The following is a 115,343-nucleotide window of genomic DNA, read 5'->3' on the forward strand; positions in this document are numbered from 1 at the left end:
ATTTTAATGATTGTTCTTCAATTAGGTTTCAATACCAACGATTTGAAATTGATCTCAGCTATTATTTTGGCATTATGCCTTGCTCTACCAACAATTCGTGAACAGTTCCTAAAGACTATGAGAAATGGGGTTAAAACAAAATGAAACCATTACTAGAAATAAAAGATGCCGTCAAAACTATTTATAACGACGACGAAAATTTAAACATTCTTAACCACATCAATTTAACAATCAACCCTAAAGATTTCTTAGTCGTTTTGGGAACAAATGGTGCTGGTAAATCAACCTTACTTGATGCCATCACTGGTACCAACGAATTAAGCTCTGGAAAAATTTTATTGAATGGTAAGGATATTACCGACGAAAACTTAGCTAAACGCAGTCGTAATATTAGCCGTGTTTATCAAGATCCTAAATCTGGTACAGCTCCCAGAATGACTGTAGCCGAAAACTTGTTATTGGCTAAACGTCGGGGTTTACCTAGAAGGTTGCATTTACGTCATCTTAAGGAGAATATGGATGAATTCCAAAAATTAATTTCCAACTTACCTACTTTGGATAATCGTCTCAATACTTTCACTGAAAAGCTATCTGGTGGTCAAAGACAGACTTTGAGTTTCTTGATGGCAATTATCCAAAAGCCTGAATTACTGCTCTTAGATGAACACACAGCTGCCTTGGATCCTCAAACTAGCAAAGATTTGATGGAACTAACTAATAAAGTCATTCTGGAAAAAGAATTAACTTGCATGATGATTACCCATGACTTATCTGACGCTATGAAATATGGAAATCGTTTAATTGTTTTGAAAAAGGGTGAAATAATCCTCGATTTAAATCAAGCTGAAAAAGATAAGATCAAAGAGAAAGATTTACTTCAATATTTCTAAAGAAAAAGGACAATCCATTACGGATTGTCCTTTTTAAGTACTATTTAACTAGATAATTTCGCTAACTTTGATCCATTGGTTAGTAGCAACACGGTACATTTTTACACCGTTTTGAGTCTTCATCAAATCAGTTGCCCATGGTGTGTTAGGTCCTAATTTAAGATTTACAATAGCTTTACCGTTATCATCATAGATTTGAGCATAGCCAGCATTCTTAGTTGTTACGGCTCTAACATCAGATTTTTGAGCTGTTGTATCGGCTGATGAACTGTTGTTATCTTTATCATTTGTTGTAGTTGAACCTTCAACAAGGATATCTGATAACTTCAACCATTCAGTTGTAGAAACTTGATAATAAGTTATTCCGTTGAGAATCATCTTATTATTTGTTTGCCACCTTGAGTCCTTAGTCAATGAACGGCTCAATACCTTACCGTCTTTGTCATATAAGTGAGCTAAAGGAACAGTAACTTTTACGATTCCCTTAATAGGAATGATTCCATCGGCAGCACTCTTTGTAACAGTAACAAATTGGGTATTACCTTCGTTTTGTAAAGTTAAGTCCTTGCTTGATGTTGTGTAGCCTTCTGGCAATTGAGCATCAGTTAGTGAAACTTTAATTCCGGCCTTGTCACCAAAAATTTCAGTTCTACCAACTTCAGTTTCATCAGCTGTCTTGAAGATAACTGTATTAGAAACTTTCTTCGTTACGGGTACGTTATATTCTTTTCCTTCAACTAAATTAATAGTTTGTTCTGCATCGTTATTCCATGTGCAGCCTGCAGGTAGGTTAGTCAATTTATAATCATTGCCGTTTCCACCGTTAACTGTTTCTGAGTTAACTAATTTACCGTTTTGATCAACGTAATTAACTTTAACTGAGATCATCTTAGTAACTGTGACTGACTTGCTGTCTCCATCGTTACCAAAAGTAGCCTTACTGCTGTCAGAACTTGTGAAACCATCTGGAGCAACAGTGATCTTTTGACCCTTTGTTCCTTGATATGCTTTTGCTGGACTAACGGTATTACCGTCAGCGTCAAGAAATGTCACGTAATTTGTAACTGTTTGATCTGCCTGTGTTGTTGCTTGAGTAGCAGCGTTAACTGTTACAGGAGTAACAATTGTTCCTAGCACCATGCCAGAAACTAAAATTCCACTAAGTAATAATGATGTACTCTTCTTCAAAATAATCCCTCCATATTGTCCAATACTAAACACTTTAAATCTTAGATTAGTCAAACATATGTTTCAAGCTATATTACGCAATTTTATCAAAACGTTTACAGTATTGTTTCTTCCTATTAGATTAAGTAAATATAAATACATCAAAGAATAGCCATTAATTTAAAGATCTACTTAATATTCTTCTTGTTGGTCACTTTTAACTCTTTAATGCATATCAAATGTCAAAAAAGATTATATTCATATATGAATTTTAACCAAAAAATTATCCTATGTTCGAATAATCGCCTTTAAAAGTAGTATTATGGCTATATATTAATAAATTTATTTTTGAGGGTGAATTAAATATGTTTAAAAAGGGAAATAACATATTTAGTCTATTAGTCATAATCTTATCTATTTTTATGACTAGTACATCTAATATTGTTAACGCCGACAGTACGTCTCTCGGGACTTCAACTCCACAGACTACTGCTACTACAAGTAAAGATTCAGGTACTACAGGCACTGAAAATACTAATGGCACTATAGATGCTGAAGGTATTACAAATGCTGCACCTACAAGTACTGAAGGTACTACAGATACTAAAAGCACAGATTCAAGTACTTCTAAAATCGATGATTCAACCAAACAGTCCAGCACAACTGATTGGGGCAATCAACTGATTACTGAAGTTCAATTACAAGATTCTACTGGTCAACCATTGACTGAATTTCACCAAAACGATAACATGCGAGCTTACTGGGAATTTTCTACTGCAAAAAACGGTAAAAACAATGTTATTAACAAGGGTGACACAATGGAGGTTTCTGTTCCTAAGGAAATTGCTCTAAGTAATAATGATTCAGCAAATGTTTACCAAAAGGGAACTTCCACTATTTTAGGAACAGCTGCTCTATCCAAGGACAGTCGTACTATTACTGTCACTTTCAACGATACCGCTGCCAGTTTATCTAAGAATAGTGAGGTCACCGGTTCATTCTGGGTAAATGTCAACTGGGATGTCAACAACACGACTGTGGGCAAAGATATCAATCTAGATTGGACTAATCAAGGATCTGCACAAAATAATCCTGGTTCAACTGGCACAGCTAATATCAAACCATCCGTTCCTGACGCTACTGAAGAATTATATAAGTACGGTGGTTTCATAGATAAGACAATCCAGTGGACCGTCAGAATAAACTATGCTGGCGATACAATTGATAATGCTGTCTATAAAGATTTTATCGGACCAAATCAAACTCTTCTAGAAGATGCTGATCATCCAGTTAAAATCTATTCAGCCACGGCAAATCACGATACTGGTGAAATAACCGCAGATTCAAACAATTTAATGGCTGGAAAACAAATAACTAAAACAAGTGATGGTTTTACAGTCGATCTTGGAACTATCACGCATACCGTCATGATTGTTTACTACACAAGTGTCGATAACTACGATAACCTTTCAAATTACTATGGTAATACTGGTGATTTGTATTCAAACAAAACTGAAATTCAAAATGTTCCTGTAAATATTTCTACCAATAAACTCGGTAGTGACGCTGGAGCCGGTTCTGCAATTACTTCAATTACGGGCCACAAGATTTGGAGTGTTCCGGATGGGACAAAAATTCCTAGCCAAGTCACAATTAATCTTTTAGACAATAATGATACAGTTGTTAGACACCAGAATGTTTCCAAAGATAATGACTGGTTCTATGAATTCAATAACTTGCCTAAGTACGATAGCAACGGAACGGAAATTAAATACACGGTTTCCGAAGATACTGTGAAAGGCTTTACTGGTCTTCCAACTGGTAACCACGATATTACTAATATTTTGACGCCAGATACTTCAAAAATTAAAATCACAAAGATCTGGCATGATGGTAATGATAAATACAACATGCGTCCAGAGAGCATTGCCGTCGGAATCTTTGCAGGTAGCAATAATGAACAAAAGGAGCTTGCTGACAAACAAAGTAATACAGCTGTTTTAAAGGCCAACGACGGGGCTGACAACTGGTCTCATACTTGGACTGGCTTCACCAATCCTGATGATATCTGGTATGTTTCTGAACTAGAACCAAGTCAATCTAGTACAGATACTCCTTACATTATTGGCGATACACAAAATGTCTTTGGTAATGAGTATAATAAAACTATAACCAATACCTTAGCCACTAACTTCACTGTTAAAAAAGTTTGGGACGATAATAACAATGCCAAAAAGGCTCGTCCTGATAGTATTAAAGTTCAACTTTACGCTAATGATAAAGTTTCTGGTGATCCAGTTACATTAAGTGCCGACAAAGATTGGACATATAAATTCTCTAGACTTCCTAAATTCGATGACAACGATAATGAAATTAAGTATACTGCTAAGGAAACCAATGTTCCTGAAGGCTACTCAACTTCTAAACCTTCAATTGAAAATAACAATACGATCGATCAAACTGAAACTATCACCAATACTTATAAATCAACCACACCAGAAACAACTCAAGTAAATGTCAATAAGGTATGGAAAGATAATAAGTCAACTCACAACCCTATCACTGTTCACTTACTAGCGGACGATAAAGATACTGGTAAGACCGTTAAATTGAGTGATGATAATAATTGGAGTGGCAGTTTTACTAATTTAGACAAACAAGCTAATGGTAAAGATATTACTTATAAAGTTAAAGAAGATACACCGACTGGATATACTTCAAAAATTTCTAATCCAGACGGTACAAATAATTTCACAATCACTAACACACCGACTCAGACAACTCCAACTACACGTTCATTTACAGTTAAAAAAGTTTGGGCCGACGGTAAAGCTAACCATAACGCTGTTGAAGTTTATCTAACTAAAAACGGTACTAAAACTGGTGAACCCATACCACTTAATGAAAAAAATGGCTGGAGTTACACTTGGAACGATTTAGCAATCAACGATGGTGATAAAGCTATTGAATATTCAGCCATTGAAGATCCTGTTCCCGATGGTTATGTCGCTAATACTGATACAACTAACGACGGTGTTCAAATTACAAATACTGCTAAACCAACTACTGATGAAAAAACTAGTTTGACCGTTACAAAGAGCTGGAACGATGAAGATAATAAGGATAAACTTCAACCTTCTAGTGTCACCGTTAAACTTCTAGCTAACGATAAAGATACCGGTAAATCTATTACCTTAGATAAGGGTAATAATTGGACTGATACATTTAAGAATCTAGACAAGAAAGTTAACGACAAAGATGTAATTTATACTGTCCAAGAAAATAAAGTTGCTGACTATGATGCATCTTACGACTATTCCAAAACTTCGAACCTTGTGAAAATAACTAATAAGCACACACCTAAATCAGTAACTCCTTCTGATAACAAACGTACCTTCACTGTTGTTAAGAAATGGGCTGATAACAACAATTCTGGTAATACTCGTCCAAGTGAAATCAAAGTTCAATTAACTGCTAACGGTAAAAATGTTGGCGATCCCGTCACTTTAAATGCCAAAGGCGGTTGGACCAAAACTTGGTCAAATCTTGATAAACAAGAAAACGGCAAAGATATTAAATATTCAGTTAATGAAGTTAACGTCAAGGGTTATACAACTAATGTTACCGATACTAATGATGGTTCTACAATCACTAATACCTTAATTCCTGTAACGCCAGTTGATAGTAAAACTGAATTGACCGTTACAAAATCTTGGAACGATGAAGACAACAAAGATGGAATTCGTCCTGATAGCGTCAAAGTTAGTCTTCTAGCTGATAACAAAGATACCGGCAAAACTATTATTTTAAGTAAAGATAATAAGTGGAGCAATACATTTAAGAATCTAGACAAAAAGATTAACGATAAAGATATACATTATACCGTCAAAGAAAATGATGTTTTTGGATATAAAGTATCCCCTGATCCCATTTACACTGATACAACACACGTAACAATCATTAACAAGCACACGCCTAAGTCAGTAACCCCTTCTGATAACAAACGTACCTTCACCGTTATTAAGAAATGGGCTGACGACAACAATGCCGATAGTACTCGTCCAAGTGAAATCAAGGTTCAATTAACTGCTAATGGTAAAAATGTTGGCGATCCTGTCACTTTAAATGCCAAAGGCGGTTGGACCAAGACTTGGTCAAATCTTGATAAACAACAAAACGGCAAAGATATTAAATATTCAGTCAAAGAAATCAAAGTACCTGGCTACACAACAAAGACTGTTACAAAAGATAATCTTGCTACAATCACTAATACTTTGAATCATGTAACGCCACCAGTTGATAATAAGACTAAGTTGACCGTTACAAAGACTTGGAACGATAAAAATAATCAAGATAAGATTCGTCCTAATCAGGTTAAAATTCAATTACTAGCTGATGGTAAAAACACTGGTGATCCTATTGTCTTGAATGCAGATAATGACTGGTCATATACTTGGGATAACCTTGATAAAAACGTCAAATATTCCGTTAAGGAAACTCCAGTTACGGGTTACACTACCGAAGTTAAACAGATCGATGCTAACAATATTTCCATTACCAACACGCATTCTACTAACACGCCGGTAAATCCTGGTAAGCCAGAGAATCCTGACAAACCAACGACACCGACAAAACCTGAGCAACCTACAGAACCAACTATTCCTAGTCAACCAAGCAATCCTGATACTTCTACTGATACTAATTTGATTCCTTCGGAATCTGATAATAACGAATCTTCTTCAACAGATGCGACACCATTACTTCCAGATAATCCTCTTACACCGGCTAAAGCTAGTGATCCCAATACTTCAAGTAATGATGCAACCAAAGGTTTATTACCACAAACTGGCAATCAAACGACTTGGATACTTAGTTTACTTGGTATAATTGTTTTAATAGTCTTAGGATTATATGGTTTAGTTAAAAAATCATTCTAAACAAAAGGCCTGAAACTCAAAATTTCAGACCTTTTTTATATTGAAATGTTTTTAGTATAACAAATACTATTTTTTGAAGTCAGACTCTTCATTATATTTTTCAAGCAAAGAATTAATCCTGTCCTCAACAACTACATTGTGATTAATTTTAGCAAAAGCCAAAGACTCACTCAATAATCCTTCAATCTCTTTATCTGACTTCTTTTCATCAATAGCTATTTCTGCTGAAAGAAATTTTAATCTAGGTAAATAATAGGTAATATGTTGCTCTGAACAAAGTTTTATTCCCCGTGAAACTAATTCATTACTCTTATCGTAATCTTTAATCTTTATATAAAACTCTGCTGTATAAAAGACAATAGTTAGTACCCGTAAATAAATATTGATACCATTCTTTTGATATGTTTCATCTTTATGTATATTGATATAATTCCAAACCTTCTCAAAGAAGAAACTAGCTTCATCAATCATGTCCAACCTAGAATAAAATACACCTAAACCTATATACGATAAATGTGTATAAATTGTTTGATGTTTTTCATCTAAATCATTTAATATGCGTGCGAAACAATAAAAAGCATTTTCAAGTTTACCATTTGTCAATGCCTCATAAATACCTTGCTGGTAATAATACTGCATCTTTAAAGCATTATTATGAATTTCACCCGCATTAATTTCAGACAACCCTTTGGAAGCTTCCGAATAGTTTTCCATCATTAATTCACTCTCAATTTTATCTAAAAGTGACTTCATATGGGTTGTCGTTGCTATTGAATTCTTGTATAGATCATCAACGGAAAGTCCCAACCTCTCACATAATTTACTTAAAATGGTCAGCGAAGGTATTCGACCATTATTTTCAAATTTACTAAGAGTTGACTGTGTGCAAATATCTTTACACAACTTTACTTGGGATATTTTCAGCGATTTTCTCCGCTCAATAAATATATTAATATCCATAATCTCATCCTATTATTTCTAAATCCTAGAAATGTTTTGTGCGGGATATCAAGGGTTTTGATCACTCCATATCCCGCACATCATAGATTTAAAAATTTCCTTTACTTATACACTGTTTATTATCCAATTTATACCTTAAATTGTAAATACATATCATTATATTTATATTGAATCACATTTAATCAATTTTTATTTTAAATTATGAATAGCACAACTCATATTTTCCCTATCACACTCATATATGGCAAGTGATTTACTCAATGAAAAAATAAATGACAATTTCATCAGACTGCGGTATCATAGAATCCATGTTACAAAAACAACTGTTCACTAATAGTGAACACGTACAGAAGTGAGGGGTTAATATGGCTAAGAAAAATTTAAGCCGTAGTCTATCATCTAGACAAATGCAAATGATCGCCCTAGGTGGAACAATTGGAGTGGGTCTATTCATGGGGTCTGCTTCAACCATCAAATGGACTGGTCCTTCAGTTTTACTTGCCTACGGATTGGCCGGGGTAATTCTTTATATGGTTATGCGTGCATTAGGGGAAATGTTATACGTCGATCCTTCAACCGGTTCTTTCGCTAAATATGCAACAGAATACTTACATCCCGTGGTTGGTTATTTAACTGCTTGGAGTAATGTTTTTCAATACTTAGTAGTTGGTATCAGTGAAGTTATCGCTGTCGGAACTTATTTAGAATTCTGGTTCCCAACTATGCCCAAATGGATTGCCGGCGTAGTTGTTGTCGTTACATTATGCCTTGCTAACCTTTCATCTGTCAAAGCATATGGTGAATTGGAATTCTGGTTTGCTTTAATCAAAGTTTTAACAATTATCATGATGATTATTTTGGGATTCTTCGTTATCGTCTTTGGAGTTGGTAATCATGGTCATCCAGTTGGCATTAGCAATCTCTGGACTCACGGTGGATTCTTCACTGGCGGTTTAAAAGGATTCATCTTTGCTCTATCTATTGTTGTCGCTTCTTATCAAGGAATCGAAGTTATTGGTATCACAGCTGGTGAAGCTGAAAATCCTCAAGAAAATATCGTCAAAGCAATTCGTTCAATCGTTGGACGTATTCTAATTTTCTATATTGGAGCTATCTTTGTTATCGTAGCTATTTATCCTTGGGATAAATTAGGTACAATCGGGTCACCTTTCGTTGAAACATTCTCTAAAGTTGGAATTACTTTTGCAGCTGAAATCATCAATTTCGTTATGTTAACAGCCGCTATGTCAGGTTGTAACTCTGGTATTTTCAGTTCCAGTAGAATGCTTTATACACTAGGATTAGAGAAACATTTACCTAAGTCATTCGTAAAGCTATCTCGTCATAACGTTCCATACATTCCTGTATTAGCCATTTCTATTGGTATCTTAATTGGATTAATTTTGAACTACTCATTGCCCGTTCTATTACATACTTCCGGTGATGTCTTCGTTATCGTTTATAGTTCAAGTGTTCTTCCAGGTATGGTTCCTTGGTTCGTTATCCTCTTTAGTGAATTAAGATTCCGAAAAATTAATAAGGATAAGATGAAGGATCATCCCTTCAAAATGCCGCTTTTCCCTATCAGTAACTACTTAGCAATTATTTCCTTAATAATTATTTTGATATTCATGTTCTTAAACCCTGAGACAACAGTCTCACTGCTTGTAGGAGTTGTTTTCTTGATTGTCATGTCAATCATCTACTTCTTAAAAGAACGCGGTAAAGTACCTGTTAAGGACACTAAACCAGAACCATTTTCAAACTTTGAAGAAAATAAAGATTAACAAAAAACGTGCTAATTCTTAACTGAATTAACACGTTTTTTTGATTAATTACATAAAATCAGTAACATCTTTAACATCATAACGAACTGACTTAGTATAGTCACCTTCTGGCTTACCAATAGCAACGGCTGTAACTGGAATGTATCTTTCACTATCCAAACCGAAGGTTGAAGCAATTTTACCAAAATCATAGCCTGACATTGGGTTAGCTTCATAACCATGAGCACGGGCAACTAGTAGCAATTGCATAGCAGCCATACTGCCGTCGATTGTAGCATCCTTTTCAAGGAAACTTCTGTCAGCATGTTCATACAAAGGTAAGAATGTCTTGAAGACCTTATCACGTTCCTCAGGGCTGATTTGACCATTCTCACAAGCCTTATTCCAAACATCACGGTACTTGTAATGTGATTGTGTATCACCTAAAACAAAGATAATAGCTGAACAACTGTCAGTCTGTGGATAGTTGAAAGGCATCATAACAGAGTGAGCCTTTTTCTTACCCTCTTCATCATCACAAACAACAAAATGCCATGATTGTAAGTTACAAGCTGAAGGAGCAGTAATTGTTTCTTCAAGCATCTCTGAAATTTCTTCACGAGAAATCTTTACATCACTTTGGAACTTTCTATACGAATGACGATCAAACATAATATCTTTAAAATCATTATTAACTAAATTTTTTGTTTCATCCATTAATCTTCATCTCCAAATATTTGTCATACTTAATTCTACCGCCTTAGTTGACCCTTGTAAACACTTTCACAAACGGTATAGATGAAGCTTCATTATCCTAAACTCAACAGTATTCAATGAAAAACAGTATAGATTCCAATCAAACTTTAGTAATAGCCAATATTCCATCCAAATAAATATTGATCCACTATTCAATAATTCAAAAACATAAAAAACAAGAACAACACACCAGTCCGGAGCAACAAGAAAATTGGCTCAGCCATGAGATTTGCCTTAGCAATTTATTGCTTAGGCAAAGGCCAAGATTGAAGACCCATGATTTTGTGCGAAGTACAAAATTATTAGCTTCAAGTCGGCCCATGGCGTTCCAGCCAAATTTTCTTGTTGTGGAGGACGGCATATTTCCACTATCTCCAATAGAACTATGGTTATAAAAAAGGTCCAGCAGCTCAACATTGAGTCACTGGATCTTTTATTTTTAACTATTTAGTTTCTTTTGAAGCTTTCTTTTTCTTAAGATCGCCATGTTCACTCATTTCATGCCATTCAGCTAAACTGATCAAACTGGACATAGTCATTGGTAAGATAAAGACTAAGACAACCAATCCGATAATTACACCTAGAGCAACTTGAATCAAGGTTGTAACACCACTAGGAATCAAAGCAGCAAAGGTACCACTCAAAATAATAGCAGCACTGATAACAACTGCACCGATTGCTGTAGCAGCTCTCAACATTTGACTCTTTAAGTTAGCATCATCGTGATCATCCCTATAACGAATCATTAGGAAGATACTGTAATCAACACCTAAAGCCATCAACATAATGAAAGTAAAGAATGGTGTATTCCAACTCAATAATGGTCTACCCAAGAAGGTTGCAGAAATCATTCTTGTTAAACTCATTGAAACAGCATAAGCAGTTAACAATGTACCGATAATCATCATTGGTTGCAAAATTGATCTAATAACAACGATCAAAGCAATTCCAATACCAATCAACATGATAATAGCTGTACGTTTGAAGTCACCATTAGCAAGTGTTCTCAAATCGTTATCTTGTGATGTTTGACCACCAATAGCAACCTTAGTTCCAGCTAATGCTCCATGTTTAACTTGAGACTTCAAATCTTTTTGCATACGTTTAAATTGAGTATTTGCTTTAGTTGAATTTGGATCACCCTTTAATACAACTGTTAGAGTTGTAATCTTATGATGATCTGCCATGTATGTATCTAGAGCTGGCTTGAAGGCCTTTGACTTAATTGTAGCCTTAGGTAGATAGAAATCATCACCAATATATGACTTACGTAATTCAGTCAAATATTGATTCATGGTATCACTACCATTTGCCAAAGTTGTCAATCCATCAGAAGCACTGCCTAGTCCTTGTTGTAATTGTTCAACTTGTGAAGACATTGCTTGTAACTTAGTATTCAATGTTTGAACACCTGTATTAACTTGTTGACTAGCAGAAGCAACAGTACCAGCTCCACTGTTCAAAGTAGAACTTGATGCATCCAATGTATTAGTACCACTAGCTAAAGTACTTGCTCCACTAGCAATTTGTGAGTTAGCGCTGGCAAGGCTATTAGCACCTGATGATAATTGACCAGCACCACTGGCAACTTGGTTAGCACCACTAGCTAGAGTTTGTGTACCACTAGTTAATTGGCTAACTTGACTTGTTAAGCCAGGAAGTGAACCTGTAAATTGATTAATACCGCTATTCAAAGTACCGGCACCACTGTTTAATTGGTTAATACTACTTACTAATGTAGAAATTTGATTAGCACTTAATTGACCACCAGTTGCTTGGCTAAGTGCGCCACTACCTTGTAGTTGAGCAAGCAATGGTTTTAATTGGTTAACTGTTGCAGTCAATTGATTCATTTCAGTAGCTAGAGTATTGCTGCCTTGACTCAATTGTTGAACTTGACCAGTCAATGTAGGCAAACTAGCTGCTGCACTACCAACACTAGATGCTAATTGATTAGAACCGCTAGCAACTTGGTTAGCGCCACTAGCCAAAGTCTGTGTACTTGAAGCTAAAGTATTTGCACCACTGGCCGCTTGGCTACTACCAGAAGCTAATTGTTGTGCTCCTGAATTAGCACTTGAAACGCCAGCTGTGTAATTACTGATACCAGATTGCAACTGTTGTGTACCAGATTGTAACTCTTGAGTACCATCGGCCAATTGTTGAACTTGGCTCATGCTACCACTGATATTTGCGTTACTTAATTGTGTATTTGCACTATCTAATCCTGATTTAATAGTATTTAAACCCTTTTTAGATGAATCTAACCCTTTAGTAATAGTCTTCAATTGATCCTTCAAATACATTGAACCAATCTTACTACCACCTGGTTCAGTTACAGAAGCAACTGTCTTAACACCATCTTCTTTTTGAAGGTATTGTGTTAACTGATCGACAGCAGCTAGTTTCGATTGAGTATTTAACTTCTTGTCACTCTGAATATAAATTGTGATAGGAGCTGTCATACCTTTGGAGAAGTGCTTTTGAATTATCTCGTATCCAGCCTTTGACTTGTAACTGCTTGGTAATTCATCAGCATTATTAAAGTTCAAATCAGCGTTCATAGTCATAACGAATGGAATTGCTAAAATAACAATTACACCCAAGACAATAGCTGGCTGTGCCAAAGCTGTCTTAGATAATCCATGCCATAAACGACTTGAACTACTACCGTTAGAAATCTTACTTGGCCAGAACATTTTTGGACCAAGTACAGCCATGAAGAACATGTTCAATGTCAATAGAACTGGCAATAGAACAAGAACACCAATTGCGACAGCTGAAGCACTTTGATAGAACGAGAACTTAGCTAACCACAAAACTGAAAATCCGATTAGAACTGAAATTCCTGAATAGAGAACTGTACGACCACCATGTTTACGAGTTGACCTCATCGCCGAAACTGGATCTAGTCCATCTGCCAACGCTCCCTTAAAGTAATCGTAAAGTAAAATGTTGTAATCAGTACCAATACCAAACAAGACAACGACTAAGAAGACTTGGGTAAAGTTAGAGATTGGGAATCCAGCATGTTGTGCTAAATTCATAACAACACTCAAACTGGTAACAAAGGCCACACCAACGTTTAATAAGGAAATAATTGGTACGATTGGCGAACGGAAGACTAAGATCAAAACGATAAAGATGAAGATAACCGCAATAACTTCAGTCTTCTGAATACCTTTCTCAGTTACAGTTGAGAAGTCGTCATTCAAGGCATCACTACCTGTGACGTAAGTATTAATACCAGAAGTCTTCAACTGACTATTAAGCTCTTTTACTTGATGCTTAACAGTTCCATTAGCCTTAACCGTGATCTGGGCTAACTGAGTTGTTTTGTCCTTAGAAACCAACTGCTTCTTTGTTTCAGCATTATCTGTTGGTCCCATAACATTTGTAATACTCAAACCTGATTCATTCTCTAATTCAGATAGAGTATCCTTAATTTCTTCGGTTTGATTAGAAGAAAGCTTTTGACTTCCATTACTAAAAACGGCTGTATATGTACGAACCGATTTATTGTTATTCGCTTTTTTCTGAATCTTATTAGCTACTTCACTCTCCACTGTGTTGGGTAGCTTTATCCCACCATTTTCTCTGACTAGCTCTGAAACATTTGGCATAGCGACGATTGCAATCAAGATTACAACCAGCCATACGATCAGTGCTGGCCACTGTTTACGACGAAAATCTTTCATAAAAATCACATTCCCTTAATCAAATTCAGTTATCCATACTTGGACAGTTGTAAAAATACAAATGTAATGATAAGGTTAATTACGAATTTGGGCAAGAGACAAGTCTTGTCATTTTGTCTAAACTTTGACATTTTATGAAAATTGTCCAGAATTGAGGCGCTTACATTTTGAAATATGATCCAAACGTTAAACAATCACGTGGCATTGAACGCACGCAACGGGCATTTGCGACCGCTATGTTCGATTCCTTAGCTGAGAAACCTTTTGACAAAATTACAGTAAATGCTCTCTGCGAAAAAGCTGATTATCCACGTGCCACTTTCTACAACTACTTTGATGACAAATTTGATCTCTTGAATTTCTGTTGGTTCAAATTAGGACAGGATACCCATTTGGATGTCACCAATACTCAAGAGAACAAATTGACCATTAAAGAGACCTTTGCGCAGATCTATAAGTTATTCGAAGATTATCAATCTCTACTATTGAGTATCATCGAGAATAACCCCCTCGACAGTTCACTCGTCAATCACTTTGTCCGTCACTTTACCGATGTCATTTATGCATCAATCAAAAATAGTGTTGATACCAAAGCTATCCATACTCCATCAGAATTAGTAGCTCAACATTGTAGTACAACAATTATCGAAATTTTGAAATGGATCTACTTAGGTCAACATAAGGTAACCCTTGAGGAAGCCGAAACTTACTTGACCGAACTACTCTCTGGACCAATTCATTTACAAAAAGATAAACAATAATTTATCAATTTCACCACTTTTTGCAAAAAAGAGTACCATAGAGGTTATATTTATTATTGAAGGGTGTTTTTTATGGGTGTTTTCTTCTCAAGTATTCAAGGAATTCTTATAATCATTGGCTTAATTGCTGTTGGTTATGGTTTAACTCATTTAGGCTGGTTTTCAGAAAATTCAACACAATTAATTGCAAAATTGGTTACGCAAGTTGCTCTACCTACCTATATGATTTCAACTATTACCAAAGATTTTACAGCCGAAAAATTGATCAAGCTTTTACCTGACTTAGCTATTCCAGTTTTGTCGATGACTATTTTGATCTTTGTTTCTATAATTTTAATCAAAGTTTTGAAAATCGATCCTAAGCATAAAGGCCTATTTTCATCAATGTTTTTCAATTCCAATACTGTTTTCGTCGGTTTACCAGTTAATATGGCACTATTTGGCGAAAAAAGTTTACCTTACGTTTTAGTCTATTACATGGCTAACACAACTTTCTTCTGGACACTTGGAACTTATTTGATTCAAATGGATGGAGAAATTAAAGGTAAATTCAAACTAAAAACAACTCTCAAAAAGATTTTTTCACCACCATTGATGGGATTTATCATCGGATTAATTTTAGTTATGCTCCATATTCAATTGCCTAAATTCCTAATGTCAGACTTTGAATACTTGGGTAATTTGACTATTCCTTTATCCATGATTTTCATTGGTATTTCTATCTACAATGCCGGTTTAAAAAATATCTCGTTTCACAAAGACAATTTGGCGATTCTCTTTGGAAGATTCTTATGTGCCCCATTATTAATGGCTGCTCTCTTCCTATTCATTCCTGCTACACCTTTGATGAGACAAGTTTTCATAGTCCAAGCGGCTATGCCCGTTATGACTAACGCCCCTGTTGTAGCAAAGCTTTATCACGCTGATTCTAATTATGCAGCCATTATGGTTACCGAAACTACTTTATTGAGTTTGATCGTTGTGCCTATCATTATGGTTTTAATTAAATAACTTCTAGCTTGTCATTAATTTGATGAACTTTTTTTGTGAAATTTTATTTCTTCATTCTTAGAAAGGGCTTACAATGAAGCTAGTCAATTAAGAAGGAGTGAAGTTTATGTTCTTTATCGATACGTCTAAAAATGGGAAACCTGTCTACAATGCCATAGTTAATCAGTCTTTGGATAATTACTTAGTAAATGATCTTCGTTTACCCGGCCATGGATTGATTCTCTATATCAATAATCCTTCGGTCATCGTAGGTGTTCATCAAAATGCCTATGCCGAGGTCAACTTTCCTTACCTTGAGAAAAATAAGATTCAATTAGTCCGTAGAACTTCTGGTGGTGGCGCTGTTTACCACGATTATGGTAATTTAATTTTCGAAAACATTATTATCGGTGACGACGAACATTTTGGCGATTATGCCTATTTTGCCCAACCAATCATCGATGCTTTGCATGATATGGGCGCTACCGGCGTCGAGATGCGTGGTCGTAACGATATTGTCGTTGACGGCAAGAAATTCTCTGGCATGACAATGTTTAAAGTTGGCGATTCTTATGCTGCCGGTGGTACTTTGATGTTCGATTTGGACATGGATACTGCCAGCAAAGTCTTAACTCCTGAACAAGACAAACTTGAATCTAAAGGTGTTAAGTCTGTTAATAAGCGTATTACTAATATCAAACCTTATCTTGATGAACCATTCAGAAGCATGAATGCCAATCAATTTAAAGAAGAATTGTTGAAACGAATCTACCACGTCGACAAACTTTCCGATATTGAAACCTATACTTTGAATGATCATGATTGGAATATTATCGATTCTCGTCTAAAGAATAAATACGACACCGACGCCTGGAACTATGGTAAGAATCCTGGTTTCACTAATTATGTTTCTAAACATTACGACATCGGTACTGTTGCCTTCAACTTCTCTTTGAAAGATAACAAAATATCCAATATCAAGATTTATGGCGACTTCATTACTGGTGGCGATATTACTTTAATTGAAAAAGCTCTATTAGGAGCCGAATTCACCAAGGAAGACTTAACCGCTGCTCTTGAAAAGGTTGATTTAACGGCTAATCTGGGTAAAATTGAGCCAGCAATATTGGCTGACTTATTATTGTCTTAAAGGACATACTTTCATTATTAGAAAACAATAAAAAAGACTAGTGTAACGGCTGCTTTTAATAGCTGCTGCACTAGTCTTTTTATCGTTATAACGATAAGCTAATTTACAAAAGTTGTATGTTTAGCTTTCCAATCTTCCAATTTGATATTAACCCAGAACGAATAGATACCAATTGTAATGATCGATAATAAAAGCCACTTAATCCAATTACCAAATAATTCTAAACCAGTTCCATTGAAGTGCATCCGATGGCCTTCGATTACGGTATGATTAATTTTCCATCCGTAAACCAAACAAAGTGCCCACGGGTAAAGAATCCCAATCGTGAAAACCGTCATAATGAATCCACCTAAACTCAGCAAGATCAATTCAAAAAGTCCCCCGTCAAAATACGAATATCTTCCAAACTTCATATTTTGAGATCTAGCTTGTCTCGTACTTGGTTGTTGTTCTTGATTATTCATATTTTCCCCCCCTGATACAAAATACTTCCTACAATTATTGTAAATCGTTTGTTCAGCTTTTTGGATACTAGATAGCATCTTTTATTAGTTAATTCGAAAAATAAAACAGCAACTATTTAGAAACGTAAATACGCTTTGCTCTAAATAGTTGCTGCTATTTGTTATTTAACTGAATAATTAGGGGCTTCTTTAGTAATAGTTACATCATGTGGGTGTGATTCTCTTAAACCAGCATTTGAGATTTGTACAAATTGAGCATCTTGTAGTTCCTTCAAATTATGAGCACCAACGTAACCCATACCTGAACGTAAACCACCAAGTAATTGATAAATTACATCGCCAACAGCACCTTTAGCTGCGACACGACCTTCAATACCTTCGGGAACTAATTTATTAGCTTCGTTAACACCACTTTGGAAGTAACGATCGGATGAACCATGTGACATGGCAGCTAAACTACCCATTCCACGGTAAGTCTTGAAACGACGGCCTTGATAAATTTCAAATTCACCAGGTGCTTCATCAGTACCAGCTAACATTGAACCAAGCATAACGGCGTTACCACCACCTGCTAGAGCTTTAACGATATCACCTGAATACTTGATACCACCATCGGCGATGATTGTCTTACCATATTCGTGAGCAACACTTGCGGCATCGTATACGGCTGTTAGTTGAGGAACACCGACACCGGCAACGATTCTAGTTGTACAGATTGAACCAGGTCCAATACCAACTTTAACAACATCTACTCCAGCATCATAGAGTGCTCTTGTACCTTCGGCAGTGGCGACATTACCTGCGATTAGAGTTGCTTCTGGGAACTTAGCTCTAATTTCAGAGATTTTTCTTAAGACACCAGCTGAATGACCATGAGCAGTATCAATAATAATGGCATCAGCACCAGCATCAAGTAAGGCTTTGGCACGTTCGAAAGTATCGCTAGTAACACCAACAGCGGCGGCTACTAACAAACGTCCATATTGATCTTTAGCGGCATTAGGAAATTCTTTTACTTTTTCAATATCTTTGATTGTAACCAGACCACCTAAGCGGCCATTCTTATCAATCAAAGGTAATTTTTCAATCTTATGTTCTTGAAGGATCTGTTCTGCTTCTTTTAGAGATGTTCCAAGTGGTGCAGTAATTAATTCCTCACTTGTCATTACAGTACCGATTTTAACTGAAAAATCAGTAATAAAACGTAAATCTCTGTTAGTAATAATACCAACTAATTTCAAATCAGTTGTATTAGTTACAATGGGAACACCACTTATGCGGTAAGTACTCATCAATTTTTCTGCTTCACTAACTTTGTCATCTGCTGTTAAGTAAATGGGGTCAATGATAACACCATTTTCGGAACGCTTAACTTTTGATACTTCATCAGCTTGTTGCTCAACACTCATATTCTTATGAATGACACCTAAACCACCTTGACGAGCCATTGCAATGGCCATTGGTGCTTCGGTAACTGTATCCATACTTGCACTCAAAATTGGTGTATTTAGCTTAATATTCTTAGCTAGTTGAACTGATAAATCCACTTCATTTGGTAAAACATGACTCTCTGCTGGTATTAATAAAACATCATCAAAAGTGAATCCTTTTTTATCAAATTTTGTATCCCATGCCGACATGATCTTCCTCCTAATTATTTGTTTTGCCTAAATATAGGTAAAATTTATAAATATGTTATCCGATTTTTCTACGATAGTCAATCAATAAAAAAAGACTATCGTCATAACGACAGCCTTATTCATACATTTTTATTGCTATAACTTTATAATTCCATAAATTTTGTTTTTTTAAATAAAAATCAAATCGGCGTTTCTTTAAATATAATTTATACTGTATAACATCGTTTTGTTTAGAAACATATTCGTTAAGCCGGTGCAATTCGTGGTCGTTATTTCTCTTCAAATAAGAAGAAGTTTTCTCATCCAAAGCAATATCATCAATCTTTTGATGATTGGCTAAGGCATCCTTACAGGCAAACTCCATTCTCTTACGAATTAGGTCATTTAGAACTAGCAAAATAATTATAATTATCATTACTAGTAACAACAAGCCACCACATATTTCTGTCATTTCTACACTTGAAACACTCATAACAATCAACACTTTTATATTTATTTTAATTAAATAATATCATGATGATATTATTGTTATCAAATTCTCGGCTTCTATTCCCCTTGTGTGGTAAGATTCTTTTACACAACGTTTTAGGGGGAACTTATAATATGAGAAAATTGGTTCGGGATAAAATACCCAATATTATTAACGACGATTCTAAATTTGAAGTACTTTCAAACGACGATTACCGCCTCTCTTTACGTGAGAAAGCAGTTGAAGAAGCTACCGAGGTAAAAACGGCTAGCACTCGTGCTAACTTAGTCGAAGAATTAGGGGACTTGGAAGAAGTTATTCGCGCCATTCTCGACGATGCTTCAATCACTTACGAAGAAATGGACAGCCTTAGACATGCTAAAATCAATCAAAAAGGTAAATTTACTGAAAAATTTGCTATGATAAACACTAAAGAAGAATCATAAGCTTTTGGTTCTTCTTTTTTGTTCCCATTGTATGATTTTTTAAAACAGGCTAATATAATACTTATACTTTTTAATATAGAAAGAAGATTAAAATGCAAATCCTAACTTTATTTTTAGTTGCACTAGTCGCCTTAGAACATATTGGCATTGCTGGTCTTGAAATGTTTGCTAAACCAGAACAACAAGCCAAGGCTTTTGATATGCCCTTGGACTTCGTTAAAAACGAACATGCCAAAACTGCTCTAGCTAACCAAGGTATTTATAACGGTGCTTTAGGCCTCTTAATTCTGGCAATGATTCTTTTCTTCACTGGTACAACTTTGAAAATCATCATGATCTTATTGATGCTTTATGTCATCATCGTGGCAATTTACGGTGCTATGACAGCTACTAGAAAGATTATTTTTCTACAAGGATTACCCGCTCTAATAGCTTTGATTTTCGTACTCTTCTTTTACCGTTAACCAAAAGCTTCTATAATATAAGTAATTTTATAAAGAATGGATAAAAAAATGAAAAAAGATTCATTACTAAAAAGTTCCCTGTGGATTTCCATTAGTGGAATTATTTCCCGTATTCTAGCGGTTGTTTATATCATTCCCTGGAATATCTGGATCGGTCCGTTAGCTGTTAACGCGGCTAATGCTATGTACGGAAAAGTTTATAACATTTATAATCTCTTTTTGATTATCGCCACAGCAGGTATTCCTTCAGCTATTTCTAAAGAAGTCGCTGCTCATAATGCCTTAGGACGCTTTGATCAAAGTGAAAAGCTCTTCAAGAAGTACAGTTTCTACATGACCTTAGTTGGTATCGGTTGTGCTGCAATCATGTTCTTCGGTGCTAAATATGTTGCCATCGTTTTGGCAGCCGGCGATATGCGTGTTGTAACGCCTATTAAATATTTGAGTGTTGCGATGCTAATTATTCCAGCTCTAGGTATTTTGAGAGGTTACATTCAAGGTTATGCCTTCATTTCCTACTCAGCCTTTTCTCAAGTTATCGAACAGATTGCCCGTGTGGCTTACATGCTTTATGCCACATACACAATCATGATTTTGCAAAAGGGTAATTATATCTCTGCTGTTAACCAATCAACGCTTGCTTCATTTATCGGTGCCACGTTGGCTTATGTCTTCCTACTTTGGATTCGTGTCAAAGTTAGACGTTCAGTAACAATCGACGATATCAAGACAAAAGATGATTTACCTACCGATGAAACTATCGATATCAACTTTGGTTCAATGTTGCGTTCGGCTATTCCATTTTTGCTAGTCGACACTATCATGACCGTCTTACAACTATTCGATCAAACAACTTTCACATGGATCTATCAATTAATTCTTCATGCTAGTGAAAAAACAATTGATAATCTCTATGCGATGTTCGGATTCCAAGCTAATAAAATTATTATGGTCCTTGTTTCCCTTGCCATCTCCGTATCTGCTTCTGTTATTCCAGCTCTATCGGCTATGGTCAGCAAGAAAGTTTCCAATGAATATATTCAGAATTTCATGCGTAAAATCGTTCAATTCACAGTCTTCATCATTCTTCCAGCTACTTTCGGAGTAATGGCTATCAGTCGCCAACTCTGGACTGCTTTCGTCTTCTACGATCAAAGTATCCTCGGTTCAAAAGTTCTGATAGTTTCGTGTTTTGAAGCCTTCTTCTACTGTTTATTCATGATTTTGGAAAATATTCTTCAGGTTACTCACCATATGAAGAAATCAATGATTTACCTAGTGATCGCCTATCTACTAAAAATTGTGCTTCAATTACCATTAACCTTGGCTCTAGGTGTTTATGGACCGGTCGTTGCGACAACTATTGCTTTTGTAATTATGAGTCATTTCGCCTTTAGACTTATCAACAAAGAGTTTGCAATTGTTGATAAGGAATTAGGTAAAAAGTTAATTCACATCCTCATCGATGGTTTAATTATGCTAGTCGTCGTGGTCGTTGCAAACTTACTAATTGTTCAAGTAATTTCCGACGCTACCAAGGTTGGAGCAATCATCGTTATTGCTATCTGTGGAGTCCTCGGTATCTTAGTTTATGGTTTCCTCAGTTACAAAGATGGTTCACTCAACATTCTTAAAGATATTCGTGATACTAAGATTTATTAATTTAGATCAAAAAAGGAAAACCGCTAAAGGTTTTCCTTTTTTATTTTTCTAAGCCGAGTCTACCATTTGCCACGTTATGGTTCCGTTATAGTTACCTGACTTAGTACTGCTATCCATCTTTAGTTTCCAAGAACCAGCCCCAATATACTCTGATAAATCTAAATTATCTTGACCGCCTGAGAAACTCTCTGACTGAATCCTTGTTCCGTTTGCCAAAATTGGTTGCCACGTTCCAAAATCAGTAACACTTGTTTGGCGTTGACGGAAGAATAAAATATTTCCCAAATTGTTACTTAAAGTATCTCCATCACTATTTTTCATCTGTGAATTAGGATCGGTATTATCGTAAGATACGGAAATCATGAACGGATTGTCTGTCGGATGATTAACAATCAACTCACCATCAGTCTTAACGTTATTGGCTTCCAAGCTGGTACCTGAAAAGTTATGTGTTCCAAAATCAATCATTTGTGGGACTGACGTAATGCCATCAACATTTTCAATTGAAACTTCAGCGTTATTAGAAATTAGATCATCCAAATCTTTATTGGCTACGACTCCACCTTTCAAAGTAGCATTAGTCGTTATCTTACCAACTGCTGCTGAAGTAACTTTGGCTTTGTTCTCGACAATAACCGACTCGCCGGCTTTTACTTCTCTGACAACTCCAGTATTAGTACCACCTTGCGGGTAACTATTTCCATCAGCTCCTGTAACGGTAATATCGTAAGGCGTACCCAAGCTGCTTGGCAAATTACTGATCATATTCGTGGCACTGGTTAGTGGATGTGTACTATCGTTCGCAACTTCAAATTTTGTTTTATAACTGATTACATCTCCTACTTTAGCGGTAGTTTGATTAGCATAATCTGTTTCCTTATTAGTTTCATTTTTAACTTGGCGTGTAAAATTATAATTGAAAGCTAATTTCTCAATCGGTACATCAACTGAAGCTAAATATTTTTTCTGTGTTGTTCCAGACACTTTTTGATCAGTTCCATAGAACTGTGCTGTATTCTTAATTGTCGTTCCGGCTCCACTTTCAACGACAACTTCAAAAGTTATCGTTGCGGATTCGTTATCCTTTAGAGAATAACCCGGCATAACAGTTAAAATTCGATTTGTATCATCATAACTGGTAGCAGGAACTGCAGTGAAGTTAGTGCCATCGTTAGATTTTTTTATTGTTGAAGCATCTATTTGTAATCCTTCAGGAATTTCATCGATCAATTTGTCATAGGACCACTCTGATCCGTAACCATTATTAGTCACTTTCATCGTAAATTTCAAACGATCTCCGACTTCATTTTTACCTGTGGAATTAGTTTTATTAGTATAGGTTTTTGAAACGGCCGGTGAAGCAGAAGATTGTGGCATTGCTCCCATGGTTGAAACAAAGTGAGCTGTCTGTCCCGGTTCCAAAGTAGTAGGATTCCATTTCAGTGCATATGCTGTATCAACGACTCTCGGCGAACCATCACTAGTTTTGAAAAGTGAAGTTCCGTAAGCATTATTGTCTTTCTCAGCTCCTGAGCCATCAATACTACTTTGATTCTTGCTGTTCTTGAAACCATCCAACCAATTAGTCGGATTAGTTAATAAATCTCTAGCGACTCCCGTATACTGATCAAATCCATCCTTAACTTTATTAGTAATTAAAAGAGTGTATCTATCTGACGAATCAGCTCTAGAAGTAATAATCAGTCCACGACTTTCACCCATATCATAAATATATGACTGATCAGTTTTTCCCATTAATCCTAAAGCCGTATCTTCAGCAAACATCGTTGTGAATTTCTGTGTCGTTGAACTTGAATTATAAACATACATTTCTCTTTGAACAACAGCACCATTGTTTGGATCAGCGCGCATTAATAACTCAATTTTTAAATCAAACACTCCATAGGTCTTACTATTACGTTTCAAATCACCAACAATTTTGTAAGCAGCATTTCCATTCTGATCGGTTCCTATATAATATTTTTTATTAGTCATCCGATTAGTTGGATCCGTCCCTGAAAATTGTGATGGCAAAACAGAATATTCCATCGCTGTAACTTTCGTCGTTGTTGAATCAGACGGTACAATCATAAAATCCGGTGACAAGGATGAGGCTAAACTACGATTAGTTTCAATACTGCTTCCCGCACGATTTTGGAAAAGTGCATTGACGTATTTATCGCCCTTTTTCAAAAAGACATCCATCTTAGAATATTGAACCGAATTACCACTTGCTATTGAATCTTTAATAATTGAATCATCGCCACCATTTAAAAAATATGGTAACTCACTGGAATTAGAGTTATATCCTTGAGCTAATCCAAAAGTATAACCTAAATCCAAATTATCTCCCATCGGTAACAAACCAACTTGTGTCGTTTGACTAGACGGGGCATACCAGTTATTTATTCCATCATCTATTTCCGCAGCCTGTACATTGCGAATTGAAGGCATGCCAAATATAGCCACTAGAAATAAGAGTAAAGATAATATTATTTGCTGTATTCTATTGGGTTTCATATCCTCCACCTATCTAAATTAAGAATAATAATTATGATTAATTATAAATGGAAGCGCTTATAAATATTATTCAAGACGGGCAAAAATATTTTTACATTTTTGATAACTAGGAATATGCCATTTTGTATCATTATTTCTATGAGATTATAAATAGAAGTATACTAATCAAGTATCAAAATATTGTTAACCAGGAGATACTACTTATGGCATATGACAAAAGATTTATGGATTTAGCCGCTCAAGAGGCTCAAAAGAATGTGGGAACACAGATTGGTGGACCCTTTGGTACTGTTATTGTTAAAGATGGAGAAATTATTGCACAAGGTCGTAATCATGTCCTAGCAAATCACGATCCTTCAGCACATGGAGAAATCACAACCATTAGAAAAGCTTGCGAAAAATTAGGAACACACGATTTATCCGGCTGTGAATTATATACCAATGCCTACCCCTGCCCAATGTGTTTAGGTGCTATTATTTGGTCTAACATCAAAACTTGTTACTACGGTAATACCGCTGAAGATGCTAAGGACATTGGCTTCAGAGACGATTTCATTTACAAATTCTTATCCGATGGTTTGAAGGATAAAAAAGTTTTGAATCTTGAACAACATGACAGAGATACGACTATCAAGGCTTTCAATAATTTCAAAGAGGATTCATCACATACAATTTATTAATCGATTAAAATACCTCATAACAAGTAGATATTGTTCTAAATGTTATGAGGTATTTTTCTATTTCATAAATTTCTTTCCTACGATTTCCAATAGGAAGAATGTCAAAAGTAAACTAACTATTCCATTGATTAAGAAAATCATTTGATAATTAACTTTTGAAAATACAATACTGAAAATAAATACTGCAATTGGTGTAAGTATCTGCGAAGCGGTATACATTGAGGTATTAACCTTCCCAAGGTCCCCTTCTGGAACTGTCTTTTGTATATAAGTAAACATTGGAGGTTGAGACATAGCATCGAACACACCTATAACAAATTCAAAGAATGCAAAAATGAATAAAACATAGTGTGGTAAGGTAAATAACATCAATCCTAAAATAAGTAGTTGTATACTAGTTACCCAATACATATTTCTTATGAATCCAAAAGTATTTTTCAAAGTAACTATTGTAATAATAATTCCACCAATAAGAGCTCCAATAGAATAGATTCCTTCAATATTTCCACTGATTGTCGTTGAATATTTCAACGTATGTATAACAACATAAGGCATGCCTATAACAAGAGCCGTACTAGTAATATTGAGACACATCGTTACTATTAAAAAGAAAAGTACCGTCGGATATTTATTTAATGATTTAAAAATATTCAAGTTTTGAATTTTCTTTTTAGTTTTATCTATCGGATTATCATCGAAGTGAGTTGCAATTGTTAAAAATAAAGTCATTATTTCCGTCACAATTTGCAAAACAATCATCCATTTAAAATCCATAATTCCAAATAAAAACCCTGCTATCGCTGGCGCCAAAATACTTGATACTGTTGCCGCCGTCGATTCAATAGAATTAAGTTTCTGGATATGTTCAACTGTTACAATCTGTGGGGTAGATGATAAATATGAAATAGTAAAAAAACGGGCCGTAATATTATTCAAACACACAACAACAATTGCCGAGATGAGAATATTGGTATTAAATAATTCAAAAGCTAAAAAATATACAATGAGAGTTAAAATCAACACACTTTCGGCAATCAAGGCAATATGTTTTCTTTGATAACTGTCAACTGTATTTCCTACCCAAGGGGCTACAAGTACACCGACTAATGGTCCAATGATCAAGCTTGTTCCGTACCCCATAGCTGATCCAGTGACTTGTAATAATTTTAAAGACAGTGCGTAGTTAAATATCGATGCCCCCAAATCATTAACAACCGTCGTAACTCCAGCTTTAACCAATTGCTTCATCGTATCCGGTTCCGCTAATTCCATATATTCCACCCCCATATATATAAATTTATTAGTATTAGTTATAATCCTCATTAAAATAATTTTCAATAGTATTCTAATATTTTTTTAATTGTATTAAATTATTTAATGCTTTGAAATTCACTCAAGATTAAAACCAAATAGATGCTCTCAGTGTTGCTATAAAATCAATATTAATCATAGATATGTTTTTATATTTAAGAATTGGGATATAATCAAAACATAAATACAAACATTTCTTACGTTGATTTATAAATTTATTTCAAATTCAATATTTTTTTAGAGGTATTCAAATGATAGATGGAAATAAAATAAAACAAACCAGAAAAAAGATAGGTTTATCTCAATCTGATTTAGCCAAAGATATTACCACACAGGGAACCATCAGTTCCCTAGAAAGAAATTCTACTTCTCCAGGAAGTACAATCTTAGTAAAATTATTAAATCGGCTAAATTTAAAGTTAAGTGATGTTGTTATTAACGACATTGCTACTGAAAATGATCAGATTTTAATGCAGGCAGACCATTTTAGCATGAATTATAAATATCAAGAAGTTGTAGATTCATTAAAGAACTTTCAACAAACTGACGATAAAGACCAACAAGCTCATTATCAATTCTTAAAAACGGATGCCGAAATGTGGCTCACTAATAATTCTGATGATGCAATATTCGGTTTCAATCAGTTATTGCTACTTCACGATGACATCTCTGACATATTTACCATTCTTGCAACCTGCGAATTAGGTGTGGCCTATAGCCAAAAGAACGATATTAAGAAGGCTAATTTTTATTTCGAACAAACTGCATCATTATTTAAAAACTACAATACTAATAACAATCTCTTTTGGTCTCTATTAATTTACGATAATTTGGGAATGTACTATGCCAATAATGACAAACTTGAAAAATGTATAGATATTACTACTTCTGGTTTAAATTTGGCCCAAAGAAACGGCAGCTCGTATTTTGTTGAATCATTCTACTACTTACTTTCAGAAATGGCAGAACAACAAGGTAAACAATCTGAGGCTATTCAATATGCGATTCAAGCCTATTCATTTGCTAAATTCATAGGCAACCACTTAATAGGGGAAAAAGCATTGGCGTTTCTCAAGAAGAATGGCATTGATTATCTAAATCTATAACAAAAAGCAAGAAGACAGAATTATACTGCCTCCTTGCTTTTTAAAATTTAATAGCCGTATTCTCAAGTTGATAAACAGTTGCTGATACATCTGTTTTATTTTCAGAAATAACATTCAAATTAGCTTTATCTGTATAAATTCTTTCTGTAAAAGTTCTTATTCCGTCGTTAACAAATATCTCTACGGAACTAGTATCAACATACAAATGAAGCTTTAATTCTTTCTCAATATTAATCTCTGCTTCCCTTTCACCATCTTTTCCCATTCTGTTTAAAATCACTTTGTTATTTAAATACTTCAAATCCAATATCTTATTGTTGTTCGAGTCTAAAATTTCAATTCCTGATCCATTTAAATCATCCGCTTTAAAAGTCAGTAGAGCTTCATACTGTTTAACGTTGGATAATAATTGCTTATAGTCAATTAATTCTAAGTCTTCGTCAACTAATTTTGTTGTTCTTAATTGTTTCAACTCTTTGATTGGTCTCATTTGTAGAACATTATTTCGATATATTAATTCACGTGGAATTGTTAATGCTCCTGCCCAACCATCAACACTTTCAGGCATTGGGCTTTCCCACATGTCCATCCATCCTACTAAAATTCTCCTACCATCTGGTGCCAACATAGTCTGAGTTGCATAAAAATCATGTCCATTATCTAATTCTGAAAATTTGCCACGTTCAAATTCATTTTTTTGATAATTATAATCGCCAACTAAATAACCAGTTTGACGATAGTTTTTGAATTTAGATCCATCCTTTTTTATGCCTTGAGGAGACATAACCAAAAAATTATTATCTTCCAGTTTAAAGAAATCAGGACATTCCCACATATCTCCTTCTTTATCTGAAGAATTAGATTTTGCTAGTATTCCCTTATATTGCCATTCCGTAAGATTGTTAGATTCATATAATAAAACACGTCCTACTCCTGTTTTATCTTGACTACCTAGCACTAAGTACCATTTTCCGTTATCATACCAAACCTTTGGATCTCGAAAATTGGCCGTATTATCTTCTGGAGCTTCAGAAATAATAGGATTATTTTTATACTTTTTAAAGTGTATCCCATCTTCACTAATAGCTAAATTTTGATTTTGCCAGAAATGTTCAGGGTTACCATCATTATAGTAATGATGTCCTGTATAAATTAAGTACATCTTATTATTATAAACAACTGCACTTCCTGAGAAACATCCTCCTTCATCTTCACTATCACCTGGAGTTAAAGCAATCGGTAATGTTTCCCAATGAACCAGATCTTTACTCCTTACATGTCCCCAATGCATTGGACCCCATTTCGAATCATTAGGATAATATTGATAAAAAAGATGATAATATCCTTTAAAATAAGAAAAACCATTAGGATCATTGATCCACCCTGACGGTGCCATAATATGATATCCAAGTCTGTATCTTTTATTAGTTAACTTAATTCTTTCAGTCATAATTGCTCCTAAAATATTTTTTATAAAATTTTTTCTCCATTTGGTACTTTTGGTGTAAATCTAATTGCATTGACTGACTTATCCAATAATATTTGCTCGTCTGTTCCTGAATCTAAAATTGTATTATTTCTTGAGTTCTTTTCTATTAATACATTGATTGTTTGAATAACACTTGATTGTTGTGTCGTAAGTAAAGCACCGACTTGAGATTTAAACGCCGATTCACCAATTTCAGAATGTGCTTCTGATGCAACCACATTATTATTAGAAATATAGTTGCTACTACCATCAACAACATGAATGATAACCGGTGTGACTCCTGATGGCTTAAGATATTTTTTATCAATAATTTCTGAAAAATGATTATTAGTTACCGTGTTATTATTACCATCTATCGCCAACAATCCGTATGAATCTACAATCCCATTATCATGGGTCTGCATTGGCTGCCAAGGCTCATGGTCGCGTAAGAAATGATTAGAAGAAATAAGATTCTCAGAACTAACTTTTTTCAAGACCACCATTCCTGGATAAAAAGCATGTAGGATGTTATTAGATAGTAGAGATCTAGTAACCTGCTCAAAATAAATCGTACTTGCTCCTCGAGGAAAAATATTATTCGTGGAAACTAATAGTTGTGCAAAATTTTGGGCATAGATGGAATATCCTTTATATCCTGCTCCCATCAAATTATCAGTGACCTTCGATGCTTGTCCCCATCCGCGTAACTCAATACAATTTCCGCATTCAGCAATAAAATTATTGTGAATGGTTAATGCATCAGCGTGATAAACTACAATTCCATGCTCCAAATATATAAAACCCATACCTGTAATTCTGAAGGAGTCTTGTGCACTAGCCACATAGATTCCTGTTTTATTATTAACATAGCTGTTTTCAGGATTATCATCGTTAGCCCCATCATCAACAAAATGCAATCCATCAATATTAAAGTTAGAGAATTCTACGGAACTAATTCTAGGATCTCCATCCCTTTCTACTAAGAAGGCTGCACCAGTTTTCTCAGATGATGTACTGTCAACAGGCAAATCATTAATAATTCTGCTACCACCAGGCCATAATTCATGTAAATTAGACCAATCTTTTTTAGGAACATTAAATCGAATACTAGATGATGTAAATCCATGTCCAGACCCAACTACTTTTAGAAAACTAATATCTATAACAACTTGTGTCTTCAAATGATAATCAGCTGGTGGAAGATAAATTACTGCGCCTGGTTTACCATTACCGTTTGAACAGCTTTTTGCTTGTTTAACTTTAACTTCAGCAATAATATCATTGATAACCTTCCCAATATCCTCATAAGGATTTCCAAAATCACATTTTGTAACATCATAAAAATTTGAATTATTCATTTTTTTCTCCTAATTTTGACTTGCTAAATCTGCTCTAACTTGAGCTTCATTATTTTCATACTTAGCATAGAAAAACATTGGAACTGTGGCTAATAAGAACAAGATAGCCGGTAACCAAACAAAACTAAAATTAATTCCAAATAATGATCTTGTGGTTTGAATATGATTAGGTACATAACCAAAATATTGCATGACTTTCGAAGGAATAAATCCTCCAATTCCGCTTCCTGCCTTAACACAAAATGCGCTACCGATAGAAGTTAGAAAACCACTAGCACGAATTCCGTTCTTCCACTGGCCAAAATCAACTGCATCCGCCAACATTAAAAATGGCATGGATGCTGCCACTCCTGTTCCAATTGAACCTATACAATATAAAGCAACTACTAAAATCTGATTGCTACCAACGAATTGGAAAAGAATATTAGCTATTGAAGCTAACATTAGTGATCCAATGAACACGGTTCTTTTATTTGTTTTTCTCACAAAGAATGGTGTTGCAATCATACCTGCAACAGCGACAACTGATAATCCACCGGCAACTGATACTAGTGATTTAGCATGAATGTTGTATTGGAAATAATAAATCATCCCTGAGCTTCTAACCGTTGTACCAATCCAATAAAGTAAATTAGTAACGACAATTAATACCCAAGGCCAATTACTTTTAGTTGCTTTGACACTTTGTTTTAGCGAAATAGACTTAACTTGAGTGACATTCACTTCTCTTAAATTCAAGAATGCAATTAAGAAAGACACGATTGAAACAATGCCTAAAATAGCAATTGCGTAAGAAAACCCTTTTCTATCATTACCTTGTCCTAATATTTGTACTAGAGGTAAAACCACACTGTTGGCAACTAACAAGCCAATATTTCCACCAACCATTCGGTAAGAATTCAAAACTGTTCTTTGATCTGGATCACTAGTCAAATTAGGCAAAATTGAAGTCATTGGCGTACTAATTCCAGTGTAAAGAATACCTGAAAGTACATATGTCAAAGATGCATAAATGACTTTTGCTGTACCCGATAAATTAGGCGTTGTAAAAGTTAACCATGTGAAAAATGCAAACGGTATACATATCCACAAAAAGTACGGTCTACTTTGACCCCAGCGGGTATGTGTATGATCAATTAAGAATCCCCAAATTGGTGCATCGACCATATCCAATAGCCTTGTAACCAATAGAATTGTTCCAGCAGCACCAATAGCGAGTCCAAAAGTATCTGTATAAAAATACAATAAATACGTGCTAATACTTACAAATAATACATTTCCACCAAAATCAGTAAGGGAATAACTTAATTTTCGAAACAAAGGAATATCTTCTGCTGATTGTTGTACGTCACTTGGAACCTGTGTTTCCATTTTTATTCACTCCGTTCTTAAATTATCTCCATATGTCAACCGGTTAACACATGGAGGCAAAAAAATAAGTACTTAACAAAATTTATTGTAAGCACTTTCAAAGACTATGTCAACCGGTTAACATAAAATAACTATACTGTTTTCCCACGCCATATTTTAACAGGTAAGATCTTATTTGAACTATAGCTAACGTCTTGCATCCTCGCCACTAATGTACTTACAGCAACATCAGCCATTTTGTCTATTGGCTGTACAACCGTGGTCAAACTTGGCAATAGTATTCTTGTAATATCAGCTCCATCGTATCCAACCACTTTTAAATCTTCAGGTATTCTATATCCCAAATCTTTAGCAACGTCCATTACTTGGGCCGCATCCATATCGTTAGAGACAAATAATCCATCGATATTAGGATTTTCTTTAAAAATCCTCTTTATACTATCTATCTTTTTATCTGAATTTGAATCAAATTCCAAAGTATATACAATGGGATCTAGTCCATTATGGATCATAGTATCCTCGTAGGCACTACGACGCTTTTGAGCAGGACTTTTTATATTCTGTGGATCATTTGTATGGACTATAATTCTAGCACCATTATCTATTAATAACTGGGTAGCCAATTGTCCACCTAAATAATTGTCGGAAGAAACAACGGGAATATCCTTATTCATGATTCGATCGATTGCGACTATTGGCAAATTGGTATTTTTATATTCTTCAATACCATGATTATGTGCACCAACAATCAGTCCATCTACTTGATGGGTCATCAATTCTTGAAGGTATAACTTCTCCTTATCTGGATCATTCATAGAATCACCAATCAATACCTTAAATCCCTTACTAAAGAGCTTTTTTTCCATTGATGAAACCAGTTGTCCAAAAAAAGGATTATTTACGGTTGGAAAAATTAAACCAACTAATTTGGTTTCTTGTTTAAATAATTGTCTAGCAACTACGTTAGGGTGATAGTTCAATTCATTCATTGCATCATGAACTTTTTTAACCGTCTTATCGCTTAAATATCCTCGCTTATTCATGACTCTTGAAACAGTCGTCTTTGAAACACCTGCTAATTTTGCCACATCATCTATTTTTGCTTTCATCATTTCACCATAATTTCTATACTAAACTGATTATATCATTCCATTTCTATCATAAATATTAGAATCTAACTATGTTTCATATCAAAAAAATTCAAAATAGATCTAAGATCCATTTTTTGGAAAGCATAAAGTGGTTTATTTTCAATAATATATTTTTGATTTAATGCAAATAATTATGATTTTTTCATAAACTAATTTGACGTTGAAAACAAATAATAGTATCTTATTAGTATTGAAAACGATTACTGAAATTGAGGAGAGATTATTGTGTTAGTAGGAAGTATTGAAGCAGGTGGAACAAAATTCGTTTGTGCTGTTGGTGACGAAGATTACCGTATTAAAGATAGTGTTCATTTCCCAACAACTACACCAGAAGAAACATTACAAAAAGCAATCGATTATTTTAAACAATTTGATATTGAAGCTTTAGGAATTGCATCATTTGGTCCTATTGAACAACGTAAGAACTCACCAAAATATGGTTATATCACATCTACACCTAAGCCAGGCTGGAAAGACACTGACTTTGTTGGCAAAATGAAAGAAGCCTTTGACATCCCCATGTTCTGGACAACTGACGTTAACGGTTCAGCTTATGGTGAATATGTCATGTCCACTCTGTCTAATGAAAAAATTGATTCATTAGTTTACTACACTGTTGGTACTGGTGTTGGTGCCGGTGCTATTGATAAGGGCAAATTTGTTGGTGGTATCGGACATCCCGAAATGGGTCACACACTTGTAAAACGTCATCCTGACGATCTAGATTTCAAGGGTGTTTGTCCATTCCATGGTGACTGTCTAGAAGGATTAGTTGCTGGTCCTACATTTGAAGCTCGTTTAGGTATCAAAGGACAAGATGTTCCTTTGACAAATCATGTTTGGGATATTATGGCTTACTATGTTGCTCAAGCAGCTCTTCAAGCTACACTTATTCTTAGACCTGACAAGATTGTCTTCGGTGGTGGTGTTGTTAGCGAACCATTCCTAGATAAAGTTCGTGCTCAATTCAAAGACTTACTAAACGATTACGTTGAAGTTCCAGATTTGAAGAAATATATTACAATGCCTGTAATTAAAAATAACGGTTCAGCTACATTAGGTGATTTCGCCTTAGCTATCCGTGAATTACAAGAATAATTTTTACTAAAAAAACAATAAAAAAGGATTGAAAACCAACTTGTTTTCAATCCTTTTTGTTATCCATTTCTTTTTCTGAAAATAATAAATTTGCTAAATACGTAATTTAAAATGATTACCACAGCATTAGCAATTAATTTAACAATAAAACCATTACCATGTAATAAAATCATTCCGACAAACATTGTTCCCTGATCAATAACCCATGATCCTCCTCTGAATAGGAAGAATGAACCCATTTCTTGGAAAAAAGCCTTCCAAGTTGTTGTATGAGAATTGAATACCCATAATTTGTTTGTCACATAGGCAAAGATAACCGAGATCAAATATGCGATGGCATTAGCAATTTGGGAATTCATTCCCATTGTGCGCCACAATAGAGCGAAAGCTACGTAATTTACTACTGTTGTTAAGACTCCGAAAAAAGCATAAGGAATCATATCTTTATATTTATTCCATAATTCTTTCATAATTTACTAATGTCCTTAATGGTTTAATTTCCAATTTTTATAGCTTAATCCTAAGAAGTAAGCAATTACTTCAAAAGCTGAAATAAAGAAAGTTACTGGCCAATTGGTTACAAAGGCTAAGTATAAACCTAACCAAACTCCGGCTAACGACAATCCGACTGAAACCATAATCAATTTCGGCACCGAGTGTACTAGATATTTGGCTGTGGCTCCTGGCAAAGTCAATAGTACAAAGACTAATAAAGAACCAACAATTTGAGCTCCAATACTAACGCTCAGAGCCAAAGTTACTAAGAAAGCAACTGATAGTAATCTTGTTTTCAAACCGGCAGCACGGGCGCCAATATGGTCAAATGAATCAAATGACAGTGGTTTATAGAAAATAATGAAGACGAATATGACGAATAACGCCAGGATCATTAATTGATTAACCTCTTTGGAACTGATACCGACGATACTACCAAACAAAATGTTAGTAGCATAACTACTCGATTCTGAGGACAGCGACAAGAACAGAATTCCTAAACCAATGAATAACGACGATATTGCACTGATCGACGCTTCCCGTCTCGAAGACTCACTACTCAAACTACCGACTGCTACCGAACTAATCAAAGTAAAAATTATCATCCCGGCTAAAGGTGATATTCCAACTAGAATTCCAAAAGAAGCTCCGGCAAAGCCAATTTCAGATAATGTATGAGAAAGAAAAGACATATTTCTAGAAACAACGAATACACCAACTAATCCAGCAGTGATGGCGATGAAAGTACTAGCAATAAATGCTTCCCTCATAAATTCATATTCAAACATGCTTAGCCTCCCATCTCAAACATATCTTCTGAAACATCTTTAACATCAACTTCTTGTAATTCATGATCTCTAAAAAAGAGTGCTCGATGTGTATATTTTTTGGTTAATTCGTAATCATGTGTAATGAAAATGACCGTCAGATTTTCATTCTGATTCAACTCAGCCACTAGATCCATCAGTTGCATCTTAACTTCAACATCCAAACTAGCAGTCGACTCATCCAAAATCAGTACTTTAGGATCATTCAAGAGTGCTTGGGCCAAATAGGCCTTTTGCTTTTCTCCTCCTGAAGCCAATCCCAAAGGTCGATTCTTCAAAGCTGTCAGACCGGTCTTCTCAAGAATTCTTTCGATCAATTGATTGTCAGATTGACGTCTTTTAGGGCTCAAAGTGAATTTGAGATTCAAGCGAACAAATTGCTCAATATTCAAAGGATAATCGATATCGATATTTCTAAATTGAGGTACATAACCGATAGTTTGCTTATGATCAACGGTTAGGTCACCACTAGATTTCTTTTCCAATCCCATAATCATTTTGACTAGAGTGGTTTTACCAGAGCCATTTGGTCCAATCAAACTGATAAAGTCGCCATCATTGATTTGAAAATTTAAATTTTGAAAAACCAATTGTTTACCAAAACGTTTGGTTAAATTGACTGCCTTAATAACGATTATTCCTTCACTATCCTTTCAATCTGACTAATATTTTGATCCATCCAACTATAATATCCCAAATCACTTGGTAATGTTTCCGTGAAATAAATAATTGGCACATGATGTTTCTTTGCCAAAGTGGTCATCTTAGTAATAATGCCACTGGTTACCTGCTTATTAACGACTAAGAAACTAACTTTATGATTCTTCAAACCAGTTTCCATATTTTTCACATCTTTAATCGATGGATCAGTGTCTTCTTCGATGGCCTTAGCAAAGTGTTGATTAGCAATTGTCACGTCTAGATCTTTTAAGAGATAGTAAGGTAATGGTTCAGTTACATAAGCTTTTTTACCAGCTGTATATTTCTTCAATGCTTTTTCTCTTTGGATTAAACGATTCAATTTTAAATAATATTCCTTAAAATTAGCTTGATAATACGTACGATTTTTCGGATCAACTTTGGCCATATGTTTATAAACTGCTCGGCTAAGTTTCTGGACATTCTTAACTCCAAACCAAACATGCTCATTATCTCCATTATCTTTTTTCAAGACGTCTCGGGAAAAATCAATCATATTATCTTCTTGGCTATTAGCAGCCACAATTTTTTCAACCCAATCATCGTACCCCAAACCATTAGCGACAATCAATCGTGAATCAGCAACTTGTTTAGCGTTGTTACTGGAAGCTGAAAAACTGTGTGGATCGACATTGACGGATTTAATAATTGATTCAACCTGATATTTATCGCCGACAACACTCTGTATCGGCTCTTTATAAGTATTAACTGTGGTCGTTATAATCTTTTGTGACGCATTACGACGACTACAGCCCCCTAATACTATTAATAGCGAAAACAAGGCTAATAAAATAAAATTTCTTTTTCGCATTCTTTCCCTCTATTCAAATAATTGCCAAACTAAAACAGAGGCCTGAACAAAACATAGTTTTGACCTGACCTCTGAAAAATATAACTAATTCTTATTATAAAGGCAAGTGATTTCAGATTACCAAATTTGGAAATATTGACCATTAGCTGGTACTAAGTAACTGCCCACTGGAGAGTCTGAATTCTTGCTATAAATATTTATTTGATAACCATTAACATTATTCCAAGTAACTTTACCATTCGCAACATATTGTGTATTAGCTTTATCATACGTTGTGCTTAACTTATCAGCTAAGAAAGAAGTGGCTTGATCTGCCGTCGTAATATTAACACCTGTTTGTGATGATTGTGCTGTATTCTGATTTTGTGATGATTGATTATTATTTGTGTCAGTACTGTTGCTATTATTATCAGATTTTGTTGAACTTTGATTTATTTGTGTAGAATCATTGTTCTTATTTGTTGTGCCAGTATTATTATTGTTATTACTGTTGCTGTTGCTGTCACTGTTAGTATTATCATCATTAGTTGCTTGGTTATCATCATTTGATGAAGACGAAGTAGAACTTGATTGGTCAGACTTCTCAGATTTCTCTGGAGTTGACTTTTTAGTACTTTTTTCTGTTTGTTCAGATCCAGTGTTTGACTTTGTACTTGTAGCTTGTTGACTACTGCAACCTGCTAATAGAACCCCTGACAAAATCACTGTAAAAAGCGATAATCTCTTAAACATAATATACAAGTACCTCCTTGTACTTGCTATTATATAGGAATGACGCATTTTATTGCAATGTTCCACGAGAAACATTACCGAACCGTAAGAATTAGACAGAAAAATAGTCACAATAATCGATTTTTGATTATTGTGGCTATTATTTTACGGTAAATAACCAATGTTCTATGCAATATAGTGGAAACGAGCTGCATAAGCCAGATTCCTGTGCTTTGCCTGACTTCACAAACCGCCTGCTCCGCAGTCAATTTGCAAAGTCCTGCAAATGCTCAGAATCTAAGCGGGCTTATTCCGCTCTCTTTATCCATAAATCTTCGTATAATCAATTTTTTCACCATTACGGATCTTTTGGCCAAGTTCGATTGATTTATCAACGATAATTCCTTGTCCATCAATTACTTGATAAGGATGATCTGGAGCCTTTTCTTGGGCATATGATAACTCAGTACATCCCAAAACGATTACATCACAATCAAATTTATCATGCATTGTTTGTAAGATCTTGTGATACTTTGGAGCATTCATCTTACCTTTGATTTTAATATCATCATAAATCAAACTTTCAACTTCATCTTGTACCGCTTGATCACCAAGGCTTAATTCAAAACCAGCGTTTTTAATTTCATCTTCATAGATATGATCAGCAATTGTTCCCTTAGTAGCAATCAAACCGATTCGCTTAGCTTTAGGATATTTATTCTTCATCACACTGATAGCCATATGTGGCATGTGAATTAGTGGAATATCAGTTGCTGCCTGCAATTCTTTATAGTAATAATGAGCTGTATTACAAATAATTACCATAAATTCAGGTTTCAATAAACTCTGTTGTTTAATATCTTCTGTCAATGGAGGTAAAAAGCTAGGCTTATTGTGATCTAAAATATGTTCAGTTCTATCAGGCACAGTTGAGTGATTGACCAAAATATAGTCTAGGTAATCTTGATCTTTCTTACTAGGTGTCCTCTCATTTAATAAATGTATATAGCTTTCAGTGGCAAGGCTACCCATGCCGCCAATTACCGTAAAGAATTTCTTCATATTTCTAACCTTCGATATCCTTCAAAATTTTCTTAGCTACAACTGGATCACTTGGATAAGGTACATCAACACCCTTAGTCTTTTGATATGGATCATTACCTTTTCCAGCAAGAACAATGATATCTCCATCATTACTTGAGTCAATCATTTCACGAATAGCTTCTTGACGATCAATTACCGTCTTAACTTGAACTTTTTCGTGATCAATTTGATCATCGATTTCCTTACAAATTTTAGCTGGATCTTCAAATCCAGGATCGTCTGTTGTCAAAATTGCTGAATCAGCTAGTTCTGTTAGAACTCTAGCAAAGCCTGCACGTCTAGAAACCCCTTTATCACCAGGGCTACCAACTACAACTTTAACCTTTGATTCAGGATATTCACGTTTTATAAAACTCAATAGAGCGTTCATACTAGCATAGTTGTGGGCGTAATCTACAAAGATTGTCCCGTGGTTCTTGGTATTAATGTGTTCCATTCTCCCCGGGACGAACGCTTTTTTTAAACTTTCAGCGATCACCTCGTTATCAATACCCATAATTTTAGCCGCTGTAATAGCAGCACCAGCATTTAACTCGTTGAAGTCACCAACAAGACCTAATTCATAAGTATATTCACCATGGTCTTGTAAATCTTCAGCTTTGTCACTTTCAGCTGTATAGGTAAAGACGGAATCATTTAAATTGGATTCTTTGTTACGAATACTGAAATCAGTGTCACCGACTTCATCTTTGGCAAATCTGTAAATATCTTTGTCATCGCTTGTCTCTTTGGCTGCGGCTAAAACTGTATCGTAGTCGTTAGTTTGACGATTAATAATATTTACTTTGGAGTTGATCATCAATTGCTTTTTACAATTTAAATAATCAGCATAAGTTGGATGTTCATTAGGTCCAATATGATCTGGAGTGATATTCAAGAAACCACCAATATCAAACTTCAAACCATAAACACGGTTCTTCTTATAAGCCTGTGAAGATACTTCCATAACCAAGTATTTCATACCATTATCGACGGCTCTTCTCATATCATGGAATAATTCCATTGATTCGGGAGTTGTTAAATCTGATTTGAATTCATCACTTGGATTTGGTCCGACGATTCTGTCAACGGTTGAGAACAATGCAACCTTCTTAGGATAAGCACTGTTCAAAATATCATATGTGAAATATGAAGTTGTTGTCTTACCTTTCGTACCCGTGAAGGCGACAATAAACAAATCATTTTGAGGATTACCATAAAATTCGGCACTCAATAATGCCAAGGCCTTTGATGCATCCTTAACGATTAAACGATCAATGTCAGTGCTATATTCCTTTTCAGAAACATAGATCTTGGCACCATTCTTAATTGCTTGGTCTAAATATTCTGCCTTGAATTGATTTCCCTTGCAGAAGAAAATTCCATTGGCTTGGTCTTCTCTAGAATTGTAACTAATATTTGTTACTTCGAGATTTTCATCGCTTACTGAATCAGAAACTAGCAAGTCATGACTTTTCAAAATCTCAATAGCTTTACTTATTTTCAAACTCATTCTTTCACCTGCTCCTAAAATAGACGTTTCCATAGATGATTAAAAAATTCAACGATCTGATCCCACCAAGACTTCTGGCTAGTCTTCTTGTGTATTACTTTTTTAACATCTGCCTTTTTAAACGGAAGATAACCACTAGCAGTATTAGCAGCAATTAATTTCACCGTTTGCTTATTACGTTTCGCAGCAAAACCTAAGTCGTTACTACTTTCATTATAACTTAAATTTTCAACATTAAAATTCTTTGGTACCCAAATATAACTAGATTGATTAATTTCATACTTTTTTTTGTTAATAGTGACTTCTGAGCCTTTTTTCAAGGTTTCTTTGTATTCAAAACTATCTTTCACATAGCGAGCTAACTTCTGTGTACTACGGAATCTTTTATCAACATCATTGCTTTCGCCCTGAGCGTTCATCACAATTGTGACAATCCGGGTTCCATTCATAGGTAACGTACCCACAAAGGATTCACCGGCTTGCTTAGTTGTACCTGTCTTCAATCCATCAAATTCATAACCAGCCTGATAATCGCGTTGTCCTTTTAACAATAAATTTAAAGAATTATAAATTTTAGTTTCATTGTCAGCCGGAAAATCAAGTTTAGCCATTGAGGTCGTTTTCAAAATTTCTGGATATTGGTCCAAAACGTGCTTGACGATTACACCAATATCATTAGTCGATAGCTTATTTTCACCATCGGCGTTGCCGAGATACATGCTGGAATCCAAATCAGAGTTATTCAATCCCGAAACATTGTTAATTTCAGCATCCTTGATACCCCAATCCTTTAAAGTTTTTCTCATCATTTTGACAAAAGCTTGTTGGCTACCAGCAACCTTATCAGCTAACATCATTGCCGCCGAGTTAGACGAAACAATCCACGCTGCCTCGTACAATTGTTTAACAGTATAGGAACGACCAACATCCAATTTGACATTGGTCAATTCATTATCCTTAGTCATATCAGCCTGTGCTTGAGTAGGCTGTAATGTATCTTGTTCAGTAATTTGACCTTCCTTTAAAGCCTTAGTTACTAAATAGAGAGTAATTATTTTGGTAATTGAACCAATAGCAACTTTTTGATTTGCGTTCTTACTGTAAATAACTTGACCACTATTTTCATCAAAAGCCATTCCGGCCGTCGCATTTAAATCCAAACTAGGTTGTGAATCAGCTTGAACAGTTGATGCAAACAGAGGTAATGTCAAAATAACTAATGACATTATCAATGTTAATTTTTTAAAAAACTTTTTCATTATTAAACCTCGCAAATCAATCTTTATTGAGTAATTGGAAAATGACTAATAAATGATGTCTTTTCCTTGTTAGATGTAACTGCTATTGTCCCACCGTGTAATTTCACCATACTTTGGGCAATTGCTAATCCTAGACCAGTTCCACCAGTCTTCTTAGATCGTGAATCTTCAACCCGATAGAAACGGTCAAAGACATGCTTCAAAGATTCTTCAGGAATGAGTGGACCATTATTAGCTACCGTTACAACGACTTCATTTTTCTTTTGTTCGGCCGTTAGCCAGATGTGAGTGGCTCCCTTACCATATTTAAAGGCATTCATAATTAAATTATTGAAAACTCGGCCTAATTTTTCGGTATCGCCTTTCATCATAATTTTATCAGGATGTGAATTAACAATAATTTCCATTCCTCGTTTGTTAGCTTCCAATTCAAAATCTGCCGATAGTTGATCCAACATCTGTGCCATATCGAATTGGGTCATATTAAGACGACTCGTTGCATGCTGTACGTTAGCAAATTCAAACAATGAATTGACTAAATTCTGCATCTCTAAAGATTTCTTATAAGCAATATGGGTATACTTCAATATTTGTCCTAAATCATTATAATTTTTACTCTCAATTAATCCTAAATAGCCGATAACTGAGGTCAAAGGTGTTCTGATATCATGGCTGACATTACTGATCAGTTCATCTTTACTCTTCTCAGATTGTTCCTGTTCTTTGGAACGACGATTCATATTTGAAATTAGCAGATTATAATTATCAATGATTCCCTGTAAATTCTGATTCACCTTAACTTCAATTGGTTTTGGCAAATTAGCTGTAGCGCTGTGTTGTAAAATCTGTTGAACTTGATGTAATTCAAGACGATGATACATAGTCAAAGCCATCATAACGGCTAAAATCAGTTGTACCAAAAGGGTCAAAACTAAAATCCAAAGTTTATCACTGATAAGATTGGATAGATTAGTTTTGACATTTTCGACAAAGCTGTTCTTGCCGATAGCTCCTATTAAAATCATATTGATAACCTGAAATAAAAGAAAGGTGCCTATTCCTTCTAAAAGGAGGACACCTTTTTCTTTCACATTCAGTTTGATTCTTTTATTCAAAATCAAACCTCCACTTTGTAGCCAACGCCCCAAACGGTTTCAATAACTTTTTCACCATTAGTTGCTTCTTCTAGTTTATCGCGCAAATGACTGACATGAACCATAACGGTTTTTGCCGAAACGACGCTTTCTTGTTTCCAAACTCTTTCAAAAATTTCATCCGCGGAAAAGACACGATTTGGATGGCTTGCTAATAAATAGAGCACTCCAAATTCTAATGCCGTTAACTGCACCTTTTGATTAGAATCAGTTACTACCTCATGTGAATCTTTATAAATAGTAATTGGCCCTACTTCTAATTTATCTGGTACATTCTTAGCTGTCTGTTGAGAGCTACGACGTAATAAAGAACGAATTCGTGCCATTATCTCTAATGGATTGAAAGGCTTCGTTACATAATCATCAGCACCTGTGATAAGACCTTGAATCTTATCCATATCAGTCGTTTTGGCGGAAACGATAATAATCGGAATCTGGGAGTTCTTACGAACACGTTTAACGACTTCAATACCATCGATTCCAGGCATCATAATGTCTAAAACCATCAACGCTATATCGCTATGAGCTGCCAATTGGTCCAAAGCTTCCTGACCAGAATTAGCCGTCACAGGATCATAACCTTCATTTTTAATATAAATACTAAGTAGTTCTACAATCTCTTTATCATCATCAACCACTAAGATTTTCATCTAATAGACCTCTCAAGCGTACATATATTTACAAGTATACAACTAGTTAGTATTATACAATAAGATAGAACTAGATTACTAATTAGACCGTGAAAGTGAGTTTTTATGGAGTATTTAAAAAAGCGTTTAAAATTTATTTTGATTATCATTTTTTCAATTGCCGTAATTGCATTCGTTCAATATGAATTACATTTTGACCATAACTTAAACATCAAAAAAGTCGGTATGATGATGACTATCTTGCAGGCTGCCGCTGGTGGTTATGGTTTGTATGGTCTGGTGCAGTTTTTCCGAGTTAAATAAAAATCTCTCAATCGATTAGGATTGAGAGATTTTTTTGATTTTGAATTCCTATTTTTAGATAACTTTTATTTTCTATTTAGAATAACCACTGTTCTTTGCTGAATAGTGAAACCGAGCTATGCAAGGACAACCTCTTTCGGTTTGCTACAGTAGTGGGATCACACGCCAAGTACGCGTGCAATTCCACTACTTAAGCAAACCCTCGGAGGCTGGACGCCCTTGCTCCGCTCTCTAGAAAAATGTCTTTTCTTTGATTCCCATGTAACGACGGAAAGCAAAACGGATACCGTATGCTACTACTGCAGCTACAAAGTAACCTACTGCATTAAGTGTTGGATTAATTGTTGTTGGTACAAATGCCATTGCTCCTAAGAAGACAAACATCAATACTAATCCTAGTGCCAAGTAACCAATTGTTTTACCCCAACCAGGTCTCTCTGATTTTGGCATTCTCATTTGGTTGTTGAACCAGGTTAACAATGCACCCCACATTAACGACAAGACGATCAATGTTAAGATACCTGTTTGATTATTAGGATCTGTCTTCTTCGATGTCAATGCAACGACTCCGTATAACAATCCAAACAAAGCAAAGAATAACAAAGCTGTATCGATCCATAGTCCCCAGAATGGTGTTTTCTTTGGCTTTTTAACTGGATGAGCAATCTCTTTAGCCTTTTGAGTAACTGGTCCATAAAGTTGATTAGCTGGAATTCCCTTAATCTGATTATCAATCATTTCAGGTAACATTCCATCGATAACTTCTTTGGCTTCTTCTTCTTTGAAACCATCGTCAAGCAAGCGTTTGTTAAGTTTAAAAACGTATTCTGCATTTTTGTTACTTAACTTTTTACTCAAATCATCAGTGTCTGCACTGTAAATTTGGCTTGTGACTTCTTCTTTTTTCTCATTTTTAGCTGATGCAACTTTTTGTTTTTCAGCAGCCTTTTTATTCTTTTCTCTTAAATCCTCTGACATTTTGCTCCCCCTGGATTAGACATTGAAACGAAATTCGATAATATCACCATCTTGAACTTCGTAATCCTTACCTTCAACACGTAATTTTCCGGCTTCCTTAACAGCTTTTTCACTACCTAGTTCGTCTAGGTCACTAAAGGCCATTACTTCGGCACGAATAAATCCACGTTCAAAATCAGAATGAATGATTCCGGCAACTTGTGGTGCTTTCATTCCTTCATGGAAAGTCCAAGCGCGTGTTTCCTTACCACCTGCGGTAAAGAATGTTCTAAGACCTAATAACTTGTAACTAGCTCTGATCAATTTATCAAGTCCTGATTCTGTAACACCTTCAGCTTCAAGGAATTCTTTTCTTTCGTCATCATCTAGTTCAGCAATTTCTTCTTCAGTCTTAGCTGAAACACCAATAACTTGAGCATTTTCTTTCTTAGCATAGTCTTCAATTAACTTGTAATACTTTGAGCCTTCAGGGTCGGCCATATCATCTTCAGCAATGTTAGCAACATACAAAACTGGTTTTGATGTTAATAGGAATAATCCCTTAACAATCTTTTGTTCTTCTTCATCGAAGTCAATCGATCTAACAGCTCCACCTTTTTCAAGTACTGGCTTGATCTTTTCTAGAACAGCAAATTCGGCTTGAGCTTCTTTATCTTTAGCACTCTTAGCTGCTTTTTCAACTCTTGTGTAACGCTTATTGATACTATCAAGATCAGCGATACTTAATTCCAAATTAATTGTTTCAATATCATCTAGTGGATCAACTTTACCAGTTACACTTGTGATATCGTCATCATCGAATGCACGAACAACGTGAACGATAGCGTCAACTTGTCTGATATTTTCCAAGAACTTGTTACCAAGTCCTTCACCTTTACTAGCACCCTTAACGATACCAGCGATATCAGTGAATTCAAAAGTAGTATGAATTAATTTTTTAGCAGGGATCAAAGAATCGATTCTTGATAGACGTTTATCTGGTACTTCAACCATCCCCACGTTAGGGTCGATTGTTGCGAAAGGATAGTTAGCCATTTCGGCACCAGCCTTTGTAATAGCGTTAAATAAAGTTGACTTACCAACGTTTGGTAGTCCTACAATTCCGGCAGTTAAAGCCATTAGTTATTCCTCATTTCTTTTAATAAAATTAGGTGGCATTAATTGATCTTTAGTCAAATAATGTTGCTCGTTTTCCGTTTTTACCTGGTCGGCTTGAGTTAATACTTTTTTGAATTTCTTTTTAAATTCAGCACGTGGAATCATAACGATATGACCACAGCCTAAGCACTTAACTTTAATATCCGCACCCATTCGGATTACTTCCCAGCGGTTAGCCCCACAAGCATGAGGCTTTTTCATTAAGATAATATCTCCAAGTTTAAACATACAATTCCTCTAATCTAAATGGATTCCTAATATGTCTAAAATACGGTTCAAATCATCCGTATTCGAGAAATCAATTTCCAGTTTTCCATGACCGCTCCGATTTTCTCTAACAACAACAGGAGTGTCAAATCTTTCCACTAATTTTTCTTCAGTAGCTTTAATATATGGTGATTTTTGAACAACTCGTTTCTTTCTTTTACTGTCATGTTTGGATTCAGTAGCCAATTGTTCCAATTGACGAACAGTTAAATCCTCATCGACTGCACGTTTAGCGAGTTTATCAATCTGTTCTTTATCTTTCAAACTAAGCAAAGTTCTAGCCTGTCCCATTGATAATTTACCGTTCTGCACTAATTTCTTAGTTGCGTCAGGTAAATTCAACAGACGTAGATAATTAGCGATATAAGGACGACTCTTGCCCAATCTTTGGGAAACTTGTTCTTGTGTTAGATTCAATTTTGTTATCAAAGTTTGATATGCATCAGCTTCTTCTAACGGTGTTAAATCTTCACGTTGTAAGTTTTCCAGAACAGCAATTTCCATCATTCCTGATTCACTTAAAGGACGAATAATTGCCGGAATAGTGGTCTTTTTAGCAATTTTGCTTGCTCTGAAACGACGTTCACCAGCAATGATTTCGAAACCATTAACACTTTCACGGACGATGATAGGCTGAAAGACACCATTTTGTTCGATTGAACGAGCTAATTCATTTAAAGCATGTTCATCGAAGGTTTTTCTAGGTTGATATGGATTAGGACGAATATCATCAATTGATAGATCAACTACAGTCTCACTATTCTCATCGATCGCTTCGAATTCAGAGAAGATTGCGTCAATTCCTCTTCCTAAACCTTTTTTATTTTTGCTTGATGCCATTACGCTTTAACACCTCCTTAGCAAGATCACGATAAGCTTGTGTGCCTCTTGACTTGTCGTCGAAATCAACGATTGGTAGTCCATAACTTGGAGCCTCAGCTAAGCGCGTATTTCTAGGTACGATTGATTTATAAACCGAATCGCCGAAATATGATTTCACCTCATCTACAACTTGAGCACCCAAATTAGTTCTAGCATCTAGCATAGTGATCAGAACACCTTCAATAGCTAGGTTTGTATTAAAGTGCTTTTGAACTAAGCGAATAGTATTCAATAACTGACTTAATCCTTCCAAAGCATAATATTCACTTTGAACTGGAATAATAATTGAATCACTGGCTGTAAAGGCATTGGTTGATAGTTGACCTAATGAAGGCGGACAATCAATCAGAATAATGTCATAATCAGCATCTACTTCTGCAAGTCCAGCACGTAAACGAGTTTCACGAGCCATCATCGAAGTTAGTTCCATTTCCGCACCAGCTAATTGGATTGTGGCTGGCACGATATCGAGATTCTTATGTTTGGTATGAATAATGGTCTTTTTAAGTGGATATTCATTAACTAAAACATCATAAACATCTTTTTCCACATTGGCCTTTTTGATTCCCAAGCCACTAGTGGCATTTCCTTGAGGATCAGTATCTACTATTAATACCTTTTGGCCCAGATCAGTTAAACATGCTCCCAAATTGATGGTGGTTGTGGTTTTTCCGACACCACCTTTTTGATTTGCAACAGATATTTTTCGTGCCATTTTATTCCCCTATCTCTAGAAATTGCTCAACAATTTCACAAAATATTATCTATGGTAATCACTTTTTGGCGCTTTTGCCATAACTATATAATCTTATCATTTTTACAATATTATTTAATAGTTTGGAATTATTTCACGAGCGGTTTCTTAGCTGGAGTACCGGGCTTTCGAGGATACTTTTTAGGTGTCTTAGAAATTTTTTCAACAAAGATAAAATTACGAATTCCAGCATCATTTGGCAATTCAACTGATTCTTGTTGTTTAATTGCTCCGCCTAAAGTTTCGATGGCATATTGTGCATTCTTAACTTCTTCAGGAGCCTTTTCAGACTTCATAGCTACGAATTGACCACCAATTTTTACTAACGGCAAACAAAATTCTGTCAAAACATTCATAGCCGCTACTGCTCGAGCTGTCACAACATCAAATTTCTCACGGAATTGAGGATTCTTACCAACTTCTTCGGCACGTCCATGAACCAAACTAACATCAGTTAAATGGAGCTTATTCACTAATCCTTCTAAAAACTTAATTCGTTTATTCAATGAATCAACGATTGTAATTTTTAATTTAGGATTAATAATTTTTAGTGGTAAGGATGGAAAACCTGCTCCAGATCCAACATCACATAATGTTAATTCCTCATTTAAGATTTTTTCATCAACAAAACCGAGTACGATTGAATCATAAAAATGTTTCAAATAGACTTGGTCTTCATCTGTAATTGATGTTAAATTCATTACCTTATTAGTCTCAACTAGTTCATGAAAATAAGTCGCAAATTGTTCCTTTTGAACATCACTCAATTCAATACCCTTTTGGGCTAAAGCTTCAAAAAATTCTTCCGGTTTCATTAAATACCTCCACTCGTGAAACAGTGTTTCACACCCTCTAATCGTATATTAATGCGACACTTAATTCAATGATGAGTTCAATAAGTCTAATCAAAATATAGTTGTATTTGCAACAATATGAATATATACTAAATCTAACTTAAATCTTCGGGAGTAACTCATGATAATCATCAAACACACAAATGAATTGAAACCAAAAGAACTGATTGAAATCTTCAAACAACGAGTAGCCGTTTTCGTCGTTGAACAAAATTGTCCCTATCAAGAAGTTGACACTAACGATTTCGGCGATCTACATGTTTGCTTAATAGAGAACAATACTCTTAAGGCATACACTAGAATTATCGATAAAGGGAATTACATAACTTTTGGTCGTGTCCTTGTGGTTAAAAGTTATCGTAAAAACGGCCTTGGTCGTCAAATCGTTCAAGCTACAATTGACGAAATTAAAAAGAGATTTCCTACCCAGCCGATTCAAATCCAAGCTCAAGCCTATTTGCAGAAATTTTATGAAAGTTTTGGATTCAAAGCTATTTCCACAATTTACTTGGAAGACAATATTCCTCATTTAGACATGCTTTTGGAAACTAATTAAGAGGTGATCGTGATGAATTTAACTGCTTTACCAATAAATATTGAAGAAATCGATTACGCAGAATTACCCAAATTACAAAAGTTAAGTGTCGAAACTTTTAATGATAGTTTTCGTCATTTCAAAGCGTCCAAAGATTTTTCCAACTATACTTTTAAAAATTACAATTACGGACAATTAGCACGAGAAATGATTAATCCCAAATCTAAGTTCTATTTTATTTACTATAATCACAAATTAGCTGGTTATCTTAAACTTAATTTTGCAATTAAAACTTTAGAAATTGATCGATTCTATTTACGTAAAGACTTTGAGTATATTGGCTTGGAAACACAATTACTAGACTTTACATTACAGAAGGCTAGAAAACTTCATCAGCATCGCATCTGGAGTCGCGTTTGGGAACATGATGATTCAGTGCTTCATTTTTACAAACAATTTGGTTTTCAAAAAACTACTAGTCGTAATTTCTCATTGAATGGCTTGCTGCAAAAAGATCTAATTATGGAGTTGAATCTATAGAAAAAGGCGATACAAATCACATCCGTGAAATGTATCGCCTTTTTTGACTCAATGAAGTATCCAACAAGTGGTCGCTTCATTTGCCCCTGCCAAGGAACTTAATTATAACTCATCCTTAGCACATATGCTCACAGCCATCGGGTAGGCAATCACAATTTACCTTCTCCGGTGCTGTTTTTAATTTATTATCCAGCGTTTTCTGTAATGACTCAATATCGTTCTTACTAATATCTAATGAGTCGATCAATTCATTTAAAACTGAACCCGTCTTATGGGCACAGAAATCATTAAATAAGCTATTAGCATATTCATCCATCGTCTCTTGTTCAGAAACAGTTGTTGAATAAATATAACGACCATTTACTTTTTTACGACTGAGAAATTCTTTTTTAGTCAATCTAGTTATCAACGTTTTAATTGTTGAGTCAGACCAATCCTGTTTTTGTTGCATCAGATTGATAATTTCCGTACTAGTCACGTGTTTTAAAGTCCACACGATACGCATAATTTGCCATTCCGCTGAAGAAATTTCAACTTTTTTCTGTTCTTTCTTTGCTGCCACAGTATCCATCAAAATCTTCCTCTCTTAACAAATTAATTATATAACATAACGTTGACCAGATTGTGAATATTTTTGAATTCAGGATTTATTTAGTTGTCCTTCGTCATAAACTTCCACACAATAATCCTTCTTACCGCAGACTGGACAAGTTAATTTACGTGCTCTGATATTATGTTTAGCCCAAAAGGCTTCTTTCATGCTTGGTTTAAATTCAGCTCCACAGTTGGGACAAATATAATTAGTCTTTTGAAAATAATATCTAGTTACCAAAGTAGCACAGACGATTAGAAGAATAATTGCTATTAAAAACGGCCACCACTGTCCTTTAATTATTCCCCAAGCCAAAGTACCATATTCCAAAATGTTGAAAGGAATCCCATATAAGACCATTCGTAAATGAACCTTACGCAACTCTTTTTTGTTCTTCATAACATCTTCTATGTCATCAATCGTATTTAATGATATCTGATCGATTTGAGGTAAATTTCTCCTTAATTCTTCAATAGTCCTTAATTGTTCACGAGAATCTCTCAAAGTATCTTTTATAACCCTTTGCTGCTGCTCTAAAAGTAAATTCAAAACTACAATCGAATTCTTACTATTTAAGATTTCGGCAATTGCCTTCAGTGACAAACCTAATTTTTTCAATAAGAGAATTAATTTTAATCTACTCAAATCCATATCGGTATATATTCTGCGACCACTTTCAGCAACTTTACTAGGTTTTAATAAGTTCTTTTTATCGTAATATTGTAGTGTTCGGACAGAAACTGAAGCCAATTTGGCCAACTCACCAGTTGTATATTCTGACATAGATTTTCACCTCTTTCTATAATTACTTTTTACCTTATTACCTAAGGTTATTAGCAAGTATTTCCTCTTTTTTATTTTATAACGGCGTTACACGAGTAGCTGATTAATTGCCTTAATTTTCAAAAAGTCATAAAATAGGCCGATAGGTAGTAAACACAAATAAATTTATTTAAAAAGGAGGAAAAAATTACGAAATATAGTTTTTTTGTTCAGCCACAGATAAATAAAGATAATGATTCAGTTTTCGGTTATGAGGTCCTTCTACGTAGAGAAGACAACGGTTCTTGGCATCTACCAGAAGACTTTACGGAACTTTCAATTGAACAGCAAACCAAGTTGCTTGAAGAAACTGTTAAATCTTTAGAAAAGAATACTGGCAAAGACGATCGGATGATTTCCTTCAATTTAAATCACGACCAAACTAATGATCCGACAACAATTGATGAAATTATTTCTTTGAAAAAAAAAATTGCTCCTGTTTCACTCACAATTGAACTAACTGAAGCAGTTCCTTTAGATAAGGTTAAAGAATTGAGTTCACTATTACATCAAAATAGTATCTCTTTAGTCATCGATGATGTCGGGACTGGCTCTAATACTTACGAAAATATTAAACCAGCTTTACCATATGTTGATCGAATTAAATTTGCTATGCAAAACTTTCGCATGAGTGGACATTCTGAATTAATTCCTAAATATCTTGATTTTTGGGTTAATCAAGCTGAAAAGTATTGCTTAGATATGGTTATCGAAGGCGTCGAAGATTATAAGGATCAAGTTTTAGCTAAAAAATACGGTATCGACATTCAACAAGGGTATCTTTATGGCAAACCCGCAATGGTTTAATTACATTAAAAAATAATAGCCCCGATAACTCAAAATTGAGTTATTGAGGCTATTTTATTCTGCTCTACTATGACAAAGCATCCCATGAAGGTAGAACAATTGGTTCTTGATTGAGCTCAGCTAATTCTTCATCGTTTAAATATTTCTTGTTAATAACGACTTCATAAGTATTATCCTTGAACCATTTTTCATCCATCAAATAATAACCATGAACACCGTTATCTTCTCCCCATGAGTTTTCAACCTTCCAACGATTAGGTTGACCATGCAAAATGTTAACACCGGTGATAGTCATTGCGTGAGAAACCTCAGCTTCTCCGTAATCAAGAGCAAGTCCCTTTTCAATTTGACTGTCCATACCAAATAATTCATCATATTGATAAAGGTCACCCAATAAGTAACCATTCTTACGATCTGATTGCTTCAAAACATCATTACCGAACCAAACCAATTGATTATTCTTCAATTGCTGAATAGTTAATTCCTCAAGACGTTCCATTGGCAAGTTCAAGAAGACATGCTCTTTACCGCCAATAACGTTATTTTGATTCTTAATTGAATAAACTTGATGATATTCTTTACTCTTTTGAGGAGAATTCTCAATTGTCACATAATCATCCAAGTTAGTTGTAAAGTAGTTATTGAAGAATTGTTTTGGTGTAATGCTTTCTTCTTCAATCAACTTATCATTATCAGTTTGCAATGATAGTTCAAAACTCTTTGGTGGCAAGCCGAATGAGTAGACACAAATCTTGTAAACCTCTGACAACATTTCGTTGACGCGTTTATCAATATCTGCTTGAGCAGCTCCATCCTTAACTAATTGACGTAGTTCAATTCCATTTTTACGCAATAGTTTATTAAGAACAGCGTCAAATTCACGTGTATTTTCTGAAACAGCAGTTTCCGGCATAACGTAGTTAGGCACTACACCATACTTACTAATCAAGTTAGCAGCGGAACTCCAAAAACCACCATCACCATTAGGGCCACTGAAGACATCATTTACTTGACGATCTTCAATTGGTAAATCGGCTGATTCTAGAACCTCTTGATAAAAGGCATTAGATTTTTCTAGTCGATCCCAAAATGATAAATAATTTTGAGATAATTCAAAATCTTTCATATTGTTTCGTAAAGCAAATTCTGTTCTTAAAGTATTAAGTGCAGCAAATAGCCAGCAACGTCCGGATTGCTTCTGATTAGAGACTTTTCCTGAGTTGACCATGATATTAAACGATGGATTCAACTTAGTTTTTACCTCTGGATCTTCTGAAGCTTTGAAAATTCCAACTTGTGCTACAGAGTTCTTCAAAACATTATTACTTGCATCTTGATTTAAGTTCTTGTTAAAATCTGCTAAAATCTCTTTATTGATTTCTTTTGTCAATTCCATCACCTCGTTACTAAACTATATTACAATTATTTAACTAAATTACAATGTTTCTAATCTAAATTGGAGAAATTATGTCTGAAACTATTAAAATTGCTTACTTATACGAAGATTTAATGAATACTTATGGAGACAGCGGAGATGTTAAAATCCTCAGCTTTCTTCTTAAAGAACAAGGTTATGACGCTCAAGTTGATAACATCAGTTTGGATATGGACTTTAATGCCTTTGACTACGACTTTCTTTTCTTTGGCGGTGGTCAAGATTTCGAACAATCAGTTGTCGCAACTGACTTACAAAGACATCGTCAAACCATCAAAGACTATATTGAAGACGACAAACCAATGCTTTGCATCTGTGGCGGTTACCAATTCCTTGGTAAATACTATGAAACAAGTGGTGGCAAGACTATCCAATGTCTCGATATCCTTCCCTTACACACTGTTTTCAAGGCTGACAGTCGTATGATCGGCGATACAGAGTATAAGACTGAATGGGGTACTGTAAAAGCCTTTGAGAATCACAGTGGTCGTACCTACTTTGATGATAAGAAAATGCTTAAACCTTTCGGAACAATGATTGAAGGTTACGGTAATAATCCTGATGACAAGCAAGAAGGTATGCGTTATAAGAACGTTATCGGCAGTTACTCACACGGACCAATTTTAAAGAACGAAAATGTTGCCCGTGCCATTGCAGATAAGATCGTTCAAGCTCATAAAGAACGCATGGCAGCTGTAAGTAATAAATAATTTGGAAATACAAATACAGCATCTATTTAGAGACGGTAAACCACGCGTCATCCTAATAGATGCTGTATTTTTTAATTATCTAAAAACTTATTAGTTTTCAATATAGCACTAGAAATGGCTGGAGCAATAATGATAGCCGCAATCATTTCTGGAACACCATTAGTTCCAACAATTACTAACAATAACTTATTCAAAAGGTCAGTTTGAGTAGCGTAAGCTTGTGCCATGGTACTTGCATACATCAAACGCATCAATCCTAACACCAATCCAGTATTGACTAAGGACCCAATTCCAGAAGCTATAGCCATCCCTAAAACTTTTTTACTCGTATGGTGTTTGAACCACAAATAGATCCATCCAGCAATTAATCCTACAGCCACTCTAGGTAAAACAGCCACAACCGGATTTGTGAAAACTGTTGTATCAATAATTGAAGTTGGACTAGTGAAGGCACGGATAATCGTTCCAATTCCCCAGACCAGACCAACAATAGCCCCATCTTTAGGGCCTAAAACGATGGCAGCTACAATAACAGTAATATGAATTATTGTTATGTTAATAAAACCAGTTGGAATGAAACCTAAAAAAGGTACCATTGATTGCACAAGAATAATCGCCATTAAGATTCCTAAAATTGCTGTGCGATAAGCTTTTCTTTTTTGCAAATGTCTTCACGTCCTAATTTAATTTTCTTAATTTTACCCGATTACACTGCAAAGAACAAAAGAATAACTATTTGAACATAATTATTTCTCTATAAAAAAATCCGATTTGACCAGATGCTAAAAACACAACTGAGCCAATCGGATTTTTAATTACTGAATCAATTATTCTTCAGCTGCATCAACAGCTTTAATAACGGCATTTCTAAAGCCATATTCTTCTAGTGCAGCCACACCACGAATTGTTGATCCACCTGGTGAAGTAACCTCATCTTTCAAGGCAGAAACATTTAACTCTGATTGTTTAGCTAATTTGCTGGCACCAATGGCCATCCCAATAGCAGCATCATAAGCTAACTTACGATTTAAGCCGTGCTTTACACCCGCATCACTCAAAGCTTCGATAAAGACATCTAAGAAAGCTGGTGAACAACCAGCAACTGTTCCGAGAATTCCTAATTGATTTTCAGGAACTTCAACTAGTTGACCCGTATATCCCATGATTGAAGCGACTTTCTTCTTGTCAGCATCTTCAAAATCACTTGAGTAAGTGATACCAGTGAATCCAGCTCCAACTTTAACTGGAGTATTAGGAATAGCGTGCGCCACCTTAATATCACCTAGCACTTGTTTCAAATGGGAAATTGTTGCACTTCCAGTAAAAGCTACAACCAATTTTCCTGCTACGATCTCCTTTAATTCTTTCAAAACACCGTCCAAGGCATTAGCCCCAACAGCAATGAAAATAACATCTGTATCTTCCAATTGTTTAACTTTTTTAACTACTTGAAATCCTAATTGTTCACCCAAAAGGTTGGCATGATTAGAATGGCCACCTTTAACAATTATTTCGTCCGCGTTAAAACCATTTTTAATAAGACCCGTTATAACGGCTCCACCGATACTACCAGCTCCAATAAATCCAATCATAAAATCTTCTCCTTTATACGGTCTATTGTTTTCATTATAAACGAAAATGATTTTGAAACAGTAACAATATCCATTCTTAATTAGTTTCGAATTTTTCATAATTAATGTATGATTAATTTTTTAGGAGGGTATAAATATATGCAAAGGTATAAAACAAGATACGAATTAAAGACCGAAGTAAAATCACTTTTACAGGGTAACTGGACCAGAGCTATCCAGCTTTACCTAATTCCAGTCATTGTTATGATCATAAATATCAATGTCAGCCGTTCTAACTCAACTGATGCCATGAAAGACGCCGTTTATAACAATGGTGGTGCTTTTTCAAGCTTATTATCAACTAGTTTAACTTCTTATATCATCAGCTTAGTTGTTCTATTAATCTCACTATCTAGTGCTTTCAGAGGACTAGATTGGATTGAAGATCCACAACTAGACTTTCAACCTATCAAGAGTAATTTCACCTACTTCAGAAGCCCTGATTGGTGGAAACTAATTTTAATCTATATTCTAGTAGGTATTTTTACATTCTTATGGACTTTATTATTAGTTATTCCTGGTATTATCAAGATGATGGCTTACTCTCAAACTTACTTCATCTACAAGGATCTCAATGATCGTGGCGAAGCTGATGGTCTTTCATTGACTGACTACATTACACGTAGTCGTCGATTAATGGTTGGCAATAAAGGTCGTTACTTCATGTTGCAACTTAGTTTCTTAGGTTGGTGGATCCTAGGTAGCATCACATTAGGTATTGGTTTCATCTGGATCTATCCATACTACAAATTGACTATGGCTAACTTTTATCAAGATCTTGTTGATAAAAATGCTGCTAATGACATTAGATAAATCAAAAGAGCAAATCAATTAAATGATTTGCTCTTTTTCTATAACGCCGTTATACCTATTTCGTATAATTATAAATCACATCCCGTAACAATTGGACAACTTCAGTATTGGCTCTATCGTCATAATATTTGGCAAACCGTTCATCCTCTACATACAAGTCAACTAATCCACGATGCATGTCCTTATTGTACTTAGGCCAGGTGTAATTCAGCCATTGTTTATGCTCTTCAAAAATCTTTTTAGCTAGTTTAGAATCTAAATCAGGTTGTTTTTTCAAATCGACCAAGTTTTGAATCAACTCTACTTCTAAATTCTTCATAGTTTGATATTTTTCCTCGCTCAATTTAGCAAACTTTTCATTGGCTGAATTGACGGTCTTCTCACCGTAATTTCTACGTATTTCTTGACCAAATTTTTGCTCATTTTCTTTTATTTTTGTCTGTTTAAAAGCACTAAATTTTTCAGTATCCGCCATTTCTATTTCTCCCTGAAAACTCTTAATAGTAGTATTAATATTTGTTAGAAGATCATTCAATTCATCACGCTTAGCTTTCAGAAGCTTTTGTTGTTCCTTCAGAGCCTGTATTCGTGAGGTATTAGGATCATTGATCAGTCGTTTGATTCGATCCAACGGAAAGTCGAGAGCCCGGTAAAAAAGAATCTGTTGTAATTTATTTACGTTTTTTTCATCATAAATTCTATAATTGTTTTCATTAACTTCACTAGGCTTTAACAAATCAATTTGGTCATAGTATCTCAATGTGCGCGTACTCACACCAGCTAATTCTGCTAATTTTTTAATTGTATATTTCATAAATAAATCTCCTAACAATTTTGATTTTAAGGGATTACGTTACGTCAAGGTCAAGAGAAATATAATAAATCATCCTCATAAATTCATGCTTTCTGTTAATATAAAGGAAACAATTAATTAGGTGGGTGACTAACTTTGAATAAATTTATCCAAGTACTAACTATTGCTGGTTCTGACTCTGACGGTAGTGCCGGAGCACAAGCTGATTTAAAGACTTTTATGGCTCGCGGTGTTTATGGCATGTCAGTTTTAACTGCTGCCGTTGCCGGTAATTCCTACGGTATTCACGATAGCGTAAATATGCCAGCCAAGTTTATTAATAGCCAAATCAACGATATTAAAGATGATTTTAAAGTTTCTGCTTTCAAGACAGGTATGCTTTCTGATTCCGAAATTATTCACACTGTCGCTGAAGCTATTAAAGACAAACCCTTTGGGGCCTTCATTCTTGATCCAGTTATCATTACGAAGCATGGCGCTATGCTTCTAGAAGCTGAGGCTTACCAAACCTTAATTGACGAATTATTCCCATTAGCCGATTTGATTACTCCTAACTTTTATGAAGCCAAAAAACTTTCTGGACTAGAATTAAATAATAAAGAAGAAATTGTTAAGGCTGCGCATAAATTACGCAACTTGGGACCAAAAAATATTATGATAAAGGGTGAACATAGTGATGACTCTATCAGTGAAGTCGAAGATTATGTTCTACTAGAAGATGGCGAATCTTTCTGGATTTCTGAACCCTTTGTTAAAACTGATCATATCAATGGTACTGGTGATACATTATCATCATGTATTGTGGCCGAAATTGCTAAGGGCAAGAGTATGGAAGACGCTATCAGAATTGCTAAAACATTTACTTACAATGCTATTAAAAATGAAATTGATGTCGGACATAAATATGGTCCTATTAACCATTTTATAAAGGATGATATACAATAGTATTTGTTAGTAAAATCGGAGGTTTCTTTATGGTAAGAATAACAAAAATTTCTGCCGGTATTTTATTGCTTATACTATCTATTATCCTAATGGTTAAATCGGGATTTGAGGGCTTTATTGCTGCTTTAGTTGGTACAGGTGCCATTGGCGGTGCTGCTGGTATTCTAATGGCAATAACTTATATTATCTCGGCTGCAATCTACATCTTAACTAACCGTACATATAGTATGGTTCCTGATATCGTAGGCTTCATCATTCTAATTCTTGGTGGACTAATGGGTCTCTTCAATGCCAACATGCCTGGTGCAGGTTTTCTAAAAATTTGGGCTTGGGTTGGTATTATTATTGGTGCAATTGATTTGATCATCGTTATCGTTGATACGATCCTTCATCCAATTCCTGAAGATGAACCTGAAGATACCAATGATCAGTATGGAAACAATCCATACGGCCAGAATCCTATGAATCAAATGAACCCAGAGCAATATAATGCACAACCGAACAATTTTAATCAGCAAAATTATGGCTATAATCCTTATCAAGCTCAAAATAATCAGAACTTCAATCAACAACCTAATCCCAATCAACAGTATCAGGGACAATATAACCAACAACCGATGAATCAACCAGGGTTCAATCAACAGGCTCCAAACCAGATGAATCAGAATCCTAACGGCAATTTCAACGGTCATGGTAATTTCCAACAACCAATGAATAACGGTTATAACAATCAACAACAATTTCCAAATCAACCGATGAATAATAACCAAATGCCTACTAGACCAATGAATCAAAATAATCGTGGCAATCAACAACCACAAAACAATTTTGGACAGCCTCAAAATCAACAATCTATGAATGGTAATGGTCGTCAATTCAATAATCAAAATTATGCACCTCAAAATAATCAAAACTTCAACCAACCAAGACCTAACTTACAACAGAGATTTGGTAATCAAAACCAAACTCCAAATGGACAACAACAATTAGGTCAACCACAAAATCCTTATGGTCAAAATCCAGGGAACAATGGTAATGTTGGCTCAAGGAGTCGTAGTAATCGTCACAATTAGAAATAAAAGACACCAATTCAGATAAATGAATTGGTGTCTTTCTTTTTTTAATGAATTAATGGAACAATAACATTAGTCCATAACCATGAAATTGGCATAATAACTATCATGATAGGAATCATGTCCGCGGTTGGAAACATTTTAATTTTCGTAATTCGAAAGCCACTGGCTAACATTAAAACTCCCCCGGTAGCTTTAAAATCAAGAATCATATCAGGGGTAGTTAATGGAACAATGAAATTAGCAAGAGAAAATATTATTGTTAGAATAATAATCTGTGGAACAGCTATCAGCGAAACTACTGCACCCAAATTAGCACCAAAAATAACAGCTGCAAAAAAATCAAGAATGGATTTTGATATCAAAATGGTTGCATCCCCATTAATTCCCTCAGTAAGAGTACCGTAAATTCCCGTACCACTTGCACAAAATAGAACAATCACGGTTACTAACGTGGTCTCAAAAGTTACTTGATCCATTTCTGATGGTGCATTGATAAATCGTGAAATGAAATGTTGCATTCCTTGAGCACTACGATTAATTGCTTTTCCTAAATGAAAAATAATACCCAAACTAGTTCCTAGTATGACGGCAAAAACAACAGCCGCTAAATTTTTCATGGGAGCAATTGCGTAAATCCCCATGCAAATCGAACAGAGACTGAAAGTCATATTAAGACCTTCTTTAAAACTATCCGACATTATTTCACCACCTAAAGCTCCGGCAATTCCACCAAAAAGAATGGCACAAACATTCGTTATAATCCCGATTGGCATAAAAAAACTCCTTGCATTTAATAAAATATAATCACAAGTAAAAGTCTAATAACCGTCAAAACAAAGAACAATTCTGTTTTAGTGTTAAACTATTCAAAATAATAATAGTTAGGGGCATAAGGTGGATACTAAAAAACTGGCAGTTTTTCTTGATTTGGCAAAGACACAAAATTATAGTCTAACTGCCCAAAGAATGTTTTTATCACAATCAACAATTTCAAAATACATCATGATCTTAGAAAAAGATTGGAAAGTTAAATTGTTTGTACGAGCTCATCGTCAAATCAAATTAACCCGTGTTGGAAAACTGATCTTGCCCAAAGTAAAAGATGTACTGGAAAAAGAGGCCGAACTAAACCAACTAATTGCAAGTGAAGCCTGGCTTGAAGAACGCCCCTTAGTTATTCAAGGACTGCCTTCTTTATCTCAATATCGAGCATTCCATATCATAACTGATTTTGCTAAACTTTATCCCAAAGTAAGATTACAATTTAGTGAAGAAAACGTTGATAAATTAGAACATTCACTTGATCAGAAGAATGTCGATATAGTATTTACAAGAATCTTTGATAATAACTTTCCATCTTATGATTTAATCGTTAACGAAATGGACAGACTTGTTGTGTTAGTTCCCAAAAATAATCATTTGGCAGATAAAGATTACATCACCCCTGACATGCTCAAAAGGGAATCATTATTACTTTTAAGTAACACAATAAGCATAAGTAATCCTCTTTATTCGGCTTTTCAAAGTCTGCAATTACAACCTCATGTTACTTACAATGGTCAAAGAATCGACTTGATTCTTGAAATGCTTAATCAAGGTGATGGTATTTCAATAGTAATGGACAAATCATTCGATCTTACAGGTTTTGAGAATATTAGAGTCGTACCACTTGTTCCCAAAATTAATAGCCAACTAGTATTCATGAAGCAACACGATAACACATCTAAAATTGTCGAATTATTTTGGAATTTTGCAATGACTGCCAACCATTCATTCACTAATAAATAAAACATCCTAAAAAAAGAATCACACCACGATCGGTATGATTCTTTTTTCTTTAATCTATTAATTACTTTCCTTTTCGTAAAAAAATCTTGCCAATAATGATGATAAAAACGATTTCAAAGGACTATATTTTAATTAGGATATTATCTTATATATGGATTTTTATTTAAGCAATTATTGCGTATTCATCGTTTTATTTATGTCACTGTTTTCAACGATGGAACCGTTTTTTCACAAGCCGAATTTGTTGCTTATAATATTAATTAATCATATGATAAATCTGTATATATTAGGGTTCTTATTATATGTTCTAAGGAGGTTTTTACCATGCTTACTTTGGGTTTAAGCATTGTCTCTTTGGCCCGTTTTCAATTTGCGATGACAACTGTCTTCCATTTCTTCTTCGTTCCATTTTCAATCGGAATGGGCTTTTTAGTCGCTATCATGGAAACTATTTACGCCGTTAAAAAAGACAAAGTTTATTTAGATATGGCAAAGTTTTGGGGAAAGATTTTTCTTCTAAGTTTTGCTGTTGGTATAGTTACCGGTATTATTCAAGAGTTCCAATTCGGTATGAATTGGTCTGAATACTCACGCTTTATGGGTGATGTATTTGGTGCCCCACTTGCTATTGAAGCTCTTCTTGCTTTCTTTATTGAATCAGTCTTCATCGGAATCTGGATGTTCACTTGGGATCGTTTCAAACCAGGTGTTCATGCGTTCATGATTTGGATGACATCTATTGGTACCATGCTTTCTGCTATTTGGATCTTGGCTGCTAATAGTTTCATGCAACATCCTACAGGTTTTAAAATTAATAATGTAACACATCGGATTCAGTTAACTGATTTCGGTGCTGTGGTTAGAAATCCACAACTTTGGAAAGTCTTCCCACACGTTATCCTAGCAGCATTCATGACTGCTGCTGTAGTTATCGCAGGTATGAGCGCTTGGGGTCTTTTACGCAAGAAGAAAGATGAAAATCACTTCTTCAAGACTTCATTGCGCTTTGGCCTATGGGCTAGTTTGATTTTTGCGCTTCTTTCAGCTGGTGCTGGTGATCTTCAAACTCAACAAATCATCAAAGATCAACCAATGAAATTTGCCGCTACTGAAGGTATTTACGAGGATACTAAGGATCCTGCACCTTGGACAATTGTCGAATTGATCGATGCTAAAGATCATAAGGCAAGTGGCAAGATTGAAGTTCCTGGTGTCTTAAGTATTTTGGCTTATCACAAACTCAGTGGTTCAGTTAAGGGTATGAATTCCATTAACAAAGAACTACATGCTAAATACGATAAAAAATTTGGTAAGGACATGAATTACTTTGTCCCACCTAAGACTTTATTCTGGAGTTTCAGAGTTATGACCGGTATTGATGCTTTAGTCATGCTGATTGCTTTAGTCGGATTGATCTTCTCACGTAAGAAGAAAGATACAATCGAAAATCACAAGTGGATGTTAGTTGTTCTTGGTATTGCTATCTGGCTACCATTCATCGGTAACTCAGCCGGTTGGTTCATCACTGAATTCGGTCGTTATCCTTGGATTGTTTATGGACTATTCACAATTGCTCAAGCTGTTTCACCAACTTCAACTGTTGCTAGTCTATTGTTCAGTAATATCGTTTACTTCTTATTATTCACACTTTTGGGTGGCGTTATGGTTTGGTATTGCAGACAAACACTTCATCACGGACCATATTATGAAGAAGTCGATTCCAAGCAAAACGTTGATCCATTTGCAAGGGAGGCTTTTGGAAAATGACTCTAAGTACATTATGGTTCATCATAATCGGACTCCTATTTTCAATCTTCCTCTTTCTTGAAGGTTTTGACTTTGGTGTTGGAATGTCAACTAGATTCCTAGCTAAAGATGAACAAGAAAGGGCTGCTTTAATGTCAACTATCGGTCCCCATTGGGACGGTAACGAGACTTGGTTAGTAACTGCTGGTGGTGCAATGTTTGCCTCACTACCACTTTGGTACGCAACCTTATTCTCAGGTTATTACATCCTCTTCTTATTAGTCTTAGTTGGTTTGATTCTTCGTGGTGTTTCATTTGAATTCCACAAACATGCCGAAACTAGAACTGGTAAAAATCTATGGATGTGGGCATTCTTTGCAGGTAGTATCATCCCACCATTCTTCCTATGTATGATTCTTTTGAGTATGGTACAAGGTGTTCCCATCAATGCTAATGGTGATGCCTTTCCTAAATTCTTCGATGTTGTCAATCTATTATCCGTTGTTGGTGGTGTTGCAGGTGTACTTCTATCACTTGTTCATGGCCTCAACTTCATCAGATTAAGAATTGAAGGACCATTACGTGAACGTGCTCGTAAATTGAATCAAATTCTATACCCAATTCTCTTCTTAGGTGAAGTTGTCTTTGCTGTCCTTGTATTCTTACAAACAGACTTCTTTACTAAGAGATTTGGAACATCTCTTTTCATTACAGCTCTAATTGTTTTGTTCTCACTATTAGGTTACTATGGAGTCCTAAAGGATAGAGAAGGCTGGAGCTTTGTTGGTAGTGGTTTATCACTCAGCATGGTCATTGTCTTATTGTTCAACGGACTATTCCCACGTGTCATGATTGCCACAAATCCAGCACACAGTATATTAATTAAAAATGCCGCTAATTCACAATACACGTTAACGATTATGACAATTGTTGCATGTATCCTGGTTCCAATTGTGGCTATATACTTCATCTGGTCATACTCTCTATTTACAAAGAGAATAAATCCAAGGGAAAATGCGGTGAAATATTAATGATTGATAAGCGTTTATTTCGCTTACCAGGAACAAAAAAACTTCTATTGATGCTTGCAGGATTAACTCTCTTGCAAGCATTTGTTGTTTTATTCCAAGGTAAGTATTTAGCAGAAGCACTAGTTAATTCGTGGGAACAAAAATCTTTACAGACCATCATTAATCCGATGATCCTGTTTGCAATTGCTTTTATTTTGAGGCACTTCTTTACACTAATTAATACCAAGATCGTTGAAAGCTACGCTAGTAAAACTTCTGAGAATATCCGTTCTCAGTTGCTAGACAAGGTTTACGACGCAGGACCTGAGATGATTTCTGATGAAGGTACTGGTAATCTAGTTACCTCTTCACTTGATGGAATTGATTTAGTCGAAAATTACTTCAAATTGATTTTTACCAAAATGATGAATATGTGCATCATTCCGCCTGTTTTGTTGGTTTACATTTATATGCAAAATATTGCTTCAGGAATCACTTTAACAATCATTGTTCCTCTAGTAATCCTCTTCATGATCATTTTAGGATTGGCTGCTCAAGCTAAAGCCGATTCTCAATACAAACAATATACGATTCTTTCAAATCACTTCTTAGATGCTTTAAGAGGTTTACCAACTCTAAAAATGTTAGGTCTAAGTAAGCGCTATGCTAAGAATATTTACACAGTTAGTGACGAATACCGTCGTCGGACCATGAATACCCTCAGAATTGCCATCCTATCGACCTTTGCCCTCGATTGGTTAACTACATTGGGTATCGCCATTTTGGCCGTCTTCCTCGGTTTAGGTCTAATTAACAACAGTTTTCCACTCTTCCCTGCCTTAGTAACTTTGATCTTGGCTCCTGAATACTTTTTGCCATTACGAGATTTTTCTGGAGACTACCACGCCACACTAAATGGTAAAAACGCTTTAAATTCTATTTTTGAAATTCTCGAACGTCCAAGTAAATCCGAAAGTACTGAACTTAAGGCCTTTGATTGGAATCAAGACTCACAAGTTAACATTCAAAACTTACAATTTTCATACAACGGAACTGGTCAAAATGAAGTCAGTCTGGATATTGATGAATTGAATCTTCATGGTTATCAAAAAATTGGTGTTATTGGTAAATCTGGTTCTGGTAAAACGACTTTAATCCGTACTATTGGTGGTTTTATCGTACCTGAAAAAGCTGACATTAAGATCAATCAGGAAAAAGTCACTAATTTCAAGCAAGCCAACTGGCAAAATAAGTTAACCTTCTTGCCACAAGATCCTTATCTATTCGCTGGCTCTATTGCTGAGAATATTGCTTTTTACCGTCCTGACGCTTCTCAAAAAGAAATCGAGCAAGCAGCTTCAGCTGCTGGTTTGGACGAATTCATCGCTACTCTCAATGACGGATATCAAACTCTTATTGGTGAAGGTGGACGTGGCATTTCTGGTGGTCAACAACAACGTATTATGTTGGCTCGTGCCTTTCTGGCTAATAACCGTCACGTTTTGATTTTCGATGAACCAACAGCTCACCTGGACATTGAAACTGAATATGCTCTCAAAAAGCCAATGGAAAAATTATTCCAAAATCATTTAGTAATTTTTGCTACTCACCGTCTGCACTGGATCAAGGAAATGGATTATGTCGTCGTTATGGACAATGGAACGATTGCCGAACAAGGTACTCCTAAAGAATTAGGTAGTCATAACGGTGCTTACTCACAATTAATCAAGAATATGCGGGGTGATCAACTATGAACTTTTTCAAAACATTCAAACATGATACTTGGGTCAAGCCTTACATCAAACAGTACAAGGGACTTTTGATTACCGCGCTACTTTTAGGACTATTAACATCCTTCTGTGCCGCGGCCTTGATGTTCACTTCTGGTTATACGATTGATAAGGCCGCTACTCACCCAGTCAATATTCTCTTGATTTACGTACCAATTCTTTTAACAAGAGCTTTTGGTATCGGACGCCCCGTCTTCAAATACATTGAAAGACTAAAAAGTCATAATTGGGTTTTGCGAGTTACTTCAGACTTAAGAACTAGACTTTATAGAACCCTTGAAAGTGATGCTTCTTTCTTTAACGAACACCACAAAACTGGCGATATCATGGGACTCTTGTCAGAAGACATCAGCCACTTACAAAATTTATATTTAAGAACTATTTTCCCAGCCGTTATAGCTTACTTGGTAACAATCATTGCTTCAGTTGCTTTAGGAATTTTCAATCCGTCCTTTGGTTTCTTCGTTTTCCTGTTGCTATTCGTCGAAGTTTTTCTAGTTCCACTTTTTTCTGTAACGATTGAAAGTGCCAGAAGGGCCTACCAAAAACAAGTCAAAAGTGATCTTTACGTTCAATTGACTGATAACATTATGGGTGTTGATGACTGGATTATTTCCGGTCGTAAAAAAGATTTTCGAAATTTAACTACTAAAAATATCAGTGACTTGGATAAGTCAAAAAATAAATCCAAGGCTTTCCGACGTAATCGTGATTTTGCTTTACAATTATTCTTCGTTGCTTTAGCGGTCTGCTTCTTAATCTTCACCAACCTAACTATGACGCACAATCAAGAACAGGCTAACTTTGTTTCAGCCGTTGTCTTAGCCATTTTCCCACTGTCAGATGCCATTATTCCTGTCAGCCAAGGATTTGAGGAATGGCCACTCTATAAGGATTCCATTCTTCGTTTAAACACACTGAAACCAATTCAAAATCATCTACCTGAACAAGTCGATTTGAAACCGGAAGACTTTCAAGAATTAAAATTGGATAAGGTTAACTTCGAATATGACGCTGACTCACCAATTCTAATTAAGAACTTCTCACAAACAATCACTCGGGGTGAAAAATTAGCTCTCTTAGGTCCTAGTGGGATTGGTAAAACAACCATCTTACAATTGATTCTCGGTGATTTATCGCCTCAAAAAGGGAAAATCACTATCAATGGTATGAACGTTAACAAGATTCAAAAGAATCGAGAAAAAATTTATTCGGTATTAAATCAGAAACCATTTCTATTCAATACTACCTTGATGAATAATGTTCGTTTAGGTAATGAGAATCGTTCTGACGCTGAAGTTAAAAAAGCTTTGGAACGTGTTGGATTAAAGAATTTAGTCGAATCATTACCTGATAAATACAACACCATTGTCGGCGAAAATGGCTCACACTTCTCTGGAGGTGAACAAGAAAGAATCGCCTTAGCACGTATTCTATTGCAAGATGCACCAATCGTTTTGCTAGATGAACCGACCGTTGGACTAGATCCAATTACTGAAAATGATTTGTTAAAGACTATTTTTGAAGTACTAGATGGCAAGACCATCATTTGGGTCACGCATCATTTACAAGGTGTTAACCACGTTGATCAAATTGTCTTTATTAATAGTAAAGAGATTGAAATGCAAGGTTCACCAAAAGAACTCTATCAAAATAATCAGCACTTCCGTGACCTTTATCAGATGGATCAGGGATTATAATCGTTATAACGTTACATTAGCTGATGAGAGTTTCTAATTAAAAAACGACCTCTGTTAAGTATTCGAAGTATATAACATGTACTCGAATCTCTTAATAGAGGTCGTTCTTTTTCATTCTTTAAATTTTACAATAACTATTTAACAAAACCAAATTTAGTCCAGAGCAACAAGAAAGCTGGCTCAGCCAAGTTTTCTTGTTGCGGAGGACGAGTCTACCACACAACACCATTAATAGTTCCGATACCTTTTTGAGACATTGGTTCACGTGATAGCGTCCTTAATTTATTGATAATATCATTCTGTTCCGGACTAAATTGATACTCCTTTTGTAATGCTACTTCTTGAAAAGTACCATTCATTTCCCTAATAGCATCAGAGATTTCATTATATTTTTGAGTTGTTTTTTCCGGCTTATTAATACTGTTATAAGCCGTTTGAATAAGAGTTTTAACCTCATTATTGGTTTCAACTGTTTTATTCAAATCCCCTAAAAGTCCGTTTACTTTTTCAATTAAAGCTAACTTCTTATCTTGGTTCATTATATTTTCCCCCGATACTATTTGATTCGATTAACCAATCGTTTAACTACTTCCATCAAAACACGACGACTAGCGTTTTTAGGTAGTTTATCGATTTCTTCCAAAGCATGCTGTGTAAATTGTTGAGCAATTTCTTTAGCACAATTTAAATAACCATCATCAATCACTATATTAGTTGCCTTCTCATCGTCGGAATCAGTTAACTCTTTTTTTGATAAAATTGCAATCAGATCTTTATTACCGGACTCTAAGCCTAGAATATATGGCAACGAATAAACACCATTACGCAAGTCCTCATGAACTGGTTTCCCGGTCTCTGCAGAGCTACTGAAATCAAGGATATCGTCGATTATTTGAAAGGCCATTCCGATATCGTGGCCGATTTCTTTACAGCGTTCAACTAATTCCTGGCTTCCACCACTGACAATAGCTCCCATAGTAGCGCTTAAACTGAATAGCTCCGCGGTTTTACCGGAAATTTCTTTTAAGTACATATCGGTAGTTGCCTTAACGTTGGAATTAATGCACATTTGATCTAATTCACCAATCAAGATGCGTTTCATACTCAATGCATTGTGCAGTATATCAGTATTTTTAACTAAGTTCTGAGATACTAATTCGAAGTATATCGTAAATAAATAGTCGCCAGCATAAATAGCATTTCTACGACCATATTTAGTGTGAATCGTGGGCTGTGATCTGCGCATTGGCGAATCGTCAATTACATCGTCATGAATCAAAGTAGCGACATGCAAAATTTCTAAAGATGCCGCTAATGGAATCAAATCCTTCGTTGATTTTTTCTCGCCACCAAATTCACTGAATAACAAGAAAAAGGCCGGACGCAACATTTTGCCACCTGAAGTTAAATCTATAATCATTGAACTAATGTCGAGATTATTTATCTTCACCATTTGATGAATATAATCTGTCGTTAAATCCAATTTCTCCCCTAGTTGAGGATAGCTTTTCCAAATTGAGTTCGCCATAAAATATTTATTACCCCTGTATCGCTTTGTTGTATTCCAAAATAATTCTATAATAGAACCTATCAAATCCAAAGGAATGATTTCTGTGAAACCTTCAGTATTTTTCGAGCTTGTCGAAATAAAAGCCAAGACCGCTAGTGTCTTCCCCTTCTTGATGGGGACTTTGTATTCATATTATCACTGGCATTCTATTAACGCTCTTGATTTGATTCTATTTTTTATCGCTATGTTTCTTTTCAATATGGCTGTCGATATCAACGACAATTATTGGGACTACAAAAACGCCACTGGTGATGAAAGTTTTCGTCGGAAAACTAACGTTATCGGTGTCAACCATCTCAATATCCATTTAGTCGGCTGGTTAGACTTTTCATTCAGTGTAATTGCCGCTATCATTGGACTTTTCATCGTCTATCGGACAGGCCTACCCTTATTATATTTAGGATTATTCTCATTTGCCGTTGGCTTCTGTTACGCCGGTGGCCCCTGGCCTATTAACCGTGGACCATTAGGAGAATTTTTCTCCGGATTTACTATGGGCTACGTTATTTATTTAATCGCTATTTATATCAATGTGGTACACAATCCTGGCGTCATTTTGAATTTTAAATTTTACGGTGATGCCTTACTTTCATCATTGTTAACTGTTTTTGCTATCTCTAATTTACTATTGGCTAACAATATTGCTGACGAACAAGAAGATATCAATTTAGGACGTAAGACATTAGTTTACTATCTAGGTAAAGCTAATTCGATTTTCATTCTCAAATCACTTTACGTTCTCGGTTATTTAGCTCTAGTTTGTTCAGTCATCTTGGGACTATTGCCCAAACTGATGTTATTAACTTTTCTAATAACACCTATAGTATACAAAAATGCCAAAGCATTCAGTCAGAATCCTATTAAGAAGAAAACCTTCCCCCTAATCATCAAGAATCTGTTACTGATCACTTTGGCAGAGACCGTTACATTTATTTTCGGTGTGATTTTTAATTTCTAATCAAGTAATTTGGCAAATCTATAAGTATCTTGAGCAATCATCAATTCCTCATTAGTTGGAATTGTGTAGGCTGTAACCTTAGAATCATCAGTGGTGATTCTATTCTCAGCACCATTTTGCTTATTCTTTTCTTCATCAATCTTAAGTCCCATATACTCAAGTCCACTCATAATATCTTCACGGACTTCAGTTGAATTTTCACCAACTCCGGCTGTAAAGGCAATGACATCAACGCCACCCATTTCAGCTGTGTAAGAACCGATAAATTTGAGAATACGATTACGATACATTTCCAAGGATAGCTTGGCACGTGTATTAGTATCCTCTACTGCTTCAATATCACGCATATCTGGTGAAACACCTGAAATTCCTAGTAAACCAGACTTGTGATTTAAAATGTCTATCATTTCAGAAATATCTTTAATTCCCAGTTTCTTCATCAAGAAAGGAATAATTGAAAAATCAATATCTCCACTTCTTGAACTCATCATGATACCGGCTAATGGAGTGAATCCCATTGAAATATCAAAAGCTTTACCATGTTTAATAGCACTAATTGAAGCACCACTACCCAAATGTAGAACAATAACATTTTTGTCATCGATACCGCCATCAACGATTTCATTCAAACGTTGAGCGATATAACGATGACTTGTACCATGTGCACCGTAACGGCGTACATGGTATTTTTTATAGTCTTCCAGATCAACACTGTATAAATAATTTGTTTCGGGAATATCGACGAAAAATGATGTATCAAAAACAGCTACTTGAATAGCTTTAGGAACCAATTTTTTGAAGACATCGATATAATAAGCCTCGACTTTATTGTGCAATGGAGCATATTCAGCCAACTCTTGAATCTTTTTCAAATTGGCATCGGTAATAATTTCTGATTTCTTGAAATACTCTCCACCAGCAACGACACGATGACCAAAAGCTACAATATCACTAAATTTTTCAATAATTTTCATATCTTTTAAGGCATCTAGGATTGATAGGACTGCAATATCATTAGATTTAATAGCTTCTTCACGTTGAATCTTTTGACCGTTATATTTTAATTTAAAGATTGACTTAGGCGTTCCCAAGCGATCAATCATTCCTGAAGCAATTGTTTTTTTCTCAGGCATTTCAAAAAGTTTCCATTTCAAAGTTGAACTACCTGCGTTTATAGCCATAATCTTCATACAAAAACTCTCCTTTTTTTGGTCTAGGTATTCTCTACAAATAGCTTTATATCAAACTTTACACCGCTATAAAAAAATGCTACTCTTTAGTAACTATTATAAGTCTTTTTATGGGGGAATTGATTCGTGAAATTTTTAGACATGCTACGCAAGATTGATGAGAAGCCAGAGGCCGATAAGACGGTTCCAGATTCTCCTAAAAGCGACCAAAATTCTGCTCAATCTCAAGCATCTGCTGACAATCAGTCGACTGAGGTTGCTAAGGAAAATGAACAAAAAGAGGAACAACTTCCTATGTCAGTTCATGACAAGCGCGTAAATATCGAAGAGCAAATGAATGATTTATCACATCAATATGCTCAATTAAGAAATGACTTAAAGACGAACCTTTTCTCTGAAAAAGATGATTTTGAAGCTAAGAAAGAAACCCTAGATAATTATCTTAAAACTTTAAAACGTGATGAAAAAGAATCAACCGAAAAGTTGGCTGATACTAAAGCGCAAAACGATGACGCCGCTAAAGAACATTTAGCCGTTGTGAACGCTGATCGCAAAGAACAAGAACAAAAACTCAGTGAATTACAAGAACAGTTAAATGACCTTAACACCGAGATTAACACAAAGACAGCAAGTTTGGAAACGCTTCAAACAAATCTTGCAAAAAATGAACAATCTGAAACTGACATGTCTACTTCCATCAAGGAAGAAAAAGATCTCCAAAAGATGATGGTCTTAATGGAGAAACAAAAAGAATCAATCGATACCCTTTACGCTGAACGTAAGGAACTCAAGGAACAAATCAATTCTGCTCAAGAGAATATTGCTAACTTAAACAGTAAAGCTGCTGACTTGAACAACCAAATTGGTGACATTAATAAGCAAATTGTTAACCTACAACAAAAAGCTCGCAACATTGATGATCAAATGAAGAATGACCATAATTATCGTATCGAAACGATTGCTGGCCTAGAGCGTCACATCCAAAGTCTTGATGAAGAACACAAGAAGATCGATGATGAATTAGCTGATGTCAATGGCAACATCGACTACTTGAGTAAATATATTAAGGATGTTTTCCATTCAGCATACTTAGTGCGTGATGTCTATTTAGATAAAGACAAAGAATATTACGTAACAGCTGATGATTTTGATTCCGATACCGCAAAAAATGATTTATTCGGTATGGTCAATTATCTTGAATCTAAATTACAAAAACCAGTTACCGTTGTATCAACCTTCTATGATAATCATGTTCATGAAATTATTGATAAGAAGGCTAAGGACCAACATATTGCTATTCCAAATGTTGTGAACTTATTCGATCAATTACAAAAGAGCGACAACCCTGATGGTAAGCATGTGGCAATTCCTGATAGTAGTGATTGGGTAACTAGAACTGATGTTGAAACACAAGATACTTTCATTTACGATAAGAAACAAAATCTGTTGATGACTGCTGAATACTTTGACAAGACAATCATCGACCGCATTAACTACTACAAGAACGATCAAGTTGTAAAAACTAATATTTACAATAGCCAAGGTCAACTATCTTCAATGCAAAACTTTAATAAGAATAAAGAGTTATCAGAACAGAACTTCTACCGCACTGATGGTTCAATCGTTCTTACAGTTATCTTTGAAAAGAACAAACCTGTTAGTTACCAACTATTTGATAAAAATGGTTTATTAGAACATGATTTCAATGAAAAATCAGAATTAATCACTTGGTGGTTGAAGAGCGTTGAACCAAATACAGAAAATGCTGTTTTCGTTGGTAATCATTCTGATCTCTTATATCAACTAGTTATTAGTGTTAACAAAATTGATAGTAAGAATACCGTTCTGTTGCTTCAAGATGTCGCCAAGAGGATCGACGATGTAATCAAGTTGCTAGATGAGCAAAAGGATATCACCGAACTATTTGTTCAAACTGAAGATGACTTACATGCTATCGAAAGTAAGACAAACCGTGATATTAGTGTCAGTGTTATTAACACCGCAAGCAACGGTACTTTATCATTACCTGAATCATTAAAAGTTTAATATTTTTGGGGGACTGTAACTACAGTATGAATGTGTGATATAGACACAATCTCTCCATTTAATTGTGAAAAGACCAAATTCATACTAAATGGATTTGATCTTTTTGTTATGATCACATACCTTTACAATTTGGCGAAAGTGGAAAAAACAATTATGAAAACTATATCTATTATCGTTCCGTGTTTTAACGAACAGGAATCTATCAATATTTATTATGACGCAATGACAAAAATTAAAAATCAAACCAATAAGTTCAAATTCGAATATTGGTTTGTCGATGATGGTTCTAAAGATAAGACTTATTCTATTTTAAAAGACTTACAACAAGACCATAGCGATGAAGTTCACTTCATTTCCTTCTCTAGAAATTTTGGTAAAGAAGCCGCACTTTATGCTGGTCTTAACGAGGTAACTGGTGAGTATGTCGCCGTTATGGATGTTGACTTACAGGATCCACCTGAAATGCTACCGGAAATGTTCGATCTCCTAGAGGAGAAAGAATATGATTGTGTCGGTACTGCTAGAATGGATCGTGAGGGTGAAAATAAGATTATCTCCTTCTTCTCCAATAGCTTTTACAAACTCATCAATAAAATGTCTCAGACTAAAATTATTCCTGGCGCTAGAGATTATCGTTTGATGACACGCCAAATGGTTGAAGCCATTAAATCAATGACTGAGTATAATCGTTTCTCTAAAGGCATTTTTAGTTGGGTTGGTTTCAAGACTAAGTACTTACCTTACAAGAACCGTGAACGTGTGGCGGGTAATACTTCTTGGAATTTCTGGAAACTTTTCAAGTATGCTATCACCGGAATTGTCGATTTCTCTGAGGGTCCCTTGATGTTCGCTACTTGGATGGGAACTATTTTCTCAATTACTTCAATCCTAGCTATCATCGCTATTATTATTCGAAAAATCATTAATCCTCTCAGCAGCGTAAATGGTTGGGCATCAATTGTTTCCATCGTTCTTCTTATCGGTGGGATACAACTGCTAAGTATCGGTATTCTTGGTGAATACATCGGTAAAATTTTTCTCGAAGTTAAAAAGCGCCCTATCTATATTGTTAAAGATAAAAAATAATAACTCAATGTCAGAATCTTGTGCGGTTCTGGCATTTTTTATTACAAAAAAATAGTTCAACCGTTATCACATGATAAGCGACAAATATTAAGATATAATGTTAGACGAATAGATCAAGGGATGGGTTAATAAAAATGAATGTACGGGATCAACAAGCTGAGAATACTAAGAATGCTATTTTACAAGTCGCTGCCAAAATGTTTCTTTCACAAGGATATCAAGCTACATCTACGCGTAAAATTGCTCAAGAATTAAATATTACTCAACCAAATATGTATCATTACTACAAGAATAAAAAGGTACTCTACATTAAGGCTATTGAATACTCGGTCAACAGTTTTAGCAAGAACTTGCTTGAGGAATATAGTCAACAAAAAGACTTGCCATTTGAAGAACTACTGCTTCATATGTCAAAATATATGATAGAGAATTTTAGAATCAATTATTTCGTTATGCGAAATGATATTGAAAACTTCTTTACTGTTGAGGAACGAACAAACATCAATAATAACTGGGATGGCGGCTATTATAAGGTGTTATTCAACATTTTTCAATCACATAAAAGTGAGCTACGTTCTGATTTAGCCATTCCCGTTCAAGTCGGAACTTTTCTAACAATGTTACTGCCTTACATTGAATATAACGATGCCAAAAGGAAGCGTAATATTGCTAACCTAAACACTGTTATCAATATTTTCATCAATGGCATCAAAAAAGAATAGGGGTCGATATGGAATTCATAACTCTGCTTGCATTGATGTTATTTCTCACATTAGTTGTTAGCCACATTTTCAATCGTCTGAACTTACCTGCCGTTATTGGGCAACTAATTTTAGGCGTTATTTTAGGTAAAGGTGTTTTGAACATTGTTAAAGCTGATAACAATGTTAATTTATTTGCCGAAATTGGTGTCATCTTATTAATGTTTCTAGCTGGTTTGGAGAGCAATTTGAAGTTACTAAGAAAGCATCTCGTACCCAGCATTACCGTAGCCATTTTTGGCGTTATCTTGCCGGTAGCTTTAACTTTAATGACTTCACTAATTTTTGGCATTAACTTCAAGGAAAGCATCTTTATTTCTGTTGTCTTTGCGGCAACTTCAGTTTCAATCTCAGTTGAAGTACTCAAGAGTCTCAACTACCTATCCAGCGCTTCAGGAACCGTTATTTTAGGCGCTGCAGTGGTTGATGATATCTTGGCCATTTCTATTCTGAGCGTTATGTCAGGAACTTTAACTGGCGCTTTCTCTATGCAAAAAATCTTGATGCTATTGGGCCTTTGGCTTCTCTTTGGTATTTTGATCGTCGTTTTACACAAATGGGTCATCCCCCAAATAATTCATTTAGCTGATTATATTGAGGCCACCCAAGCACCAACTATTTTTGCTTTAGTAATTTGTTTTGTGATGGCTTATATTGCTGACAAAGTTGAATTGGATGCCGTTTTAGGTGCTTTCGTGGCCGGAATTGCTGTTTCTAATTCAAAGTATTACAAGGAAAAAATTGGAAGTAATATTGAAGCTATCGGTTATAGTATTTTTATTCCCGTTTTCTTTATTAGTATTGGTCTCAATCTTGAATTTAGTAGTTTCCTTAAGGATTTCTGGTTGATCGTATTCTTCACTATTACAGGTGTCATTGGAAAATTATTCGGGGCCGGCTTTGGTGCTAAGTTGTCAGGATTCGATTTGAAGGATTCTTATGTCATTGGTTCCGGAATGATTTCCCGTGGTGAAATGGCGTTGATCATTGGTCAAATAGGATTTAGCGCTCATTTGTTATCTGAAGAATACTACTCCGCCGTAATCATTAGTGTCATCTTGATTACGATTATCTCACCATTTTTCCTCAAGCACTCTATCAGCAAGAATCCTCTCTAGCCTTATAGTTACCACTAAATCAATGTACGAGATATAATGATACCGTAAACATTTAATTTCGAAACAGAAGGAGAAGGTTAATTATGGCACACATTTTAGTACTAGGAGCTGGTTACGGTGGTTTAAGAGCTGCACGTGATCTGGCCAAAAGCACTCCAGCAGGAACACAAATTGATTTAATCGATAAAAATGACAAGCATGTAGAAAAAACTGCTTTGCATACTATTGCAGCCGGCACTAATCGTGCTGATGCAATTAGTTTTGATATCCGTTCGGTTCTACCTTCAAATGTTAACTTCATCAAGGCAACTGTTTCTAAGCTTGACTTAGATAACAAAACAGTTGAGTTCTCAGACCACGAGAACATTACTTATGACTATATCGTAGTTTCCCTAGGCTTCCGTTCAGAGGACTTCGGACTTGAAGGTGCTAGTGAAAATGCCTTGATCCTTCAAGATTTAGAATCAGCACAAAATATCTATAAGACAATTAATAAAAATATCGCTAATTACAAAGAATCACAAGATCCTAAAGATCTCAGCATTATCGTTTGTGGTGCCGGATTTACTGGAGTAGAAATTCTCGGTGAATTAGTTGATACCGTTAAGATTCTTAAAGCAAAATATGACGTACCAGAAATCAAAGTAACCTGTCTAGAAATGGCAACAAGAATCCTACCAATGTTCGACGAGAACCTTGCTAGCTATGCCGTTGAATATCTAGACAAGAACGGCATCAAACTCTTAACGGGTGCAAAGATCAAGAAGATTGAGAAACAAGCCGTTGTCTACATGGATGGCGATACAGAAAAGAGTGTTGAAGGAAGCACAATCCTTTGGACAGTCGGAGTTAGTGGTAGTGACGTTATCACAAATTCAGGTATCGAAGCCAGAAGAAATCGTGTTATGACAACCGAATTCCTCAACTTAGAAGCACATCCAGAAGCATACTTTATCGGTGACGATTCCGCTATTATTCCTAAGGGTGAAAAACGTCCATATCCAACAACAGGACAATTAGCCACAGCCGAAGGAGCCGGAGCAGCCTTCAATATTGCTGCAGCTTTAAATGGCAAAGATTTGAAACCATTCGTTTACAAATCAATGGGTACCGTAGCTTCATTAGGTCAAAACCATGGTATTGCCGAAATTACAGGCAAGAACTTCAAGTTCAAAGGTTCAATTGCATCACTATTGAAGCATCTATCAGCAGATAGAGGAATCATGGAAATTGCCGGATTGAAGACCGCAATTAGAAAAGGAACTATTTAGAAAGAGAGTGAAACAGGGGCGGTCAGCCCACGAGGATTTGCCTAAGAATTGAAATTATCCGCTGAATTTGCGGATAATTTCAGTTCTGTAGCAAACCGCAATGGGGTCCCCTGTGGAACTCGTTTCCACTATATTGCCAATAACAGTGGTTATTCTCAATAAAAACAATAGTTATCAAAATAAGCTGGACTCCTCAAAAATGGAATCCAGCTTATTTTTTGCTTTACCCATAATCGAATAATATACTGACCTTGAATAACTCCAAGGGATGTGTAGATTATGGCAATCAAGAAGAATCAAATATGTGTCATCTGTGGCAATCGTTTCACAATCACAGAAGGATTATTTTTAAGAGATTTGAGTGACCTTTTAAAGGAACAAGTAATACAAACTAACAAATACGCAAAAGAATCATCTTTTATCTGCCTTAAAGACCTGCAAAAGCTACGTATTGATAGAATGCAAAAAACTATCGATCAAGATTTAAAAATTGACCACCAAATGTCTGACCAACTACAAAAAGAGCTCGAAAAAAATACTTATGTTATCAAAAATATCAACGATACTGTCTATGGAAAAAGGACTCGCGGTCAAAAAATGGCCGACGCAGTTGCTAAATTCGGTGGTAGTTGGCAATTCATTATTACCTTCTCAGTTATTATCATTCTTTGGATGACAATCAATATAGTGCATCTCTTTGGCGTTAATTTTGATCCCTATCCATTTATACTACTGAACCTATTTTTAAGCTGTGTGGCCGCCATACAGGCCCCTATCATCATGATGAGCCAAAATAGACAAGCTGATCGTGATCGCTTCGATTCCGAGAATGATTATCGTACTAATACTAAATCGGAAATGGAGATTCGAATCCTTCACGAAAAGATGGATCAACTCAACGAAGTTCAATGGCCTCATATTTTGGACATTCAAAAAATGCAGATCGAAGTCTTAAGTGAAATTGAAAACGAGATTCAATCATTAAAAACAGAGAAACAAGCACAAGAAAGTCGCTCTACTAGGCATTCCCACAAATAAAAATACGTGTCGAAGAGAACTCAAAAGTTCAATTCAACACGTATTTTTTAGTTATTAATAGTCCTTTTAATTCCAATATTATTTTTAAACAGTTTCTTCAAAACTACAATGATAATTGTTGCCATAACCGATACGAAAATAATGGTAAAGACGGCACCTAAAATTTGAATACTCAATAATTTAATCCCACCGCCGTAAAATAACCCGTTAGTTATAACGTTATGGTTGACCGATTTAGTAGCAAACAATCCTACTGCAATGGATCCAATAATCCCACTAATACCGTGACATCCAAATATATCCAAATAGTCGTTTAAATGTAATTTATATTTGAGATAATTCATAAAGTAAAAACTACCAATAGCAGAAATAATTCCAATGATAAAAGCTCCCCAAATAGTCACATAGCCAGTTCCTGGGGTAACACCAACTAATCCACAAATACTACCAGTACAAATTCCATTAACGGTCACATGAGATTTATACTTATCTTCCAAAGCGACCCACATTACTAGGGCTGAACAGGCAGCTATGGTCGTTGTAAAGAAAGCATTGAGAGCTTGATTATTCAATTGCAAAGCACTGCCTGCATTGAATCCGTACCAACCGATCCATAGTAAAACTGTCCCCATCAAGATCCACATTGTATTACCTTTTGCGTGCTCATTGTTATATTTATAAGGCTCACGCAACATAATAGCCAAAATCATCGCTGTAATTCCGGCATCGATATGAATAACCGTTCCACCAGCAAAATCCAAAACTCCTAGTTGAGCCAAGAAACCACTAGGTGACCAAACAATATGAGCCAGTGGATAGTAAATTAACAACGACCAACAAATAACAAACAAAGCAATGAATTTGATTCGTGCCCTACTTGCCATAGCACCAAGGAAAAGAGCTGGCGTGAGGATCGCAAACATCATCTGAAAGAGCAAATAAACCGAAGTTGGTAAACCTGTGGTTCCAAAAGTAGACGATAAGTCTAGCCCTGATAAGAAGAGATGTTTAAAGTTCCCAATAATGCCTAGGAAGTTGCCCTCAAAGGAGGCAGAAAAACCAATTGCCACCCACAACAAGCCAGCTATACCAAACATCAAAAAGCTATTAAAAAGGATCCGATTAACGTCCTTCTCTGGTACAAAACCGCTGTAAAAGACTGCAATTCCGGGGACCATTATCCAAACTAACATGATGGCTAAAACCATGAAATCAAGTGTCATAATTATCACATTCTTTTTATTTAGTAGTTCTCTCTCTATTTTTCAAGTATTATATTACGATTTTTATTTTATGTATACCAATTTACATTTATTAATAAGCGTTAAAATTTTTAATTATTATTGGAACAATTATAATAGGGGCGTATTAGCGAATGAATAATTTCTAAATATAAAAATATTCATTCAAAACAAAGGAGCGATAGCCATGGAAAAGAGAAAGTCATCATTTTCCTTACTAGGTATGTTGATTACCCTCGGTATCGTCTACGGCGATATCGGAACCTCACCTCTTTATGTTATGAACTCAATCATAAATGATGCTGGTACTATGGCTGATGCTAAGCCTGAATATATTTTAGGCAGTGTCTCACTAATTTTTTGGACACTTATGCTCATTACCACTATCAAGTACGTTTTAATCGCTATGAAAGCTGATAACAACGAAGAAGGTGGTATCTTTGCCCTTTATGCTTTAGTTCGTACTAAAGGGAGATGGTTGATCATACCAGCTCTAATTGGTGGTTCCGCTCTTTTAGCAGATGGAACCTTAACACCAGCCGTTACCGTGACTTCAGCGATTGAAGGTATCAAAGGCCAACAGTTTGGTAATATCGTATTCTCCAGTAAACAATCATCCGTTTTGATCATTGTTACAGTAATTTTATTAACTATTTTTATTATTCAAAAGTCTGGAACCGATCGAATCGGTCGTTCATTCGGCCCTATTATGTTTATTTGGTTTAGTTTTATCGGTATTGCCGGCTTTCTAAATTTAACTAATGACCTCTCAGTTTTAAAAGCACTCTCACCTGTTTATGCAATTGAAGTTCTCTTCAGTCCCGTCAACAAGGTTGGCATCTTTATTCTCGGTAGTGTCTTCTTGGCAACTACCGGTGCTGAGGCGTTATACGCTGACATGGGACAAGTTGGTAAACATAACGTGTATGCTACTTGGCCTTATGTATATGCAATGTTGATGTTAAATTATTTTGGACAGGCTGCTTGGGTTATTAATAATTATCAAAATAAAACTTATAACGGTATTTCCGGTATCAATCCGTTCTACGAAATGTTGCCTGGAGACTTCAAAGTCTTCGCCATTGTGATTGCTACAATGGCCGCTATCATCGCTTCTCAAGCTCTGATTACGGGTTCATTCACACTAGTTCAGGAAGCCATTGGCCTGAAAATTTTACCCCGTTTAAAAGTAAAATTCCCTGGAAAATTTGAAAGTCAGCTCTACATCGGTACTATCAACTGGATGTTATGCGCTATAACGATAGGCATCGTCTGGGGATTCGGTTCTTCAGAACATATGGAATCAGCCTATGGTTTGGCAATTACTTTGACAATGCTAATGACCACCGTTCTATTGCACCAATTTTTGATCATGAAAAAGCATCGTCATTTTGCCAATATCTTCATGGTTTTCTTTATCGCTCTAGAGGGACTATTCCTACTCTCCAGCTTGATTAAATTCGTTCATGGCGGTTATGTAACGGTCATTATTACCTGCGCTATTTTGGCCATTATGATTATTTGGTATTTTGGAAATAAACGTCGCGATGCTTACCTAGCTGAAAGTGAAAATGTCTCTTTACTCGACTATCTTCCTCAATTGGAAAAATTGAGTAAAGATTCTTCAATCCCAACTTATGCTACTAATCTTGTTTACATGATCAAGTTAAGTGAAGATTACACCATCAAACGGTCCGTCATTTACTCAATTTTAGATCAAACACCGAAACGTGCTCGAGTCTATTGGTTCATCACAGTTAACCAGACCAATGCACCATATGAATGTAATTACACTGTTGATATGATGCATACTCGTAACGTTGTTAACGTTCATTTGAATCTCGGCTTCAAAAAATCACAACACGTTAATATTTACATTCGACAAATCATCAATGCCCTAATCAGGAAACATATTATTGATGATCAAACACCTAACTATTCAATGGTTCCTAATCGTCATGTTGGCTCTTTTAAATTCATTATTCAGAATCAACAGTTCCAAGACTTAGGCGCTCAGGAACAGATGAACAGTCTCGATCGTCTCTTGATTGGTGGAAGACTATTACTACAAAATATCACTATTTCACCATCACTTTGGTTCGGTTTGGAATTCAGTGACGTGGTCGAAGAAAAAGTTCCACTATTCCTTGGTAGTCAAACTGATGAATATCTAACTGAAAAAGAACTTAAAAATGATGTAAAATCATAAAACAATAAGGACAAGTAATCAAGATATGATTACCTGTCCTTATTTATTTTTATTCGATGACTTCTGCACCTAAGCAATTCTTGAAATGATTTAAAGCCCAATCATGACCTGCTTGATTGAATGAGGCTACACCTTGTTCGTGTACTATAATTTTGTAGTTTAAATTGTAAGCATCAACCGCAGTGTGCAAGACACAAATATCCGTACAGACACCAACCAAATGTAAAGTATCAATCTTTCTTTCTCGTAAACGAAGATCCAAGTCAGTTCCTGCAAAAGCACTATAACGAGTCTTATCGAAAAGTTTTACCTTCTCACCATCGTTATGTCCATCGTACCAATCCTTAATTCCACCGTACAATTCACGTCCCCAAGTTCCACGCACATTATGAATTGGGAATAATTTAGTTTCTGGATGATAAATATCATTAGGTTTATGAACATCAGTTGGGAACCAAATCCAATCACCCTCTTGATACATTTTTTCAGCCAAATCAAAGATTCTAGGCTCAATCTCTTGACCTGGTTTGCCGCAAGTTAAAGCACCCTTGTCAGCAACAAAATCGTTCGTATAATCAATAACTAATAAAGCTTGGTGTGAAGACATAGTATTCTCCTACTTTCTTCTTGTTATTTACTTACATTGCGATTATTCAAAATCTTCCTTGTGAAGTCAATTTATTCGCTTAATCGTATAAAATCAGAGGCCGATGCATATGTTATAATTTCCCTAATCTAAGAATTAGGGGTCTTAATATGCATAAAAATTATCGTGAACCCATCAAGATCAAATACCTCATTATCGCTCTTATTGGTGTCGTGATTTTTGCTGCTGCACTTTCCTTTTTCACACTCAGAAGTTCTAACACGACTACTGCCAATAAACCTAAAGTTGAATACACTAAGGTCAAAAAAGATTTGGATCAAAAATTCAACGGTAATGGTAAAATTGCTTCTATCAAGCAAGAAGACAATATCAACGATAAAAACAGCAAGAATCCTCATACAGTCATTCTAGTAATTTTGACGGATAAGCAAACTCAAAAGTACCTCAAGACAACTTATGAAGCTGTTCAGAATGATAAATCTTCTCGTGACCAACAACTCTATATCGCTTCTATCCAAAAAATTATTTCTGATGAGGCTAAAAAGCTACACAACAACGATGACGTTATTCAATTCGTCTACAAAGATAACAAGAGCTATGTTCCCGTCGCTAGTTCGCAAAAACATCGTAATTTGATCAAGCCTGTCAAAGTTTCCAAGTAAAAAAGAGATATAACCTGTTCGAATGGACAGATTGTATCTCTTTTTTTAGTTTGTAAAGGAGTAATTTATTCTTCAATATCAACTTGTTGTCTTTCAACTTTTTCTTCATCAAAAGCGATAATTTTATCAACGATTTCCTTAGGCTTTTCCAACATTGCCAAGTGTCCAGCACCTTTAATATCGGCTAATTGTAAACCAGGTACTCGACCAATTGTAGCCTTGGCGTCTTTAATACCTTTTTCACCCAAAATTTGGTCGCCATCGGCATACATAGCTAAAGTTGGAATCTTGATCGTACGTAGACGCTTGTTCAAGAATTTCTCACTCAAGTAATCAACTGACATCTTTTGTAGCTTCTTAGCTACTTTGTGATCAACCATATTGGCAGCTTCGTCAACAATCTTGGGATTGGACAAACTCTTTCGGTCAAAATTCTTATCAAAGTAAAGGCCAGCTTTAACCGGTGACTTTGCCAATTTCCCGAGCAATGGAATAGCCGCTACAGAAGACGATGCGTCCATATCGGAATATTTATCGGTTGCAGGGGTATTCAATAGGATTAATTTTGATATAGTAAAACCACGAAGTTCTGCCATATTAACAGCAACCAATCCACCAACACCGTAACCAAATATAATCAACTGTTTAACGATTTTTAACCGAGCAATTGCTTCCAACATGTTCCAAGCTTCAGAATCAATTGTGTAGTTATCACTTTTAACCTTGCTAGACTTACCCTGGCCAAGCAAATCCAACGCAACAACGGTGTATTTGTCTTTCAAGTAAGGAATCATTTCATTGAAATAATCGATTGAACCATCGATTCCTGGTACCAAGATAATGATCTTGTCACTGTGGATTGATCCAATCAAATTTGTATTTACACTGCCTTCGGATGTAGATAATATTTTTTCCAAATTATTCTGCCTCTTTAGTTTTATCTCTATATTAAAAAATATACCTAAAATGTGAAGATTTTGCATTGATTATCGGGATTTTAACTTATTTTTATTTAATTAACTTATTTCATTGACAATTTACAGAAAATGCATTAGATTGGACTAGACCAGATAAATAGAGATGGGAGATTTTTGAAGATGAATATAATTAAAGTTAAAGATACAGAAATGGGCGGCAAAGAAGCTTTTAAACTTATGAAGGCTGACATCGAAAATGGTGCTAAAGTCCTTGGCTTGGCAACTGGTAGTAGCCCAATCACACTTTATAATGAAATGACAAGTAGTGACCTTGATTTTTCTAACATGACTTCAGTTAACTTGGATGAATACGTTGGTTTGAAACCCGATAATGAACAAAGTTACCACTATTTCATGAAAGAACACCTATTCAGCAAGAAACCTTTCAAGAACTCATACGTTCCTGATGGCTCAAATCCTGATGCCGAAGCCGCTACAAAAGCTTACGACAAGATCATCGAAGAAAATCCTATCGATCTTCAAATCTTAGGTATCGGCAGAAATGGCCACATTGGTTTTAACGAACCAGGTTCACCACTAGACGGTACAACTAGAAAAGTTGGTTTGACAGAATCAACAATCGAAGCTAACACACGTTTCTTCGAGGATGAAAAAGACGTTCCACGCTTTGCTTACTCAATGGGTATTGGCTCAATCATGAAAGCTAAGAAGATCATCCTTCTAGCTTATGGTGAAGCTAAAGCTGATGCTATCGCCGCTACTGTTGACGGTCCCGTTACAGAAGACTGCCCAGCAAGTGCTCTACAAAACCACCCAGATGTAACACTTATTATTGATGAAGCTGCTGCATCAAAGTTAAAATAATTAAATAATTTAACCGATAGTCCTAATTAATTTTAGGACTATTTTTTTATAAAAAATATCTGTTCCTAATTAATCCCGTAACTTAAAACGACATCCATTTAGAAAAGTAATGTAATACGCTTATTCTAAATAGATGCCGTTTATTTTTATTCAAAAAGAGATTAATAAGTAGAATCGTTTGCCAGTCTGGAGCAAAAATTAAAAATGCGGCCAGCTGTGAAATCATTGTTAGCGGCTTCGCCGGTTACAATGAAGCTGACCTTGGAGATCCATTATTTTACACAAAGTGTAAAATAATTAGCTTCAAGTCACGCTCACAGCGCTCCACCAGCTTTTTTAATTTTTGTGGAAGACGGAATTTTTAAGTTTATAAAGCAGCCTTAATTTCAGCTACAATTTGTTCTGGAGTTAATTTAAACTCATGCCATAATTCAGCAGTAGTTTCACGGTCATTGAAACGCTTAGCTGCTCCAAAGTTAAGTACATGCATATCGGTATCTCCATAGAAACGACTGACTTTTTCACCAAAACCACCACTTAAGCTAGCTTCTTCTAGCGTAACCACTAATTGGTGATCCTTTTCCAAATTACTCAAAGTCTCATCATCAAGTTCAGAGATATCACGAGGATCAATAACAGTTACATCGAGATTTTCTTTATTCAATTGTTGTTGTACCTCTTCGGCTAATGGTAATAAACTACCAAGTCCTAGAATTGCAACCTTCTTACCCGCATGCAAAATATTCATCTTGTGTGCATCGAAATCATTCAAAACAGCAGAATGAACATCATTACTTGGCACTCTGATAGCAACTGGTCCAATATTTTGATGAAGAGCCCAGTGCATCATAGCAGTTAGTTCTTCTTTAGTTGTTGGGGCTAAGTAAGTTAATCCAGGAATATTACTCAACATTGCAATATCAAAGATACCTTGATGAGTTGGATCTCCAGCGCTGATACTACCACCGGATACCATGATAGTTACAGGCAACTTATTAATACCCAAATCATGAGACAACTGATCATATGCTCTTTGTAAAAATGTTCCTGAATGAAAAACAATTGGTCTCATACCTTGTTGAGCTTGTCCAGCCGCAAAAGTAATTGATTCTTGTTCGGCGATACCAACATCAAAATAGCGATCAGGATGTTTACGTCCAAATCTCTTCAAATCATAAGATCCTGGAATAGCAGCTGTAATTGCTGTAATTGGCGTTTTATCTTCAGTGATCTCTTTTTCCAATTCAGCGTGTATAACGTCGTTATAAGTTTCACCTGTAACAGGATGCAAAGTCTTACCAGTCTTCAAATCAAAAGGTACATGCCAGTGGAAAGCTTCTTTGTGATCGATTGCTGGTTGATAACCATGCCCCTTTTCTGTTTGGACATGTAACACAATTGGATGATCAATATCTTTAACAGCTTTAAAAGCATCCAACATTGATTGCATATCATTTCCATCAGCCACATAACGGTAATCTAAGCCCATAGCTTTAAATAAGTTATGAGAACTTTGTCCGTTAGTTTCACGTAGTTCTTTGAGGCCTTGATACATACCACCGTGATCTTCAGCGATAGCCATCCCATTATCATTAACTAAGATAATTAAATTAGATTTCAAAGTGGCCGCGATGTTCAAACCTTCTAGAGCTAGACCACCTGAAAGTGAGCCATCCCCAATAACAGCCATCACATTGCCAGATTTACCTTGTAGATCACGAGCTGAAGCCATACCAGTTGCCAAAGCAATTGAAGTTGAAGTATGTCCAATATTGAAATAGTCATGAGGACTTTCCTCTGGAGCAGTGTAGCCACTAACATCTTCAAAATGTTTTGGATCAAGCCAAGCTTGTTTACGACCCGTTAAAATCTTATGGGTGTAAGATTGGTGCGAAACATCCCAAACAACTTTATCAGTCGGAGAATTAAAAATCGTGTGAAAAGCAATCGTCAATTCAACAGCACCCAAGTTTGGACCAACATGACCTCCAGTTTGACTAACCTTGTTAAGCAATACTTGACGGATTTCAGTTGCTAATTGTGTTAATTGTGTCAAATCCAACTTCTTCAAATCAGCTGGTTGATCAATTGTATTTAAAATTGGTGTTTCCATATATTCGTTTCCTACTTTCCTCAATTTTTTATCGATGATTTCATACTACGACTTAAAGTAACCTTTAGGTCAAGAATATTTATCAAAAAAATTTATTTATTTTTAAAATGATTAATCCCCATCACGAATTTTTATTGACAAAGGATTAAAAAAACCAGTAACCTAATGAGGTTGTATTTTTAATAGGTGGTTAATATGAAAGAAAAATTATTTAAAAAAGCAGATTATAAAAAATTTGTGGCTGGTGACGCCCATTTTGAAAAGGTTCTAACTCGTGGAAATCTAATCTCAATGGGAATTGGAGCCATTATCGGTACAGGAATTTTTATCCTACCCGGAATCGTCGCTTCTGAAACAGCCGGACCCGGTATCACAATTTCCTTTATTCTGTCCGCTATTGTCTGTGTCATGACAGCAATGTGTTTTGCGGAATTATCCTCAACTTTTCCAGTTGCTGGTAGCACTTATTCATACGGAAGTATTATTTTTGGACAATTTCCCGGTTGGTTAATTGGCTGGGCTCTATGTTTGGAATATGTTTTAGGCGTTTCAGCCGTATCTTCAGGCTTTTCAGCCTATTTTGTCAGTCTCTTCAAAGGATTAGGCGTTGCTCTACCAAAAGCAGTCACAGGTCCATTTGAGCCTTCTAATGGAACCTTCATTAATTTACCTGCTGTTATCGTTTTGATTTTAATTTATTTATTACTCCGTCGTGGAGTTCTAGCATCAGCCAGAATGAATACCGTAATGGTCTTTGTAAAAATTGCGGTTGTGCTTGCTTTCATTATTATCGGTCTGTTCTATATCAAACCAGCTAATTATCATCCCTACTTTCCAATGGGCGGTATGGGCGTTGTCAAAGGGGCAGCGCTAGTCTTCTTTGCCTATCTGGGCTTTGATGTTATCCCGTCCTCGGCACCAGAAGTTAAGAACCCACAGAAGAATATTCCTATCAGTATCATGAGTTCTTTAGCTGTCTGTGCAATTCTTTATGTTATTTTATCCGCCGTCTTAACTGGAATGGTCAGTTACAAAGACTTAAATGTTTCTGATCCTGTTGTCTTTGCTCTACAAAAAGTAGGTTTGAACAAAGTAACCTTCCTAATCAGTATTGGCGCTCTAGCCGGAATGTTTACCATGATGCTCAATACCGTTTACGGCGGTTCTCGTCTAATTTACGCCCTTGGCCGTGATGGTATGATTCCCGAAGCATTTGGAAAAATTCATCCCAAGGCTAAAATGCCAATGCTTTCACTCAATGCCATTTCACTTCTAGCTATTCTTTTAGGTGGTTTCGTTTCCTTGAAAGAATTAACTAGCTTGGTAAATATCGGAACCTTGATTTCCTTTGTCTTCGTAGCTTTAGGAATTATTAAATTGAGACATCGCAATGATGTACCAAAGAGTGAATTCAAAGTTCCTCTATATCCTTGGTTACCAATAATTTCTGCTATCTCATGTGTTATTTTAATGACTCAAGTTAGTATCAATTCTTGGATCACTTTCATCTTCTGGATTCTGATCGGTGTAGGTATTTACTTCGCCTACGGTTATAAAAAGAACGATTAAAAAATGCTATAAAACACGTTGATGTGTTTTATAGCATTTTTTATTCAGCAAAGTAAGGTTCAATGATTTCTAATTTCTTATTATCCAAATCCAATTTAGCTTTTAACCCATATGGTAAAGTCGTTCTAGGATAAGCATGTCCAAAGTTAAAATTCGTCATCAATGGTGTCTTAGTATCTGCTGTCTCTTCTTTTAAAACTTGGCAGTATTCTTCATAGTGAACTTCATTCTGAGGCTTACCAGTGATAATAGCAGCAACTGCTTGCAAAATTCCTTTGGCCTTCAAATTCTTCAACATCTCACGATATTCTTCCGGTGTCGGCTTCTCTTCACTAGTTTCCAAGAATAAAATTTTGCTCTCAAACTCTTCGGCATCAGGAAGCAAATGATATTTTTCATTAATTTTCGGCTCATCGTTATAACGTTTATCGGTAAGCAAACTATTGAGACTATCTATGCAACCACCCAATAACTGACCTTCGATGACTCCTGATCCACGTTGAACTTGATATCCTTTAGTTTCGGAATGACTAACCCGAGGTGTATCTAAAGCTGCTTCTGAAAAGTCAGTCCGTTCTTCATACCAGACAGGACTACTTGAAATTTCTGTAGTGGCCGGATTTTGAAAATAATGTTCCAAAGTCTTTTTGGTATATGGCAGTAATTCAGTATCTAACTCGGCCAAATCATTGATAACATTAGGACCATAAAAAGTTGTTAATCCTAATTGATACAACATTAAATGATCCACTGTCGTATCTGAAAAACCGGTAAACAATTTAGGATGCTGTTGTACGTTTTCAACGAATTCTGAATCGTCTAACAAATAAGGTGCTAAACGATACGTATCTTCCCCACCAATAGCACAGAAAATACCTTTAATTCGATTATCAGCGAAAGCTTGTTTCAAATCGTCGGCGCGCTTTTCGGGATGATTCTTTATGAATTCAATTCCTTTCAAACTATTAGGCATGAATTCTGGAATCAAACCTAATTCTTCAATCCGTTTCTTGCCTTGATTCAGCTCATGTTTGGCAAATTTCTCACCTAATACTCCTGCAGAAAGACTAACAATTGCAACGTGATCTCCCTTTTTCAATGCTTGTGGTTTAATCATTAACCGTTCCCCCTGACCTTTAACAAATACTTATTTTTTAAGAATAATACTCCTGCTACCAAAATAATAATAGGGATAAGTGTAATTGGGAAAAATAACATAATAAATATTCCTGCAACAATTGGTGATAACAATTCACTCATAAGAGTCGTTGCCAAAACAGCTACTACTAGTAAGGTATCAAAGTTTGGCAAGAGTGCCGCGGTCGCAAAACCAGCTGTCATTGTGGCAAACGTGATTGGAAAAATATCCCCTCCACGCCAATTAAACGTTAAACACCAAACCAAGAAAATTAATTTTAATAGCGCCATGAAAAATAGAAAGGTCGCTGATTGATTACTCCAAGCTCCAATCAATAAATGCAAACTATGTTGACCGGAGAATAATAGATTGGGCTCTAAATATGAGATAGCGATAATTCCTAACGCTCCCAAAGCAATCCTCACGGCCAAATTCAACTTTAACTGCTGAATAGATTTTTCAAATAAATAATTTAATTCTTTCAAAATCATTCCGACAACAATTCCTACTATCATCAAAAGTGGCACAATCCACAATTCATTTAGCTGCCAATGTGAATGACCTAATTTCATAATAAAAGAAGGCTGATCAGTTTGTTTAATCAATAGAACGAATTCCAACAAACCGTTAATAGAGAAAACTACATAGAGTAATTTTTTCCATTTCAAAAGTTTTGGTGTCTTAGGAGCAATTTTTTCATCATACTTTTGACGATATTTGAAAGGATTCAGGAGACGTTTTATTGCTGTTCCCAAAGATAATCGTTTTAGCTCATCATATTGAAAATAAAAATAACGTAAATTATCGGCTTGCCAAATTGACAATGAAATAATAGCACTCAACAATGCTGCCTCAGGACCGACGCCACTTCCAAAACTTAAAATGACTAGAGTTACCAACAGATTCAAGAAAACATCTTGATAATCAATTGTCTGATTTTGCTTCAGCTCTTTCAACGAATCTTTCGAAGTCTTGGGAAGATTCGGCCAACGTTTTAACAAAGAGTACAATATGAAACTTCCGACAACAATTAGAAATATTTGAAAAAAATGACTATTACTGAGCCAAACAATTTTAGTCAGAAAACCCTCAATAACTAAAAAAGCTGCCGCAATAAGGCCAATAATAGCACTCAATAATAATCCATAACTGACGAATAAAACTTTTTTGATAGCCACCACCCACTCTCGTAAATTAAGAAAATTATAGCATTGAAATTTGGATAAAAAAAAGAGTCCTGCATGTCTGCAGGACCCTTTAGGTGGTAAGGTGCGGTGATTTTCCAAACGCTTGCGCGCCAACCACGTACCCTTACCTCGGTTTGGCACCAAGATGTAGTATCGCACGTTCAAACATCCCCGTCAATCTAAATCGTCTTAATGATGATTCATTGCTTTAAAAAAACGGCTGAAATCACAATGATTTCAGCTGTTTTTCATTTATTGTTTCACATGGAACATATTGTATAAAGACATATGTTCGCCACTATATATTGTAGTCAATTTAATTCATTATTTTTCAATTGTTTTGACCAAATTATAACAGAGTTTATGACTAAGAATAGCTGTCTCCGGACTAACTGGATTCTCACCATCCTTGGTAACTGCCTTGAGAAAGGCTCTAGTAATCGGATCAAATCCTCTTGTCACCAAAGTATTCTCCCAATCCGGGCGTGAAGTTTGTGTAATCGCCCCGGTTTGATACATTTGTAAAAGATTTAAGTTAGTAACTACCTGGCGCACTTTTGAACCTTGAACAGTAGTCATTTCTAAATTACTGCCGCCAACCATATTCGTAATAACTTGAACATGACTCTTTGCTCCAGTCAAAGTGATATAGCCTTGTTCTAAATTACCATCATTAGTAACTAAGAAGTTATCTATTTTTTGAATAGGTTCATCCATCAAATAAACCGCCGTGTCGACTGAATGAATCATCAAGTCAAAAATAGCGAACGCTGTTGGTTGTAGTGCATTCTCACGAATCTTTTCCGAGACAATAGTTCGTTTATCAGTAATTTGTTTTAATTGTTGATCAAATGGCGCAAATCGACGATTAAAGCCACAAGTTAACAATAGTTTTTTCTTTTCCGCTAGTTGGTAAAGTTCTTCTACTTCTGCCAAATCTTCTGAAACTGGTTTATCGACATAAACGTTAATGCCTGCCATCAATAGCTGTTTGATGATCTGATAATGTGTTTGTGTTGGCGTATGAACAAAAACTGCCAGTGGTTTCTCAGCTATCAATTGATCCAATGTCTGATGAAAATGTTTGAATCCATACTTCTGTTCCAACATTTTTCCTTTAGCTTCATTTCTAGTTGTTAAATGCCATTCATATTTATCTTGCAAAGTCGCCATAACCGGTAAATAAGCTTTTTGTGCAATATTTCCTAGCCCAATGACACCAATTTTTTCCATATATTTAACCTCTTAATCTTGATTGAACAATTTCAAATGTTCTTTGAGGTACTTTCCAGTTAAACTAGCTGAATTATTTGCAACCGTTTTCGGTGTACCCGTTGCTACAATTTTACCACCATTGACTCCACCTTCGGGACCTAAATCATTGATGTAATCAGCATTGGATATAATATCCAAATCGTGTTCAATTACGATGATTGTGGCGTGACGTTTCAACAATTTATTAAAGACATCCAACAATACGCCAACATCCTTAGGATGCAACCCAACACTAGGTTCATCGAAGACAAAGAGTTGATTCTTTTGACTACGCTTCATATAAGTAACTAACTTCATTCTTTGAGCTTCCCCACCGGACAAAGTCGGTGTACTTTCACCTAATTTAAGATAGCTTAATCCAATATTGATCAAAACATCTAGTGTGTTTTTGATTTGAGGAACATCTTGGAAAAATTTATCAGCTTGTTTAACTGACATATCTAGGATCTCAGCAATGTTCTTACCATGCCACATAATATCAAGAATTTCTTTTTTATAACGATTTCCGTGGCAGACAGGGCAAGTTTGAACCATATCAGGTAAGTACTGAATATCCAAAGTAATTACACCAGTACCACCACAATTTGGACAAGCACCCTGTTTATTGTTGTATGAAAAATAAGTTGGCGTAAATTTCTTAGCTTTAGCCTCTGATGTTTGTGCAAAGATTTTTCTTAGATGATCCAAAATTTTGGTGTAGGTTCCAACCGTCGAACGAACATTTTTACCAATTGGAACCGAATCAACTTTAACAATATTTTTAATATCAGCGTTATCAACTGATTTGACAAATTTAGGTAGTTTCTCCCCATCTATTTTGGCTTGTAATGCTGGTAATAGACTTTCAAAAATTAGAGTTGTCTTACCAGAGCCTGACATCCCCGAAACGATATTAAGTGATTCTTTACTAAATTTAGCCGTCATATCGTGAATGTTATAACGGTCTCCAATCTGAATACTGATGGTTCCTTTTTTAAAGACCTCTGTTGGTTGATGTTTGATAATATCAGCTTTACCCGTTAAATAAGGTTGAATCACAGAATCGGGATGATGTTCAATTTCCTCGACTGTCCCTTGTGTAATAACACGACCACCATCAGCACCAGAATCAGGACCTATTTCAATTACGTAATCGGCAGCCGCAATAATACTTGTGTCATGATCTACGACAATCAAGGAATTCCCCAATCTAACTAATTCACGCAAAATTTTAATCAATCCAGCCACATTAGCGGCGTGTAATCCGACACTAGGCTCATCTAAAACATACAGAACCCCAGTCATCTGATTTCTGATCGTCCGAGCTAACTGAATTCTCTGAAGTTCACCAGTTGATAAAGTATTACCAGCACGAGAAATGGATAAATAATTAAGTCCCAAATCAACGATGGGTGACAGCAAATCTAATAATTCATTAGTCAAATTTTTGCCCAAGGATTTCATATCATCAGGCAACCAATCCATAATTTCCTGACAAAAATCTTGAAGTTGGGAAATCGTAAATTGGGAAACTTCAGCGATATTTTTACCGACTAATTCATTGGTAAACAATTTAGGATTAAAACGACTACCATGACAATCTGGACAAACCTTTTCGGTATAGAATCTTTCCAAACGTGTCAAAGTATTCTCGTTCTTAGTACTCTTCAAACTATTCTTGACGGCAGTTATTGCATTCTCATAAAGGGCATTCAGTCTAAATGAACGTCCAGTCTTAGTAGGAACCAAAACCTCTTTCTTCTGTTCCTTGCCATTAATAACGATATCCTTTTCCTTTGCCGTTAAGTCTTTGAATGGGACGTCAGTTCTAACGCCTAATTCTTTAATAATATCTTTTTGTAAAGTTCTTCCAGGCAAATTCCAAGATCTTACAGCTCCCTCATCAATACTTAAGGATTGATCTGGAATAATCTTATCTAATTCAATTTCCTTTAAAAAACCCGTTCCTTGGCAAGTAGGACAAGCACCATCTGAATTGAAGGCAAAGTCCTCAGCACCAAAGGCCATGAATTTAGCCTGACAAACGGGACAGGTCATCATCCCCATAGCCTCATCGCTGGTTGGCAAATCCATAACTTCTGAAATCTTTAAAGTTGGATCTAAACGATGACCATTGGGACAAACTACTGAAGCTAGTCGTGAAAACATCAATCGTAAAATATTCAGACTCTCAGTCATCGTTCCAACGGTTGAGCGAACACTAGGTACAACAGGACGTTGTCTTAAGGCAATCGTTGAAGGTAAATTCTTGATGTTTTTAACGTCAGAACGACCCATTTGTGTGATTCTTCTTCTCGTGTAGGTCGACAAAGCATTCAGATACTTTCTAGCTCCTTCTGCATAAATCGTATCCATAGCCAAAGATGATTTTCCTGAACCCGAAACTCCGGTGATAGCTACAAACGAATTCAAGGGAATATCTACATTGATATTCTTAAGGTTATTAGCATTAGCACCAACAACTTCAATATTATCTGGAATATAATTTTTATGTCTAATTGTCATAACTTTCTCCCTCTAGTTAACGGGTAAATTATAACATTGTCGTTTGTTATTCCTTAATATAACGATGAAGTTAAATTTTAGTATTTATTTATCAAGCGATAAGTGGCGGCGGAATATTGTATTTTCTTTCTATTCTAAACAAAGAAGGACCATGTCGCTTGCGACATGGTCCTTCCAAATTTTCATATAATATGTTTCAAAAAGTAACGTTATAACGGTTAACTAGTTTGCCTCAGGCAACTTAGCAATCTTACCTTGTTCAATATAGACACTCAAGATACCGATATCAGCGGGATTTACACCACTGATACGACTTGCTTGAGCGATTGTTTCAGGATTGATTTTACTCAATTTTTGAACGGCTTCAGTAGCTAAACTATCAACCTTTGTGTAATCAAGACGAGCAGGAATCTTCTTTGATTCCATCTTCTTCAAACGGTCAATTTGAAGTTGTTCTTTTTTAATATAACCCGCATACTTCGTAGCAATTTCAACTTGTTCAGCAACTCGATTATCAACTGGAAAATCAGCAGCACCGACCATATCAATAATATCTTGATAGTGAACTTCTGGTCTTCTCAAGAAATGATCAGCTAGTACGCCATCCTTCAAAGGCTTTAAGTCATGTGCCTTTAGGAATGGCAATGCTTGCTTAGGGGTAATCATCTTACGTGAAAGACGATCTAATTCCATCTTGATAGTTTGACGTTTCTCTTTGAAGGCGTTATAACGGTCATCATTAATCAATCCAAGGGCATAGCCTTTGTCAGTTAAACGAAGATCAGCATTATCATGACGTAAAATCAAACGATATTCTGCACGACTAGTTAATAGACGATATGGTTCATTAGTTCCCTTAGTTACAAGGTCATCAATCAAAACACCAATATAAGCTTCGTTACGATGCAAAATAAATGGATCTTTACCTTGAGCACGTAGAGCAGCATTGATACCGGCCATAATTCCTTGACCAGCAGCTTCCTCGTAACCTGATGTTCCGTTCATTTGTCCAGCTGTGAAGAGATTCTTTACAACTTTAGTTTCAAGGTTTAACTTCAATTGCCATGGTTCGATAACATCATATTCAATAGCATACCCAGGACGCATCAACTTAGCATTCTGAAGTCCTGCAACTGAATGAAGCATCTTCAATTGAATTTCCTCGGGCATAGATGTTGAGAAATCCCCAACATAATACTCTTGAGTATCCTTACCTTCTGGCTCTAAAAAGATTTGATGTCTTGGTTTGTCAGCGAAACGAACAATCTTATCTTCAATTGATGGGCAATATCTAGGGCCAACACCCTTGATAACACCAGAGAACATTGGAGCACGATTAAGATTTTCACGAATAATCTTATGCGTATCTGCATTAGTATAAGTCATCCAACAAGAAATCTGATGTTGAAGATAACTTGAATCAGGCGTTTCAAATGAGAAATGGTTAGGCTCTTTATCACCTGGTTGTTCGATTGTTTGGTCAAAATCAATCGTATCCTTGTTAACACGAGGAGGTGTCCCTGTCTTAAATCTTGTTAACTTGAAACCATGCTTCTCAAGATCTTCAGATAACTTGATTGAAGGAATACTGTTATTAGGACCAGATGAGTATGTCAATTCACCAATGATGATTTTACCTCTGGATGATGTACCCGCTGTTAAGACAACAGATTTAGCATGATACTTAGCTCCAGTGGCTGTAACGATACCTTTGCAAACACCATCTTCAACGATCAACTTTTCAGCAATACCTTGGCGGAGCGTTAAATTAGGCTCTTTTTCCAAAGTATTCTTCATTTCACGGTGATACATATTCTTATCAGCTTGGGCACGAAGTGCTCTAACAGCAGGTCCCTTACCGGTATTAAGCATTCTCATTTGGATGTAAGTCTTATCGATATTGCGGCCCATTTCGCCACCTAAAGCATCAATTTCACGAACAACAATTCCTTTAGCTGGTCCACCAACTGAAGGGTTACATGGCATGAAAGCTACCATATCCAAATTGATTGTAATTAATAATGTCTTTTCGCCCATTCGAGCGGCAGCCAAAGCAGCTTCTGAGCCCGCATGGCCGGCACCTACAACGATAACGTCATAAGTTTCTGAATCAAATTCTTTAACTTCCATTTTTCCACCTATTAACTTAAATTAACTATTTTCCTAAACAGAATTGTGAGAACAATTGTGTAATTAACTCATCTGGATAACTTTCACCGGTAATTTCACCGAGAGTGTTCCAGCAAGCTGTCATATCGATTTGTACAAGGTCAATAGGCATTCCAGCCTCAATCCCTGAAATAACGTCATTAAGACTATTCTTGGCCTTACGAAGCAATCCTGCTTGTCTAGCACTAGTGATGATGACATTACTACTATTATCTTCAATTCCTGAATTAAAGATTTTACCGATGGTTTGTTTGATTGTTTCAATACCATCATTCTTAATGGCTGAAGTTTGCAAAATAATATCGTCATCCTTCAACTGAACTACTGAATTAGGCGTTATAACGGGCATCAAATCATTCTTGTTAAAAATAACGATTCGTTTCTTGTCTGTTGTAGCATTTAATAGTTCAATATCGTCATCTTCTAGTTCTCGACTAGAGTCCAAAACTAAAATTACCAAGTCAGCACTCTTTAAAGCACTCTTAGAACGCTCAACACCAATCTTCTCAACTTTATCTTCAGTATCACGAATTCCAGCTGTATCGATCAATTTAAGCGGTACACCATCAATATTGACGTACTGTTCAACTACATCACGTGTTGTTCCAGCAACATCAGTTACGATAGCCTTATCTTCGTCCAAAAGCCGATTCAAAAGACTAGATTTACCAACATTAGGTTTTCCAACAATTGCGGTAGCTAAACCATGTTGTAAAATTTCACCACTATCAGCTGTCTTTAATAGTTGATCAATACTTGAACTCACAGTACGAGCCTTTTCCAGCAACAATTTAGTTGTCATCTGGTCTGTATCGTACTCTGGATAATCGATATTAACTTCAACTTGAGCTAAAGAATCCAAAATTTCCTGACGTAAATTGGCAATCAAATGATGTAGATTTCCATCCAACTGATTGACAGCCACTTGCATAGCTTTATCAGTTTTCGCACGAATCAAATCCATCACAGATTCGGCTTGCGTCAAATCAATTCGACCATTCAGAAAAGCTCGTTTTGTAAATTCACCAGGTTCGGCCATTCTGGCACCAGAACCAATTAAAAGTTGAAGTACTTTATTCGTAGCAACTATACCCCCGTGGGTATTTATTTCTACTACATCTTCACATGTGAAAGTCTTAGGGGCACGCATTACAGAAACCATTACCTCATCAACCAATGAACCATCAGCTGGATCAATAATGTGACCATAATTAATCGTATGACTTGCAACTTTAGCAAGATCGCGTCCCTTAAATAATTTCTTAGCGACTGAAATAGCCTGATCTCCTGACAAACGAACGATGGAGATAGCACCTTCCCCAGGAGGTGTTGAAATGGCTGCGATTGTGTCGTATTCAGTTACTGCACTTGGCATAAAATAGCTCCCTTCTCTATTTTTGAGCATAAAAAAAGTGCATAATCCGCCTGTTCTGACGGAAAAGCACCTTGACTACTTTTCTATATTCGATATTGAAATTTCTAAAACATCTTAACGAGATTTTTAGAGATTGTCAATTATTTACGATTTTTATATACACGCTTCTTAGCTTTTCTAAGACGACGTTGTTTATCACGTTCTGCTTCCTCAGCCTGTTTTTGTTCACGACGATACTTGAACGGATTTTGGAAAGCCAATGTCTGAAGAACTTGGAACGCATTAGTTACAACCCAATAAATTGTAATAGCTGATGGGAATGTCAATGCTGGAACAAAGATAAAGATTGGCATGACATAAGTCATAAGCTTTGTTGTCGCATTTTGTTGTGGTTGTGAATAGCTAGAAATGTATGTACTTAAGAAAGTAAATACACCAGCTAGGATAGCCATGATGTAATATGGATCAGCTTTTCCAAGTTGCATCCATAAGAAAGTACCATCACGTAATTGTGTTGTCTTGTAAATAGCTTGATACAAGGCGAACATAACTGGCAATTGAATTACCAATGGCAAACAACCAGCTACAGGGTTAACTCCTGCTTCACTATATAACTTTTGTGTTTCTTCCCTCAATTTTTGTTGAGTCTCAACGTCTTTTGATGAATATTTGTCCTGAAGAGCCTTCATTTGAGGCTGAATCTTCATTTGCTTATTCATACTTCTGATTTGAAGCCAGTTAAGTGGCAACAGAATAACACGCACGATAACTGTGAAAAGAACGATAGCCCAACCATAACTATTACCTACGATTGATGCTAACCAAAGAATGAATTGAGAGAAACTATATAAAATATAGTGATCCCAGAACCCAGTACTGTGGCTTGTGATTGGTTCATTTAGGTTAGAACAACCAGCCAACACCAATACAACACTAAGTAATAGCGCAATACCTATGTACTTCTTTAAGCTTTTTTTATTCACTTTTACACCCATTATTTTTTATTCATTAAAATTTAATATCCTACTGTAATATTTTACCCAATTTTAATAAATGCACAATATTCTTTTTTGTTTCAAACATGTCCAAATCAATAGCTGGCTTTCTTGCAATAATCAAGAAATCTAATTCTGCAGGAAGTTCAGGTTTCAATTCCAAAAGTGATTGACGAACGTATCTTTTAATACGATTACGACCAACCGCAGTATGTGAAACCTTTTTTCCTACAGATAATCCAACACGAAAATGTTTTTGGTCCTTTTTCGCAATCTTATATAGTACAAAGTTGCGATTAGCGACTGAATATCCATTTGAATAGACATATTGAAACTCATTTTCTTTTTTTATTCGATAGCTTTTTCTCATATGTCACCAGACTACTCTCGTTTTGTAATAAAAAAAGACCACCAAATTGTTTAGTGATCCTTCAAAACTAAGCTGATAATACTTTGCGACCCTTTTTACGGCGTCTTGCTAGAACTTTGCGACCATTACTTGTACTCATTCTCTTCATGAAACCATGGACGCGTTCACGGTGACGCTTCTTTGGTTGATATGTTCTCTTTGTAGTCATCAGTAAACCTCCTGACTCTTATATTAAAAATTTTTTAAATAACACTTCTTCAGACAATTGCTTAACTATAATATCATGTTCTAGCTCGAATTTAAACAGCTAATTTCCTATAAATGTAAAACTTCGCTAAAAAGTTTTTCGCATTTTCGATTGTGGATAATTTGTTTAAAGATTTGATAACTTATTTTTTCCACAGCTCCATAAACAGGGTTTTCCAACTGTTAACTTTGCTGTGTTTTAGTTTTCCACAGAATTTGTGGAATTCTTGTTTTTTGTTTGTAACACCTGCAAATCAAGACTTTTTAAGCTTCTAAATTGTGGATAACTATGTTAACAACTGAAATGGATTTCTATTTTCCACAAAGCTGTGGATTATTAAATTACCTGTTGTTATTTCTTCATAATTTAAACAAGTGTTCTGTGGAAAACTTCTTAATAGAATGATAAACTATAAACTGTCATTTTAGGGAAAAAATTATCCACAACTTAAGATTGGGGGGAAATAATTGCAAAATATAAATAACTCAACTGATCCAAAACTTACAGAATTTTGGGACTATTTTACAAGTAAACTTAGATCTCAATTAACTTCTGTCAGTTATTCAACTTGGGTTGAAAGTGCAAATCCCTTATACATAGATGGAAATAACATTTATATTTCAGTCCCAACAAAACTGCACAAAGACTATTGGGAACGAAATTACACCGAAAAAATTGCTATTTACTCATATGAATTAAACGGAATTGAACTCAACCCAATTATTGAAAATGATGATGAGGTCACAAAAAAAGAGGAGCAAGAAATTGCTCCCCAAGTTGAACCAGCCACTGAGACTGCTCAACCAAAACATATATTTCATAACTCACATTTAAATCCGAAATATACTTTTTCATCATTTATTGTTGGTAGTGGAAATCAAATGGCCCATGCCGCAGCCCTTGCTGCAGCTGAAGATCCAGGCGGTGTCTACAATCCATTATTCATTTATGGAGGCGTTGGCTTAGGAAAAACTCATTTAATGCAAGCTATTGGACATCAAATGATCAAACTCGATCCAACTGCCAAAGTAAAGTACGTTACCAGTGAAACTTTCGCAAATGACTTTATTAATTCTATTCAAATGAGGACACAAGATGATTTTCGTCAAGAATATCGCAACGTCGATCTACTATTAATAGATGACATTCAATTTTTTGCCGAAAAAGAGGGTACTCAAGAGGAATTCTTCCATACTTTTAACGAATTATACGAAAATGGTAAGCAAATTGTCATGACTTCTGACCGCTTGCCAAATGAAATCCCTAAATTACAAGCCAGATTGGTTTCCCGTTTCACTAGTGGTTTATCAGCTGATATTACTGCTCCTGATCTCGAAACTCGAATTGCTATACTAAGAAACAAAGCCAAAGCGGAACATCTAGAGATTCCCAACGATACTTTGTCTTACATTGCTGCACAGATTGACACAAATGTCCGTGAACTTGAAGGTGCTTTAATACGCGTTCAAGCTTATTCAACAACCAAAAACACTGATATAACTAAATCCGTTGCTGCTGATGCGTTAAAAGCCTTTAAACTATCTAATGATAAAAAAGGCTTATCAATTGCAAAAATTCAAAGTAAAGTTGCGAAATTTTATCATGTCTCCGTTCAAGACTTAAAAGGTAAGAAACGTGTAAAATCAATTGTTGTACCTCGACAAATCGCGATGTACCTGGCTCGAGAGCTGACAGATAGGTCACTTCCACAAATTGGTATGGAATTTGGCGGAAAAGATCATACAACTGTCATGCACTCTTGTGATAAAATATCCGAATTGGCTCTAAAAGATGACGATTTAAAACGCTCCATCAACGAATTAAAAGATGACCTCAGAAATTAACATGTTCATAACTTTTGACTTTTCCCAGAGTTATCCACACCTGTTAATAACATTCAAAAATCTTATGAATATTAAGTTCTAGTGACTTATCCACAGTTTTAACAGGCCCTACTACTACTTCTATATTTATATTAATTAATTAAAAAAGGGAGTTACCCATGAAATTTTCTATTGATCGATCAAAATTCATTAATCAAACAAGTAACGTTCAAAGAGCAATTTCAACAAAGACAACTATTCCAATTTTGACTGGAATGAAATTAGATCTTTCTGAAAGTGGCTTAACTATTACTGGAAGTAATTCTGATATTTCAATTACTTCATTCATTTCTAAAGAAAATTCTGAAAATGATTTAAAAATTGAAAGTACTGGCTCAATTGTTTTACCAGCTAGATTTTTCAACGAAATTATTAAAAAGCTTCCTGGTGACAACTTCGAACTTGAAGTTTTAGAAAATAATCAAACTTTAATTAAATCAGGTGTTTCAGAATTTACTATCAATGGATTAGATGCCGTTAATTATCCACATCTTCCAGAAGTTGAAACTGATAATCAATTAGTTCTACCAACAGATGTCTTTAAAGAAGTTGTTAATCAAACAGTTATTGCTGTTTCAACTCAAGAAAGTCGTCCAGTTCTAACTGGTGTTAACTTCTTGATCAGTAATGAGGGTTTAACTGCTGTTGCCACAGATAGTCACCGTCTTTCTCAAAGAAGAATCAATATAACTAGTGATGAAGACTACAATTTAATTATCCCTGGTAAGAGTTTGACTGAATTAGTTAGAACTATCAGCGACAGTGTTAAAGAAATCTCAATGTCGATCTCAGAAAATCAAGTTTTGTTCAGTTTTGATAACATTATGTTCTACTCAAGACTATTGGACGGTAGATATCCTGAGACTGATCGTTTGATTCCTGAAGAATCAAGTACGAAATTGACATTTGATTCTTCAAAATTACTAGCTTCAGTTGAACGTGCATCTTTGCTTTCACATGAAAGTAGAAATAACGTAATTAAATTAGAGATCAAAGCTGTGGATAAAAAAGCTACTCTTTATGGTAATTCTCCAGAAGTTGGTACTGTGGAGGAAGTTTTGGATTTTGATAATCTTGAAGGGGACGATTTGGAGATTTCATTCAACCCTGATTATTTGAAAGATGCTTTGAGATCATTCGGTAGTAACACTACAATCGAAATGAGTTTTACTTCTCCATTGCATCCATTTACACTAAGACCTGTTGAAGATCGTGATAATTTTGTACAACTTATCACTCCAGTTCGTACATTTTAATGTGAAATAAACTAAATAGGCTGAACTTTTCGGTTCAGCCTATTTTTTTTTGCATTATATATTTAAACGCCGTAGTTTTGCGTAAGAACTTTTTTTGGACAATTTTAGTGGGTGGATACTCATTATCCGAAAAATTGCTCAAAACGGCTGATATTTCGTTCTAAGTTGTTTTTTATTGTGAAAACAACTATAATATTAGTATGTCATTAATGGATAAATCTAATAAATAGGGTGTTAATATGTCAGAAAAAATTAAGCTTGAAACTGAATTTATTACTTTAGGTCAACTTTTGAAAGATGAAGGTGTCATTGAGACTGGTGGCCAAGCCAAATGGTTTTTGAGAGAGAATTCAGTCTTACTTAATGGCAGTCCTGAGGATCGTCGCGGTAAGAAGTTGCGTTCTGGCGATGTAATAGTTGTCGGTGATCAAACTTTTGAAATCGAATAAATGTTTGTTAAAGAACTAAAACTTCAAAATTATCGTAACTATGAATCCTTGCAGGTCGAATTTTCGCCGAACATCAATGTGTTCTTAGGTGAAAATGCCCAAGGCAAGACCAATTTATTAGAGGCTATGTACTTTTTAGCTTTAACAAGAAGCCATCGAACATCAAATGACAAGGATTTAATTAAGTGGGGCAGTGATTTTGCTCGAATTTCTGGAACCGTGATAAAAGATAACTCTAGTCACTTAAAATTAGATTTAGTGATTAGTAAATCTGGTAAAAAAGCTAAATTGAATAATTTAGAACAACGTAAACTGTCGACTTACATTGGTAATTTGAATGTAGTTCTTTTTTCACCGGAAGATCTTTCAATCGTTAAAGGTAATCCAGGAATTAGGCGAAAGTTCATTGATATGGAATTTGGCCAAATGTCGCCGCAATATTTGAAGACGATGAGTCAATTTCGTTCAGTTCTAAAACAACGTAATGCGTATTTGAAGAAACTTCAGCATCATCAAGCAAAGGATTTGATCTATTTGGATGTTTTGTCCGATCAATTTGCAGCTTATTGTGCTGAAGTAGTTTTTTCACGCTTACAATTTTTACAGAAGCTTCAAGGCTATATTGAAAAGATTCATGCAAATATAACTGAAGATCATGAAAAACTAGAAATTACTTACAGCACATTTTTCAACACTGACGGTAAAACACTTGAAAATATTTATGATGTTTTCAAAGATACTTTCAAGAAAAATTATCAACGCGAGATTCAGCGTGGGGTGACCTTGGCTGGACCACATCGTGACGATATCAAGTTTTTAGTTAATGGAAAAAATGCTCAAGATTTTGGTTCGCAAGGTCAACAGCGTTCGGTTGCGTTGAGTCTGAAATTGGCTGAAGTTGAATTAATGAAAGATCAAGTTGGTGATTATCCGATTCTTTTATTAGATGACGTGTTATCAGAACTTGATCATAAGCGCCAAACCCATTTACTGTCGTCGATCAAACAGGGAATTCAAACGTTTATCACGACAACATCAATAGATGATGTGGATCCTGATTTGGTGAAGAATCCGAATATTTTAAATATAAATAATGGCAAAGTTCAACAGGAGGAGATTTAATGGCTGAAGACAGAAAAGCTGAGCTAGAAAAAAGAGAAGAACAAGTCGAAGAATATGATGCTAGTCAAATTCAAGTTCTTGAAGGACTAGAGGCTGTTCGTAAACGTCCTGGTATGTATATTGGCTCTACTAGTAAGCAAGGTTTACATCATCTTGTTTGGGAAATTATTGATAATGGTATTGATGAAGCTTTAGCTGGCTTCGCAACAAAGATTGAAGTTACTGTTGAACCTGATAACTCCATTACTGTTACTGATGATGGACGTGGTATTCCAGTTGATATTCAAAAGAAAACTGGTAAACCAGCTCTTGAAACGGTTTATACAATTTTGCATGCCGGAGGAAAATTCGGCGGTGGCGGATACAAGGTATCTGGTGGACTTCATGGTGTTGGTGCCTCAGTTGTTAACGCCTTGAGTAGTGAACTAGATGTTGAAGTTGTTCGTGGCGGAAAACGCTATGGTATCGACTTTAAACGCGGCAAGGTCAATAATGCTATGCATATTATTGGTGATGCTAAAGAATTTGAACATGGTACGAGAGTTCACTTTGTGCCAGATCCTGATATCTTTACGGAAACAACAATTTACGATGATAAAGTTTTAACAACTAGAATTCGTGAACTAGCTTTCTTAAATAAGGGACTTAAACTCACATTTACAGATAAAAGAGCTGATACAGCTGAAAAATTAGTATTCCATTATGAAGGCGGAATTAGAAGTTACGTTGAATTTATGGATAAGGATAAAGAAGTTCTCTTTGATGAACCAATTTATCTTGAAGGTGTTCAAGATGGTATTACAGTTGAAGTTTCGTTACAGTATACCGATGAATATCATACTAATTTGATGACTTTCGCTAATAACATTCATACTTATGAAGGTGGTACTCACGAAGTTGGATTCAAGACAGCTTTGACACGTGTTATTAACGATTACGCTCACAAAAATAAAATGTTAAAAGATACTGAAAAATTATCTGGTGAGGATGTTCGTGAAGGAATGACTGCGGTTGTTTCAATCAAGCATCCAGACCCACAATTTGAAGGTCAAACTAAGACTAAGCTTGGAAATAGTGATGCCAGAACAATCACTGATCGTTTATTCAGTGAACACTTCTCCAAGTTCTTGATGGAAAACCCTGACGTCGCTAAAAAGATCGTTGAAAAAGGTTCTTTAGCAACAAAAGCACGTCTAGCTGCTAAACGTGCTCGTGAAGTAACTAGAAAGCAAAATGGGTTGGAAATCAGTAACTTACCAGGTAAATTGGCTGATAATGCTAGTAAAGACCCTGAAATTTCTGAATTATTCATTGTCGAGGGTGATTCTGCCGGTGGTTCCGCTAAAACTGGTCGTTCACGTTTAACACAAGCCATTCTACCTATTAGAGGTAAAATCTTGAACGTTGAAAAGGCTTCAATGGACAAGATTTTGGCTAATGAAGAAATCAGAACATTGTTCACAGCTATGGGTACCGGTTTTGGAGAAGACTTTGATATTTCTAAAGCAAGATATCATAAGATCATTATCATGACCGATGCCGATGTCGATGGTGCTCATATCAGAACTTTACTTTTGACATTACTTTACAGATATATGCGTCCGGTTGTTGATGCAGGATATGTTTATATTGCCAAGCCACCTTTGTATCAAGTACGTCAGGGTAAGATGATGCAATACTTTGATACTGATAAAGAAAAAGATGATTTCGTTGAACAATTACCACCAAAGCCAGAGCCAAAGATCCAACGTTACAAGGGTCTTGGTGAAATGGATGCTGATCAACTTTGGGAAACAACTATGGATCCCGAGAAGAGAAGATTGGACCGTGTTAACCTCGATGACGCTATCGAAGCTAATGAAATTTTCTCAATGTTGATGGGTGATAAAGTTGAACCTAGAAGAGAATTCATTGAAGAAAATGCACGATATGCTGAAGTAGATTATTAAGGGAGGATGACAATTTAATGGCAGATCATAGAATAGAAAATGTTAACTTGACAGAAGTCATGAAGAATTCCTTCGTTGACTATGCTGCTAGTGTTATCGTGTCACGTGCTTTACCTGATGTACGTGATGGTCTAAAACCAGTTCATCGCCGTATTCTTTATGGTATGAATGAGTTAGGTGTTACACCTGACAAACCATATAAGAAGAGTGCCCGTTTCGTTGGTGATATTATGGGTAAATATCATCCTCATGGGGACTCAGCTATTTATGAATCAATGGTTAGAATGGCACAGGATTTCAGTTATCGTTATCCATTAGTTGATGGACACGGAAACTTTGGATCTATTGATGGTGATCCACCTGCTGCTATGCGTTATACCGAAGCAAGAATGAGTAAAATGGCAGTTGAAATGTTGCGTGATATCAACAAGGATACTGTTGATCTTGTTCCTAACTACGATGGTGAAGAAAAAGAACCAATGGTATTGCCAGCTCGTTTCCCTAATCTTTTGGTTAATGGTGCAACTGGTATTGCCGTTGGTATGACAACTAATATTCCATCACATAACTTAAAAGAAGTTATTGATGCACTTCATATTTTGATGAGAAATAAGGATGCTACTGTCGCTGACTTGATGAAAGTTATTCCTGGACCTGATTTCCCAACAGGTGGGATTATCATGGGCCGTTCCGGTATCAGAAAAGCCTATGAAAATGGTAAAGGAACAATTATTCTACGTGCTAAAGTCGATGTAGTTACTAAGAAGAGTGGCGCAGAACAGATTATTGTTACTGAACTTCCTTACATGGTTAATAAAGCTCGTCTTGTTGAAAGAATTGCTGAATTGGCTCGTGAGAAAAAGCTAGAAGGAATTACTGATTTGAACGATGAATCTGACCGTGAAGGTATGCGTATCGTTATTGATATTCGTCGTGATATGAGTGCTTCCGTAGTGCTTAATAATCTATACAAGTTGACACAACTTCAAATTTCATATGGTATCAATATGGTTGCTATCGTGGGTAAAACTCCTAGAGTCTTCTCATTGAAGGGCATCTTAGTTGAGTACTTAAAGCATCAAGAAATTGTTATCAGACGTAGAACTGAATTTGAATTGAGACGTGCTAAAGCTCGTGCTCATATTCTTGAAGGATTGAGAATTGCTTTAGATCATATTGATGAGATCATCAGTATTATCCGTGGTTCACAGACTTCAGCAATTGCTAAGCAAACGTTGATGGATAAGTACAAGTTATCTGACAAACAATCACAGGCTATCTTGGATATGCGTTTGGTTCGTTTGACAGGTTTGGAACGTGACAAGGTTGAAGCAGAGTATCAAGATTTGTTAGTTAAGATTGCTGACTTTGAAGATATTTTGGCTAAACCAGAGCGTGTTGATAAAATTATTTATGACGAATTGTTGGAAATTCAAGAAAAATTCGGTGACGATAGAAGAACTGAAATTCGTGCTAGCGAAGTTGCTAATATCGAAGATGAAGATCTAATCGAAGAAGAAAACATTTTAGTTGTATTGACACATAATGGCTATATCAAACGTTTGTCTGCGGATGAATTCCGTGTTCAAAATCGTGGTGGCCGTGGAGTTCAAGGTATGGGAATTCATGATGATGATTTCATTGAACAAATGATTTACACATCAACACATGACCGTCTCTTGTTCTTTACTAATGCTGGTAAAGTTTATCGAATCAAAGGTTATGAAGTTCCTGAATATGGCCGTACAGCTAAGGGAATTCCAGTAATTAACCTATTGAACATCGAAAAGGGTGAAAAGATTCAAACTGTTATCAATGTTGACCGTGATGTTGATGTCGATAATTCATATTTGTTCTTCGTAACTAAATATGGAACAGTTAAACGTACTCCGGTAACTGATTTTGCTAATATCAGACACTCTGGTTTACGTGCAATCACTCTTAGGGATGAAGATGAATTGACTAATGTCTTCTTAACAGATGGTGATAAAGTTATTATTATCGGAACTCATAAAGGTTATGCCGTAACATTTAAGGAAAGTGATGTTCGTCCAATGGGAAGAACTGCTGCCGGTGTTCGTGGTATTAAGCTTCGTGAGGAAGATTACGTTGTCGGTTCTTCAATTGCTGAGGAAGGACAAGAAATTCTAACTATTTCTGAAAAAGGTTATGGTAAGAGAACTTCTGTCAGTGAATATCCTGTTAAGGGACGTGGCGGTAAAGGTATCAAGACTGCCAATGTTACCGAAAAGAATGGTCCAATCGCTGGATTGACAGTAGTTGATGGTGATGAAGATATCATGTTGATTACTGACAAAGGTGTTATGATTCGTTTTGGCGTTCATAGCGTTTCACAAACTGGACGTGCAACTTTAGGTGTTAGATTGATCAAGGTTGATGACGATTCAATCGTTTCAACTATGGCTAAGATTGCTGATGACTCAGATGAAGAAGACGATGATTCATCTTCTGATAATGAGACACCAACTAATGACGAAACATCTGAAACAGATAATAATTAAAAACCAATCGTTTCTGCGTAATTTAGATATGTATCCTAATCGGGACGCGTGTCAGGCAGAAACGATTTTTTATTAGAAATTTTTCTAGTAATTGGTAGGGATTTATGATAAACTCATAACTTGTGAGTATAAAATTGCAGTTAATTTATGCTCCTTGTTCTTTAATTAGAACCATTAGACCATAAGGAGGTGTACAGTCCATGGCTGAAGCACATTACGAAATTACATATATCATTAAACCTGATATTGAAGAAGAGGCAAAGAAGACATTAATCGATCGTTACGATAAGATTATTGCTGACAATGGCTCAAAAGTAATCGACTCAAAAGACTGGGAAAAGAAACGTTTAGCATATGAAATTGCTAACTACAAAGAAGGTATCTATCATATTATCAATGTAGATGCTGAAAATGATGAAGCAATCAACGAATTCGACCGTCTTTCAAAGATCGACGATAACATTCTTCGTCACATGATCGTTAGACGTGAAGACTAGTTTTGTTTCACGTGAAACATTTTAAGGAGGCAGATAAATGATTAATCGAGTAGTTCTAGTTGGACGCCTGACACGTGATCCTGAATTAAGATACACTGCCAATGGGGCAGCGGTTGCCAGTTTTACAGTTGCTGTAAACAGACAATTTACTAATTCTCAAGGTGAACGTGAAGCCGATTTTATTAATTGTGTTATTTGGAGAAAAGCTGCCGAGAATTTTGCTAATTTCACTAATAAAGGTTCTCTTGTTGGAATTGATGGACGTCTTCAAACACGTAACTATGAAAACCAACAAGGTCAAAGAGTTTATGTAACAGAAGTTGTCGTTGATAACTTCTCATTACTTGAATCTCGTTCAGAATCTGAAAAGAGAAATTCTGGCAATGGTTCTTCTAGCAACGCTAATTCAAATCAAGCACCTAGCTATAATCAACCAAGTCAATCAAATCAGTCTCCATATGGAAACAATAATAACCAAAGCAACAACAATAGTAATAACAATAATCAATCTAACAATTCAAACAATAATATGAGCGATCCATTTGCTGACAACAGTAAACCGATCGACATATCAGATGACGATTTACCATTTTAATATAGAAGGGAGCAATTATAATGGCCCAACAAAGAAGAGGCGGACGTAGAAGACGTAAAGTTGACTTCATCGCTGCTAACCATATCGAATACATCGATTACAAAGATACAGACTTACTTAAGAGATTTATCTCAGAACGTGGTAAGATTTTGCCAAGACGTGTTACAGGTACAAGTGCTAAGAACCAACGTAAACTTACTGTAGCTATCAAGAGAGCAAGAATCATGGCTCTATTACCATTCGTTGCTGAAGACTAATTCTTCACAATTAATTAAAGATCACATTCAGGTGGTCTTTTTTTTATGCCCTCTTAGCGGCTTTGCCGCTTAGAGGGCATTATGCATGTGTTCGAAAGAACACATACGGTCCATTTTTCTGCTTTGCCGCTTAGAGGACATTATGCATGTGCTCGAAAGAACACATACGATCACACAGTATCTCTATTAAAAGAAGCTATTAAGTGGACATATGAAATAAAGGTAATGAAGAGGGTTAGACCTAAGAAAGGTTTAACTCTCTTTATTTTTATAAATAAAATGATAGCGGTTACTAAAAATGTCATATATAGTTGACATAAAGATTAATATGCTTTATATTAAAAATGTCAAATATATATGACTTTTAAGAAAACAGGTGAATTAATGAATCGGGTTCGTGAATATCGACGTGCTAAGAAATTATCGCAAATGGCCTTAGCGGAAGAAATTGGAGTTGCACGTCAAACGATTAATTTAATTGAGAATGGTAAATATAATCCATCTTTAGATTTGTGCTTAAAATTGGCTTGGGTATTAGATACTGATTTGAATACGTTATTTTGGAGGGATGAAGATGAAGAATAATAATACGATTTTGAAATGGTTCTTCAGTATACAGGGTACTGTTGATGAATATGTTGAAAAGGAAATTGGACGTATATCTACTAAGACTGTATTAATTTTATTCATCTTTGAACTATTTTATATTGGTTTAACTTATTTCTTTGCTGGTAGTGGATTGGTTAGTGACTTTCAATCTTATTTTTATTTAACATTATTCATTCAGTTTATCGGAATCGTATTGATTATATTGGGCTTTTCAATGTTGAGTTTTAATCGAAAAAATTCAATATCATCTGAGGTAGCGAATCAAAAAGAAAAAGATAAAGTGGTTTCTTTACTCAAAAAGAAATACGTGAGATTGGTTCCAATTCTTTTTTTATTAGTACTATCGATTAATACTATTCTTAATTTTTCAAGCAATAATTTATTCAAAGAAATGTTCGCTATTCAAAGAATCTGTGGAGCGTTGATTTTGGCAATCTTTTTTAGTCTAATTATGTATTTTTTCGAAAAAGGGAAAATAACCATAACTAAAGATGAAATTTAACAGTATAAAATATGGGGGATTACTATGAAGAAAGTTAATGACCGAGTATTAAGATGGTTCTTTGGAATACCAGGTGTAATAGATGAACAAGTGAGATCAGAAATCGGTAGGCTTTCCATAGAAACCTTGATAGCGGTGTTCATTTTTGAAGTACTATTCAATATTGGGGTTGGTATTTACATATATTTCAGTACAATAAAGGATTTTGAATCATTCTTCCTGTTTATAATGACATTACATTTATTTTTAATGATAGGTATCATCGTATTTTTTACTAGTTTTAGACTGCAACGCAGGGGAGTTCTTAATCAAGAAGTCACAACTAAAACGGGGAAAAGAAATGCAATCAAATCAATTTTTAATAAATACCTGACAAAGTTACCAATGATGTTTCTTTTTATCTGGTTGTTAGTAACATCCCTTGATTTTGATGGTCAAAACTTTATGAACACTTTATTAAGTTGGTCATCTATCCGTCAGGCCCTGCAGCCATCAGTAGCCTTAACAATTATCTTTATAATTATTGATATATCTAAGGTTAGATTGTTGAAAGATGAAAGTTAAACTATACCTAAGTTTCTGCAAACTCAGAGGGGGAAGATATGAATAAATTCGATAGATTCGTAATTAAATGGTTTTTAGGTTCAACGGCAGTGATCGATGAAAGAACTAAAAGTGAATTGGGAATGGCTGCAATACGTGCGGCATTTGCTTTCTTTGTATTTGAAATGTTGTTTGCTTTAGGATCGACTATTTATTTAATAAATGCAGATATAGAAAATTATGAAAATACATTATATGTAACTATGCTTATTCAAATAATTATGACTTTTGCTATTCTTATCGGATTCATTTCCATTCCACTAGCAAAGAAAAAATTGGGTAATAAAGAAATCAGTCCTGGTAAGAAAAAGAAAACTATTAAGACCATCAAGAATTATTGGATCAAAATGGCACCAATGGAATTTTTGCTTTATTGGTTGGTAAGTGTAGCGTTAAATACAAATAAGAATAATTTTTTGGATAATTTGTTTAATCTCGACCGAATTACAGACGCATTGATATTCACAGTGATTTTTAGTATATTTATGTATCTTAAAGAGCGAAGAAGTATTCATGTCGTTAAAGACGACAAATAATTGAAAAACACCGACATTCCCTTATTTATCTAAGGAGTGTGGGTGTTTTTGTCCTCAAGTCTGATGTTATATATGAAGAAAGAAAAGGTCGGCTGTGATAAAATTAAAGGGTATATCTAAGAGGGGACTAATATGAAAAAGCTAAAATCTAATCTGAAATTCTTCCTTTCGCGAGTTGACCATTCAACTCAACTTACGGCAGTCTCTTTGATCGTGATGTTGCTATCGATTTTGGTAGTTGGATTGTTCCACGGTTCTATTAGTGGCTACATTCAAGCTATCTTGGTCATTATCTCATTAGTGTTGTTTGTTTACTTGTTCTTATTGCTAGGTGAGAAAGCTGGTAAGTACACAAATAACTTGCAGTATCGAATTGATCGGGGAACGGATAACAGTTTCGTCGAGTATCCATTAGGAATACTTTTGTACGATACTGACAAACAGATTCAATGGGTTAATCCCTACTTTGTAGAGAAGACGGGCTTTAATCCGTCAAATAGTATGAGTGTTAAAGATATATCAGCGGAATTGTCGAAATTGATCGATGAAGATAATCATGCCGATAGTAAAACGATTCAAATTGATGACAAGTACTTTTTAGTACAAGTCCAAAGTGAATTGAAAGTAATATATTTGTTTGAAATCACACATTATTCTAAAATTGAAAAACGTTATGAAGATAATCGTTCAGTAATTGGTCAAGTTTACTTGGATAATTATGCTGAAATAACGCAATCAATGAGTGATCGTGATGTTTCCAATTTGGATAATTATATTACTAATGAATTGTCTAATTGGGCATCTAAGGAACAGATGTTTCTGAAGCGAATTGATGACGATCATTTCTTCATCATGGCTTATACGGGTCGTATCTTTGACATGGAGAAAAACGGCTTTAAGATACTTGATATTATTCGTGAGTTTACATCCCAACAGAACGTTCCACTTACTTTAAGTATGGGCTTCTCTTATGGTGTAGATGATTTACACAAACTTAACGATGAAGCACAGAAGAATCTTAACTTGGCACTTGGCCGAGGTGGAGATCAGGTCGTAGTTAAGGAAATCGGTGAGAAAGCTCGTTTCTATGGTGGAAATACTGATCCTATGGAGAAGAGAACTCGTGTCCGTGCCAGAATGATCAGCGAGGCCTTACAGGAGTTATTGAAAGATAGCGACCAAGTTATTGTCATGGGCCATTCACACCCTGATATGGATGTTCTGGGGTCTTCATTGGGTATTAGAAGAATTGCTATGATGAACAATACACCATGTAAAGTTGTTATCAATCCAAATACTTTGCATTCTGATGTTAGTCGTCTATTAGGAATGATTGATAAGGATCCTGAAATCAAGAAGGATATCATTACACCAGATGAGTCAATCGCTATCAGAACATCGAAGACTTTGATCGTAATGGTGGATCATTCTAAACAAAGTATTTCTATCAATCCTGATTTGTATAAGGGTGAAAATGAGAAGATTGTTGTCATTGATCACCACAGAAGAAGTGAAGAGTTCCCTGAAAATCCAATGTTGATCTACATTGAACCTTACGCTTCTTCAACCAGTGAATTGATTACTGAAATGCTTGAGTATCAACCAAAGAATAAGAAGGCTATCGAAAAAATCGAAGCAACAGCTTTGTTAGCCGGAATTACGGTTGATACAAAGTCATTTTCACTTAGGACTGGTACTAGAACATTTGATGCTGCCAGTTATTTACGTTCAGTTGGTGCTGATGAGACAGTCATTCAAAATGTTCTAAAAGAAAATATTGATTCATTTATTCAGAGAAATCATCTAATCGAAACGGTAACAATGGTTAATGGGAATATGGCAGTTTGCTTTGGCGAAGAGGATAAGTCTTACGATCCAGTTATTGTTGCCCAGGCAGCTGATACATTGTTATCATTAGATAATGTTGAGGCTTCATTTGTAATTAGTAAACGTCCAGATGGTCGAGTTGGTATTTCAGCTCGTAGTTTGGGTAATGTTAATGTACAAGTCATTATGGAAAAACTCGGTGGTGGAGGACATTTATCTGATGCCGCAACTCAGATTCCGGATTCAACAGTAGATGATGTTAAACGTCAATTGATTGATGTTTTGACAGGTTCCGATAAGAAATAAGGAGGGTCATTATGAAAGTTATTTTCCTAAAGGATGTTAGAGGTAAAGGTAAAAAGGGTGAAGTAAAGAACGTTGCTACAGGCTACGCCCAAAACTTTTTGATTAAGAATAATGAAGCTATTGAGGCTACTAAGGCTAATATAGCTAAATTGAAGGCCGAACAAAATCGTGAAGCCAAAGATTATGAAGCCGAAAAAGCTGAAGCTAAAGTTCTAAAAGGTGAAATCGAAAACGACAAAACTGTTGTTGAAGTTCTTGCTAAATCAGGTGCCGATGGTCGACTATTTGGCTCGGTAACAACTAAGAAGATTGCTGATGAACTTAACAAACAATATGATATTAAAGTTGATAAACACAAGATGGAACTAACTGATGGTATCAAGTCACTTGGATATATTAATGTACCTGTTAAGTTATTCGAGGGTGTCGAAGCCACGATTAGAGTTCATGTTGCTGAAAAGAAGTAGGATATAAATGAATAACGATATAA

General features: G+C 35.5%; 105 protein-coding genes (2 of these 105 running past the window's edge). 53 read left to right on the forward strand and 52 right to left on the reverse strand.

The genetic code is table 11. From position 1 onward, the window contains the following. Both FC97_RS00545 and FC97_RS00550 read left to right on the forward strand, forming a co-directional pair. Positions 1–144 carry the end of an ABC transporter permease gene (locus FC97_RS00545; RefSeq protein ID WP_054642674.1) on the forward strand. Its footprint begins 747 nt before the window's first position, so only the last 144 of its 891 coding nucleotides appear in the window; its start codon lies beyond the left edge, outside the window; the stop codon is at positions 142–144. Then, positions 141–890 (forward strand): ABC transporter ATP-binding protein, encoded by a 750-nt coding sequence (locus FC97_RS00550; protein WP_025085992.1) that lies wholly within the window; start codon positions 141–143, stop codon positions 888–890. Before FC97_RS00545 ends, FC97_RS00550 begins: the two co-directional genes overlap by 4 nt. Positions 891–938: 48 nt before the next feature. On the opposite strand, the gene FC97_RS00555 is transcribed toward FC97_RS00550, so the two are convergent. Further along, positions 939–2,078, reverse strand: a complete 1,140-nt coding sequence (locus tag FC97_RS00555; RefSeq protein WP_054642675.1) for an SLAP domain-containing protein — start codon at positions 2,076–2,078, stop codon at positions 939–941. Between the two features lie 344 nt (positions 2,079–2,422). On the opposite strand from FC97_RS00555, the gene FC97_RS00560 reads away from it, so the two are divergent. Continuing rightward, positions 2,423–6,994, forward strand: coding sequence for a Cna B-type domain-containing protein (locus tag FC97_RS00560; protein ID WP_056967620.1), 4,572 nt, complete (start codon positions 2,423–2,425; stop codon positions 6,992–6,994). Between the two features lie 66 nt (positions 6,995–7,060). Here the strand turns inward: FC97_RS00560 and FC97_RS00565 are convergent, their stop codons facing one another. Beyond that, a complete protein-coding gene (locus FC97_RS00565; protein WP_054642678.1) occupies positions 7,061–7,954 on the reverse strand; it encodes a helix-turn-helix domain-containing protein in 894 nt (297 codons plus the stop codon). A gap of 365 nt (positions 7,955–8,319) precedes the next feature. On the opposite strand from FC97_RS00565, the gene FC97_RS00570 reads away from it, so the two are divergent. After that, positions 8,320–9,741 carry an amino acid permease gene (locus FC97_RS00570; RefSeq protein ID WP_054642679.1) on the forward strand — a complete coding sequence of 474 codons (1,422 nt, stop codon included), beginning with the start codon at positions 8,320–8,322 and terminating at the stop codon, positions 9,739–9,741. Positions 9,742–9,789: 48 nt separating this feature from the next. Here the strand turns inward: FC97_RS00570 and FC97_RS00575 are convergent, their stop codons facing one another. Both FC97_RS00575 and FC97_RS00580 read right to left on the reverse strand, forming a co-directional pair. Further along, the gene (locus FC97_RS00575; RefSeq protein WP_056967622.1) at positions 9,790–10,437 is read right to left on the reverse strand and encodes a nitroreductase family protein; all 648 of its coding nucleotides are present in this window, start codon (positions 10,435–10,437) and stop codon (positions 9,790–9,792) included. A 482-nt stretch (positions 10,438–10,919) separates the two neighbouring features. Continuing rightward, on the reverse strand, positions 10,920–14,174 hold the full coding sequence (locus FC97_RS00580) for an MMPL/RND family transporter (RefSeq protein WP_222592961.1): 3,255 nt from the start codon (positions 14,172–14,174) through the stop codon (positions 10,920–10,922). A gap of 167 nt (positions 14,175–14,341) precedes the next feature. Between FC97_RS00580 and FC97_RS00585 the strand changes: the two genes are divergently transcribed. The 3 genes from FC97_RS00585 to FC97_RS00595 all read left to right on the forward strand — a co-directional run bounded on the left by FC97_RS00585 (position 14,342) and on the right by FC97_RS00595 (position 17,075). Then, positions 14,342–14,935, forward strand: a complete 594-nt coding sequence (locus FC97_RS00585; RefSeq protein ID WP_054642680.1) for a TetR/AcrR family transcriptional regulator — start codon at positions 14,342–14,344, stop codon at positions 14,933–14,935. Positions 14,936–15,007: 72 nt separating this feature from the next. Further along, positions 15,008–15,946, forward strand: coding sequence for an AEC family transporter (locus FC97_RS00590; protein ID WP_054642681.1), 939 nt, complete (start codon positions 15,008–15,010; stop codon positions 15,944–15,946). Positions 15,947–16,052: 106 nt separating this feature from the next. Next, positions 16,053–17,075: a lipoate--protein ligase gene (locus tag FC97_RS00595; RefSeq protein WP_054642682.1), complete on the forward strand. Its 1,023-nt coding sequence runs from the start codon at positions 16,053–16,055 to the stop codon at positions 17,073–17,075. 98 nt (positions 17,076–17,173) lie between these two features. Here FC97_RS00595 and FC97_RS00600 read toward each other — a convergent pair whose 3' ends face one another. From FC97_RS00600 to FC97_RS00610, 3 genes are all read right to left on the reverse strand, one after another. Beyond that, on the reverse strand, positions 17,174–17,488 hold the full coding sequence (locus FC97_RS00600; protein ID WP_054642764.1) for a DUF898 family protein: 315 nt from the start codon (positions 17,486–17,488) through the stop codon (positions 17,174–17,176). Between the two features lie 212 nt (positions 17,489–17,700). After that, positions 17,701–19,179, reverse strand: coding sequence for an IMP dehydrogenase (gene guaB, locus FC97_RS00605; protein WP_054642683.1), 1,479 nt, complete (start codon positions 19,177–19,179; stop codon positions 17,701–17,703). 115 nt (positions 19,180–19,294) lie between these two features. Beyond that, positions 19,295–19,651, reverse strand: a complete 357-nt coding sequence (locus FC97_RS00610) for a hypothetical protein (RefSeq protein WP_054642684.1) — start codon at positions 19,649–19,651, stop codon at positions 19,295–19,297. Positions 19,652–19,782: 131 nt separating this feature from the next. Between FC97_RS00610 and FC97_RS00615 the strand changes: the two genes are divergently transcribed. The 3 genes from FC97_RS00615 to FC97_RS00625 all read left to right on the forward strand — a co-directional run bounded on the left by FC97_RS00615 (position 19,783) and on the right by FC97_RS00625 (position 22,220). After that, on the forward strand, positions 19,783–20,094 hold the full coding sequence (locus FC97_RS00615; protein ID WP_054642685.1) for a nucleoside triphosphate pyrophosphohydrolase: 312 nt from the start codon (positions 19,783–19,785) through the stop codon (positions 20,092–20,094). 92 nt (positions 20,095–20,186) lie between these two features. Next, positions 20,187–20,558 carry a DUF1304 domain-containing protein gene (locus FC97_RS00620; RefSeq protein ID WP_054642686.1) on the forward strand — a complete coding sequence of 124 codons (372 nt, stop codon included), beginning with the start codon at positions 20,187–20,189 and terminating at the stop codon, positions 20,556–20,558. 48 nt (positions 20,559–20,606) lie between these two features. Then, positions 20,607–22,220 carry a polysaccharide biosynthesis protein gene (locus FC97_RS00625; RefSeq protein WP_054642687.1) on the forward strand — a complete coding sequence of 538 codons (1,614 nt, stop codon included), beginning with the start codon at positions 20,607–20,609 and terminating at the stop codon, positions 22,218–22,220. A gap of 48 nt (positions 22,221–22,268) precedes the next feature. Here FC97_RS00625 and FC97_RS00630 read toward each other — a convergent pair whose 3' ends face one another. Beyond that, positions 22,269–24,740: an isopeptide-forming domain-containing fimbrial protein gene (locus FC97_RS00630; protein ID WP_143442719.1), complete on the reverse strand. Its 2,472-nt coding sequence runs from the start codon at positions 24,738–24,740 to the stop codon at positions 22,269–22,271. A gap of 203 nt (positions 24,741–24,943) precedes the next feature. On the opposite strand from FC97_RS00630, the gene FC97_RS00635 reads away from it, so the two are divergent. Next, positions 24,944–25,420, forward strand: a complete 477-nt coding sequence (locus FC97_RS00635) for a nucleoside deaminase (RefSeq protein ID WP_054642690.1) — start codon at positions 24,944–24,946, stop codon at positions 25,418–25,420. Between the two features lie 57 nt (positions 25,421–25,477). Here the strand turns inward: FC97_RS00635 and FC97_RS00640 are convergent, their stop codons facing one another. After that, positions 25,478–26,692 (reverse strand): MFS transporter, encoded by a 1,215-nt coding sequence (locus FC97_RS00640; RefSeq protein ID WP_054642691.1) that lies wholly within the window; start codon positions 26,690–26,692, stop codon positions 25,478–25,480. Positions 26,693–26,982: 290 nt separating this feature from the next. On the opposite strand from FC97_RS00640, the gene FC97_RS00645 reads away from it, so the two are divergent. Further along, entirely contained in the window at positions 26,983–27,837 is an 855-nt protein-coding gene (locus FC97_RS00645; protein ID WP_054642692.1) for a helix-turn-helix transcriptional regulator, read from the forward strand. A 40-nt stretch (positions 27,838–27,877) separates the two neighbouring features. Here the strand turns inward: FC97_RS00645 and FC97_RS00650 are convergent, their stop codons facing one another. The 4 genes from FC97_RS00650 to FC97_RS00665 all read right to left on the reverse strand — a co-directional run bounded on the left by FC97_RS00650 (position 27,878) and on the right by FC97_RS00665 (position 33,146). Beyond that, positions 27,878–29,287 (reverse strand): glycoside hydrolase family 32 protein, encoded by a 1,410-nt coding sequence (locus FC97_RS00650; RefSeq protein ID WP_056967626.1) that lies wholly within the window; start codon positions 29,285–29,287, stop codon positions 27,878–27,880. Between the two features lie 20 nt (positions 29,288–29,307). After that, on the reverse strand, positions 29,308–30,666 hold the full coding sequence (locus FC97_RS00655) for a right-handed parallel beta-helix repeat-containing protein (RefSeq protein ID WP_056967628.1): 1,359 nt from the start codon (positions 30,664–30,666) through the stop codon (positions 29,308–29,310). A 9-nt stretch (positions 30,667–30,675) separates the two neighbouring features. After that, a complete protein-coding gene (locus FC97_RS00660) occupies positions 30,676–32,037 on the reverse strand; it encodes a glycoside-pentoside-hexuronide (GPH):cation symporter (RefSeq protein ID WP_056967630.1) in 1,362 nt (453 codons plus the stop codon). Between the two features lie 131 nt (positions 32,038–32,168). Continuing rightward, the gene (locus FC97_RS00665) at positions 32,169–33,146 is read right to left on the reverse strand and encodes a LacI family DNA-binding transcriptional regulator (protein WP_056967632.1); all 978 of its coding nucleotides are present in this window, start codon (positions 33,144–33,146) and stop codon (positions 32,169–32,171) included. 267 nt (positions 33,147–33,413) lie between these two features. Between FC97_RS00665 and scrK the strand changes: the two genes are divergently transcribed. Beyond that, the gene (scrK, locus tag FC97_RS00670) at positions 33,414–34,286 is read left to right on the forward strand and encodes a fructokinase ScrK (protein ID WP_054642693.1); all 873 of its coding nucleotides are present in this window, start codon (positions 33,414–33,416) and stop codon (positions 34,284–34,286) included. A gap of 59 nt (positions 34,287–34,345) precedes the next feature. Here scrK and FC97_RS00675 read toward each other — a convergent pair whose 3' ends face one another. From FC97_RS00675 to FC97_RS00720, 10 genes are all read right to left on the reverse strand, one after another. Then, a complete protein-coding gene (locus FC97_RS00675) occupies positions 34,346–34,756 on the reverse strand; it encodes a GtrA family protein (RefSeq protein ID WP_173585302.1) in 411 nt (136 codons plus the stop codon). A 15-nt stretch (positions 34,757–34,771) separates the two neighbouring features. Beyond that, positions 34,772–35,569, reverse strand: a complete 798-nt coding sequence (locus FC97_RS00680) for a metal ABC transporter permease (RefSeq protein WP_054642695.1) — start codon at positions 35,567–35,569, stop codon at positions 34,772–34,774. A gap of 2 nt (positions 35,570–35,571) precedes the next feature. Next, a complete protein-coding gene (locus FC97_RS00685) occupies positions 35,572–36,198 on the reverse strand; it encodes an ATP-binding cassette domain-containing protein (RefSeq protein ID WP_225868718.1) in 627 nt (208 codons plus the stop codon). A 44-nt stretch (positions 36,199–36,242) separates the two neighbouring features. Next, positions 36,243–37,118, reverse strand: coding sequence for a metal ABC transporter solute-binding protein, Zn/Mn family (locus FC97_RS00690; protein WP_054642697.1), 876 nt, complete (start codon positions 37,116–37,118; stop codon positions 36,243–36,245). A 117-nt stretch (positions 37,119–37,235) separates the two neighbouring features. Further along, entirely contained in the window at positions 37,236–37,850 is a 615-nt protein-coding gene (locus FC97_RS00695; protein WP_054642698.1) for a hypothetical protein, read from the reverse strand. Positions 37,851–38,150: 300 nt separating this feature from the next. Then, the gene (locus FC97_RS00700; RefSeq protein WP_054642699.1) at positions 38,151–38,891 is read right to left on the reverse strand and encodes an aspartate/glutamate racemase family protein; all 741 of its coding nucleotides are present in this window, start codon (positions 38,889–38,891) and stop codon (positions 38,151–38,153) included. Positions 38,892–38,895: 4 nt separating this feature from the next. After that, positions 38,896–40,425, reverse strand: coding sequence for a UDP-N-acetylmuramoyl-L-alanyl-D-glutamate--2,6-diaminopimelate ligase (locus FC97_RS00705; protein ID WP_054642765.1), 1,530 nt, complete (start codon positions 40,423–40,425; stop codon positions 38,896–38,898). 14 nt (positions 40,426–40,439) lie between these two features. Then, positions 40,440–41,684, reverse strand: a complete 1,245-nt coding sequence (locus FC97_RS00710; RefSeq protein ID WP_054642700.1) for a D-alanyl-D-alanine carboxypeptidase family protein — start codon at positions 41,682–41,684, stop codon at positions 40,440–40,442. Positions 41,685–41,707: 23 nt separating this feature from the next. Next, positions 41,708–42,799: a sensor histidine kinase gene (locus FC97_RS00715; protein ID WP_082397515.1), complete on the reverse strand. Its 1,092-nt coding sequence runs from the start codon at positions 42,797–42,799 to the stop codon at positions 41,708–41,710. 2 nt (positions 42,800–42,801) lie between these two features. Continuing rightward, positions 42,802–43,488, reverse strand: a complete 687-nt coding sequence (locus tag FC97_RS00720; RefSeq protein WP_025085439.1) for a response regulator transcription factor — start codon at positions 43,486–43,488, stop codon at positions 42,802–42,804. A 105-nt stretch (positions 43,489–43,593) separates the two neighbouring features. Here FC97_RS00720 and FC97_RS00725 point away from each other — a divergent pair, with 105 nt between their 5' ends. Further along, a complete protein-coding gene (locus tag FC97_RS00725) occupies positions 43,594–43,791 on the forward strand; it encodes a hypothetical protein (RefSeq protein WP_054642702.1) in 198 nt (65 codons plus the stop codon). 231 nt (positions 43,792–44,022) lie between these two features. Here the strand turns inward: FC97_RS00725 and FC97_RS00730 are convergent, their stop codons facing one another. The 6 genes from FC97_RS00730 to rsmG all read right to left on the reverse strand — a co-directional run bounded on the left by FC97_RS00730 (position 44,023) and on the right by rsmG (position 48,645). Beyond that, complete coding sequence (locus tag FC97_RS00730) at positions 44,023–44,769, reverse strand: DUF1129 family protein (RefSeq protein WP_025085437.1); 747 nt, start codon at positions 44,767–44,769, stop codon at positions 44,023–44,025. A 15-nt stretch (positions 44,770–44,784) separates the two neighbouring features. Continuing rightward, positions 44,785–45,888: a redox-regulated ATPase YchF gene (gene ychF, locus FC97_RS00735; protein WP_054642703.1), complete on the reverse strand. Its 1,104-nt coding sequence runs from the start codon at positions 45,886–45,888 to the stop codon at positions 44,785–44,787. A 3-nt stretch (positions 45,889–45,891) separates the two neighbouring features. After that, positions 45,892–46,155: a DUF951 domain-containing protein gene (locus tag FC97_RS00740; protein WP_025085435.1), complete on the reverse strand. Its 264-nt coding sequence runs from the start codon at positions 46,153–46,155 to the stop codon at positions 45,892–45,894. A gap of 9 nt (positions 46,156–46,164) precedes the next feature. Continuing rightward, positions 46,165–47,034: a ParB/RepB/Spo0J family partition protein gene (locus FC97_RS00745; protein ID WP_054642704.1), complete on the reverse strand. Its 870-nt coding sequence runs from the start codon at positions 47,032–47,034 to the stop codon at positions 46,165–46,167. After that, positions 47,015–47,791: a ParA family protein gene (locus FC97_RS00750; protein ID WP_054642705.1), complete on the reverse strand. Its 777-nt coding sequence runs from the start codon at positions 47,789–47,791 to the stop codon at positions 47,015–47,017. The genes FC97_RS00745 and FC97_RS00750 overlap by 20 nt, the downstream gene beginning before the upstream one ends. A gap of 128 nt (positions 47,792–47,919) precedes the next feature. Then, on the reverse strand, positions 47,920–48,645 hold the full coding sequence (gene rsmG, locus FC97_RS00755; protein WP_054642706.1) for a 16S rRNA (guanine(527)-N(7))-methyltransferase RsmG: 726 nt from the start codon (positions 48,643–48,645) through the stop codon (positions 47,920–47,922). Positions 48,646–48,805: 160 nt separating this feature from the next. Between rsmG and FC97_RS00760 the strand changes: the two genes are divergently transcribed. Together FC97_RS00760 and FC97_RS00765 are read left to right on the forward strand one after the other, a co-directional pair. Further along, on the forward strand, positions 48,806–49,240 hold the full coding sequence (locus FC97_RS00760; protein WP_054642707.1) for a GNAT family N-acetyltransferase: 435 nt from the start codon (positions 48,806–48,808) through the stop codon (positions 49,238–49,240). A 12-nt stretch (positions 49,241–49,252) separates the two neighbouring features. Beyond that, positions 49,253–49,759, forward strand: coding sequence for a GNAT family N-acetyltransferase (locus tag FC97_RS00765; protein WP_054642708.1), 507 nt, complete (start codon positions 49,253–49,255; stop codon positions 49,757–49,759). Between the two features lie 115 nt (positions 49,760–49,874). Here FC97_RS00765 and FC97_RS00770 read toward each other — a convergent pair whose 3' ends face one another. Together FC97_RS00770 and FC97_RS00775 are read right to left on the reverse strand one after the other, a co-directional pair. After that, positions 49,875–50,330: a CopY/TcrY family copper transport repressor gene (locus tag FC97_RS00770; RefSeq protein ID WP_054642709.1), complete on the reverse strand. Its 456-nt coding sequence runs from the start codon at positions 50,328–50,330 to the stop codon at positions 49,875–49,877. A 69-nt stretch (positions 50,331–50,399) separates the two neighbouring features. Continuing rightward, positions 50,400–51,134 carry a MerR family transcriptional regulator gene (locus FC97_RS00775; RefSeq protein WP_054642710.1) on the reverse strand — a complete coding sequence of 245 codons (735 nt, stop codon included), beginning with the start codon at positions 51,132–51,134 and terminating at the stop codon, positions 50,400–50,402. A gap of 186 nt (positions 51,135–51,320) precedes the next feature. On the opposite strand from FC97_RS00775, the gene FC97_RS00780 reads away from it, so the two are divergent. Then, the gene (locus FC97_RS00780; protein WP_056967635.1) at positions 51,321–51,980 is read left to right on the forward strand and encodes an EAL domain-containing protein; all 660 of its coding nucleotides are present in this window, start codon (positions 51,321–51,323) and stop codon (positions 51,978–51,980) included. 67 nt (positions 51,981–52,047) lie between these two features. Here FC97_RS00780 and FC97_RS00785 read toward each other — a convergent pair whose 3' ends face one another. Then, positions 52,048–53,370, reverse strand: a complete 1,323-nt coding sequence (locus FC97_RS00785; protein ID WP_054642766.1) for a C1 family peptidase — start codon at positions 53,368–53,370, stop codon at positions 52,048–52,050. A 77-nt stretch (positions 53,371–53,447) separates the two neighbouring features. Between FC97_RS00785 and FC97_RS00790 the strand changes: the two genes are divergently transcribed. Then, positions 53,448–54,125, forward strand: a complete 678-nt coding sequence (locus tag FC97_RS00790) for a type 1 glutamine amidotransferase (RefSeq protein ID WP_054642711.1) — start codon at positions 53,448–53,450, stop codon at positions 54,123–54,125. A 71-nt stretch (positions 54,126–54,196) separates the two neighbouring features. Here FC97_RS00790 and FC97_RS00795 read toward each other — a convergent pair whose 3' ends face one another. Next, complete coding sequence (locus tag FC97_RS00795; RefSeq protein WP_082397516.1) at positions 54,197–54,790, reverse strand: ECF transporter S component; 594 nt, start codon at positions 54,788–54,790, stop codon at positions 54,197–54,199. 162 nt (positions 54,791–54,952) lie between these two features. Next, positions 54,953–55,717 (reverse strand): pyrroline-5-carboxylate reductase, encoded by a 765-nt coding sequence (gene proC / locus FC97_RS00800; RefSeq protein ID WP_056967637.1) that lies wholly within the window; start codon positions 55,715–55,717, stop codon positions 54,953–54,955. Between the two features lie 138 nt (positions 55,718–55,855). On the opposite strand from proC, the gene FC97_RS00805 reads away from it, so the two are divergent. Then, entirely contained in the window at positions 55,856–56,569 is a 714-nt protein-coding gene (locus FC97_RS00805) for a DUF975 family protein (protein ID WP_054642712.1), read from the forward strand. Between the two features lie 55 nt (positions 56,570–56,624). Here FC97_RS00805 and FC97_RS00810 read toward each other — a convergent pair whose 3' ends face one another. After that, a complete protein-coding gene (locus FC97_RS00810; RefSeq protein WP_054642713.1) occupies positions 56,625–57,383 on the reverse strand; it encodes a MerR family transcriptional regulator in 759 nt (252 codons plus the stop codon). Between the two features lie 135 nt (positions 57,384–57,518). On the opposite strand from FC97_RS00810, the gene thiD reads away from it, so the two are divergent. Together thiD and FC97_RS00820 are read left to right on the forward strand one after the other, a co-directional pair. Next, entirely contained in the window at positions 57,519–58,328 is an 810-nt protein-coding gene (gene thiD, locus FC97_RS00815) for a bifunctional hydroxymethylpyrimidine kinase/phosphomethylpyrimidine kinase (RefSeq protein WP_025085531.1), read from the forward strand. Between the two features lie 29 nt (positions 58,329–58,357). Continuing rightward, a complete protein-coding gene (locus FC97_RS00820; protein WP_054642714.1) occupies positions 58,358–59,401 on the forward strand; it encodes a polyadenylate binding domain-containing protein in 1,044 nt (347 codons plus the stop codon). 47 nt (positions 59,402–59,448) lie between these two features. On the opposite strand, the gene FC97_RS00825 is transcribed toward FC97_RS00820, so the two are convergent. Further along, complete coding sequence (locus tag FC97_RS00825; protein WP_054642715.1) at positions 59,449–60,177, reverse strand: DUF554 domain-containing protein; 729 nt, start codon at positions 60,175–60,177, stop codon at positions 59,449–59,451. A 121-nt stretch (positions 60,178–60,298) separates the two neighbouring features. On the opposite strand from FC97_RS00825, the gene FC97_RS00830 reads away from it, so the two are divergent. The 5 genes from FC97_RS00830 to cydC all read left to right on the forward strand — a co-directional run bounded on the left by FC97_RS00830 (position 60,299) and on the right by cydC (position 67,438). Further along, on the forward strand, positions 60,299–61,192 hold the full coding sequence (locus tag FC97_RS00830; RefSeq protein WP_054642716.1) for a LysR family transcriptional regulator: 894 nt from the start codon (positions 60,299–60,301) through the stop codon (positions 61,190–61,192). A gap of 324 nt (positions 61,193–61,516) precedes the next feature. Continuing rightward, on the forward strand, positions 61,517–62,959 hold the full coding sequence (locus tag FC97_RS00835) for a cytochrome ubiquinol oxidase subunit I (protein WP_054642717.1): 1,443 nt from the start codon (positions 61,517–61,519) through the stop codon (positions 62,957–62,959). Beyond that, positions 62,956–63,969 (forward strand): cytochrome d ubiquinol oxidase subunit II, encoded by a 1,014-nt coding sequence (gene cydB, locus FC97_RS00840; RefSeq protein ID WP_054642718.1) that lies wholly within the window; start codon positions 62,956–62,958, stop codon positions 63,967–63,969. Before FC97_RS00835 ends, cydB begins: the two co-directional genes overlap by 4 nt. After that, the gene (cydD, locus tag FC97_RS00845; RefSeq protein WP_054642719.1) at positions 63,969–65,702 is read left to right on the forward strand and encodes a thiol reductant ABC exporter subunit CydD; all 1,734 of its coding nucleotides are present in this window, start codon (positions 63,969–63,971) and stop codon (positions 65,700–65,702) included. Before cydB ends, cydD begins: the two co-directional genes overlap by 1 nt. Then, positions 65,699–67,438, forward strand: a complete 1,740-nt coding sequence (gene cydC, locus FC97_RS00850) for a thiol reductant ABC exporter subunit CydC (protein ID WP_056967639.1) — start codon at positions 65,699–65,701, stop codon at positions 67,436–67,438. The genes cydD and cydC overlap by 4 nt, the downstream gene beginning before the upstream one ends. Positions 67,439–67,650: 212 nt before the next feature. Here the strand turns inward: cydC and FC97_RS00855 are convergent, their stop codons facing one another. Both FC97_RS00855 and FC97_RS00860 read right to left on the reverse strand, forming a co-directional pair. Beyond that, a complete protein-coding gene (locus FC97_RS00855; protein WP_054642720.1) occupies positions 67,651–67,977 on the reverse strand; it encodes a bacteriocin immunity family protein in 327 nt (108 codons plus the stop codon). 17 nt (positions 67,978–67,994) lie between these two features. Then, the gene (locus FC97_RS00860) at positions 67,995–68,966 is read right to left on the reverse strand and encodes a polyprenyl synthetase family protein (RefSeq protein WP_056967641.1); all 972 of its coding nucleotides are present in this window, start codon (positions 68,964–68,966) and stop codon (positions 67,995–67,997) included. Positions 68,967–69,051: 85 nt separating this feature from the next. Between FC97_RS00860 and FC97_RS00865 the strand changes: the two genes are divergently transcribed. Further along, entirely contained in the window at positions 69,052–69,966 is a 915-nt protein-coding gene (locus FC97_RS00865) for a 1,4-dihydroxy-2-naphthoate polyprenyltransferase (protein ID WP_087882333.1), read from the forward strand. On the opposite strand, the gene FC97_RS00870 is transcribed toward FC97_RS00865, so the two are convergent. Continuing rightward, complete coding sequence (locus FC97_RS00870; protein ID WP_056967642.1) at positions 69,963–71,156, reverse strand: acetate/propionate family kinase; 1,194 nt, start codon at positions 71,154–71,156, stop codon at positions 69,963–69,965. The two genes, FC97_RS00865 and FC97_RS00870, sit on opposite strands and share 4 nt — an antisense overlap. A gap of 126 nt (positions 71,157–71,282) precedes the next feature. Between FC97_RS00870 and FC97_RS00875 the strand changes: the two genes are divergently transcribed. From FC97_RS00875 to FC97_RS00900, 6 genes are all read left to right on the forward strand, one after another. Then, entirely contained in the window at positions 71,283–73,202 is a 1,920-nt protein-coding gene (locus FC97_RS00875; protein ID WP_054642724.1) for a coiled-coil domain-containing protein, read from the forward strand. A 153-nt stretch (positions 73,203–73,355) separates the two neighbouring features. Next, a complete protein-coding gene (locus FC97_RS00880) occupies positions 73,356–74,288 on the forward strand; it encodes a glycosyltransferase family 2 protein (RefSeq protein ID WP_054642768.1) in 933 nt (310 codons plus the stop codon). A 134-nt stretch (positions 74,289–74,422) separates the two neighbouring features. Next, the gene (locus tag FC97_RS00885) at positions 74,423–75,010 is read left to right on the forward strand and encodes a TetR/AcrR family transcriptional regulator (protein ID WP_054642725.1); all 588 of its coding nucleotides are present in this window, start codon (positions 74,423–74,425) and stop codon (positions 75,008–75,010) included. Between the two features lie 8 nt (positions 75,011–75,018). Next, on the forward strand, positions 75,019–76,167 hold the full coding sequence (locus FC97_RS00890) for a cation:proton antiporter (protein ID WP_054642726.1): 1,149 nt from the start codon (positions 75,019–75,021) through the stop codon (positions 76,165–76,167). Between the two features lie 83 nt (positions 76,168–76,250). Next, a complete protein-coding gene (locus FC97_RS00895) occupies positions 76,251–77,438 on the forward strand; it encodes an NAD(P)/FAD-dependent oxidoreductase (RefSeq protein ID WP_054642727.1) in 1,188 nt (395 codons plus the stop codon). 279 nt (positions 77,439–77,717) lie between these two features. Beyond that, positions 77,718–78,476: a DUF1003 domain-containing protein gene (locus FC97_RS00900; RefSeq protein ID WP_054642728.1), complete on the forward strand. Its 759-nt coding sequence runs from the start codon at positions 77,718–77,720 to the stop codon at positions 78,474–78,476. A 47-nt stretch (positions 78,477–78,523) separates the two neighbouring features. On the opposite strand, the gene FC97_RS00905 is transcribed toward FC97_RS00900, so the two are convergent. After that, entirely contained in the window at positions 78,524–79,699 is a 1,176-nt protein-coding gene (locus FC97_RS00905) for an ammonium transporter (RefSeq protein ID WP_056967645.1), read from the reverse strand. Positions 79,700–79,904: 205 nt separating this feature from the next. On the opposite strand from FC97_RS00905, the gene FC97_RS00910 reads away from it, so the two are divergent. Continuing rightward, positions 79,905–81,926: a KUP/HAK/KT family potassium transporter gene (locus tag FC97_RS00910; RefSeq protein ID WP_054642729.1), complete on the forward strand. Its 2,022-nt coding sequence runs from the start codon at positions 79,905–79,907 to the stop codon at positions 81,924–81,926. A 49-nt stretch (positions 81,927–81,975) separates the two neighbouring features. Here the strand turns inward: FC97_RS00910 and FC97_RS00915 are convergent, their stop codons facing one another. Next, entirely contained in the window at positions 81,976–82,533 is a 558-nt protein-coding gene (locus FC97_RS00915) for a cysteine hydrolase family protein (RefSeq protein WP_054642730.1), read from the reverse strand. 149 nt (positions 82,534–82,682) lie between these two features. On the opposite strand from FC97_RS00915, the gene FC97_RS00920 reads away from it, so the two are divergent. Then, complete coding sequence (locus tag FC97_RS00920) at positions 82,683–83,195, forward strand: hypothetical protein (RefSeq protein ID WP_054642731.1); 513 nt, start codon at positions 82,683–82,685, stop codon at positions 83,193–83,195. Between the two features lie 65 nt (positions 83,196–83,260). On the opposite strand, the gene FC97_RS00925 is transcribed toward FC97_RS00920, so the two are convergent. Next, on the reverse strand, positions 83,261–84,112 hold the full coding sequence (locus FC97_RS00925; protein WP_056967647.1) for an alpha/beta fold hydrolase: 852 nt from the start codon (positions 84,110–84,112) through the stop codon (positions 83,261–83,263). 180 nt (positions 84,113–84,292) lie between these two features. Between FC97_RS00925 and FC97_RS00930 the strand changes: the two genes are divergently transcribed. Next, the gene (locus tag FC97_RS00930) at positions 84,293–84,997 is read left to right on the forward strand and encodes a glucosamine-6-phosphate deaminase (RefSeq protein ID WP_054642732.1); all 705 of its coding nucleotides are present in this window, start codon (positions 84,293–84,295) and stop codon (positions 84,995–84,997) included. Positions 84,998–85,364: 367 nt separating this feature from the next. Here FC97_RS00930 and FC97_RS00935 read toward each other — a convergent pair whose 3' ends face one another. Then, positions 85,365–87,110, reverse strand: a complete 1,746-nt coding sequence (locus FC97_RS00935; RefSeq protein ID WP_056967649.1) for a 1-deoxy-D-xylulose-5-phosphate synthase — start codon at positions 87,108–87,110, stop codon at positions 85,365–85,367. 195 nt (positions 87,111–87,305) lie between these two features. Here FC97_RS00935 and FC97_RS00940 point away from each other — a divergent pair, with 195 nt between their 5' ends. Next, positions 87,306–88,679, forward strand: coding sequence for an amino acid permease (locus tag FC97_RS00940; protein ID WP_054642733.1), 1,374 nt, complete (start codon positions 87,306–87,308; stop codon positions 88,677–88,679). 40 nt (positions 88,680–88,719) lie between these two features. Here the strand turns inward: FC97_RS00940 and FC97_RS00945 are convergent, their stop codons facing one another. The 9 genes from FC97_RS00945 to rpmH all read right to left on the reverse strand — a co-directional run bounded on the left by FC97_RS00945 (position 88,720) and on the right by rpmH (position 99,901). Further along, positions 88,720–89,796: a S66 family peptidase gene (locus tag FC97_RS00945; RefSeq protein ID WP_054642734.1), complete on the reverse strand. Its 1,077-nt coding sequence runs from the start codon at positions 89,794–89,796 to the stop codon at positions 88,720–88,722. Then, a complete protein-coding gene (locus FC97_RS00950) occupies positions 89,796–90,995 on the reverse strand; it encodes a chloride channel protein (protein WP_054642735.1) in 1,200 nt (399 codons plus the stop codon). The genes FC97_RS00945 and FC97_RS00950 overlap by 1 nt, the downstream gene beginning before the upstream one ends. Before the next feature lie 333 nt (positions 90,996–91,328). After that, positions 91,329–92,237 (reverse strand): Gfo/Idh/MocA family protein, encoded by a 909-nt coding sequence (locus FC97_RS00955; protein ID WP_054642736.1) that lies wholly within the window; start codon positions 92,235–92,237, stop codon positions 91,329–91,331. Between the two features lie 12 nt (positions 92,238–92,249). Beyond that, positions 92,250–94,784 (reverse strand): excinuclease ABC subunit UvrA, encoded by a 2,535-nt coding sequence (locus FC97_RS00960; RefSeq protein WP_054642737.1) that lies wholly within the window; start codon positions 94,782–94,784, stop codon positions 92,250–92,252. A 222-nt stretch (positions 94,785–95,006) separates the two neighbouring features. Next, on the reverse strand, positions 95,007–96,914 hold the full coding sequence (gene mnmG, locus FC97_RS00965; RefSeq protein WP_054642738.1) for a tRNA uridine-5-carboxymethylaminomethyl(34) synthesis enzyme MnmG: 1,908 nt from the start codon (positions 96,912–96,914) through the stop codon (positions 95,007–95,009). A gap of 25 nt (positions 96,915–96,939) precedes the next feature. Further along, positions 96,940–98,328 (reverse strand): tRNA uridine-5-carboxymethylaminomethyl(34) synthesis GTPase MnmE, encoded by a 1,389-nt coding sequence (gene mnmE / locus FC97_RS00970; RefSeq protein WP_054642739.1) that lies wholly within the window; start codon positions 98,326–98,328, stop codon positions 96,940–96,942. 140 nt (positions 98,329–98,468) lie between these two features. After that, positions 98,469–99,323, reverse strand: coding sequence for a membrane protein insertase YidC (yidC, locus tag FC97_RS00975; protein WP_054642740.1), 855 nt, complete (start codon positions 99,321–99,323; stop codon positions 98,469–98,471). A gap of 28 nt (positions 99,324–99,351) precedes the next feature. Beyond that, complete coding sequence (gene rnpA / locus FC97_RS00980) at positions 99,352–99,693, reverse strand: ribonuclease P protein component (protein ID WP_025085420.1); 342 nt, start codon at positions 99,691–99,693, stop codon at positions 99,352–99,354. Positions 99,694–99,760: 67 nt separating this feature from the next. Next, positions 99,761–99,901, reverse strand: coding sequence for a 50S ribosomal protein L34 (gene rpmH, locus FC97_RS00985; RefSeq protein ID WP_025085419.1), 141 nt, complete (start codon positions 99,899–99,901; stop codon positions 99,761–99,763). Positions 99,902–100,407: 506 nt separating this feature from the next. On the opposite strand from rpmH, the gene dnaA reads away from it, so the two are divergent. From dnaA to dnaB, 16 genes are all read left to right on the forward strand, one after another. Then, complete coding sequence (gene dnaA / locus FC97_RS00990; protein ID WP_082604721.1) at positions 100,408–101,784, forward strand: chromosomal replication initiator protein DnaA; 1,377 nt, start codon at positions 100,408–100,410, stop codon at positions 101,782–101,784. 158 nt (positions 101,785–101,942) lie between these two features. Next, on the forward strand, positions 101,943–103,079 hold the full coding sequence (dnaN, locus tag FC97_RS00995) for a DNA polymerase III subunit beta (RefSeq protein ID WP_054642741.1): 1,137 nt from the start codon (positions 101,943–101,945) through the stop codon (positions 103,077–103,079). A gap of 239 nt (positions 103,080–103,318) precedes the next feature. Further along, positions 103,319–103,528: a S4 domain-containing protein YaaA gene (yaaA, locus tag FC97_RS01000; protein ID WP_025085416.1), complete on the forward strand. Its 210-nt coding sequence runs from the start codon at positions 103,319–103,321 to the stop codon at positions 103,526–103,528. Next, positions 103,529–104,650: a DNA replication/repair protein RecF gene (gene recF, locus FC97_RS01005; protein ID WP_054642742.1), complete on the forward strand. Its 1,122-nt coding sequence runs from the start codon at positions 103,529–103,531 to the stop codon at positions 104,648–104,650. Next, the gene (gyrB, locus tag FC97_RS01010; RefSeq protein WP_054642743.1) at positions 104,650–106,599 is read left to right on the forward strand and encodes a DNA topoisomerase (ATP-hydrolyzing) subunit B; all 1,950 of its coding nucleotides are present in this window, start codon (positions 104,650–104,652) and stop codon (positions 106,597–106,599) included. Before recF ends, gyrB begins: the two co-directional genes overlap by 1 nt. A 17-nt stretch (positions 106,600–106,616) precedes the next feature. Further along, a complete protein-coding gene (gyrA, locus tag FC97_RS01015; protein ID WP_054642744.1) occupies positions 106,617–109,121 on the forward strand; it encodes a DNA gyrase subunit A in 2,505 nt (834 codons plus the stop codon). A gap of 200 nt (positions 109,122–109,321) precedes the next feature. Next, positions 109,322–109,618, forward strand: a complete 297-nt coding sequence (rpsF, locus tag FC97_RS01020; RefSeq protein ID WP_054642745.1) for a 30S ribosomal protein S6 — start codon at positions 109,322–109,324, stop codon at positions 109,616–109,618. Between the two features lie 37 nt (positions 109,619–109,655). After that, positions 109,656–110,213, forward strand: coding sequence for a single-stranded DNA-binding protein (gene ssb, locus FC97_RS01025; protein ID WP_025085411.1), 558 nt, complete (start codon positions 109,656–109,658; stop codon positions 110,211–110,213). A 20-nt stretch (positions 110,214–110,233) separates the two neighbouring features. Continuing rightward, entirely contained in the window at positions 110,234–110,470 is a 237-nt protein-coding gene (gene rpsR / locus FC97_RS01030; RefSeq protein WP_025085410.1) for a 30S ribosomal protein S18, read from the forward strand. 384 nt (positions 110,471–110,854) lie between these two features. Next, complete coding sequence (locus FC97_RS01040; RefSeq protein ID WP_054642769.1) at positions 110,855–111,055, forward strand: helix-turn-helix transcriptional regulator; 201 nt, start codon at positions 110,855–110,857, stop codon at positions 111,053–111,055. Continuing rightward, the gene (locus FC97_RS01045; RefSeq protein ID WP_056967653.1) at positions 111,045–111,581 is read left to right on the forward strand and encodes a DUF3278 domain-containing protein; all 537 of its coding nucleotides are present in this window, start codon (positions 111,045–111,047) and stop codon (positions 111,579–111,581) included. The genes FC97_RS01040 and FC97_RS01045 overlap by 11 nt, the downstream gene beginning before the upstream one ends. Positions 111,582–111,605: 24 nt before the next feature. Next, on the forward strand, positions 111,606–112,145 hold the full coding sequence (locus FC97_RS01050) for a DUF3278 domain-containing protein (RefSeq protein ID WP_054642748.1): 540 nt from the start codon (positions 111,606–111,608) through the stop codon (positions 112,143–112,145). 38 nt (positions 112,146–112,183) lie between these two features. Further along, positions 112,184–112,720 carry a DUF3278 domain-containing protein gene (locus tag FC97_RS01055; protein WP_054642749.1) on the forward strand — a complete coding sequence of 179 codons (537 nt, stop codon included), beginning with the start codon at positions 112,184–112,186 and terminating at the stop codon, positions 112,718–112,720. 132 nt (positions 112,721–112,852) lie between these two features. Then, on the forward strand, positions 112,853–114,853 hold the full coding sequence (locus FC97_RS01060; protein ID WP_054642750.1) for a DHH family phosphoesterase: 2,001 nt from the start codon (positions 112,853–112,855) through the stop codon (positions 114,851–114,853). Between the two features lie 11 nt (positions 114,854–114,864). Continuing rightward, on the forward strand, positions 114,865–115,320 hold the full coding sequence (gene rplI, locus FC97_RS01065) for a 50S ribosomal protein L9 (RefSeq protein WP_054642751.1): 456 nt from the start codon (positions 114,865–114,867) through the stop codon (positions 115,318–115,320). A 7-nt stretch (positions 115,321–115,327) separates the two neighbouring features. Continuing rightward, positions 115,328–115,343 carry the start of a replicative DNA helicase gene (gene dnaB, locus FC97_RS01070; RefSeq protein WP_025085631.1) on the forward strand. The gene runs 1,361 nt beyond the window's last position, so only the first 16 of its 1,377 coding nucleotides appear in the window; it begins with the start codon at positions 115,328–115,330; its stop codon lies beyond the right edge, outside the window.

Origin of the sequence: Companilactobacillus kimchii DSM 13961 = JCM 10707, assembly GCF_001435445.1 — a bacterium.
Lineage (GTDB): Bacteria > Bacillota > Bacilli > Lactobacillales > Lactobacillaceae > Companilactobacillus > Companilactobacillus kimchii.

Bases quoted from the DNA above. Each gene is read 5' to 3' on its own strand.
- FC97_RS00650 (WP_056967626.1), bottom strand. From the start codon at position 29,287: ATGACTGAAAGAATTAAGTTAACTAATAAAAGATACAGACTTGGATAT.
- gyrB (WP_054642743.1), top strand. From the start codon at position 104,650: ATGGCTGAAGACAGAAAAGCTGAGCTAGAAAAAAGAGAAGAACAAGTC.
- FC97_RS00885 (WP_054642725.1), top strand. From the start codon at position 74,423: ATGAATGTACGGGATCAACAAGCTGAGAATACTAAGAATGCTATTTTA.
- FC97_RS00805 (WP_054642712.1), top strand. From the start codon at position 55,856: ATGCAAAGGTATAAAACAAGATACGAATTAAAGACCGAAGTAAAATCA.
- FC97_RS00825 (WP_054642715.1), bottom strand. From the start codon at position 60,177: ATGCCAATCGGGATTATAACGAATGTTTGTGCCATTCTTTTTGGTGGA.
- FC97_RS00660 (WP_056967630.1), bottom strand. From the start codon at position 32,037: ATGGAAACACAGGTTCCAAGTGACGTACAACAATCAGCAGAAGATATT.
- recF (WP_054642742.1), top strand. From the start codon at position 103,529: ATGTTTGTTAAAGAACTAAAACTTCAAAATTATCGTAACTATGAATCC.
- FC97_RS00615 (WP_054642685.1), top strand. From the start codon at position 19,783: ATGAGAAAATTGGTTCGGGATAAAATACCCAATATTATTAACGACGAT.
- FC97_RS00930 (WP_054642732.1), top strand. From the start codon at position 84,293: ATGAATATAATTAAAGTTAAAGATACAGAAATGGGCGGCAAAGAAGCT.
- FC97_RS00900 (WP_054642728.1), top strand. From the start codon at position 77,718: ATGGCAATCAAGAAGAATCAAATATGTGTCATCTGTGGCAATCGTTTC.
- FC97_RS00700 (WP_054642699.1), bottom strand. From the start codon at position 38,891: ATGAAGAAATTCTTTACGGTAATTGGCGGCATGGGTAGCCTTGCCACT.
- FC97_RS00600 (WP_054642764.1), bottom strand. From the start codon at position 17,488: ATGAAGTTTGGAAGATATTCGTATTTTGACGGGGGACTTTTTGAATTG.
- FC97_RS00945 (WP_054642734.1), bottom strand. From the start codon at position 89,796: ATGATTAAACCACAAGCATTGAAAAAGGGAGATCACGTTGCAATTGTT.
- FC97_RS00730 (WP_025085437.1), bottom strand. From the start codon at position 44,769: ATGTCAGAGGATTTAAGAGAAAAGAATAAAAAGGCTGCTGAAAAACAA.
- guaB (WP_054642683.1), bottom strand. From the start codon at position 19,179: ATGTCGGCATGGGATACAAAATTTGATAAAAAAGGATTCACTTTTGAT.
- FC97_RS00860 (WP_056967641.1), bottom strand. From the start codon at position 68,966: ATGGCGAACTCAATTTGGAAAAGCTATCCTCAACTAGGGGAGAAATTG.
- FC97_RS01060 (WP_054642750.1), top strand. From the start codon at position 112,853: ATGAAAAAGCTAAAATCTAATCTGAAATTCTTCCTTTCGCGAGTTGAC.
- FC97_RS00655 (WP_056967628.1), bottom strand. From the start codon at position 30,666: ATGAATAATTCAAATTTTTATGATGTTACAAAATGTGATTTTGGAAAT.
- FC97_RS00690 (WP_054642697.1), bottom strand. From the start codon at position 37,118: ATGCGAAAAAGAAATTTTATTTTATTAGCCTTGTTTTCGCTATTAATA.
- FC97_RS01050 (WP_054642748.1), top strand. From the start codon at position 111,606: ATGAAGAAAGTTAATGACCGAGTATTAAGATGGTTCTTTGGAATACCA.
- FC97_RS00895 (WP_054642727.1), top strand. From the start codon at position 76,251: ATGGCACACATTTTAGTACTAGGAGCTGGTTACGGTGGTTTAAGAGCT.
- gyrA (WP_054642744.1), top strand. From the start codon at position 106,617: ATGGCAGATCATAGAATAGAAAATGTTAACTTGACAGAAGTCATGAAG.
- FC97_RS00595 (WP_054642682.1), top strand. From the start codon at position 16,053: ATGTTCTTTATCGATACGTCTAAAAATGGGAAACCTGTCTACAATGCC.
- FC97_RS00770 (WP_054642709.1), bottom strand. From the start codon at position 50,330: ATGGATACTGTGGCAGCAAAGAAAGAACAGAAAAAAGTTGAAATTTCT.
- FC97_RS00955 (WP_054642736.1), bottom strand. From the start codon at position 92,237: ATGGAAAAAATTGGTGTCATTGGGCTAGGAAATATTGCACAAAAAGCT.
- FC97_RS00915 (WP_054642730.1), bottom strand. From the start codon at position 82,533: ATGTCTTCACACCAAGCTTTATTAGTTATTGATTATACGAACGATTTT.
- FC97_RS00725 (WP_054642702.1), top strand. From the start codon at position 43,594: ATGGAGTATTTAAAAAAGCGTTTAAAATTTATTTTGATTATCATTTTT.
- ssb (WP_025085411.1), top strand. From the start codon at position 109,656: ATGATTAATCGAGTAGTTCTAGTTGGACGCCTGACACGTGATCCTGAA.
- proC (WP_056967637.1), bottom strand. From the start codon at position 55,717: ATGATTGGATTTATTGGAGCTGGTAGTATCGGTGGAGCCGTTATAACG.
- FC97_RS00905 (WP_056967645.1), bottom strand. From the start codon at position 79,699: ATGACACTTGATTTCATGGTTTTAGCCATCATGTTAGTTTGGATAATG.
- FC97_RS00910 (WP_054642729.1), top strand. From the start codon at position 79,905: ATGGAAAAGAGAAAGTCATCATTTTCCTTACTAGGTATGTTGATTACC.
- FC97_RS00855 (WP_054642720.1), bottom strand. From the start codon at position 67,977: ATGAACCAAGATAAGAAGTTAGCTTTAATTGAAAAAGTAAACGGACTT.
- yaaA (WP_025085416.1), top strand. From the start codon at position 103,319: ATGTCAGAAAAAATTAAGCTTGAAACTGAATTTATTACTTTAGGTCAA.
- FC97_RS01045 (WP_056967653.1), top strand. From the start codon at position 111,045: ATGAAGAATAATAATACGATTTTGAAATGGTTCTTCAGTATACAGGGT.
- FC97_RS00775 (WP_054642710.1), bottom strand. From the start codon at position 51,134: ATGTCAGAATATACAACTGGTGAGTTGGCCAAATTGGCTTCAGTTTCT.
- rnpA (WP_025085420.1), bottom strand. From the start codon at position 99,693: ATGAGAAAAAGCTATCGAATAAAAAAAGAAAATGAGTTTCAATATGTC.
- FC97_RS01040 (WP_054642769.1), top strand. From the start codon at position 110,855: ATGAATCGGGTTCGTGAATATCGACGTGCTAAGAAATTATCGCAAATG.
- FC97_RS00630 (WP_143442719.1), bottom strand. From the start codon at position 24,740: ATGAAACCCAATAGAATACAGCAAATAATATTATCTTTACTCTTATTT.
- cydC (WP_056967639.1), top strand. From the start codon at position 65,699: ATGAACTTTTTCAAAACATTCAAACATGATACTTGGGTCAAGCCTTAC.
- FC97_RS00760 (WP_054642707.1), top strand. From the start codon at position 48,806: ATGATAATCATCAAACACACAAATGAATTGAAACCAAAAGAACTGATT.
- FC97_RS00580 (WP_222592961.1), bottom strand. From the start codon at position 14,174: ATGAAAGATTTTCGTCGTAAACAGTGGCCAGCACTGATCGTATGGCTG.
- FC97_RS00645 (WP_054642692.1), top strand. From the start codon at position 26,983: ATGATAGATGGAAATAAAATAAAACAAACCAGAAAAAAGATAGGTTTA.
- FC97_RS00765 (WP_054642708.1), top strand. From the start codon at position 49,253: ATGAATTTAACTGCTTTACCAATAAATATTGAAGAAATCGATTACGCA.
- FC97_RS00560 (WP_056967620.1), top strand. From the start codon at position 2,423: ATGTTTAAAAAGGGAAATAACATATTTAGTCTATTAGTCATAATCTTA.
- FC97_RS00590 (WP_054642681.1), top strand. From the start codon at position 15,008: ATGGGTGTTTTCTTCTCAAGTATTCAAGGAATTCTTATAATCATTGGC.
- cydD (WP_054642719.1), top strand. From the start codon at position 63,969: ATGATTGATAAGCGTTTATTTCGCTTACCAGGAACAAAAAAACTTCTA.
- FC97_RS00680 (WP_054642695.1), bottom strand. From the start codon at position 35,569: ATGTTTGAATATGAATTTATGAGGGAAGCATTTATTGCTAGTACTTTC.
- FC97_RS00710 (WP_054642700.1), bottom strand. From the start codon at position 41,684: ATGAAAAAGTTTTTTAAAAAATTAACATTGATAATGTCATTAGTTATT.
- FC97_RS00835 (WP_054642717.1), top strand. From the start codon at position 61,517: ATGCTTACTTTGGGTTTAAGCATTGTCTCTTTGGCCCGTTTTCAATTT.
- FC97_RS00550 (WP_025085992.1), top strand. From the start codon at position 141: ATGAAACCATTACTAGAAATAAAAGATGCCGTCAAAACTATTTATAAC.
- rplI (WP_054642751.1), top strand. From the start codon at position 114,865: ATGAAAGTTATTTTCCTAAAGGATGTTAGAGGTAAAGGTAAAAAGGGT.
- FC97_RS00575 (WP_056967622.1), bottom strand. From the start codon at position 10,437: ATGGATGAAACAAAAAATTTAGTTAATAATGATTTTAAAGATATTATG.
- FC97_RS00620 (WP_054642686.1), top strand. From the start codon at position 20,187: ATGCAAATCCTAACTTTATTTTTAGTTGCACTAGTCGCCTTAGAACAT.
- rpsR (WP_025085410.1), top strand. From the start codon at position 110,234: ATGGCCCAACAAAGAAGAGGCGGACGTAGAAGACGTAAAGTTGACTTC.
- FC97_RS00960 (WP_054642737.1), bottom strand. From the start codon at position 94,784: ATGACAATTAGACATAAAAATTATATTCCAGATAATATTGAAGTTGTT.
- mnmE (WP_054642739.1), bottom strand. From the start codon at position 98,328: ATGCCAAGTGCAGTAACTGAATACGACACAATCGCAGCCATTTCAACA.
- FC97_RS00870 (WP_056967642.1), bottom strand. From the start codon at position 71,156: ATGAAGATTATGGCTATAAACGCAGGTAGTTCAACTTTGAAATGGAAA.
- FC97_RS00880 (WP_054642768.1), top strand. From the start codon at position 73,356: ATGAAAACTATATCTATTATCGTTCCGTGTTTTAACGAACAGGAATCT.
- FC97_RS00810 (WP_054642713.1), bottom strand. From the start codon at position 57,383: ATGAAATATACAATTAAAAAATTAGCAGAATTAGCTGGTGTGAGTACG.
- ychF (WP_054642703.1), bottom strand. From the start codon at position 45,888: ATGGCTTTAACTGCCGGAATTGTAGGACTACCAAACGTTGGTAAGTCA.
- FC97_RS00675 (WP_173585302.1), bottom strand. From the start codon at position 34,756: ATGAAAGAATTATGGAATAAATATAAAGATATGATTCCTTATGCTTTT.
- FC97_RS00890 (WP_054642726.1), top strand. From the start codon at position 75,019: ATGGAATTCATAACTCTGCTTGCATTGATGTTATTTCTCACATTAGTT.
- FC97_RS00610 (WP_054642684.1), bottom strand. From the start codon at position 19,651: ATGAGTGTTTCAAGTGTAGAAATGACAGAAATATGTGGTGGCTTGTTG.
- FC97_RS00565 (WP_054642678.1), bottom strand. From the start codon at position 7,954: ATGGATATTAATATATTTATTGAGCGGAGAAAATCGCTGAAAATATCC.
- FC97_RS00570 (WP_054642679.1), top strand. From the start codon at position 8,320: ATGGCTAAGAAAAATTTAAGCCGTAGTCTATCATCTAGACAAATGCAA.
- FC97_RS00920 (WP_054642731.1), top strand. From the start codon at position 82,683: ATGCATAAAAATTATCGTGAACCCATCAAGATCAAATACCTCATTATC.
- mnmG (WP_054642738.1), bottom strand. From the start codon at position 96,914: ATGGAAGTTAAAGAATTTGATTCAGAAACTTATGACGTTATCGTTGTA.
- FC97_RS00625 (WP_054642687.1), top strand. From the start codon at position 20,607: ATGAAAAAAGATTCATTACTAAAAAGTTCCCTGTGGATTTCCATTAGT.
- dnaN (WP_054642741.1), top strand. From the start codon at position 101,943: ATGAAATTTTCTATTGATCGATCAAAATTCATTAATCAAACAAGTAAC.
- FC97_RS00720 (WP_025085439.1), bottom strand. From the start codon at position 43,488: ATGAAAATCTTAGTGGTTGATGATGATAAAGAGATTGTAGAACTACTT.
- rsmG (WP_054642706.1), bottom strand. From the start codon at position 48,645: ATGAAACCGGAAGAATTTTTTGAAGCTTTAGCCCAAAAGGGTATTGAA.
- FC97_RS00705 (WP_054642765.1), bottom strand. From the start codon at position 40,425: ATGAGTTTGAAAATAAGTAAAGCTATTGAGATTTTGAAAAGTCATGAC.
- FC97_RS00790 (WP_054642711.1), top strand. From the start codon at position 53,448: ATGTCTGAAACTATTAAAATTGCTTACTTATACGAAGATTTAATGAAT.
- FC97_RS00635 (WP_054642690.1), top strand. From the start codon at position 24,944: ATGGCATATGACAAAAGATTTATGGATTTAGCCGCTCAAGAGGCTCAA.
- rpsF (WP_054642745.1), top strand. From the start codon at position 109,322: ATGGCTGAAGCACATTACGAAATTACATATATCATTAAACCTGATATT.
- FC97_RS00820 (WP_054642714.1), top strand. From the start codon at position 58,358: ATGGTAAGAATAACAAAAATTTCTGCCGGTATTTTATTGCTTATACTA.
- FC97_RS00940 (WP_054642733.1), top strand. From the start codon at position 87,306: ATGAAAGAAAAATTATTTAAAAAAGCAGATTATAAAAAATTTGTGGCT.
- FC97_RS00745 (WP_054642704.1), bottom strand. From the start codon at position 47,034: ATGGCATCAAGCAAAAATAAAAAAGGTTTAGGAAGAGGAATTGACGCA.
- FC97_RS00665 (WP_056967632.1), bottom strand. From the start codon at position 33,146: ATGAAAGCAAAAATAGATGATGTGGCAAAATTAGCAGGTGTTTCAAAG.
- yidC (WP_054642740.1), bottom strand. From the start codon at position 99,323: ATGGGTGTAAAAGTGAATAAAAAAAGCTTAAAGAAGTACATAGGTATT.
- FC97_RS00695 (WP_054642698.1), bottom strand. From the start codon at position 37,850: ATGTTTAAGAGATTATCGCTTTTTACAGTGATTTTGTCAGGGGTTCTA.
- cydB (WP_054642718.1), top strand. From the start codon at position 62,956: ATGACTCTAAGTACATTATGGTTCATCATAATCGGACTCCTATTTTCA.
- FC97_RS00640 (WP_054642691.1), bottom strand. From the start codon at position 26,692: ATGGAATTAGCGGAACCGGATACGATGAAGCAATTGGTTAAAGCTGGA.
- FC97_RS00935 (WP_056967649.1), bottom strand. From the start codon at position 87,110: ATGGAAACACCAATTTTAAATACAATTGATCAACCAGCTGATTTGAAG.
- FC97_RS00750 (WP_054642705.1), bottom strand. From the start codon at position 47,791: ATGGCACGAAAAATATCTGTTGCAAATCAAAAAGGTGGTGTCGGAAAA.
- FC97_RS01055 (WP_054642749.1), top strand. From the start codon at position 112,184: ATGAATAAATTCGATAGATTCGTAATTAAATGGTTTTTAGGTTCAACG.
- rpmH (WP_025085419.1), bottom strand. From the start codon at position 99,901: ATGACTACAAAGAGAACATATCAACCAAAGAAGCGTCACCGTGAACGC.
- FC97_RS00740 (WP_025085435.1), bottom strand. From the start codon at position 46,155: ATGTTTAAACTTGGAGATATTATCTTAATGAAAAAGCCTCATGCTTGT.